Below are 115,343 nucleotides of genomic sequence, written 5' to 3' on the forward strand. Positions count from 1 at the left end.
TGCCGCTGCGTGCAGCAATTTCATTCTATGGCGGCGGCATCGCGAAGACGGAGCGTGGCCCGGGCTTGCTCGACCGCGTAGCTGACATTCATGCGCCGATTCTTCTGTTTTGGGGCGGACTGGATAAGCACATCGGTCCAGACCAGCGCAATGCCGTCGCTGAGGCTCTTCGCGATGCGCACAAGACCCTCGCGAGCATGGAGTTCGCCGACGCGGATCATGCGTTCTTCTGTGTTGAGCGGCCAAGCTATAACAAACAAGCTGCGGAACAGTCTTGGGCGCTGTCGCTCGCCTTCCTGAAGAGCAATCTCTAAGAATTAGGCTGCAACAATCGCCGGAAACTATTTCATTGCATTCGAAGCGAAGAAAAATCTGTCAATTGCGATAAACGATTTTTCCGCCGACAATTGTTGCCACAGGTCCGCCGCGGAATTTGCGTCCGTCAAATGGCGTGTTGCGCGAAAGACCGGGAGATTCGACGGTGTGATAGGTCCAGTCGCGTTCAGTCGAGAAAATCGTAATGTCGGCGGGAGCGCCTGTATGCAGTTTGCTTTCTTTGCCCAGAATTTTTGCTGGACCAATTGTGAATAGTTCCACCATGCGCATGAGCGAAATGCGATTGGCGTGGACGAGCTGCTCGAGCGCTAGGGCGATGGCTGTCTCAAACCCGGTGATGCCAAAGGGAGCGCGATCGAATTCGACATCCTTGCTCGCGGGATGATGTGGCGCGTGGTCCGTCGCGATTGCGTCGACAGTTCCGTCGGCTAGGCCCTCCAATAGCGCGTCGCGATCTTCGCGCGATGCGAGCGGCGGATTCATTTTGAAATGCGAGTCATAGCGTACGTCTTCATCAATGAGCGTGAAATGATGCGGCGTCACTTCGCACGTGACACTGAGGCCGCGCCGCTTGGCATTGCGTACGTGTTCCAGCGAGCCGCGCGCAGACATGTGCGCGATATGCAGGCGCGCGCCGGTCAGTGAGGCCACTTCAACATCCCGGCCAACGCAAATTGATTCGGCCGCAGCCGGCATGCCTTTCAAGCCCAGACGAATCGAATGCGGCCCTTCTCGCATTACACCACCCGCGGCAAGCGATGAATCTTCGCAATGATCAATCACCGGCAAATTCAGCGGTCGGCAATAATCCATCACCTGCCGGAGAAGGCGCGCACTGGCGATGGGCTTGCCGTCGTCGGTCACGGCGACCGCGCCCGCTTGTTGCATGGCAGCGATTTCGGAGAGCTGCTCGCCTTTGCTTTCCTTGGAGGCCGCTCCGATGGGCCAGACGTGAACGGGTGAGATGGCGGCTGCGCGCTCGAGAATCGCGCGAGTGACCGACGCATTGTCATTCACGGGGTGCGTATTTGGCATGGGACATACGGCAGTGAACCCTCCGCGTGCTGCGGATTGCGTACCCGATTGAATCGTCTCCGAAATTTCTCCGCCTGGTTCGCGCAGATGGCAGTGCATATCGATGAAGCCCGGCGCGACAATGCAATTGGCTGCATCGAGCACGACCGCATCGCCTGCGGAAATCCCCGCGCCGATCTTTGCGATCTTCCCTTTGTCGATGAGCACGTCCGCGTGGGAATCCGTTTTCGATGTCGGATCAATCACGCGGCCATTCTTAATCAGCAGCATGCGAGGAATCCTTTGCGTGATCTTGAGGGTCGGCGGAGCCGGCGACAAGCTCGAAGAGAATCGCCATGCGAATCGCCAACCCGTTGGTGACTTGTTCCAGAATGCAAGATTGCGGGCTGTCGGCAACCGCCGGATCGATTTCCAGCCCGCGAATCATCGGGCCCGGATGCAGAACAATGGCATTCCTGCGCGCCAGTTTCACTCGTGAAGGTGTCAATTGATATTGCAGGATGTAGTCTTCTGCGGAAATCGAAGGCTCGTGCATACGCTCCTGCTGAATCCGTAGCGCCATGATGGCGTCCGCGCCGTCGAGCGCTTCTTCGATGCACGGGACGCAGCGAATATTCGGCGCAAGCGACGCAAGTTCTCGCGGAAGCCACATCGCGGGACCGCATAGCGTCATGTGCGCCCCAAACTTTGAAAGCAGATGAATATTGGAACGCGCCACGCGGCTGTGAAGGATGTCGCCAATCATCGTTATGCGGATTCCGTCGAGATGGCCCCGGCGATCGCGGATCGTCAGGGCATCGAGTAGTGCCTGCGTCGGATGCTCGTGTGTGCCGTCGCCTGCGTTGATGACGGGAACATCCACGCGCCGCGAAACGAACTCGGCGGCTCCGGAGGAGCTATGGCGGATCACAATCGCATCCGGCCTCATGGCTTCCAGCGTCCGTACGGTATCGCTGAGCGATTCGCCTTTCTTTACGCTGGAGGCTTCCGCCTGAAGATTCATTTGGTCTGCGCCCAATCGTGATGCAGCCGTGGCAAAGCTGATTCGTGTGCGCGTGGAGTTCTCGAAAAACGTGAGCGCAATCGTCTTGCCGCGGAGTGTCGCGAGCTTTTTTAATGGATAGCGTTGGAATTCCTGGAAGGGTTTTGCCTGGTCAAGAAGAAATACGATTTGTTCGCGGCTGAGCGGTTCTATGGCTAGCAGATGACGGAAGCGGTGCGACACAATCTCCCTCGATTGCAGATTTTCACAGGTTCAGTCAACACGATCCATGACCACAACGCGTTCTTCCTTGTCAATTTCAGTCAAACGCACTTCAATAATCTCGGTATCCGACGTTTCCACAGCTCGGCCCACGAAAGTTGCTTCGATAGGCAGCTCGCGATGGCCGCGATCGATCAAAACGCATAGTTGAATGCGTCTCGGGCGGCCCAAATCGAACAGTCCATTCATCGCCGCGCGGACGGTCCTACCAGTATAGAGAACATCGTCGACGAGCAACAGATCACGATCGTCGACGGGAAACGCAATCTCGCTGGATTGCACAACGGGCTGCGGCGCGACAGTCGAAAGATCATCGCGGTAAAGGGTGATGTCCAGCGTGCCGACAGGGACTCCAGCCTTCGACGATGCACGAATGGATTTGGCGAGGCGTTCGGCCAGCGGGATGCCACGACGGCGCACGCCAATGAGTGCCAGATCCTTCGCACCGCCTGTCTTCTCCACGATCTCATGTGCCAAGCGGTCGAGCGTGCGTCGAATCTCGTCCGCGGACATGAGCTGGCGTTTTTCGATGACGCGCATGGGCGCATTATCGTAACACAGAGAGGGAAAAGCGCGAGGGGCGAGCCTCTGCTAGCCATTCAGGAAGAACTCGGCAATTGCCGCAGCTTTTTGGAATCTCGACTTTAGACATGGCAGACGCTGCTCTGCGTGTGTTAAACTCCTTCGCGTGAGCTCGCCCGCAAGCGCCCGGCGGCCCACGGACGTCGACCTCAGCGTCCGGATAGGTACCCTTCTTCTCTCCAATCCTGTAATTGCCGCCAGCGGGACTTTCGGATATGGCATCGAATTTTCTCATCTTGTTGATTTGAATTCTCTCGGCGGAATTGTTGTCAAGGGTCTGTCGGCGCAGCCTTTGACCGGAGCACCCGTGCCGCGGCTTTGTGAAACCACGGGCGGCATGCTCAATGCCGTTGGGTTGCAGAATATTGGTGTGCATGCCTTCGTCGCCGAGAAGCTGCCGGTGCTCAGGAAATATCGAACAGCCATCATCGCAAATGTGTTCGGCTACACGATTGATGAGTATGTGGAAGTAATCCATGTGCTGGAAGACGCCGAAGGCGTGGCCGGCTACGAATTAAACATCTCCTGCCCAAATGTGGATCAGGGCGGCTCGGAATTTGGAGTCGATCCCTTGCTCACGTCCCAGGTTGTAACTGCAGCACGGCGGGCGGCGGTGAAACGACCGCTATGGGTGAAGCTAGCCCCGAATGCAGACGTAAAGGCGACCGCACGCGCCGCTGAGGCGGCTGGAGCGGACGCGCTAACAGTAGCAAACACATACCCAGCCATGGCTCTTGACCCTGCGACAGGTTCGTCAAAGTTGGGTCGTTTGACGGGTGGGCTCTCTGGTCCAGCCATAAAACCTCTCACGGTACGGCTTGTTTACGACGTAAGTCGTACCGTTGGGATTCCTGTCATCGGCCTTGGAGGGATAGAAAGCTTAGACGACGTCCTTGAGTATTTTCGCGCCGGAGCCACCGCTATTCAGATCGGGACTGCTCACTTTGCCGATCCCAGAGCGTCTGAACGCGTGGTGGAGGAACTTTGGCACCACTGTGAGAGTCTAACTATCAATAATATCAACCAGTTAAGGGAAGTCTCTAAGTGAGATTGGAGGTTCTTTTTCGGCAGATACGACTTGAGTGGGAGTTCGGTTCGCGGTATAATTTTGTTGATTCTGAAAGAGTTATAAAAACATGAAAACAAGACTAAAACAACTCGGAAAAGTGCTTCTAGGCCTTGTCTTGCCATTCCTTCTCGTCACAGTCGTCAAGGCTCCGGCCATTGGCGAGAGTGCTGCGCCTGCCTCGATTAGTCAAGGCGAGCTGCTGGCCTCGGGTCTAGCCACCCCGGACTCCAAGCTGGCCCCTAGGCCACTCAAGACCTTCGTTTGCCTGTCCAGTTGGTACGGCCAAAATTTCGACGGCCAGGTTACCGCGGATGGCGAGATTTATGATATGTATGCCCAGACGGCAGCCCACCCCAGTCTGCCGATGGGATCTGTCGTCAGGGTCGTCAATCTTCGCACGCGGAAAAGCGCGATTGTCCGAATCAATGACCGGGGTCCATACGTTCCGGGACGCGACCTTGATGTTTCGTACCAGGTAGCCAAGGAACTTGGCTTTGCCCACCGCGGCACCGCCCGCGTGAGGGTCGAGCTGCTCAAGGTGCCGAAATCAAAGAACGAACCGCCAGCCAACTGATTGTCGCACTAGACTTTCCCCATCTTTCGGAAGCCATCCATCTTGTCCGCCAGCTCAAGGGGCGTATAGGACTGGCCAAAATAGGCAGCCAGCTATTTACGGCTGAGGGCCCGCGAGCCGTCGAGCGGCTCGCGTCGCTAGTGCCGGGCATTTTCCTGGATTTAAAGTTCTGTGACATACCAAACACCGTCGCAGGAGCAGTGAGGTCGGCTGCGGGCCTTCCCAAGGTCAAAATGCTGACTCTGCATACGACGGGCGGCTACGAAATGATGCGGACCGCCAAAGATGCTCTGAAGAACATCAAAAATCCCCCGAAATTGCTCGGAGTCACCATCCTAACGAGCCTGGATGGAGCAGAACTTAGACGGATAGGACTCGCAGGGCCCGTGGAAGACCGTGTGGTCGCACTTGCCCAACTTGCGAAATCAGCCGGCTTGGACGGGATAGTAGCTTCTGCTCGGGAAACCTCCCTTGTGCGTGCGGCAGTGGGAAGAGACATAAAAGTCGTAGTGCCGGGCATACGCCCTGCTATTGCCGAAGGCGAAGCAAAGGCCGACGATCAAGCTCGCATCGCAACGCCCGCTGGTGCTATAAGGGCGGGCGCGGATTACCTCGTCGTTGGTCGTCCAATTACGGCCGCTCCGGATCCTCGCAAAGCTGCGGATGCCATACTTCAGGAAATGAAGGCCTCTCGAGTATCCGTCTCCTAGCACGCCGCGCGTTTTCCTTCCCACGCTTGCCTCGCGACGTTTGACCCCATCTTCCTAGTCCATTAGCATCGGTGCGCATCCCTGAATTGCAGGGTTGGCCAAGGACAAACGCGTGGGCATGCACGTCATTGTTGGCACAGCTGGACATATCGACCACGGCAAATCGACACTGGTCGAGGCGTTGACAGGTACGCATCCCGATCGTTTGGAGGAAGAGAAACGGCGAGGCATCACAATCGATCTGGGTTTTGCCTTCCTGCAACTCGATGACGTTCGAATGGGTTTCGTCGACGTACCAGGGCACGAGCGATTTGTCCGCAACATGCTCGCCGGGGCCGGGGGTATCGACCTCGTGGTGCTCGTCATCGCCGCCGACGAAGGAATCAAACCGCAGACGCGCGAACACTTCGACATTTGCCAAATGCTTGGCATCTCGCGAGGGATTGTCGCGATCACGAAAATCGATTTGGTTGAACGGGATGCCTTGGACTTGGTCAAACTGGAGGCGGAGGAATTCATCCGCGGATCCGCCTTGGAAGGCGCGTCAATCGTCGGTGTAAGTTCGAAAACTGGAGCTGGAATCGAGGAAGTGAAGGCAGCATTGCTTCGGGTAGCGCGCGAAGTGCCAGGGAAAGATGCTTCCCGGCAGGTCCGCTTGCCGATCGACCGCGCGTTTGTGATGAAGGGTTTCGGTACTGTCGTGACGGGTACGCTGATTTCGGGAACGCTGCGCATCGAGCAAGAAGTCGAGTTGCTTCCTGGAGGAAAGCGCTTGCGGGTTCGCGGGCTGCATTCGGGTGGGTGCACTGTCGAGCAGGCATTAGCCGGTCAGCGAACTGCAGTGAATCTTGCTGACATTGAAACAGAGGAAATCGAGCGCGGCATGGTGCTGGTGACCCCGGGAGTTTTTCATCCGACGAATCGGATTGACGTCCGGCTTACTTTGCTCTCCTCTGCGCGACCGCTTAAAGGCGGAACGCGAGTCCACTTTCATCAAGGCACGGCCGAGACAATCGCTACCGTTTCGCTTTTAAGTCAAGAGCAACTCCGGCCGGGAAGCGCGACTCTCGCGCAGATGCAATTGGACAAAGCGGTAACACTCTTGCCCGAAGACCGCTTCATTATCCGCCAATTTTCGCCTGTTGTGACCATCGGCGGCGGAGTTGTACTCGATGCATTCGCACCTCGCCACAAGAAGAGCGATACAAGCGTTTCGGCATTTCTCGAGACCATTGAGCACGGCAGCCGGGAAGAGATTCTTGTGGCTCTTGCGGCGGAGAATGCCCGAGGCGTAGATCTCGCGAAGCTCATGGCGCGCACTGGCTGGCTCAAAGCCGACATTCTGGAAATTGCCAACAAGCTGGTTGCGGCGCAGCGAATTTGCCTTGTCTCCGGCGAGCCATTGATTCTGACCTCGCCCAGCCGCATGGAAGACTTGCTGCGTGCAATCGAAGCGGAAATGGATCAATTCCACGCGAAGAATCCGCTCCTTCCGGGCATCGCCCGGCAGGATTTGCGCGGTCGAATCAGTGGAAAAGCTGTTCCAGAAATATTTCGTGCGGCACTGGATAAACTGGTGGAGCGAGGCAAAATCGTGCTTTCGGGAGACATCGTCCAGCGCGCCAATCGTCAAATTGTGCTGACGCCGGAAGAGACGAAAGCCAAAGAACAAATCGCGCGTGAATTTGAACGTGCAGGCTTGACCGCGCCGGCGGTGACCGAAGTTCTAAAAGGCGTGCGCGTGGATCCGGAGCGAGCACGAAAACTTCTGCAACTCCTGGTCCGCGAAAAAACGCTCGTCAAAATCACCGAGGATTTGCTATTGCACCGGACGGCCCTCGAACATTTGCATGCCCTTCTGGCAGGCTATAAGAAGCAGCGCGGACCGAAATTACCGATTCCAGTGTTCAAGGAATTGGCCGGAGTGAGCCGCAAGTATGCGATTCCACTCCTTGAGTACCTCGATCGAGAGGGGTTGACGCGCCGTGCCGGGGATGAACGTGTTATACTTTAAGGCAGGTTCTCTCGCAGCAAGATAGAGGCCCTTGCGCAGGTTGCCGTGGTGCAGTTTCGGCAAGGAGGTAGCATGGAATTCAGCCCGATGCATTTGTTGTTAATTTTGATCATCGTTGTCATATTGTTTGGCGGCAGCAGGATCCCTCAGTTGATGCGCGGTCTGGGACAGGGCATCCGGGAATTCAAGGAAGGAATGCGCGACGAACCACCGTCAACACCGCCCTCGACGACTACGCCCGCTCCGCCGACCGAACAGAAAAAGTAGCCGACATCCAGAGGAGACAGATTGGAGCAGAACTCCACGGCAGCCAGGGGCTGCCGTTTTTGTTTTAAGCCGCTTATTTGCCTCCTTTTTCCGTGCGCGGAACCAGCTTTTCGCGCGAATCCGCGCTGAGTTCACGAAGCATGGCGTAGAGCCGCGCAAGCGGCATGCCCATTACGTTGAAATAACATCCTTCGATCCGCGAAATGAATTTTCCTCCGCGGCCTTGAATTCCGTAGCCGCCTGCTTTGTCGAACGGCTCGCCTGTAGAGACATAATCCTCGATTTCATCATCCGAAAGTCTCGCAAACGTCACGCAAGTTGCTTCGGCCGAAACGAAAATCTGTCGATTCGACAATGGAAGCACAGCCAATCCGGTGAACACTTCATGCTTCTTGCCGCTCAGGATGCGCAGCATGCGGCGAGCATCTTCTTTCGATGTCGGCTTTCCGAGAATTTCTCCTTCGCCGACAACAGCCGTATCGGCGCCAATGATGAAAGTGGGTTCTGGCATTGTCTCGCTCTTCAGTTGGCGCGCAACTGCGCGAGCTTTTTCCTCCGCGAGACGGCGCACGTAATCCGTTGCCGGCTCTCCTGGGCAAAGTGACTCGTCAATACTCACCGGTCGGATCTCGATCTTGAAACCCGCATTACGAAGAATCTCCGCTCGTCGCGGCGAAGCGGAGGCGAGTATGAGGTGCATGGCTTGCATCGCGAGAGCGCCTAGATGACTACGGACTCTTGGTATTCGCCGAAGGCACTGCGGAGCGCGTCGGAAATCTCACCCACGGTCGCATAAGATTCCACTGCGGAAAGGATTGCGGGCATCAGATTTTCCTTCGTCCCCGTACGGCGTTGTACTTCGGCCAGCGTAGCCTTTGCTTTGTGGGCATCTCTTCGTGCCCGCAGTGCGCGAAGACGGGCAACTTGCGCGTGCTCGACCTCCGGATCAATGCGCATCGTGGGAACCTGCGTGTTTCTGGCATCCTCGGTAAAGCGGTTCACGCCCACGACGATCACTTCTCCGCGCTCGACCGCCTGCTGGTAATCGTATGCATCCTTCTGAATTTCCGATTGTACAAAGCCAGATTCGATGGCGCGAAGCATGCCTCCGAGCGCGTCGATTTTGGCGATGTATTCTTCCGCACCGCATTCGATTTCGTTGGTCAGAGATTCGATGGCATAGGAGCCGGCAAAGGGATCGATCGTATTCACAATGCCCGTCTCGTGAGCGATGATTTGCTGCGTGCGCAGCGCCAGCAGCGCGGATTGTTCCGTTGGCAGGGCCAGAGCTTCATCCAGGCTATTCGTGTGTAACGACTGGCAACCGCCCAGAACCGCCGCAAGCCCCTGCAGCGCGACGCGAACGAGATTGTTTTCCGGTTGCTGTGCCGTAAGCGTCGAGCCGCCGGTTTGCGCGTGAAAGCGCAGCAACATCGATCGCGGATCACGCGCGCCAAAGCGCTTTTGCATGAGGCGCGCCCAGAGGCGGCGAGCGGCGCGAAACTTGGCGACTTCTTCCAGCAGTCCATTGTGCGAATTGAAGAAGAAAGAAAGCTGCGGCGCGAAATCATCCACGTGTAATCCCGCCGTCACCGCGGCATCCACATAGGCGATCGCATTTGCCAGCGTAAAAGCGACTTCCTGCACCGCGGTCGACCCGGCTTCGCGAATGTGATATCCGGAAATCGATATTGCATTCCAGTTGGGTATCTCTGCATGGCACCATGCGAAAATGTCCGTTACGATGCGCATCGCAGGCCGAATCGGGTAAATGTACGTCCCCCGCGCGATATATTCCTTGAGAACATCGTTCTGAACGGTTCCCGCCAGCCGGCGAAGATTCGCACCTTGCTTCTTTGCAACCGCGACGTACAGCGCCAGCAAAATTGCCGCCGTCGAATTAATCGTCATGGAAGTGGAAACCTTGTCGAGAGGAATGTCTTCGAAAAGCGTCTCCATATCCTCGAGCGAATCGATAGCCACGCCGACTTTGCCTACTTCCCCCAATGCCAGCGCATGATCCGAATCCATGCCGATTTGCGTGGGCAAATCGAAAGCGACGGAAAGACCGGTTTGCCCCTGCGACAGCAAATACCGATAGCGCTGATTCGATTCGAAGGCCGTGCCGAATCCCGCATACTGGCGCATCGTCCAGAGCCGGCCACGATACATCGTTGGATAAATGCCGCGCGTGAAAGGGAACTGGCCCGGAAAACCTAACTCGCGATCGGGATTCCAATCGCCGAGGTTCTCGGATGTGATAACTGTTTCCATGGGCAAAGCCCCGGGAGAACTTCTCCGAACTTCATTGGATTCCGTCTTGGCGGGGATCTTGTTCATCTTGGGACGCAATTCAGCGTACGCGGCGCGCACTGCGAAACGAACTGACCGAAAAAAATGCCATCATCAGCGTGTATCCCAGAGCAAGTCCCGCAATCCACCAATTGCTCGTCTGATGGAATTGTCTCCACGCAGCCACTCCGGAGTACAGCGCGAATAGCGCGAAAAGCGAACCAGTTGCCTCGTGAAAAAGCTGGCGCGTCACTTTCCAGATTGTGCGCACGATCGTCGTGCCGCCGCGCCACGCCGCCGAAATCAGATCGGGCCGAACGTTTGATCTGGCGCCGGATGCCATGGTTCCCATTCTATTACATCCGGCGGGGAGTTGTCGGCTGGCGCACCAGGGCTTGTATCCTTTGCGCTGCCGCAATAGAATCGGAAATAGACAAGCGGGAGGGAGACCTTGCGCCTCGACGACAACTTGAAAGCTTTGCTCCGTGAATTGGGCCACGCAATCAACGATTCCGTGGCGGACTCTGAAAAGATTGCCGAGGCGATCGCGAACGTCCGCGCTGCCGGGTATGACATCGTGCTCAAGCTCGATGCCACGATCGGCCTTGCGCAGCGGTCGCAGCAGGAATCCAAAATGACGATGACCGACCGGCGCTTTTTGGAATCTCTGCATATTCGCGTCGATGAAGAAGTAATGGACGAGCAGGTCGAGTCAGGAAAAGTTGAAATAACGCCCCAGGACATCAAGTTCCTGAAATCTCTCAAGATTTCCATCGATGAAGCGTAGACACATAGCGGCCTTGTTCCTCGCAGCTGCCGTCGCAAGCGTGGAATGCATTCCGGCGCGCGCACAATCGACAACAGCGAAAACTGTGAAGGCAAAAAACGTCTTGCCCAAGGTGAAGCTGGACACTTTCAAGGGCGATGTGATCCGCATGGATACCACGTCGATTCAGGTGCGCGATCCCAAAGATACCTACGTCGTGCGTACCTTCACTTTTTCAACGTACCTCAAGAACAAGTTGCAGAAGCTCATCGATCAAGGCGGCTATCAGTCCGGCGATCACGTGACAATCAAATACGAGCACGGAACGAACGTCGCCGAAGAAATTCACGGGAAAGCCTCGAAAGCCTTCTAGCCCGAATCGCTGTACAATCTCTCGGGAAGATTCGCATGATTCGTCCTCCTGCGGTTGCCGGTCGTTTTTATCCTGCGGATTCATCCATCCTTCTGCGCCAGCTTGATCAATGCCTCAACCCGCGCGCCAAGAAAGTCCGTGCGCGCGGCTGCGTCGTGCCCCACGCAGGATATATTTACTCCGGGTATGTCGCAGGAGCCGTTTACGCCGCGCTGGAGCTGCCAGCGCGCTTCATTCTCCTCGGGCCGCGCCACTATCCGCAGGGCGAGCGATTTGCAATCCTCTCCGAAGATGCCTGGCAAACACCTCTCGGCGATGCCCGCATCGATACGGCTCTGGCCGTGGAACTGAAAAAAGCCTTTCCGCTTTTGCGCGAAGATGATGTCGCCCATGCCGCGGAGCATTCCCTCCAGGTGCAGTTGCCATTTCTGCAGAGGCTCGCGGCAAATTTCACTTTTGCCCCGATTGTGATTGGCAGCGACCGATTTGATGCGCTCGAAATGCTCGGACACGCGGTTGCCGAAGTGGTGCGCGCACAAAAAGACGAAATTCTGATTGTGGCAAGCTCGGACATGAACCATCGCGAAAGCGATGCCATCACGCGTGTGAAGGATCGCAAAGCGATTGACGCCATCCTCGCTCTGGACGCGCGGTGGCTTTATGACACCGTACGAACCGAACGGATCACCATGTGCGGGTATGGACCTACGGTGGTAATGCTGTCAGCTGCGAAAGAATTGGGCGCGACGCGCGCGGAACTTATACGCTACGCGACGTCGGCGGACGTCAATCACGATACCGGCGACGTAGTCGGCTACGCGGGGATAATCGTCTGCTGACGCGGGGCCTTCGCTGCCTGTGTTCACGAATCAGCGGGGATGTCCTCCGGACGCTGCGGGTGCCGAAGAATGTGAGCCACCGGACGCCGGTGCAGCGCGGCCAAAAGAAGGCGCCGCTGATACTGAAAACCCCGGACTCGAGTAACCCGCTCCCGAAGGATGCGAGAACGAGTTTCCGTTTCCCACGCCGCGTGATTGCTGGAAACTCATTCGCGGCGGGCTGTGCGGCATTCGGGCCGGCATATTCATCGCGTTCGCCAATCGCAGCGATTCACGCGGCGGTGCAGAAGGCAGTCTCGAATTCAACATTGGAATTTTTCCCGCGCTCGCCAGGGTTCTCTGCAAATGGACCATATCCGGCGCTGTTGGTGCGAGCGTTCGCGAAACAGCCGGCAAACCGCGATTTGATGCCCCCGCACCTTCCGTGAACTTGGGCAATCTGCCATTTTCCAGTGGCTGAGCCGTCAAAGGATGCACTCTTTCGCCAACGCCCCCGAACGCCATCAATCGTATGCCGTCCCCGCCGCCTAATCTCTTCGCCGTGAGGAGAAGCCGCGGCGGAGCCGGGAGTTTGCCTCGTGGAGTGAGCCTGCCCAGCGGCGAGGCTCCTCTTCCGGCAGCAGCCGCTCCACCGGCTCCGGAATAATAACCTGCAAGCCATCCTGCTCCCATTCCCGAGCAGCCGCCGACGAATTGGTCCAGCATCAATTGCGAGGGAGCCGAGAATGTTGCCGGCCACCATCCCACGTCGCTCCCATTCGAATACCAATTCACAGGAGCAGGGTTCCAGAAATCAAATGAGGACGGGAACCACATCCATCCATAAGATGGAGAGAAATTCCAATTGCCGAAATGGTATGGCAGCCAGCCCCAGGGTTCTGCGCTTATCCATGTCCAACCGAATCCTTGATAGAACCCCCAATTCCCGTTCGTGAAAGGCATCCAGCAGCTTCCCGTGCCATACGGCTGCCAGCCATACCCGAATCCAGGTAGATAACTCCACGATCCGTACGCGGCAAGGTCTCCGAGGCCATAGCTCACTGGAGAATTTGTGTACGAGAGCGCTTGCGCGGTTTCAGCCTCATTAAATTGCTGCCGCTGATTCACCCAGCGGTCCCATGGATCTGACTTTGGATTTGCAGTTACCACTGCGGTCGTTTCATGGCCGCGATACGCCAGCGTCTTGCCTTTTGCCAGCATCTGCTGCCCGCTGGCATCGCTGACTTCCAGCTGGCCTTGCATCACGCTCACCGACGCGCCGTCGTGGAACCCATCCACTCGGAACAGCGAATGCTTCGGAACAGTGATCGTCTCTTTGCCTGCAACAAGAGTGAACGAATCGGCTTTTTTCAGCATCGCATCAATGCTGACCATGCCTTGAGCCAGCGTCAGTTTCGTGATACGGCCGCCATCCGAAAGAGCGAGTTCCGTGAACTGCACCAGTGTGTTTTCGCCGATCCACGCCGTCGTGCCGTCTTCAAACTGCACTTCCGCCACGCCTTCGTTTGTGCCTACAGTCACGCCTTGCGTGATGGGCATATTTTGCGCTGCGGCCTGCCACTTCGGATTGCCGGGAAGAGAGATTTGGACGTCCCCCTCGGCAAGGCTGACGCGCACGATGCGCGCATAGCTCAGATCGGAAGCGCGAGCTGGTTGAACGGAACCCGTGAAGAGAAAACCGGGAATGCTGAATAGCAAGGGACCAAGAATGAAACGCCGCATCGCGCACCCCCTTTTGGGGTATCTTGCAGACTTAGATGGCGCGCCACGTCAAGTAGTTGCGCGCTCGTTTACCTGATATGTATGCTCACGCTCCCGCAACTCTCCGTCAAGCGAATTTATCGTCAGAGCCGGGTTCAGTCAGGTTGGAAAGACTAGCGGCTGCTGCGGATTTCTTCGGCGATGGCTCGCGCGCTCTGCCGCGCCATATCCAGCAGATCGGTATCTCCCGCCACTTGATCGAGCGCCGGCAGCAAGGCTTGCGGTTCGGGAAGCAGCTTATTCTTCACATCATCCTGAATGCGATTGATGATCTCGTTCACGCCTAGATGGTCGTACCGCACCGTGCGTTCCAAATCGCTGAGGTCGAGCTCCTGCCGCTGCAGCCCATCGAAGATGGCAAGAAGCTGATCCGCAATGCCGTTGATCGTGTAATTGAAGCTTACTTCGTGAATCTCCGGTCCATTCTGATAGCGAAATGTTTTCTGGCCGAGGTCCGCGATGCGTCTGTGCACGTCCAGATTCACACCCTGAAAGTCATGGAGCTGCGCGGCGAGGTCGAACATCTTGTGCGTCAGTGGCTCGCTGAGTTGCAGCGGCCGAGGATTTGGAGTGTCGTCGAGCTGGCGTATGTCCCATGTTCCAGAGCCGTTCGCGTTCACTTTGATTTCGACAAATTCCGGATAGCTGGACTTGAAGATTTTGCGAAACGTTAGCATCGGCGCTTGAGTCGGCGCCGTACCCGGATCCTCCGTCTGCCCCTGCGCGATGGCAGGCGCAAAGGACGCAAGCAGCAAGGCCGCGGCAAATGCAATTTGTAGATGGCGATTTTTCATCGATGGATTGGGATGCGCACTGGCGAAAAATGGCTGCGCGGCAAAGCGTCACTTCCAGTTTTGCCTGTCGCGTGATTCGATTTCACGCTTCGCGAAATTTGTGCTTGTGCTCTCGCCGCATGCGCGTGGCAGAGCGCTACAGCCAGTGCATCGGCTGCATCGGCCGGTTCCGGCAGTTCACAGAGCCCCAGTTGGACTTTCACCATCTGTTGCATCTGTTGTTTCGATGCTCCGCCATAGCCGGCGATGCTGGCTTTCACTTCTCGCGGCGAGTAGCTTCGCGTGGGAATATCCGCCTGCGCCGCGGCAAGGAGGATCACTCCCCGTACTTCCGCGAGCTTGAGGGCCGTGCGCATGTTTAGCGCGGCAAACACAGATTCGACCGCTACGGCATCTGGCGCAAATTCTTCCACCAGCTCCGCCACCACGCGATGGATTTCGCGCAGCCGCGCCGAAAAATCCGCTCGCGTCGGGAATCGCAGCGCGCCAAAGCGCAACATTCGCGCCGCCGTGCCTTCCAGTTCCACCACGCCGTAACCGGTCGCGCCGGCGAGCGCCGGGTCGAGACCCAGAACGCGAAACGATTTGCTCGCCGATGCATTGTTCGCTGGCATATTCGCGCGCCTCACCCCGGCTCAGTCTACGCGCACACGAAATTGTTCCGGTAGTGAAATTTTCGAGGAGGGCCGCGCGAAAAACACTATGCAGGAGAGAAATACTAAACGTCGATGTTGCGCCGAACGCCTAACCGGCTACTGCTGCCTGGATTTCCTTTTCGTCGATATCGAAATTGGCGTAGACGTGCTGCACGTCGTCATGCTCTTCCAGCGCTTCCACCATCCGTAGCATTTGCTGCGCCTGCGCTCCGGTGAGCTTGACGTAATTTTGCGGCACCCACGCGACCTCTGCCCCTGCTGGAGTAATTCCCGCGGTCGTCAGTGCTTCACGCACTTTTTCGAATTCTTCCGGAGGAGTCACAACCTCCCACGAAGATCCATCGTCCTTCAGGTCTTCTGCGCCCGCATCGAGCACAATACCCATCATCTTTTCTTCGCTCGCCGCTTCTTTCGGAACCGTAATATCGCCCTTGCGATGGAACATCCAGCCCACAGCGCCTGACTCCGCCATGTTGCCGCCGTGCTTGGACATCAGGTGCCGAATCTCGCTCACGATCCGGTTGCGGTTGCTGGTTACCACCTGCACCAGCATCCCCACGCCTCCTGGACCGTATCCCTCGAACGTCACTTCCTCCAGCGTTTCGCCTTCCATTTGCCCGCTTCCGCGAAGGATGGCGCGCTCGATATTGTCGTTGGGCATATTTTCGTTCTTCGCGGCCAGGATAGCCGTCCGCAGGCGAGGATTCGTGTTCGGGTCCGCTCCCCCCGATCGCGCTGCAATCATGATTTCACGGATGATTTTCGTGAAAATCTTGCCGCGGCGCGCATCTGTCGCCGCCTTTTTGTGCTTGATTGTCGCCCACTTTGAGTGCCCGGACATCCAGATTGCCTCGCAGAAGAAACTGGCAGGAGCAGGTATTGCTCTTGCTGCGATAGTCTAGCATAGCAAATCCGAAAGAAGAAGCAGTACACGCGCGGCCTCTCCGTGCGCCTGTGGTCTTGCATGATTGGAAGCGTAAGCCCTCCCAATGCTGGATTTTAGCAGTGCGAGGTGTTACAAGAATCTTGAATACTGGGTGCGTTCCCTCGCCTCTGTCGTAAGGGCCGCCGGAAAGCCTTGGGACGAAATGCTCGTGAGTTGTGAAGTCGTCGGATGCAAGACGCGAGTCCCGCCGGAACTCGAGCCGCAGCGGCGCTGCATTTTGCATTTCACTCTTGAACTGGAGCACGAGTGCATGCAGATGCGCAGAGAAACCGCCATCGGCAACAGCACCCGTGAACGCTACGCAGAAATGAAACGCTTCATCGCCGAGCACGGCCAGAAGCTCGCGCAGCTCGCGACCGGCGGACCAACGCTCACCGACGAAACCAAGGCGCGCATCCTCAGCACATTCCTCACTTTGATGAACTGCCGCGAAAACGTAGAACGCATCGCCGCCCGTCAGGAAACAGAACGCCGCATCGGATGAATAAAGACTCGGGAGCTTCCGTTACGCGCCAATGTAACGAGCGTATAGGGAACGCGCCACAGCAGGATCACGCGTGCCCTTGATGACCGCGCGGCCGTCCGGGAAGACCGTAACGTCGTACGGCGCAACGCGAAACCGCAGCAGGAATTCATTGTGGCGAACTTCCGTGACTGTCCGTTCCAGTTTTTGACCGAGGCCTGCGAGATCTAATCGCCTGCTGCGCTCGTGTATCTGTACGGAATCGCGGCCGCACATCGTGACATGCGCCTGCGCCTCGCCCTCAAGGTAACTGAATTCGCGCCGTCCGCAGGCGCGGCATTGCGGATTTCTCGCCACGCGAATCGACTGGAATCGTCCGCTCCACACGTCGCAGGAAATCAACCGCCGATTCAGCGCCTCCCGCTTCCCCGCAAGCAGTTTTATCGCTTCCGTAGCTTCGATAGACGCGATGAGGCTTGCCGCGCTATTCACAATCCCCACGGTGTCGCATGTCTCTTCAAGTCCATAGCCGCCAGCCTCGCCTTTTGATTCCAGCAGGCACGCGAGGCATGCTGTCTCTCCGGGGAGAATCGTTAGCGTGACACCGTAACTAGCTACCGCTGACGCATAAACCCACGCAACGCCAAGCGAAACAGCAACATCATTGATAAGCAGGCGCGTTTCGAAATTATCCGTGCCGTCGAGGATGAGCTGATAGCCGGAGAGCAACTCGAGAGCATTCTGGGGGTTCAGATCGCTGATGATGCCTTCGATCTGCGTCTCCGAATTGATCGCTCTCAGCCGGCGCTCTGCGGCAATGGCCTTGGGCAGGGATTCAAGCGCATCGGATTCCTCAAAAAGGGTTTGGCGCTGGAGATTCGATGATTCGACAAAGTCGCGGTCGACGATTCGCAGTTTGCCGATCCCAGCCCGAACAAGGAGGTTGGCAACGACTGTGCCCAATGCGCCGCAACCGACTAGCGCGGCGCTCGATTGCAGCAAACGCTCTTGGCCCTCTTCACCGATGCCCGCAAAAAGGATTTGGCGGGAGTACTTTTCGAATTGCTTCGGCTCCACAGTTTCTCCGAACGACAACACCCACTCCATAATATCGCCGTTTTTGAAATCGAGGGAAACGCGGGTGTGCTACCCTTGCCGGGAGTATTCCTGAGGATGACATGGAAACGCAAACTGGCGCGGAGCAGCAGATTCTTCCGCCTTCGTGCGTTTCCCTTGTTCGCGCTTGCCACATTGCATTTCTTGGCGTCCTCAAGAGCGTGTTCTCAGGAACCCTCGCTTGAAGGCAAGCCTGTCGCTGCGGTTCGCGTAGTGGACGCAGCGGGAAATCCCATACCTCAAAAAATCGGCCTGCTGGCGCTCCATCCTGGTGCCGCGTTTCACATTGATGCCGAGCAATTAAGCTTGCGCGAGTTGAACCAATCAGGTCTGTTCTCCGACGTCAGCACGCGTGCAATGTCGGAGGCCGATGGCCTGCATGTCGATTTCGTGGTGGTGCCCAATTTTTACAACAATGTTGCCCGCATCATTGGACTGAAGGATCCGCCCAATGAAGCGAGCGCTTTGGCTGCCCTGCACATGCCGCTCGGCGAACCTTTTCAGCTTTCCGCGCTCGAAGAAGGTCTTCGGCGCTTGAGTCAAACCCTGCAGGACGATGGTTTCTATGAGGCGAGCATCCATTACGGATTGGCCAGGCATCCGGAAACCCAGCAGATCGACATCACTGTCGAAGTCGATCCCGGTCCGCGGGCGAAAGTGTCTGATGTGGGCGTCGACAATCAAACGCCATTCCCCGGCCAGCAACTACTCAAGCACGCCAAGATTTCCAAGGGAATCTCCGTCACTTCGGAGAGAATCGAGCGCAGCGTCGAGCGATTGCGAAACTATCTGGTCGCCGACGGTTATCTCGGCGCGCGCGTCGCCGCGCTTAGGGGAAAGTATGATCCGAATACGCGCACGCTTCCCGTTACCTTGGACGTGACAGCTGGCCCTCGCGTCCGCGTAGAAGTATCCGGCGCAAAGATTTCTCCCGCGGAGATGCGCAAACTCGTCCCCATATATGAAGAGGGTGACGTTGATCCCGACCTTCTCGAAGAGGGCCTGCGAAACATTCGCGACATGCTTCAGAAGAAGGCCTATTTCGATTCCACGGCAACGTACGCGACCCATGTCGATCCTGCGACGCAGACAGAAGTGATTCAATTCACCGTGGACCTCGGCATTCGCCACCGTCTTGTCGGAATCGAGATCGAAGGCAATAAGTACTTCAATACGGAACTGCTGAAAAGCCGCTTGCTGATTCAGCCTCAGAGCTTCGGGTCTCGCGGTCGTTTCAGCCAGGCCATGGTTCGGACAGATGCCGATTCCATCCGCGGGCTTTATCTCTCGAACGGTTTTCTTCAATCTCAAGTGCAGCCTGAAGTTGAAGACAACTATCAAGGCAAAGAAGGCAACATCTTTGTCATTTTTCACATTTCGGAGCGCCAACAGACCCGCGTGGCCAGTCTTCAGTTGGAAGGAAATCACGCTCTGACGTCGAAGCAGCTCCTGACCGTCATCGGTTCGACCCCTGGCCAACCGTACTCGGAGGTCAATGTCACTTCGGACAGGGACAATGTCCTGGCGTACTATTTCGATCAGGGCTTTCCTAATGCACAATTTGAGGTGAAGGCGACGCCGGCTGGTGCCGACCGCATCGGTCTTGTCTATGAAATCAGTGAGGGCCAGCGCGTCGACGTCAGTCAGGTTCTGCTTGCCGGCTACCGGTACACGCGTCCCGGAGTTATCCGCCGGCAGGTGAGCATCAAACCAAATGGCCCACTGCGCGAGGGTGACGTCATCGCAACGCAAGAGCGGCTCTACAACTTGGCTATTTTCGATCGCGTTCAGGTTGCGCCGCAAAATCCCAGCGGAACTTATCCGGATAAGAACGTCGTCGTGGATGTCGAAGAAGGGAAGCGATATACCGTGAGTTATGGATTCGGCTTCGAAGCCCAGCGCCTGGCCTCGACAACCAACGCCACACAGACCACGCTCACGGCAAGCCCTCTCGGAATTTTCGAGGTTTCTAAAATTAACGTGGGAGGCCGCGCACACACGATTTCTTTGAAGCTCCGCGGCAGCACCCTCGAGTATCAGGGTCTCCTCAGTTACACCGCTCCAGACTTTCTGACGTATCCTTCATTGAACTTAATCATTACCGGCTTTGCCGACAAGGCGAGTTACGTCAATACGTTTACGGCCACGCGCTACGAAGGCAGCGCCCAGATTGTGGAGAACATCACACCTTCCACATCCCTGACCTACCAGTATTTCTATCGCCATGTGACCGCCAGCAACCTGCAAGTGTCCGTCGAGGAAGTTCCTTTGTTCAGCCAGCCAACCAAGGTTTCCGGCTTTGAAACAACATGGATTCGCGACCGCCGCAACAATCCCGCCGACGCTACGCGCGGCACATACAACATGATCGATACGAGCGTCGCGACCCGTTCTTTGGGAGGCACGGCGACATACCTGCGCATTTTTGCCCAGAACTCATCCTTTACGCCGCTCGGAAAGTCTCTGGTCTTCGCGCGCTCGGCCTCCTTTGGTATCGAAGAGCCGTTCAACGGCTCCGCCGAAGACGACATTCCTCTTCCCGAGCGTTTCTTCGCTGGCGGCGGCACGAGCATCCGCGGCTTCGCTCTCGATCAGGCTGGGCCGCGCGACCCCACGACTGGCTTTCCCGTCGGTGGCTTGGCGCAGTTGAGCTTTAATCAGGAGCTGCGTTTTCCCATGCATCTTCCTTGGATTGGGAACCGCTTGGGAGGCACGGTCTTTTACGACGCAGGAAACGTTTTCACTGACATCCACCACGTCTCTTTGCGGTATACTCCTTTGCCTCCGCCGTCAGGATGCCAGCCCGGGACGACGCTGCTGCAGTCGGAGTGTCCCAATTTGAATTATTTCTCTCACACGGTCGGTTTCGGTTTTCGTTACGGGACGCCGATCGGCCCGGTGCGTCTCGACTTGGCTTACCAGATCAATCCACCCTCGTTTGAATCACTGAATACGGCTACGAACCTTCCCCAGACCAACCAATTGCCTCACTTCCAATTCTTCTTCAATATAGGATCGATATTCTAATGAGAGCTCGAATCGCAATCATCGTTTCTCTTTTTTGTCTGGCTCTGCCGGCGCTTGCCCAGAGTTCGTCGAGTCCGAAAGATCCGCCGGCTCCCTCCGCTGGAGCCTCTGCCCCACAAGCAACCATCATTGATGGCATTGCCGCGCGCGTGGGAAACGACGTCGTCACCGAAAGCGAAGTCCGCGAATTGGAAAGCTACCAGCACCTCATCGATGGGGAAGTCCAAAGCCGCGCGCAGGTTGTCGAAGAACTCGTCAACCAGTGGATTGTTCGCACGGAGGCTGCGACGGCCACATTCCCGCATCCGACTGCCTCTGAGGTGGATCTCGAGTTCCAGACGCTGATTAAGCAGTTTCCGTCTTCCGAACAGTTTCAGACGCGTTTGGCACAGGTGGGTTTGACGCAGGACCAGACGCGTTCCATTCTCGAGCGCCAGCTATACTACGTGCGTTATCTCGATTACAAATTCCATGCCGCCGCGCAAGTTACCTCCGCCGAGATTCAAGCCTATTATCAAAACGAGCTCTTGCCGCAGCTTCAAAAACGCGGCCTTGCCATTCCTCCGCTCAATCAGGTCAACGCTTCGATTCGCCAGTTGCTCACGCAGGAAGAAATCAATAAGAAGGCCGCACAGTGGCTTGAAGAGGCGAAGGCCAAGCTTCGTGTGGTCATCCAGCCCCCGGGAGGGGGTGGATGAAGCGCGTTGTCGTTCGCATTCTCTCCGTTTGCTTGCTCCTCGCCGTAGCCCTCGCCGCAGTCATTACGGTAATCGTGGAGACAGGACTTGCCGAAAAATGGGCGCGGCCATATGTCGTGCACCGCATCGAGGCCAGTACTGGCGCTCGTGTTCAGCTCGGAGCATTTCATTTCCACCTGCGCGGCCTGCGCTTGGAATTGGATGATCTCACATTGCACGGCCGCGAAACCGCTGGCCTGCCGCCATTCGTTCACATCGATCAGGTTCGCGTCGGCGTACACATCATTTCTTTGTTTGAGAGGAAAGCTTCTTTGAGCGATCTGGAGGTGATTCGACCCTCCGTTTTTGTTCGCATCGGAGAAAATGGGGAAAGCAATATCCCCTCCCCTCAGCATCGAGGTCCCAGCAAGCCTTGGCGCGAGCAGCTCTTCAATCTAGAGATTGCAAATCTAAAGGTTAGTGACGGCTTCATCCTCTTCAACAATGCCCGCATTCCGCTCGACGCAGAGGGCAAGGATTTTCGGTTTCAGATGAACTATGAAGCGCAGCAGTTGGGCGGTGCCTATCTGGGCGAGTTAGGCTGGAAGCAGGTCGAAATAGCCGCGCGCCGCTTTATTCCGTTTCGTATGGATGTCTCGACGCGCTTCACGCTGACGCGCAGCGCGTTTTCGCTGAACGATTTCCATCTGAAATTGCCTGACACGCAGCTCGACGCCTATGGCGAATTGCCGGGCTTCAAGCCTGTCGCGGCGAACTTTCACTGCCGCGGCGACATCTCGCTGCCGGATTTGCGCTTGATTTTGCGCAAGCCTTCCATGCCCGATGGCCATGTTCAGTTCACGGCCAATGGCAGCTATCGCGACAGCCAGTTGCGCATGTCCGGTCATTATCTCGCTCAGGGGATTGTCCTGAAATTTCATTGGTTCCACGCTGGAGGAATCCAAAGCTGGAGCGACTTCGAAGTTGCCGATAACCACCTCACCCTGCCGGCCTTCGAAGCCAGGGCTCTTGGAGGCCAGGCCAAAGGCCATCTCGATATGGATTTCCACGGCTTGAATTTTCGCACCACGGCGCAATTCAATGGCGCGAGACTCGCACAAGTCCTCGCCGCCGTCGATAACGAGGAAATGCCCGTAAACACTCTGCATTGGGACGGCGCTGCCGACACGGACGCGGTTCTGACCTGGACTCGCGATTTCAAGCAATTGACAACGCGCGGCGTTTCGGTCTGGTCCCCCACCGGTGTCGCACCGGGCAAGCTCCCAATCACCGCACATATCAATTTCGACTATGCCATGACTCGCGACTCCGTAATCATCTCGCCCAGCACGATTGATACGCCCGTGAGCACGGTCCTTTTCGCGGGTGCCATTGCCAAGAGAAAGTCGGACCTGGCCGTGAACTTTCATACCGGTCGCATCGCCGATTGGCAGGACTTCATCAATGACCTCCGCGGCAATCCGCCCAATCCGGAAGCCATCACCGGGGTCGCCGATTGGAACGGCAAGTTAACGGGCCCCATCACTGGTCCGGCGTTCGCCGGTTCTTTCCACGCCGTCCAGGCCCGCTATGGAAAGCTCTATTGGGCGGACATCACCGGTCGAATGTCTTACTCGCCGAAGGAGTTTGAATTAATTCATGCGGCCGTCGAACGCGGTTCGTCCTCGGCCATTCTCGATTTGACGCTCGGTCTCGATGGCCACTGGAATTTTCATAAGGAGGGCACATGGAGCCTTTCCGCGCATCTCGTTCGCGATTCGACCGATGACTTGCAATCCATGTTCGGCGTTTCGTATCCGGCGCACGCTATCGTTACCGCCGATTTTCAGGGAAGTGGCACGCGCGGCGACCCGGTCCTCGATGGAACCTTCGACCTCACTCAAATGGTCGCCTATGACGTGCGTATCGATCATGCCAAGGGTGAGCTGCACTTGCGTCACGATCAAATTCGCATCATTGACGCCGAGGTGGATCGCGACACCGGCAAGGTTACCGGCAGCCTGGACTATCGTCTTTCGACGAAGGAAGTCAATTTTCAAATGGTGGGTTCGGCCATCCCGCTGAACAATTTCCGCTATCTCCAGTTGAAAGCTCTGCCGGTCAGTGGCCAGTTGGATTTCAAATTGTCAGGCGAAGGTCCCATCGCCGCCCCGAAGGGCCACGGCACTTTCCAGTTGACGAATCTTCAATTCGGCGCCGAAATTCCAGACAGCTTCGCGGGCCAGATCGATTCCGACGGACAATTTGCCAACCTGGTCATTTCCTCGACAAAGTCTGTCGAAAGTTTGAAAGCCAATGTGCGCCTTGGCCTTTCCGGAGGCTATCCGCTCACGGGTTCCATGAGCCTTTACCAGGTCGACCTTGATCCTTTCATCGTCGCCGCCTTCCATCTCCAGGGCTTGACCGGCCACAGTAATGGCGACGGCCAATTCACAATCTCTGGCAATTTGCTCCAGCCGGACACAATCATTTTTGACGCCTATCTGTCGCGTCTCTCCTTCGACTACCAATACGTGAAACTGCACAATGAGGGGCCTATCCGGCTGATCTATAACGAGAGCGAGGTTCGCATTGAGCAGGCCTCCTTAAGCGGCCCGGACACAAACTTCCAATTTTCCGGCGATGCCAGGCTCACGGGAACGAAGGCCCTAAACCTGAATATTTCTGGTGCCATCAACCTTCGCCTGGCCGCAGCGTTGTTTCCCGATCTCGAAGCTCGGGGTGTGACGCAGCTGAATGCTTCCATCACCGGAACTCTCACAAATCCGCAAATTGTCGGCCAGGCAAGAGTCGAAAACGCTTCCGCTCACTATGGCGATTTTCCCGCCGGTCTGAGCGCCTTAAATGGAAATATCGTCTTCGATCGCAACCGCCTCATCTTCGAAAATATGACCGCGCAAGCCGGCGGCGGCGACCTGAAGATTTCGGGATCGGTCGGCTACGGCGAATCTCCGATGCACTATGAAGTAGACGCCACGGCGCGCAGTGTGCGCATCCGTTACCCGGAGGGAATGAGCTGGCTGCTCGACGGCGGCGTTCAATTCAGCGGCACAACAAGAGCGGCTCTTCTTTCCGGCAATGTGACCGTTCAGCGCGTGGTTTTCGGTCAGGGTGTCGATTTGACTTCCATGCTCGTCGTCGCACAGAACTCCTCTTCGCTCACCGGCCCTGCCATCACTTCCGCTTACCTCCGCAATCTGCAATTTGATGTCGGCGCAACGGCTGGTGCCGGCATGCGCATTGATTGGGCTGGCGCGCGGTTTACCGCCGAGGGCAGTGTTCGCGTTCGCGGCACCTGGGAACATCCGATTGTGCTTGGCAACGTTCATCTTCTCAGCGGTGAGATGGCCTTTCACGGAAACTCCTATCGCCTGACGCGCGGCGACGTGAACTTCACGAATCCTTTCCGTTTCGATCCGGTTCTCAATATCGAAGCCGCCACGGATATCAATCCTTACGAAATCACGCTCGACTTTACCGGTCCGGCCAGCCGCATGCAGCTTTCCTATCGTTCCGATCCTCCTCTTCCGGGGACGGACATCATCAGCTTGCTCGCTCTCGGCAGTCCCGGCGAGCAAACTGCTTTTATGAATGCTTCTTCCTCTCAGACGCAAAACTTCGGCGCCACCGCGCTGCTTTCCGAAGCTATCTCCAGCCAGCTCGGCGGCCCCATCGAAAAGCTTTTTGGCGTCACCAATTTTCGCGTCGATCCATTCCTCGCCAGCAGCTTGGCGACTAGCGGCGTCGAGCAGAGCACTGCCGCGCGCGTTACGATTCAGAAGCAAGTCACGCGCGACTTGAGCGTCACCTACAGCACCAACGCCAACTCCAACCAGCAGCAAGTCATCGAAGTCGATTACGCCGTCAGCCGCAACATTTCCATCGTCGCGCTCCGCGACATCAATGGAATTTTCGGCATCAATGTGAAATTCACCAGCCACTTCAAGTAGGGATTTTCGCGGCGGCTTCGTCAAGCACGCGTGGGTTTACTCAGGTACCAGAAAAACGGACTCCGGTGCCAGCCGCACGTGCCACGGCTGCGGCTGGTCCTTGAAGCGCAGCCATTTTTCTTTGAACACTTCCGCCTGCAAATGGTGTGCGGATTCGTCAGTGCCGGGCGCGGCGTGCAATCGCAGATACAGCGTGATGCGGAATGGCGTCTCGCTCGCGCGCGTCAGCCAGCAGGGAAATGTATTCGTCTGCGCCGCATCTCCCGCCGCCGCTTCCGGAAAATCCACATGATGCGCCCGAATCCCCACATATGCAGCCTGCGCCGCGAGCGGCTCGGCGACGTCCAGCGCGCAATTCCAATCGATCGCTTCGACGCGCGATGGCGAAATCGCACGTGCTCGCGAAAAATTCTTCAGTCCGGTGAGCAGCGCAACTTCCAGACTCGGTGGCCGCCGGAAAATTTCTTCTTTTGGTCCGCTCGCGGCCACACGGCCCTTCGAAAGCACCACAAAATTCTCCGCCATGCGGTAAGCCTCTTCCACATTGTGCGTCACGAAAAGCGCCGGCCCGCGAAACTGTCCCAGCGTTTCGATGAGCTGCGCTTCGATCTGGCTGCGCAGATGCGTGTCCAGCGCTGCAAGCGGTTCATCCAGCAGGAGCGCCTCGGGTTCGATGGCCAGCGCACGTCCGAGCGCCACGCGCTGCTGTTCGCCGCCCGAAAGGTCGCGCGGAAATCGCTCCGCAAGCTGCTCGACGTGCATCTGTGCAAGCTGTTTCCCAACGCGCACCCTCCGCTCGGAATCCGCAATGTTCCCCAGTCCGAACGCGACATTTTCCGCGACCGTCAAATGCGGAAAAAGCGCGTAATTCTGAAACACAAATCCGATGCGCCGCTTCCGGCTCGCAACATCCACTCCTTTGCTCGAATCAAAGAGTATGCTTCCATGCAGAATGATTTGCCCGCGGTCGGGTCGCTCCAATCCCGCGATGCAACGCAACGTCATGGTTTTTCCCGCGCCGGAAGCGCCGAGCACGGCCAGCGGCCCGTCGCCGCAGGAAAATTGCACATTGAGAGCAAAGTTCCCCATGCGCTTTTCGATTTGGATTTTCAGCGCCATGTCAGCGGCGAGCCAGCCGCGCGCGCGGCGAATTTTGCAGATGCGTCCAGTAATACATTCCCGCGACCATCGCCACCGAAATGGAAATATCGATCAGTGACCACGCGATCGCCTGCTTGTTGTCGCCCGACTCCACAGCAAAGTAAATCGCAAGCGGAATCGTCTGCGTCCGCCCCGGAATGCTGCCCGCCAGCATCAGCGTCGCGCCGAATTCGCCAAGCGCGCGCCCAAACGCCAGGATCGTTCCCGCAAGAATCCCCGGCCATGCCAGAGGCAGCGCCACACGGCGAAAAACGCGCCATTCCGAAGCGCCCAGCGTCCGCGCGGCCTGCAAGAAATGCGGATCAACTTGCTCTAGCGCTGCTCGCGCGCTCAGGTACATTAGCGGAAACGAAACCACTGCCGCCGCGATCACCGTTGCCGGCCACGAAAATACGACCGTCTCGCCAAAATGCATCAACAGGCGTCCGATCGGCCCGTTCCGCCCGAAGAGCAGCAGCAAAAGAAAACCAACCACCGTCGGCGGCAGCACCAGCGGCAGGAGAAAAAATCCGTCGAGAATCGCCGGCCCTGCCCCGCGCCGGTTCGCGCGCCACACAGCCACGGCCGTTCCCAGGACAAGCGTAATCGCCGTCGCCGTGACGCTCGTTTCCAGCGAAATCCACACCGGCGATAGGTCAGGAGTCACTTCGATTCCTCGTTCAATTCGTCGCCTTCGCGCCGCCCGGCGCCAGAAAACCGTATTTTTCGAATATGGCTAGGGATTCCGGCGTCTCGATGGCATCCAACAGGCTCCGTGCCGCCTGCGGGGCCTTGGAAACATTCAGTGCAGCCACCGGATACAGGATCGGATTGTGAGAACCCTCCGGCGCCGTCGCAGCGATTCGCACGCGATTCGAAATCCGCGCATCGGTGGCGTAGACCATTCCCGCGTCCGCATTTCCCGTCTCGACGTACGCCAGCACTTCGCGCACGTCCTTGGCGTACACAATCTTCGATTGAATTCCCGGCAGCAAGTGCAAGTGCCCGAAAACTTCCTGCGCGTAAGCTCCTGCAGGAACCGTCCGCGGCTCTCCCATCGCAATCGATTTAACCGTTCGTCTCGCCAGATTCGCGAATCCTCCAGTGAATTTCGAGCTTGCTGGCACGATTAACACAAGCTGATTTGCCAGAAGGTCGCGTCGCGAACCGGGGACAACCAGATGTTTGTCTTCAAGCGTGTCCATCTCTTTCTCGGCTGCAGAAATGAAAATGTCTACCGGCGCGCCCTGCTCGATCTGCTGCTCCAGCGTGCCCGAACCTCCGAAATTGCATTCGACGCGCACGCCGGGATGCTGCTGCTCGTATGTCTGAGCGATCGATTGCAACGGATCCTTCAGGCTAATCGCCGCCGAAATCGTCAGCGTCACCGGCTCATTCGGCGAATGAATTGGACTCTTGCTGCAACTCGCCGCCAGCGCGCAAACGCCGAGCGCCGCGAGCCGCCAGCGCATCTTTCCCTCAAGTTTCATGTCCCGTGTCTCCAAAGCTCGCGTTCAGCGACGCCCATCGTAGACGAACCTGTCGCCGGGCGCAATTTGCGCTGGTCTGATACGATGACCATCCAACTCTCGGCGAGAAGATATGGCGCCACTGGCAAAAACAAGTACAGAAGAAATTCTTGCGCGCCAATCCGGCCTGCGGCGTCAACTCACTTCGCGCCAGCTCTCGATGATTGCTCTCGGCGGCGCGATAGGCACCGGTCTTTTCCTGGGCAGTGCCGTCTCCATTCGTTTGGCCGGCCCGGGAGTCATTTTAAGCTACGCTGGCGGAGCGTTGGTCGCCCTCGCGCTCATGTGGGCGCTCGGAGAAATGGCCGTCGCGCATCCCGTTGCAGGCTCGTTCGGCGTCTACGCGGAGATTTACGTTCATCCCTGGGCTGGCTACGCCATGCGCTATTCCTATTGGCTTGCGCAGGCCGTCGCCGTTGGCAGCGAAGTCGTCGCCGCCTCGATTTATTGCCATTTTTGGTTCCCGCGAATTCCCGGCTGGTTGTGGATCATCGCTTTTTCCGCGGCGCTCATCTACATCAATGCGCGCAGCGTCGGGAATTTCGGCAGCTTCGAATATTGGTTCGCGCTCATCAAGGTCGCGACGATTTGCATGTTTCTCGCCTTGGGAGCCGCGCTTCTTTTCGGCATCGGTTTTCCGCGCATCGGCTTCGCCAACTTCACCGCGCATGGCGGTTTCTTGCCGCACGGCTGGACTGGCGTCGGACTCGGCGTCGCCATGGCCATTTTCAGTTTTATCGGCATCGAAGTCGTTGCTGTCGCCTCGGGAGAAGCGAAAAACCCGGAAGTCGCTGTTCCGCGTGCGCTGCGCTGGACGCTGGCGCGCCTCGCGCTCTTTTACATCGGCGGCATGGTCGTCCTCGTCGGCGTCATGCCTTGGACGCAGGCTGGCCTCGCCGAAAGCCCGTTTGTCCGCGTTTTTCAGAGCGTTGGCATCCCTGCCGCTGCGGCCATCATGAACTTCGTCGTGCTCACCGCCGCGCTTTCCAGCATGAATACAAACCTCTACCTAACCTCTCGCATGCTTTTCTCGCTCTCGCGCGGCGGATACGCTCCGCAGTGGCTCTGCAAACTCAATTCTCGTGGCTCTCCGCTCATCGCGCTTCTTGTCTCCAGCATCGGCATGGCCGTGGCTCTCGTTCTCGATCTCCGCTTTCAGGATACGGCCTTCGTTTACACGCTCGGCGCTGCGTTTTTCGGTGGTCTGTTCGTCTGGATGATGATTTTTCTGACCCATTTGTTTTTTCGAAGGCACTTTGGACGCTTGGGTACGTCCGCGCTGCCAGCTCGCTTCGCACCGCGGTCCGCGTGGACTTCCGTCGCAGGCCTCGCAGCGCTCGCCGGTGTGACGATTTCGACTTGGTGGATTCCCGGCATGAAAATCACGCTGCTCGCCGGCCCCCCGTGGCTTGCCTTCATCACGATATGCTATTTTGTCTCTGCGAGGCAGCGCGGTCCTGAGACAAGCGAAGTCGCGCAAAAGGACGATTCCCATGGATGAACTGCTCAACTGGCGCAGTCAGTTTCCGATTCTCGAGACCACCACCTACATGATCAGCAATTCGCTCGGCGCCATGCCGCGCGCTGTCTACGACCGCGTCCACGATTACGCCGAAAGCTGGGCCACGCGCGGTCTTCGTGCCTGGGAAGAGGGCTGGTGGGACATGGCCGTTTCCGTCGGCGACAAAGTCGGCGCCATCATCGGCGCGGGCCCCGGCGAAATTTCTCTGCACCAGAACGTCACCATCACGCAGGCCGTGATTTCCTCCTGTTTTGATTTTTCCGGACCGCGCAACAAAGTCGTTCTCGTCGATCTGGAATTTCCATCCATCGTTTACTTTTATATGGAACAGCGCCGCCGCGGCGCGCGCGTCGAAATGCTCAAGAGCGAAGACGGAGTCCATATTCCTCTCGAACGCGTCCTCGCCGCCATAGACGAAACAACTCTTCTCGTTCCGATTTCTTATGTGCTTTTCCGCAGCGCCACCATCATCGACGCAAAAGCGATAATCGAACGCGCTCATAAAGTCGGCGCTTACGTGATTCTCGATTGTTTTCAAGCCGCCGGGACCGTGCCCGTCAATGTTCGCGACCTCAAGACCGATTTCGCCGTTGGCGGCGTGCTGAAATGGCTCTGCGGCGGGCCAGGCGTTGCTTATCTTTACGTTCGTCCTGATCTGCGCGCGAAATTCTCGCCTTCGCTGACCGGCTGGCTCGCCCATCAGCGTCCTTTCGATTTTGAAATTGGCGAAATCGACCCGCGCGAGGATTCCTACCGCTTCTTGAACGGCACGCCGCAAATCCCAGCGCTTTACGCCTGCCAGCCGGGACTCGAAATCATCCACAAAGTCGGTATCGATCGCATCCGTGAAAAATCCATTCGCCAGACGGAGCGGCTCATTGCCGGCGCTCTTCAGCGCGGCTGGCGCGTGAATTCGCCGCGCGATTCCGCCGAGCGCGGCGGCACAGTCTCCGTCGATTGTCCGCACGCCAGGGAAGTGAAAAACGAATTGATCGCCCGCAACGTCATGGTCGATTACCGCCCTGGCGCCGGCGTGCGCCTCTCACCTCATTTTTATAATCGCGACGACGAAATCGATTTTGCCCTGGCCCAAATCGAGGAAATCCTCGCAACGCGCGCTTGGGAGCGCCATCTCCAGCCGGCGTGAGCCGGCGCTGGTGCAAATTGGCCGACGTTCAGAACGCCGCAGATTGGGAATCGTTGCGCATGGCGATGGTTGTCGAACAGATTCGCAAGCGCGGCATCTATTCGCCGCGCGTTCTCGCCGCCATGGAACGCGTTCCGCGCCATCTGTTCGTTCCGCCCGAACTCGCCGAGCGCGCCTATAATGATGAACCGCTCTCCATCGGCGAGCGTCAAACCATTTCGCAGCCCTACATGGTGGCGGCCATGACCGAAGCGCTGGAACTCGGCGGCAACGAACGCGTCTTGGAAATCGGCGCCGGCTCTGGCTATCAAGCGGCAATCCTCGCCGAGCTCGCGCGTGAAGTCATCACGGTGGAAGCGCGCCCGCCGCTCGCCGAAGCCGCGCGCGAAAGGCTCGCCGCGCTCGGCTACAAAAACGTCCGCGTCGAAATTGGTGATGGCACGCTTGGCTGGCCGCCCGGAGCGCCGTTCGATGCCATTCTTGTTGCCGCCGCCGCGCCGCAAATCCCCGAACCGCTCACCGAACAGCTTGCCGAAGGCGGACGCATGGTGATTCCCGTCGGCCGCATCGACCGCCAAATGCTCTTGCGCGTTCGCAAATCCGCTGGCCACATCGTCGAAGAGAAATTGTTCCCTTGCCAGTTCGTGCCACTGCAAGGCCGGCATGGCTGGCCCGTCGCGACAACCGGATGACGCCGCCTCTCGCCTTATCGGTCGTCATTCCCGCCTATAACGAAGAGGATCGTCTGCCTCTCGCGCTTGAGCATGTTTCGCAGTATCTCCGTCGCAATCATCCATCTTCCGAAATCATCGTTGTCAACGACGGTTCCACAGATGCCACGCCTCAAATTGTCGCCGAATGGCAGCAGAAAATTCCCAGCCTGCGTTTGGTTTCCAACGATCGGAATCGTGGCAAGGGTTATAGCGTCCGTCACGGAATGCTCGAAGCGCGCGGCCGCGTTGCTTTGTTCACCGACGCGGATCTTTCCGCGCCCATCGGCGAAGCTGCAAAATTATTCGCTGCTCTCGAATCCGCCGACGTCGCCATCGGCTCGCGCGACATCGATCGCCGCCTCATCGAAGTTCACCAGTCTCGCATGCGCGAACTGGCCGGAATTATTTTCAATTGGATTGTGCGCTTGTTTACCGGCCTGCCGTTTCACGATACGCAATGCGGCTTCAAAGCCTTTGCCATGCTCGAGTCGCGAATCATTTTCGAGCAGCAGCGCATCGAGGATTTCGGCTTCGATCCCGAAATTCTTTTTCTCGCGCACCGCCACGGTCTGCGAACCGCCGAGGTCCCGGTTCGCTGGGCGCATGACGCGCGAACGAAAGTCCACGTCGTGCGCGATAGCCTGCGCATGCTCGCGGATCTTTTCTTGATTCGCTGGAACGCGATAACCGGCCGCTATCCCAAATCCGCGAAGTGATGCCCGGCTCTGCCGCGTTCGTATTCGGGTTGGTTATTGTTTCGGTCGCGGTTGCGCCGTCGGCGGCAGCATTCCGTTCAACCGCAAATACGCTGCTTCCGCGCTGTAGTGATCGTAAAGGTCCGCCACCAGCGTGATCATCACTCGCGCGCGAGGAACGTTGCCCCGGAACAACGGCAGCATTTCTCCCAGCTTCGAATCGTCGGTCTTATCGAGGACTCCGCTGCAATAATCGAACGAAGTCTTGAGCGCGCCAACGAGCTTGTCTTTGGGATCCGTCTCGGTGAGTTTCTCTCCCTCCGGCGGTTTCGTGCCCGCAATCGTCGAGCACAAAAACGTGTTCGATTGCGCCAGGTGCATGACCATATGTCCGAACGTAAGTTGCTCCGGCGTGGGTTTGTAGCCGTATTTGTCCGCCGGCATTTCTTCCGCGGCGGCAATGATGGCCTTGGCGTGCTGCGCCACCATCTGCTTCACCGAATCCGAAACCGGATTGGATGATTGCGCGTTCGCCGCCAGCGGCATCAAAGCCGCGATCGCGGCGCAAATCAAGATTCGCTTCATGGAAATCCTCCTCAGTGGAAACGACCGAAAAGCATAGTCCCGCACCCACGCGAGCGACAACTAAATTCGCATCTCCTCGCCTCTGCGCGGATCTTCGTGTCATTCACTTTGCAAAACAAAGTACTTGACATTATTTCCCCTCGTGCTATGCTTTCACCGATGAACTCCTCCTCGCCTCTTCGCCGTCCCGTTGCCATCGACGATCACGCTCGCGATAACCTCCGCTTCATTCGCGAAACCATGGAGCGCGCTGGCTCTTTCACTGCCGTTCCCGGCTGGGGCGGAATGGTCCTCGGCATCACGGCCGTCGGCGCCGCAATCGTCGCCGCGCAGCAAACGAGCCCCGGCGCTTGGCTCACCGTTTGGCTCGTCGAAGCGGCCATTGCTTTCGCCATCGCCGGCTGGAGCACGCTTCTCAAGGCGCGCCGCGCCAAAGATTCTCTTCTCTCCGGCCCTGCGCGCAAATTTGCGCTCAGTTTTGTTCCTCCGCTTTTTGTCGGCGCGATTCTCACCTACGTTCTTTTTCACGCCGGGCTTGTCGCCGCCATCCCTGCGACGTGGCTGCTTCTCTATGGCACGGGCGTTGTCACCGGCGGCGCCTTTTCGATTCGTGTGGTTCCTTTGATGGGGCTTTGTTTCATGGTTCTCGGCACGGTCGCGTTTTTCTGTCCGGCTGGCTGGGACAAGTTCCTGCTCGGCCTGGGCTTTGGCGGATTTCACATTCTTTTCGGGGCAGTGATTGCGAGGAACTATGGCGGGTAAATCAGCGGCGGTGCGGTCTCCGCAGGACGTAAAATCCGTGCGTCACGAGTGGGAGGCGGTTCGCGGTCGGGTGGCTGAAGAATCCACTCGTTCGCTCGACCGCCTGATTCACGAGCGCACGCGTCTGGGCATCATCAGCGCACTGGCCGTGAACACGACTCTAAGTTTCAACGAATTGAAGAAGCTCGTCGGCGCCAGCGATGGCAATCTGAGCGTCCACGCGCGAAAGCTCGAAGACGCCGGCTACATCGCTTGCGCCAAGTCGTTCGCCGGGCGCATGCCCAAGACGGAATATCGCCTCACGCCTTCGGGCCGCAAGGCTTTGCAGCATTATCTGGATCATATGGAAGCGTTGATTCGCGTTACGCGGGAAGGATAGGTAGGGCAAAATTTTTTGCCTTCATACTTCATGAAAAAAAGTACTTTGTATATTGTTCCGCCGCAGGGAATTCACGTCGCCATCGTCATGGATGGTAATGGCCGCTGGGCCGAGATGCGCGGCCTGCCGCGCTCGGCCGGGCATCGCGCCGGTGTGGAAGTCGTCAATCGAATTGTCCGGACCGCTCCGCGTCTCGGCATCGATACGCTCACGCTTTTTGCTTTCTCCTCGAACAACTGGCAGCGCTCGTCGGACGAAGTCGGTGCGCTTTTCGGCCTTCTCGAATCCTATTTCTTCAATGAAGCGCGCCATGCTGCGGAGCACGGCGTTCGCATCAGCGTCATTGGCCGCCGCGATCGCTTGCCGAGCGCGCTCGTTTCCGCGATTGAGTCGGTCGAAGATGCCACGGCGGAAAATAGCGGACTCCATCTGCGCATCGCCGTGGATTATTCCGCGCGCGACTCCATGCTCCAGGCCGCTTGCTGGATGGTCTCGGCAACCGAAGTCACCCAGCAGGAATTTTCCCGCCGTCTCGGCGATGTCACGCACTCCTCCGATGGTTCTCCCGACGTGGATCTGCTGATCCGCACGGGCGGTGAGCAGCGCCTCAGCGATTTCATGCTCTGGGAGTGCGCGTATGCCGAGTTGCATTTCCTCGAGCGCATGTGGCCCGATTTCGACGCCGCCGATTTGGAAACCGCCGTCCGCGATTTCCATGCTCGCGACCGCCGCTTTGGCAGCGTTCCGGTGACCGTCGCCACCGCGGCAATCCAATAACGATTCGCAGAAGCGCCGGACACTTTTGTTTTCTATTTTCTATAGGACAGGAGCGTCGCACATGAACACATCGGAAGCCATTCACCCTGTTGGATCCGTTGAGCTGCGCGGAATTCTCGATGACGCTATTCGTTACTGGGAACTCCGCCGCATTCCTTACAATTTCATTCTCGCCGCTGTCACGATCGCCTGGGGCGCCGCCGACTGGACGCATCTTCGCCAGACGCCCGTATGGGCAATCTTGCTCACGCTTTTCGTTCTCGCGGCGCTTGCAAACGTCCTTTATTGCTCGGCCTATCTCGTGGATATCTTCATCCAGAGCTCTTCGTTCCGTGATCTGTGGCGCCGTCGCCGCTGGATTTTGTGGCTCGCGGGGACGTTGCTCGCCGTCGCTTTGGCCAACGCCTGGATCATCGCCCAGATTAGCCAGTAACCGGTTGCGTGTCACGCTCTGGAGGCTCAATATGAGCTCGCAAAATTCTTTTCCGTCGCCACTGCCCTCAGGATCGCCGGGAGTCTTCTCTGACGCCTTCGCGTATTGGGAGCGCCGCCGCATCATCTACAATCTTCTGCTCTTTGGCGTCGTTGTCGCTTGGGTCGTAGCCACGTGGCCGCATTTTCGTCCGGCGTTTACGTGGTCGAGCCTTCTCGCCTTCGTGGTTCTTGGCCTGCTCGCGAATGTCTGTTACTGCGCTGCGTACTTTGCCGATATTCCCATGCAAAGTTCATCCCTTCGAGGACTATGGCGCCACTGGCGCTGGAGCCTGTGGCTCGTCGGCACGCTTTTCGCCATTCTTCTCGCGAACTATTGGATCGCCGACGAAATCTATTCTTTCGTTCCCAACGTTCGCTGACGCCAACGAAAGGTTCGAAAATTTTACAAAGGACACGGGCCTGAAAGGAGAGCGCCAAATGAAAGCGATTTGGTTCAAACCCTGGGGTTGGTTTTATCGGCCCATCGCTTGGCCCGGCTGGCTCGCATTTTTACTGACAATTTTTTTCTGCTTGCAAGTCTTCACGGCCATTGACCGCCATTCGCATTCTGCTTCTGACACGCTTTACGGAATTTTTCCCTTTTGGGTTTCGGCGTGGACGCTTCTCGGCTGGCTCGCCTCGCGTACTTCTCGGGACGCCAGCCGCTGACCTCGGTGCACTTTCTTGCGCCGCTAGCTCTGGCCGTGCGCCTTGGTTCGGACTCGCGTCGCCGCGAACGCCTTCTGAATCACGCGTGTTGCCGCGTCGGTCAGTTCGTATTGCGATAGTTCCGCTTCGCTCGCCCACGCCACCGCCGTCACGTCTCCGCCAGGCTGTGCTGTCCCGCCGCGGAATTCGCACAGATAATCGAGAATCACGAAGTGATATTGCGCGCGCCCGCTCGCATCTCGAAACACCTTTTCGTAGACTTCCAATAATTCTGTCGGCTTCGCTTCGATTCCTGTCTCTTCCAGCAATTCCCGAGCGATCCCTTCGGAAATGGTTTCGCCCAGTTCCAGAATTCCTCCCGGAATTGACCACCGGCCTTCCAGCGGAGCCTGCCCGCGCCGAATCAGCAGCGCCCGCGAATCCGCAATCACCACTCCGCCGACGGCAATTACCGGATGTTCCGGATATTCTCTCTCTTCGCTCATAGTTCCTTCTTGCAAATCATCCGATAGGCCAGTTTGAATTTTCTGCGTCGCAACACAAGAAGTCACAATTCTACCGTATCATTGCCGCACACCACGGTTGCTTGACACAGACGTTATATAATACGCTTCCGGTGGTTCAAAATGGCCTAAGGAGAGCCTAACGTGGTCAGATGCCCCGATTGCGATGCCGAAATCGACGTGGATGAAGACGAAGTCGAAGAAGGCGAAATTTTGACTTGTCCTGAGTGCGACGTCGAAATCGAAGTCGTCCAGACTCATCCCGTTCGCCTCAATCTCATCTCCGATGATGACGAGGATGAGGAAGAAGAGTCGGAAATGGGCGGCGATGACGACGAAGAAGGGGACAGGGACGAGGACGAAGACGAAGAAGAAGAGGCCGACGATGAGAGCGCGTCTGCTGGATAAGTTCGCTTGCCGTCTGCATCTCTTTTACGCCTCTTTCGCATCCAACCCTTAAACGCATGCACCCTTCGCCGGTTTTTGCAGCAGGTCGGGCACAGGAGCAATCTTTGAGACCAATGGGCATAGCGTCTTCCGCAGTTCTTGTTCTGCTCGCCTTGATGGTCAGCGCTCCAGCAGCGCGAGCTCAGGATGAGCGCAACGCTTCTCAATTGCGCACTGTTCATGGCATCGTCATGGACAAGAGCGAAAATCCCATTCCTAGCAGCGTCGTCTATCTCCGCAACATGAGCACCAATGCGGTTCGGACTTATATTCCCGGTCCCGATGGCGTCTATCGTTTCACGGGTCTCGATCCCAACGTTGATTTTCAAATTCAAGCTGAGTACAAACATCTGAAGTCCGCAAAGCGCACCATTTCCAGCTTCGACAGTCGGCGCGACATCGAAATCAATCTCATCATTCCCCTGAAGAATTGATTCTTGTAAAAACGCTCGCCCTCGTTCGCAAAACGCCTTTCTGGCCGCTTTCGGTTATAATGATTGCAGCGATCTGCTAAGAGGACGCCATGCCCATCTACGAATATGTCTGCGACGACTGCAAAGCGCGCTTCGAGCGCATTGTGAATTCGCAAAACGGACGCACCGAATGTCCCAAGTGCGGTAGCCGTCGTTCTACCATCCAGTTTTCCACCTTTGCCGCGCATACGGGCAACGGCGGCGCATCCGCGAGCTCCTCTTCCGATAAATCCGCCGGTTCCGGTTCTTGCGCATGCACTCCGCACTCCTGCGGCTGTCATTAGAATCGCCCCGCCCGGGCCAGCCTCATTCCGCGAATTTCTCTTCACTCTGTCTCTCTGCGCTGCTGTGATTTGTTAACTCTTTATCTATAGCCGGTCGAACATCCTGCCCCGAATCCCCTGGATTGCGTCAGAATTGAGTCTTGTGACCGTCGGCGAAACCGGACTCGCCGGAGAGGAATTGAGGAAAAAACGCATGACGCAACGGAAGCATTTGCGGCTTTTTCCGTGGCTTGCCGCATGTCTCTCGTGTTTGGCAGGGTGCAGCCACGCCATTTTTCCAACGAATGGAAATAAGGGCGGCGGCGGAAACGCCCCCGTAGTCTTGGCCATCCACGACGGCGCTGTCGCTTCCAGCATCGGCATTACTTCCATTGAAATCACAGTGACCGGCGCCGTCCTGCAGCCCGGCAACGTTGCACTTCTTTCCGCGCCCGGACAAACCATCGAGCTGACGCAGTTGCTCACCAACTCCGTCGTTTTTCCCGTCCAAAGCATCGCCGCCAACAGTTACACCAGCTTGGTGCTGACCGTCTCCAACCCGCAAATCACGATTTTGAATGACACTGGCGCGTCGCTTCCTCTTGGCAATGGCCAGAGCTGCGCGGTCGGCGCCTCCTGCATCGTGTCACCCGCGATTTCCAACGGCTCCACGATTACCGTCCCGATCACCGTCTCGCCTTCCGCCAGCGAAGGCACGCTTCTCGAGCTCGACGCCAATCTCAACAATATCGTTGGCCAGACGCAGCAGGGCTTCAGCCTCGACTTCACGCAGGCCGGTGCATTGAGTGTCGCCGTCACGCAGAACCCTCAGCTCGCTGCATCATTGGGCGATTTTTCCCTGCACGGTCAGATCACCAGCGTGAACGCCAGCCAGAATCAATTCAGCATCAAGGCCTCTACCGGCCAATCCTTTACCATCGGAGTCAACACCAGCGGCTCCTCCGCCACCACCTTTGAATTTCAGCGCGCCAATTGCGTCGCCAACAATTTCACTTGTCTTTCCTCGGGCCAGACCGTTGACGTCAGCGCATCCATCATCGGCAACGGCACCTACTCCGCCGTCGAAGTGGATTTCGATCAGCCTTCGGGCGCCCAGCTCGTCAGTGGCACGATCGTATCCCTGGCGAATATCAATAACGCCACTCCATCCTTGCAAATGATCGTCCACAATACGCTCCCCGCGAATGCCTCTCTGCCCGTCGGTACGCCCGTCACCGTGAATTTGGCCAATACCGTTACATTTGAAATTAACAACGGCCAATTCGGCTTGCCCGTCGGCGCCACGTTCGGCTCGACCGGCGATTTGCTCGTCGGCCAGGAAGTCGAAGTCGACATCGTCAACGGCCAAATCACCACGAATCCGCTTTCCTTCAGCACGGATACGATCGCCCTTGAGCAAACGCAGGTTTCCGCCACCGTCACATCAACCAATTCCCTGACGAATCTTTTCACCATCGGCAGCCAGGCCGCTCCGCTTCCGGCGATATACGCCGACAATCCGCTGCAAGCCATCTTGCAAATGCAAGTGAGCGTCAGCTCACCCACGATCTATCAAAATCTCTCTCCCGCCAGCCTGACCGGAGTCACGGTCAATACGCAGGTTTCCACCGGCGGCTTTCTCTTCAACACCATCGGCACCGTCGGCTCGCCCACCATTCAAGCCGTAATCGTCCGCGGCCCGTAAGAATCTCCGGTCCATTTTTCTGGGTATCATTCGCGCCGAAGCCAGCGCACGGCAGTTTCCAAAACGAAACGGGGCCGGATTTCTTCTCCGGCCCCGTTCGATTTTTCCTGTGCGCCGTTCGTAGGCCTTGCTCGCCGCCTGTCCGCCGAACGGGTCGGGGATCATGAAGCGCTCTACTTGCGACGAATTGTACCTAGCGCCGAAGTTGTCGAGGTTCGATTCCCAATCGCGCTCTTTGCCGGTGAAGTACTTCGCACTCGGATCGCAACTCCCGCTTATATTTAGCCCATCTCCAAGCGGCAAGCTCGTGATCGTCTCGCAACTGCTCCCACTTACGTTTGTCTCCACCCGCTCCGTCCCCAGATGGTCGGTGTGATTGAAGAACGTCGTCGGCGTACTCAGATCGTTCTCATACGTCCCCAAGTGCCTCCCGCCCGCGTACAACTCTCCCCGGATCCACCATCCCGTCCCGCTCACCTGCGTAATATAGTTCCCGGCCAGGTCGTAGAGGTAGTCATCCGTGATCCCGCTCCCCGGGACGGTCCTCCGCACCCGCCGCCCTTCCGCATCATACGTGTAGCAAGCTGTCGCCGCTGTGCCCGTATTGCTCTGGCACCATCCCTCCGTCCCATCCACTTGCGCCAGATGATGCTCCGCATCGTAATAGTAGCTGTGCGACCCGTCGTTCATCAAATTCCCTGCCGCATCGTAGCTGTAGCCGTCGATTTGATTCGCCGTGGTCACGCTGATGCGCAAGTTGTCCGGCTGCGCGCCCGCATCCTTAAACATCAAAGGGTGCGCCGCCACTTCGTATAATCCTCCGAATGTATCGCTTAACGTGGGCCACCCGCCACTTCTTCGCTGTCGCACGAACGTAGTCTGAGATCATGTCGCGACGCTGAGATGGATCGTCAGCTCCTGCGCGGCGTGCTTTTTGATACGCACTCGAAGCTCGTAGATATCCATGCCCGGTGCCGATACCTGGATGTAAAACAGCTTTCCCGTCGCCGGTTGTTCCAGCGAGAAGTGGCCCTTCTCATCAGTCTTCGTGGACGCAAGCACTGTCTTCCAGTCAGAGGTACAGAGTTCAACTGTCACACCATTTGCTGGTTCGTCTGTTCCACGAACAAGAACCTGACCGGCGAGCGCGCGACTCACGGAGATTTTTTTTTGCATGACACGCTCGGTCGAGTACCCAGCTCCTACAGCGAGGAGGAGAACCAGCGCCAACAGTACAAACCGATATAGCATTCTCTTGGTCATTGCTTGATGATGATTCCACCTTGCGCATTTCGAGAGTTCGCTGGCCCTCCAGCACCGGTGTTGTACTCCTTGAGGTAGGGACGTTGATCTCTCAACTCTAGTTCTCGTTGCAGAGCCGCATCGTGACCTGCCGCGTAACTCCCGCCCTTTCCACCGTCGATCTTCTCGTAGGCCTCGGCAAGCTCGTGAAACGCAACAGTCCACTCTGGAGCTACCTTTAGATTGGTATTTGACACTCGCGTCATATTCGGATTGTCGAGATTGAGACCGAGGATGTCACTGACGCCAGACGGAGGATTACCGATTTGGCGTTGGTCGCCAAATGCTGGAAGGTTAGCCAAATCGAAAGAAATTTTATCGATTCTGACGGGTCCCTTATTCGTCATGACCGTGGGGCCGACACTGAAGTCGTATGTATTCTTGCTACCGACGAGATCGTTGACGAGCGCCGCTCCCTCGTTCTTGCTTAGATCAAGGTCTTTGGTGTCGAAACTAACGACCCCTGTTTTTGCATCCATCGAGAGTCGATTTGCAGCATCTCCAGCGATCTGTTGCAGGTCCGAAAAACACTGTTTTTGGCTTTCGGCATCTCCGACACACTGCAAAATCTCTCCAGTCGGATCGATAAAACGAAATGGATTATTCGCAACATAGGCGTAGAGGTTGAGCTGTTGCGGATTCATCAGCCGTTCTGTCGTTATCAGAACTGGATCGGTGGTCATGAAGCGGCCCATGCTCGAACCGTAGTAGCGTTTTCCGAAGTTATCCAGGTTCGATTCCCAGTCGCGTTCTTTGCCCGTGAAGTACTTCGCGCTCGGATCGCAACTCCCGCTCGTGTTCAACCCATCTCCGAACGGCAAGCTCGTGATCGTCTCGCACGCCGTCCCGTTCACTGCCGTCTCCACCCGCTCCGTCCCCAGATGATCCGTATGATTGAAGAACGTCGTCGGCGTACTCAGATCGTTCTCATACGTCCCCAAGTGCCTCCCGTCCGCGTACAACTCTCCCCGTATCCACCATCCCGTCCCGCTCACCTGCGTAATATAGTTCCCGTCCAGGTCGTAGAGGTAATCATCCGTGATCCCGCTTCCCGGCACTGTCCTCCGCACCCGCCGCCCTTCCGCATCATACGAGTAGCCATCCATTTGATTTGCCGTGGTCACGCTGATGTTCAAATTATCCGGCTGCGGCCCTTGTAGCGAAATCGCGGATATATCGGAGATCGCATTCTCCTCCGCGAAACTGGATATGCTGGACCGGCAAAAGATTCACAGAGCAATACTCGCCCGAAAACGTGTTGAGTGCTTCCCGGCTACGCCGCAATCGGCGCTGGCGCCGTCATCACCCGGTGCAAGTGCCTGTATATCGCCAGCACAATCGCGCCGAGCCCCCACCAAAGAACGACCAATTTGGCCAGAATGCCCACATGGTATGGCACCATCTCCAGCGCATGAATGATTACCAGCCCGATGGCCAGCCGCCCCACGAGCGCTCCGGTTCCCGTGGCCGCGCCGAGAATATAGTTTCCCGCCTGTGTCGCCACGAACACTTGCGCCGCATAGAGCGCAATCAGCCAGATGAATATCGTCGGTATCGCCAGCCCGATTCCAACGACAGTGAAGCAGACCAAGCCGGCTATGATAGGCGTCGCGAACATGAACAGCACGCCAAGCCCAAGCGACGGCAGGATTCTCCGGCTCGCCTGCAAGCCTTCATTGAAAAATCCGGGCAGCAACAGCAGTAGTACGAGTCCGAACAAAAATGCCGCGCCCCAGAACTCCGCGCGATGCCAATAAAATCTCCAGTTTGAGTAGTCGGGACCCTCTTTCAATGGGGTGAACGCGACAGGACTTCCCAATTTTGCCTCTGGAGCCACCTCTGCTGGATAGTGTCCCGTGTACTTCGCCTGCCCCTGAATATTTGCATCAGGCCCGATCCGCAGATTATCGCCCCTGATTTTGATTCCTTGTCCGATTGTGCCGTCCAGTGTTGTGTCGCCCACTGCCGCAGTGATGTCTCGTCCCACGCTTCCGGAAATCATTGCATTCCCGCCGGCGAGCGTTAAGCTTCCCCGTATCTTTGCATTCGTGCCCATTTCGAAATCCTGACAAGCGGCCAAAACGTTTTTGCCAACGCTTCCGTTGATGTTCAACGTTTGCGCGTAACCTCGAATGTTCCCGTCGACTTGCCCATTAATTCGCAACTCGCGTGCCATCGAAATCACGTCTCCCGTCACGTGCCCATCCACCTCGACTTCCGCACTGAATACGATCAAATCGCCATTCACTGTGCCTTCAATGCGCGCGAACTCAGCGGACACAAATAAATCGGTATTGACCGTCTGGCCAGAAGCCAGCGTATAGCTGAGGTGGCGGCCATGCACCGCTTCGGATGCCTGCGCCACAGGAGCCGCCAGCATCAGTGGGAACACCAGCACGGCGGCGAAAATCCCCAGCACCATTCCCACAGCCGTGCTGCGCCCCCAGAACCTTCTCAGCATCACGAGCGCGAGAATGGCAAACACGGAGGCGGCGAAGAAACTAAGGAAGCTGAGCACGCTGGACCATCCCTTCCAAAATGCGCCGCTGAAAAAGAGCATGGTCATCAAATTTCCTCCCGTAAATCCTGCTTGATTGAGCTGCTGCTCGAAAGGTTCCACGAATCCGTTCCACACCGTGAAAATTCCCGCCGCTGCCATTCCAAACACCGTAATCCATCCCCATGGCAAATCGGATTTTCTCGCTGGCGCTGCAAACCGCGCGGGCACGGGATCTTTTTCCTGCAGGCTTTGTTCCAGAAAAAGCGTTTCTCTTTTCAGCGACTCGAGTAGCGCGCGGCACTCTGCACAGATGTTCGTGTGCGCCAGCGTTTCCGCTGCCTGCCCGCGGTCCAGTTGCCCGTCGAGATACAAAAGCGCGGTCATCTCATCGAAGTGATTCATGCCTTGCTCCCCGCCGCAGAACTCTTCAGCCCTTTGCCGCCTTCTTCCAGAACTTTTCGCAATTGATGCCGCGCGCGCAGCAGCAGCACGCCTACAAATGCGCGCCGCACGCCGAGCGTCTCCGCAATTTCGTCGTAACTCATATCCGAAAAATAACGCAGCGTCAGCGCCATGCGTGTGCGGTCCGGCAAAATATCGAGCGCCTTGCGGACTTCTTCGCGCGATTTTTCCGCAAGCAGTTGCTCGAGCTGTCCCGGATCCGGATGTTCCAGCGGCATCGATTCGACGTCGCCCGTTTCCAAATCCTGCCGCACGCGCCGCCGCCGCAGCATGTCCCAGCAGTGATTCGCCGCCACGCGATAGAGCCACGCAGTGAACGGCCGCGATGCGTCGTATTGATCGAGTTTGCTGCGCACTTTGATGAAAACCTCCGACGTCGCGTCTTCGGCGTCTTCGCGCGAAGGCATCGCGCGCCGGCAAAATCGAAAAATCGCCGGAGCGTGCTCGCGATAAATTTCCGCCCACGCTTCGGCGTCGCCCTCCCGTGCGCGGGCGATCACGTCGATCAGGCCTGGATTTTTTTCGTGCGCTTCGCCGCCGGGCTGCATATAGTTCTACGCGCCGCCGCTTCCGAAAGTTACAGGCGGCTCTTTCCGAACAGGATCTGAGTTCTCGGGAACCTTTGTATCGCAGGAAGTCTATCGCGGAACCAGCAAACGCCGGCGATTTTTACGCTAAATTCGAAAGGTACCAGGACGGGCAAAAGATCGAGGCTCAGTTCGCCGGGATGTGGTGCGGCTTGGTCGCCTCGGAGCCGGGGCCGGGTTCGGGCGCGGGCTTGGGCATATCGGACGCGGCGAAGCGCGGCACCATATCGTCGGCCATGGCGACAGCGTAAACCGCCGAGGCAATCTCGACGGCACCTTCGCGCACGTCGGGCTCGTAAATGCGCTCGTAGGTGTCGAGATTTGTGTGATGCGTGAAGGAGCCGTAGTCGAACGGATCCTGCGCAAGGCCGATTCCCGGCAGACCGGCATTGTTGAATGAAGTGCTGTCGGTGCCGCCGGTGCGACGACTGTCGGTTGGGATCGAGCCCATAAAGCCCCAGTCCGCGAACGGGGCGAGCGCGTTGCCAATCATCTGAGCGGCGGCTGCGGGACCGAAGACCATCGCGCCGCGAGGCTTGCCCGTGCCGGAATCGATGTTGAAATAGGCGTCGAGCGTGGCGTACTCGGGCTTGGGATCTTCGAAGCTGCCGAAATGCTGCTTCACGTAGGCGAGCGAGCCGAGCAAGCCTTCTTCTTCGCCGCTCCACAGAGCGACGCGAATCGTGCGGCGCGGATGCACGTGCAGCGCGGCGAGAATGCGGATGGCCTCGAGCATCATCGAAGCGCCGATGCCGTTGTCGGTGGCGCCGGTGGCGCCGTGCCAGGAATCGTAGTGACCGCCGAGCATGACGACTTCGTCTTTTTTATCCGTGCCGGGGATTTCGCCGATGGCGTTGTAGACCGTGGTGCCGCGAGGATATTCGCGATTCTGAATATTGACGCGGAGGGTGACGGGCGTGCCGTCGTCCATGATGCGCGAAATGCGGCCGTAGTCTTCGTTGCGCATGATGAGCGTGGGAACGGCGCGCGTCCAGTCGTAAGTGTTGTTTTGCTGCGCGACGATTATGCCGTGGGCGCGGGCAGCGTCATTGACGCGCACGAGCGCGCCGTTGTCGACTAGGAATTGATCGACCTGGCGCGAAACTTCCGCGCGCGACAATTCGCCTTCGGGTAATGGCTGCGGCTGAGGAAAGCGAAAAGGACGTGGATTCGCGGAACTGAATCGCGACTTCCATTCTTCTTCGGGACGGCGCATGGGAGCGGGAAACATATCTTCGGGAACTTCGACGTGCTTTCCGACAAAGACAATCGCGCCGCGGACTTTGGCGCGGACGGAGTTCAAGTAGGCATCGAGCTCAGCTTGCGTGGGCTGCTTGGGCGGTTTTGGCTTCGCGGCTGGAGGCATCGGCGGCGCGCCCCAATTGGGTTCCTGCGGATGTGGCGTGTTTCCGAAGAAATTGAAGCCGCCGGTGGGCGCGGCCAATCCGGGAGGATCAATGAGAACGACGCTCGCGGTGGCGACACCTTTGGTGCTGGGAGTCCACGCAAGAGGCTTGACCATCAACTGACCGTGAAACGGAGAAACGGCATCGGCCTGCAATTCCATATTCTCCCAGCCGGGGACGGGCGTCGCAGCGCTCGGCGGCTGAAAAGTCCACGGCTCGAGATGAACGTTGGAAAGGCCCCAGGAGGTCATGGTTTTCACGGCCCAGTCGTCGGCGGCCTTGAGATTCGGCGTGCCGGTGAGGCGCGGGCCATGGACGTCGGCGACTTCGTGAATGATCCACATCATTCTGGAATTGTTGGTCTCTTCCGCGCGGAACTGCGCGTAGACTGCGGAAACTCCCGGAGCCTGCGCAGCCATGGGCGTGACGGCCATGATGATGAGTGCAGCGAGAGATGCGAGAATTTTTTTCACGGTTCCTCCTCGACGGCGCAAATGGCGAAACACAGCGGAAGCCGACCTGATTCTTCCCGGAGCGCCCGCCAATATACGCTTAGAGGAGGCTTGGCGCAATTTATTGGAGCGGATTGGGAGCGGAGCGATGGGTTTACGAAATCAATGAGCGATTTAGAATTTTGAGTGAGTGCCGCGAAAGGTGTGGCGCGGGGAAACGCTGCAAGAAAAATCGCGCGGGAAGAAACAAATAAAAATAATTTTGATTTGTGCTGGCAAGTGAGATGCCAATTGTGTTATTTCTCTCTGCAATGACACGGGGATTTCATTTGCGGTGGTCGCAAACGCACATTTCCCACCACAAATTCTTCTGCCTGCTGCGATATACCGCCAGTTATTTTTAACTGCGAATGCTGTTTGCCTTTGCGACGCTCGAACACGGCGAGCGTGCGAATTCCCATTCTCGGGTGAAGGGAGGATTCATGCAGACAGTGATGGAGACGCAGACGATGAGCGCGATCTCGTCGTTCATGAAAAAACATTTCCGGCATTTCAATGCGGCGGTGGTGATTGACGCGGCGGAGGCGTACATCAAGCACGTGACGAGCGGCGGAAAAATGTTCCTGACGCTGGCCGGCGCGATGAGCACGGCGGAACTGGGGCTGTCGCTGGCGGAAATGATCCGGCAAGGCAAAGTGCACGGGATTTGCTGCACGGGCGCGAATCTGGAAGAGGATCTTTACAATCTGGTGGCGCATTCGCATTACGAGCGCGTGCCGCATTACCGGCAACTCAGCCCGCGGGAAGAGGCGGACCTGCTGGACCGGCATTTGAATCGCGTGACGGACACATGCATTCCGGAAGAAGAAGCGATGCGACGCATCGAGCGAATCGTGATGGAGGAATGGCACGCGGCGGACCGCGCGGGCGAGCGATATTTCCCGCACGAATTTTTGTACAGGATTTTGCTCAAAGGAAAATTGAAACAGCACTACGAAATCGATCCGAAGGACAGCTGGATGCTGGCCGCGGCGGAAAAAAATCTGCCGCTTTTCGTGCCGGGATGGGAGGACTCGACGCTCGGCAACATGTTCGCGGGACAGACGATTCAAGGCAAAGTGAAAAATGTGACGACGATGCGCGGCGGCGTCGAGTACATGATCGAGCTGGCGCGCTGGTACATGGAGACGGCGACGCGGACGCCGCTGGGATTTTTCCAGATCGGCGGCGGGATCGCGGGAGATTTTCCGATCTGCGTGGTGCCGATGCTGAGCCAGGATTTGCGGCGAGACGATGTGCCGCTGTGGGCGTATTTCTGCCAGATCAGCGATTCGACGACGAGCTATGGATCGTATTCGGGCGCGGTGCCGAACGAAAAAATCACGTGGGGAAAGCTGGGAATTAACACGCCGCGATTCGTGATTGAATCGGATGCGACGATTGTGGCGCCGCTAGTTTTCGCGTACGTTCTCGGATGGTGAGAACTGAAACCGAAAACGAAAACGGGACGCGAAGCAGCGATCTCAGCGCGATTTTTCGAGAGCAAGAGCGAGGCCGAAGCCGACGAGCACGGCGCCGGTGACGCGGTCAATAGCCTTGGCGACGCGCGGGCGGCGCAGCCACGAGGAAAGCAAATTCGTGGCGGAGATGAGCACGACGAACCAGAGCAGTCCTTCGGCGACGTGAATGGAAGCGAGCAGCAGGATGAAGGAAGTCACGCCGACGCCAGCGGGAATGAATTGCGGCAGGAAAGTGACGTAGAAGACGCCGACTTTGGGATTGAGGATGTTGCAGAGGAAGCCGCGGGCGAACCAGCGTGCCGCGCTTTCAGAAGAAGCCGCTGCTGCGACTTCTGCAGAAGCCAGACGTTCTGTCTCGGCGAGCGCCGCGGATTTGCGAAAGAATATTTTTCCTCCGAGATAAATCAAGTAACAAGCGCCGACGATGCGAAGCGCGTTGTAGGCAAGATGCGAAACGGCGAGTAGCGCGCCGAGTCCTACCGAAACCGCGAGAGCCCAGCCGAAAAGTCCGCTGCAAATTCCCGTGCCAGCGAGCCACGCGCGGCGAGGACCTTCGACGGCGGCGGTGCGGAGGACGAGAGCTGTGTCTAGGCCGGGCGTGATGGTGAGAAGCGCCGCGGCGATGGCGAAAGCGATGAGCGCGTGAGGGACGGTCATTTTGCGCGTCTTGATTCGAAACCAAATCCAAATCCGATTCCACATGTAACGGACATCCCGGCGCGGAATCACTGGCTATTGTAGATGCGAGAACGCGCGCGGCGTCGCGGAAAAAATCGGGCGGACGGCACGAATTTCGATCATTCCCTGGGCTTGAGCTTGAGACGGGACTTATTCTCTTCGAGAAAAGCGCGGAGGCCGTCGGCGCTGTCGAGGAGACGAATCCACTGCTCGTAATAAAGCGTGACGGGGAAGCGGCCGAGACCGTAAATGCTGACGCCGCCTTTTTCGCCGACGCGAAACTCGAGCGAGCCGCGCTTTCGCGAGCCGGCCTGCTGTTCGAGTTCGGCGATGCGGGCGAGAAGTTCTTCCTTGGTCGGTTCGGACATAAGCGCGATTCCTTTCGGGCGAAGGTTTCGATGAGCTATGGAAATTCTACTACGAGTTCGGCGGTTCGCGGAATGAGAGGCGGCGCTGGGCGCTGGTTCAGCGTGAATTCTGAATTCTTGCGCCAGGATCGAGAAAATTCAAACTGAACACCACCATGCGGCGCCAGCGCGCGGCGTCTCTTGCTATACTGGCTGGCCTGCCGAATGCGGCGGGGCGATTCATGACATCTGCAACTTCCGAGCGCAAGAAACTATTTCTGGTGGACGCGATGGGGTACATCTTTCGCGCCTACTACGCACCCATGGGCGAACGATTCGAGCACAACGGCCTGCCGACGAAAGTTCCTTACATTTTTGCGACGATGATCCGGCGGCTGATCGAAAGCAAAGAGCTTGCGCCGGATTATCTGGGCATCGTGTTCGATACGCCGGAGCCGACGTTTCGCGACAAGCTTTTCGACCAATACAAGGCGCAGCGCGCGCCCGTGCCGGACGATTTGATCGTGCAATTGCCATTTGTGCGGAAATATTGCGAAGCGATGCGGCTGCCGATTCTGGAGATGGCGGGATACGAGGCCGATGACGTGATCGCGTCGCTGGCGCGGCAGGCGGCTGAGAAAAAACTCGATATTTACATCGTGACGGCGGACAAGGATTTCATGCAGCTGGTGGGCGGGCCGGTGCGGATGCTGAATCCGTCGAAGGGCGACCTGATCATTGACGAGAAAAAAGTCGAGGAACTGATGGGCGTGCCGCCGTCGAAGGTCGCGGACGTGATGGCGCTGATGGGCGATGCGATCGACAACATTCCCGGCGCGCGAGATCCGAACGAGAAGCCGGCGCCGGGCGAGCGGCGGAAGCCGGGCATCGGCGACGTGGGGGCGCGGACGCTGATCCAGCAATTCGGCAGCGCGGAAGAAGCGATCCGGCGAGCGAAGGAAGTGAGCCGCACGAGTTATCGCGAGGCGCTGGAGAACAACGCGAAATTCGTGAAACTGAGCAAGGAGCTGGCGACGATTCACGCCAAAGCTCCGGTGAAGCTGGAACTCGACACGCTGCGGCTGCGGCAGCCGGACTTGAATGTGCTGCGCGAATTTTATGCGGAGCTGGGATTCACGTCGCTGCTGAAGAGCTTGCCCGCGGTGACGATGAGCGGCGAAACGGATTACGCGAATTTCGAATCCGCGAAAGAGCTGCGAGAATTTCTGGAAAAACTGTCGGCGAAAGATGAGGTTGCGGTGTGGCTCGCGTTCGAGAGCGACGATCCGGACGACGAGGGATATGGCACGCGCGTGCGAGCGATTGAAGTCTCGAACCGTGCGGGATTCGCGCGCGTCTGTGCGAATGACGAAAGGGATTCCGCGCTGGCAGCGATTGCGGATTGGATGACAGACGCGAAACGACCGAAGATCGCTCATGATGCGAAATTGTTCGAGCTGCTTGGGCTGAGCGACGCGGAGGCAGCGAAACGCAATGCGGCTGGGGTACGGCACGCGACGATGCTCTATTCGTATTTACTGCGGCCGACGACAGCGAATCACGCGTTTGCAGAAGCCGTGCTGCGGCAATTGAACGTGACGCTCTCCGGCGCGGCCGGCGAGCATGCAGATTTTCTGATGCGGCTGGCGCCGGCGCTGCGCGCGGAAGTGGAAAAACAGAAACTGGCCGAGCTCTACGCGAAAATCGATCTGCCGCTGGCGGGCGTGCTTTCGCGTATGGAACGCGCAGGCGTGCATATCGATCCGAAGTCGCTGAAGAAAATTTCGGCGACGCTGGAAAAGGAAATTGGCGCGCTGGAAAAGAAGATTTTCAAGCTCGCGGGAGTGGAGTTCAACATCAATTCGCCGGTGCAACTGGCGGAGGTGTTGTATGACCGGCTGGGACTGGCGCTGCCGAAGCGCACGCGCGCGAAAGCGCGTTCGACGGCGGCGGAAGTGCTGACGGAACTTGCCGCGCTGCATGAAATGCCGCGGCTGGTGATGGAGTATCGCGAGCAAGCGAAACTGAAATCCACTTACGCGGACGCGCTGCAGGAGCGGATTTCACCGCAGACGGGGCGATTGCACACGCAACTGAGCCAGACGGGCGCGGCGACAGGACGACTGGCGTCTTCGAATCCGAATTTGCAGAACATTCCCGTGCGGACGGAGCTAGGACGCGAGATTCGCGCGGCGTTTGTGGCGGAGAAAGGAAACGTGCTGCTGTCAGCGGATTATTCGCAGATCGAACTGCGCATCCTGGCGCACTTCTCCGAGGATCCAGTGCTGGTGGAGGCGTTCCGGCGCGCGGAAGATATTCATTCGCGGACGGCGCAGGAAGTTTTCGGCGTTGCGCCGTTCGCGCAGACGGCGGAGCATCGGCGCGCAGCGAAAGTGATCAATTTCGGAATTATCTATGGGCTTTCGGCGTTCGGGCTGGCGCAGAATCTGCAGATTGACCAGAAAGAGGCCGTGAAATTCATCGCCGCGTATTTCGTGCGCTACAAGGGCGTGAAGAAATATCTCGAGCGGCAAGTGGAGGAGACGCGGCAAATCGGATTTACGCGAACGTTGTTCGGGCGCATCCGGCCGATCCCGGAAATCAATTCGCCGCAGGCGAATTTGCGAAACTTCGCCGAGCGCACGGCGATGAACACGCCGCTGCAGGGTACGGCCGCGGATTTGATCAAACTGGCGATGATTGACATCGACGGGAAGCTGAGCGAAGGAGAATTCGCGTCGCGGATGATTTTGCAGGTGCATGACGAATTGTTGTTTGAAGGACCGAAGAGCGAGATGGAGCGGCTGACGCCGATGGTGCGGGAGGCGATGGAGAAAGTTTACGAACTGCGCGTGCCGCTCGTGGTGGACATGAAGATGGGCGAGAACTGGCGCGATATGGAGCCGGTGGGCGTAAAATAATGCGGCGGTTTCGAGCTGCGAAGCAGAATCGCAAGAATCGGAGGAGGAGAAAATGGCGCATGATCATGCGGCGGGGTTTTTGGCGATCGTCAACGACGCGAAGAAGCGCGTGAAGGAAGAGGATTTCCGCGAGACGAAGAGGCGGTTGGACGCGGGAGAGAAAATGATTCTGGTGGACACGCGCGAAGACAATGAATGGTCGAAGGGGCGTATTCCGGGCGCGATTCATCTGGGCAAAGGCGTGATCGAGCGCGATATCGAGAACGCTGTACCGGACAAGAATGCGCGGCTGGTGCTTTACTGCGGCGGAGGGTTCCGCTCGGCGCTGGCTGCGGATAATCTGCAGAAGATGGGATACAAGAACGTGATTTCGATGGACGGCGGCTGGCGCGGGTGGACGGAGGCGGGATTTCCGACAGTGAAGGATTAGCGCGGCGGGCTAGAGCTCGGTGAGGACGCGATGGACGAGATGGATGGCGATGGCGCCTTCGCCGACGGCGGAAGCAACGCGCTTCACGTTTCCTGAACGAACATCGCCTACGGCAAACACGCCCGGGAGGCTCGTTTCCAGCATTTGTGGAGGGCGTTGCAATGGCCATATCGGTTTTTCGCTGGCCACGTCGATATCTCTGCCGGTGAGAATGAAGCCCTTGTCGTCGAGAGCGAGACATCCGCGCAGCCAGTCGGTTCGGGGCGAGGCTCCGGCCATAATAAAAACGTGGCGAATGTTGCGAGTTGAAGTCTGGCCGGTAACGTTGTCGCGCCAAGTCACGCGCTCCAGATGAGAATCGCCTTCGAGGCCGACGATTTCCGTTTTGTAGTGCAATTCGATGGCGGGATTTTGCTCGATGCGCTGAATGAGATAGCGCGACATGGTGTCTGACAACTGACCGGAGCGCACCAGCATATAAACCTTGCTCGCGGTTTGCGAAAGATAGACAGCGGCCTGGCCGGCGGAATTACCTCCGCCGATGATGATGACTTCTTCCTGCTCGCAGAGTTGCGCTTCCATGAATGTTGCGCCGTAATAAATGCCCTGGCCTTCGAACTTCGCAAGATTCAGAATGCCCGGCTTTTTGTATTGCGCGCCGGTGGCAATGACCAGCGAGCGCGTGACGAGCCTGGTGCCATTGTCCAAGACCACTTTGTACGGGCGCTTGGCGCAGTCCAATTGCACCACGTCGTGCGCAATCATCATTTTTGCGCCGAATTTTTGCGCCTGGACAATGGCACGATTGGCGAGTTCCTGGCCGGAGACTCCGGTCGGGAAGCCAAGATAATTTTCGATCTTCGAGCTCGAGCCCGCCTGGCCACCGGGAGCTTCGGTTTCGACGACGAGCACGTCGAGGCCCTCGGAGCCAGCGTAGACGGCCGCTGCAAGGCCGGATGGTCCGGCGCCGACAATAATCAAGTCGCGCACCTGCGTTTCATCGATGCCGGAATTAAAACCAAGGCAATCGGCGAGCTTCGGAATCGTTGGGTTGCGGAAGACGAAACCAGTGCCACCGCAAATGATGACGGGGATCTCGTCGATGCTTACGGAGAAGCGGTCGAGAATCTCTTGCGAAGCCTTATCGGTTTCGAGATCCACATAGGTATAAGGATGGCCGTTACGGTTCAGAAATTCGCGCAGGCGGAGGGTCTGGGCCGAGTGTCGCGAACCCATAAGAATGAGATTGCCCTGCCCGCGGTTGATGAGCTCGAGACGGCGCAGAATGAAAGCGCGCATGAAAATTTCGCTGAGTTCCGCGTCGCGGGCAATGAGCGAGCGCAGGCCATCTCCGGCGAGTTCCAGGAATTCACCGGGCTCGGCGACACGTCCCCGGACGAGGCAGCGCTTTCCGGAGATCATGGTGATCTCGCCAGTGAACTCCCCGGGACCATGCGTCGCGACAGGCCGCTCACCGGTGAAGTCGGGCTGGACGATTTCCATGCGGCCGGAGAGAAGGACAAAAAAGGGAACGTCCATGTCACCCGGTTCGAAGAGAATGTCGCCGGTTTCAACGTGTCTCAACCGGCCATGCGAACGAATGCGGTCAATCTGTGGCTCAGACAGAACTGGAAACGCTTGCGTCCGAGGATCAAGCACAGAAGGGATTGGTGTCGAGAAGGCCATTTTCTCTCTGGAAGCGTTTGAAAGGTTATTAGAGCACGAAGTCGAGGGTTTGGCGAGTCGAGGTGCCTGTGTAGCGCGCCGGTGGATCGGATAGAAAAGCTCCATCTTCGAAAACCCGATGAGATTCAGAATGGGCGAACGGTTGGCTGGGGCGGTTGGATTCGAACCAACACCGTCTGCATTAACAGTGCAGCGTCCTACCGATTGGACCACGCCCCAACGCGGGCGAGGAATTTCTGTGAATATTTTAGATGAGGGGAGGGGTTTGCGGGATTTCCGCTCGCTTCAATAGGGGGTGGAAGCGGTGGTGGAGGGCGGCGAAACCGATGAGCACACCCCCGCCGTTTAGAGGGTAGGTTTTCGTGGAGGTCGGCGGGAGAGGTGTCGAGGGAAGCAAGCCGGCCCAGCCCTCAATCCCCTAAAGGGATCCTCGGCTTGCTTTCCCCCTACGCGAGAGGGATAGGCACGCGGGAAGCCATTCATAAGCCTTTTAATTTCAGTCAATTGCTGATTGGGCGGCGAGTAAAAATCTCCAGTGCCCAGTAAAAACTCCCCGCGAAGGCGTGATTTGACCTCGATTGGATAGTCTAAATGGAGGCAGGGTCGCGCGTCACGATCCAGAAGATTCAAATTCCTCCACCATGTGCCTGCTGCGGTTCTTGACCAGCGCGCGGATGGCTTGCTATGTTGATGGATTAAGCTGGGCGAATTCTACGCACAGGGCGACGGACGCGCCTGTACGAGACCAGTTCAGCCACTGAGCCTATGGGATTGCAGAAAATCGTCGTTCGCGGCGCGCGGCAACACAACCTGAAGAACATCAGCCTGGAAATTCCGCGGAACACGCTGACGGTCATCACGGGCCTTTCGGGCTCGGGGAAGTCGTCGCTGGCGTTCGACACGCTATACGCGGAAGGGCAGCGGCGGTATGTCGAATCGCTTTCCGCCTACGCGCGGCAATTCCTGGATCAGATGGAGCGGCCGGAAGTGGATTCGGTCGAGGGACTTTCGCCGGCGATTGCCATCGAGCAGAAGACGACGACGCGATCGCCGCGGTCGACCGTCGGAACGATTACAGAGATTTACGATTACCTGCGCGTGATTTACAGCTCGATTGGCACGCCGCATTGCCCGAATTGCGGCAAGCCCATCACGCGGCAATCGACCGAGCAGATTGTGCAATCCGTGCTGGCGCTGAAACCGGATGAACGGATCATGGTGCTGGCGCCGGTGGTGCGCGGGCGCAAAGGCGAATACAAGAAGGAGTTCGAGAAATTCGCGAAGGCGGGATTCACACGCGCGCGCGTTGATGGAGATTTGGTCAACCTGGACGATCCGCCAGCGCTCGACCGACGGCGGAATCACACGATTGAAATCGTTGTCGACCGGCTGCTGATCAAAGAGGGCATCGCGAAGCGGTTGGAGCAGTCGATTGAGACGGCGACGAAGCTGACTTCGGGGCTCGTGACCATCGCGATTGTCGGCGGCGAAGAGCACATGTATTCGGAGAAGCTCGCATGCGCGGACTGCGGAATTTCCGTGCCGGAGATCGAGCCGCGGTCGTTCAGCTTCAATTCGCCGTACGGCGCGTGCCCGGAATGCCATGGGCTCGGCGCGAAATTCAACTTCGATCCGGGGAAAATCATTGTGGACTGGTCGAAGCCGCTCTTCGAGGGCGGACTCGGGCCGGGCGCAGGCTCCGCGTATTTGCAGCGCACGCTGAAGATCGCGGCGCTGGCGCACAAATTCGATTTGGCGATGCCATTTGAGAAACTTTCGCGGAAGGCGCAGAACCTGATTCTTTACGGCAATCATGAGGGAGGGCGCGCGGCGAAAGGGCTGAATTTTCAGGGCATTGTCGATTTCCTGGAAAGCAGTCTCGAAGATTCGACTTCCGACGATTATCGCGAGTGGCTGACGCAATATATGTCGCCGACGGCTTGCGCGGCGTGCGGGCAAAAACGGCTGCGGGCGGAAAGCCTGGCGGTGAAAGTCGGCGGATATTCGATTGCAGATTTCACGGCGCTTTCGCTGGCGGCAGCGCGACAGGGGATTGACAAGATTCTGCCCGGGCTGACGCAGCGGCAACTGGCCATCGCCGGACGTCCGCTCAATGAAGTCGCGGAGCGCATCGATTTTCTGCTCGCCGTGGGACTGGGGTATCTGACGCTGGATCGTTCGGCGGCGACGCTTTCGGGCGGCGAAGCGCAGCGCATTCGGCTGGCGACGCAAATCGGCTCGCGGCTGCGCGGCGTGATGTACGTGCTGGACGAGCCGTCGATTGGATTGCACGCGCGCGACAACGGGCGGTTGCTGGGCACGCTTGAAACACTGCGCGATCTCGGCAATACGGTGCTCGTCGTCGAGCACGATGAGGAAACGATTCGACGCGCGAATTATGTGGTGGATCTCGGACCCGGAGCGGGGAAGACCGGAGGAAATTTGGTTGCGACCGGCGCGCCAGCAGAAATTGCGGCGAATGCGAATTCGCTGACGGGGCGATACCTCGCGGGCGCGCTGAAAATTCCTGTTCCAGCGCAGCGGCGGAAGGCGAACGGGAAATCGCTGCGCATCGTGGGCGCGCAGGCGAACAATTTGAAGAACATCGACGTGGAATTTCCGCTGGGCCTGCTGACGGTGATCACAGGAGTTTCGGGATCGGGCAAATCGACGCTGGTGAACGATATTCTCTACCGCGCGCTGGCGCAGAAGCTTTATCACTCGACGGAAGCGCCGGGCGCGCACCGCGCGATTCTGGGGCTCGAGCATCTCGACAAAGTGATCGAGATCGATCAGGCACCGATTGGGCGCACGCCGCGGTCGAATCCGGCGACGTATACGGGCGTTTTTACCCCGATTCGCGAGCTTTTTGCGATGCTGCCGGAATCGCGCGAACGCGGCTATCGTCCGGGGCGCTTCAGCTTCAACGTGAAGGGCGGACGCTGCGAAGCGTGCCAGGGCGACGGCCTGCGGCGCATCGAAATGAATTTTCTGCCGGATGTTTATGTGCTGTGCGAAGTCTGCCGCGGGAAACGCTACAACGCGGAGACGCTTTCGGTGCGTTACAAGGGCTATTCGATTTCCGATTTACTCGAAATGCCTATCGAAGACGCGCTGCCGGTGCTCGAAAATATTCCGCAGATCAAACAGAAGCTCGGGACGATGGTGGATGTGGGGCTGGGTTATGTGCAGCTCGGACAATCGGCGACGACGCTTTCCGGCGGCGAAGCGCAGCGCACGAAGCTCGCGCGCGAACTTTCGCGGCGGCAGACGGGCCGGACCCTCTACATTCTCGACGAGCCGACGACGGGGCTGCACTTCGACGACGTGAAGAAGCTGCTCGATGTGCTGAAGCGACTGGTGGATCTGGGGAACACGATCATGATCATCGAGCACCATCTGGATGTGATTAAACAGGCGGACTGGATTATCGATCTGGGTCCTGAAGGCGGCGAGGGCGGCGGGCATATTGTCGCGCAGGGTACGCCGGAGCAAGTCGCGCGCAATAAAAGATCCTATACCGGCGCTGCCTTAGCGCCTTCCCTCAGCAATAATCATGTCTCAGCACCCAACAAATGAGCCCGTAGCAGCCCTCCTTCATAGTCCTCGATTCAGACCTTGGAATACTTAGAATGATGGCACTCAGCTTCGTCAACTGGATACTTGCCGTAGTTGGCGCGATAGGCGGTTGTTTCGGCGTTGCCAGTTTTTTTTATGTGCGTCGGCAAACGAACTTGATGAACAGTCAGGCTCGGGGCGAGGAAATTCGCAAAGTCGATGATGCCGAGTGGTCAGCCAGGTTTGAGGAGGCAGCCACCACACTTGCGAGGGTTGGCCCGAAATGGATTGGCCCAGAGGGGGAGTTTTACCACTCGCAATTTGCTGACCCGAATGTGAGGACGAGAATCGAGCAGCACTTGATTCATATTGGAGGACAGAATCGGGATGTTTTCCAAGCGAAGTCTGTCAATACCGAGGCGTTGCGCGTCCCTGCCATTCGCCAAACCATTGACGAAGTCCTGAAAACATTGAACAGTTTCAAGACCGAACGACCGGATGATGCTGAACGGCTTGGCCTCTGAGCTTGGAAGAGAATCTATCGCATAGCGAAATCCGATTGGCGGAAGGCGGCGAGCGCCTTATAATTCAACTATGAAGCAAGTAACGCTCCCCATCGTGATCGAGGCTGACTCGGACGGTTACTTCGTTTCTTGTCCGGCGTTGCAGGGCTGCTACAGCCAGGGAGATACCTACGAGCAAGCCATTGAAAACATTAAGGACGCAATCCATCTGCGCATTGAAGACCGCCTCGCCGACGGCGAAGAAATCCCTACACACGTTTCAGTGAGTCTTTCCACCGTCGAAATCGCTGTCTGATGCCGAAGCTCCCCCGCCTCGCAGCTAGAGAAATCATCGCTGTGCTCGAAAAACTATGACGAACCCTGAGATCAATCGAGAGCGAATCCAAGAAGTGGAGCGGATCATACGGCCGCACGTTCGGCGGACGCCGGTCATCGAAGTGGCGGGCGGAGACATCGGGCTGGATGGAGTCAGTGTAGTTTTCAAGCTGGAATTGTTTCAGCATGCGGGCTCGTTCAAGGCGCGCGGCGCGTTTGCGAATCTCTTGACGCGGACGGTGCCTCCGGCGGGAGTTGTCGCGGCGTCGGGCGGGAATCATGGCGCGGCCGTGGCGTTTGCGGCGATGAAGCTCGGCAAGCCAGCGCGAATTTTTGTACCGAAAGTCGCGTCGCCGGAAAAGATCGAGCGGATTCGCGGATACGGCGCGGAACTCATGATCTCCGGCGAACGCTATGCGGATGCGCTCGAGGCGAGCGAGAAATGGGCTGCGGAATCCGGCGCGCTGCGGGTCCATGCATACGATCAAGTGGAAACACTGCTCGGGCAGGGAAGCACCGGACTGGAATTCGAAGAGCAGGAGCCGAAGCTCGACACGCTTCTTGTTGCCGTGGGCGGCGGAGGACTCATCGGCGGCGTCGCGGCGTGGTATGCGAAGCGCATCAAAGTTGTTGGCGTCGAGCCGGAAAAAGCACCGACGCTGACGAATGCGCTGCGCGCCGGGCGGCCAGTGGACAGCGAAGCGGGAGGAATTGCGGCGGATTCGCTCGCGCCGAAGCGAGTGGGCGAAATCATGTTCCCGATTGCGCAAGAGCTGGTGGAACGCGTCGTGCTCGTCTCCGACGAAGATATTTTGCGCGCGCAGGAAATGTTGTGGAGAGCGCTGCGCGTGGTTGCGGAGCCGGGAGGCGCGGCGGCGTTTGCGGCGTTGCTATCGCGGCGATACGAAGCGCGGGCCGGGGAACGGATTGGCGTTGTCGTTTGCGGAGGGAACACAGCCGCAGTTGATTTCAACCGCGCGCACGGGGCCGCGCAGAAAAAGTAGATCCGGGCAGATACTTCTTCGAAGAATCGTGCGCGATTTAGACTTACCTCATTCCGAGGATCGTCCTGTTTTTCCAGCTGCGTCAAACATTTTCTTCACGCGCTCGAACTGCGCTGGGTCGGGGTTCGTTTGACGAGTGGTGAAGACGAGCCGATGCCCGGCAGGATCGGTGACGCGCAGATCTCGGGTGTTCCAGGGCGTGTCGATGGGGCCTTCAATCGCTGAGACGCCGAGACTTGCAGCGGCGCGAGCGCGCCCAGCGAGCGCGTCTACATCCTCGGCCTGAAAACTCAGCGTCATGCTCGCCGGAGCTTGATTTGCCGTGTTCGAGGTTATGGGGACAAGCAAGAGGTCCTGATATTTTGCGCGGCGCAAGTGGACGAGGCTGTGTTGACCGCCGATGGCGGGACCCTGGAACATGATGCGAAAACCGAGGGCCTCCTCATACCATTTGGCGACAGCCGCAACTTCGGCGACGGAAAGCGTCGCGAACATGGGCATGGGATAGACTTCAAATCCATTGAATTCACCGAGCGCGACAGGCTCTCCTTGCGCGTCCACCGCACGCATTGCCTTTGATTTGCTTTCTTCAGGTTGCATAGTGTCCTCGGGCAAATTCGCGCTCAAATTATGAGGTTCAAGGGCGAGCAAGTGCAAGCCAGTTCGGGTTATGGCGATGGCTCAGTTTGAATTTTGACGCCTTGTGTCACGATCAGGAAAATTCAAACTGACCCACGGCCCAAAGTTGTGCCGCGAAGCGATCAGGAATTTTTCTTCAGTTCGGCGAGGACCAGCTTGGCGACTTCCTTGAGCGTATCGAAGATGCCTTTTCCTTCGATGGCGACGGCTTCGATGACAGGCTCGCCTTTTATCTGGAGTTGCTTCGTCAAATCCGCGATGGGCATAGCGTTGGGCAGATCGCGCTTATTGAGCTGAAGCGCGTAGGGAATCGTGTCGAAGTTGAGATTGTGATCTTTCAGATGCTCTTTGAGGTTGTCGATTGTTTCCAGATTCGCGTCGAGGCGCTCTTCCTGAGAGTCGGCGACGAAAACCACACCATCAGCGCCCTTTAGAATCAAGCGGCGGCTGGCTTCATAGAAGACCTGTCCGGGGACGGTGTAAAGATGGAAGCGCGTGCGGAAGCCACGAACGGTGCCTAGATCGAGCGGAAGAAAATCGAAGAACAGAGTGCGATCGGTTTCCGTGGCGAGAGAAACCATTTTTCCTTTTTGACCTGTGCCCGTATGGTCGTAGATCCACTGCAGATTGGCGGTTTTCCCGCCAAGGCCAGGGCCATAATAGACAAGCTTACAGTTGATTTCCCGAGCGGGAAAATTTATGAACGGCACATTTCCCTCAGAATTTTTTTCCCCGCCTACTTATAGCATAGGGAAGTCACGCAGGCCATCTTGCGTCTTAAGCATTGATTCGGAACAGGCAATGAACCCCCATTTGCCATCAATTCTACCAATTTCTCTACCAATTTCGGGAGGAAGGGGCGATTTGAGTGTGCCGTATGAGCAATGTTCCACGTGGAAATGGGGAGTGGATGTAAACTTTGTAAGAATTGTGATGAAATTAGGTGGGTTGACGGCGGAAAAAGTCACTGCTATTGTATGGTTATCATGGCGAAGACAACCGGCAGGGCGAAGAGACGCACTACCCGGGCGTCGTCCGCACGCCGGAGTTCCCGCAAGAGTATAAAATCAAAAGACTTACAGCAGAAGCGGCACGCCAGCCCTATTCGCGATTCCAACGATCAGGCGACACAGCAGCAGCTTAGGGCTTATGAAGAGGGTCTGAAGCAGTTTCAGCAGCAGAAGTTCATGCGCGCCAAACAGGCTTTGGAGCGAGTGCTGGAAGGGCCGAACAAAGAACTCGTGGACCGCGCACGCGTCCACCTGCGAATCTCGGAACAGCGCCTGACTCGCATCTCCGAACCCATGCTCAAGGGAGCCGAGGATCATTACAATCAGGGCATCGCCATGATGAATCTCGCTCGCTGGGATGATGCGCGTGAACATCTGGATCGGGCACGCAAGGCCGCACCGAAGGCTGATCACATTGTTTATGCCATGGCGGCTCTGGACTGCTTGACCGGCGAAGCGGATTCGTCGATGGAGAATTTGAAAGTTGCGATTCAGTTGCGACCGGAAAATCGCTACCGGGCGCGCAACGACGAAGACTTTGCGTTTTTGCAGGAGGATCCGCGCTTCACTGAACTTCTTTATCCCGAGCGCGAAAGCTCAGGCGGTTAGTTCGATTTTTCTCCATTGCGCAGGCCCACACATAATCGTTCAAAATCCATCCGAATTGTCGCGCTAGGCGGGGGCACGGGGCTTTCGATGCTGCTGCGCAGCTTGAAGGAATATATCGCCAGTCGACGGCAGAGTGGCGTTCCGCGGCCCATCTCTGACATCGCAGCCATTGTCACGGTGACCGATGATGGAGGAAGTTCCGGCCGGCTGCGGCGCGAATACTCGATTTTGCCGCCGGGCGACATACGCAATTGCATGGTGGCGCTCTCGCGCGATGAAGCGCTGATGGGAAAACTCTTTCAGTATCGATTTCCTGCTGGACGTGGTCGCGGCCTGGCCGGTCACAGCTTTGGCAACCTTTTTCTCGCGGCGCTAACCCATGTTACCGGAGATTTTCCCGAGGCCGTCCGGTTATCCGCGAAAGTTCTGGCGATTCGGGGGAGGATTTTTCCGTCGACCCGCGCGAACGTCACGCTAGAAGCAGAGCTTGAGAATGGACAGGTTGTCGCCGGAGAGACGAATATCTCGCGTTCGCAGCGGCGCATTCGCAGAGTGCGATTGGTACCTCAAAATGCGGGTCCGCTGCCGGAAGCGCTCGAAGCGATTCGGAAGGCGGATCTGATTCTCCTCGGCCCCGGCTCCCTCTATACGAGCCTTATCCCGAACCTGCTGGTACGCGGCGTTGCGCACGCTATCCGCCGCTCGCGTGCCAAGTGCATTTATATTGCGAATCTGATGACGCAGCCGGGTGAGACGGATGGCTACTCCGTAGCGGACCACGTTCGCGCGATCTACGAGCATGCGCATGAGCGTTTGTTCGACTACGTTGTCGTGAACCGCGCGCCGGCGGCGTCGAGGATTTTGCACCGCTATGGCGTGCGCGGGGCGAAACCGGTCGCAGCATCACTCGAAGAACTGCGGCGTATGGGACTGACTTGCGTTACGGGGGACTTGCTGCAACAGGATGGCGTTGTGCGGCACGATCCCAAGCGCCTGGCGCAATTACTGCTGCGGCACTTTGTGCAGAGAAGCGCAGCGTAATTTGGAAATTTCGGTTCGACTCACGCCCAATTTTCCGTTTTGCAGAGCCGCTTTCCTGTGTATATCTCCTGGGCACGCGCTGCCTTGCATGGCAAGGGCACAGCTTCGTATACTGGCCGACGCTGCCCTGGCAGCCCCGGAGCCGGCCTAAGCGCAACCAAAGAGTTTCCGCCGCACGGAACCGCCAGCGTCATCATCCAAATTTCATTTTGTCGAGGAGAGCGTTTGCATGGCCACAATGTCGATGGAGCACGAACTGAATCCCTACGAGGCCGCGGAAGCACGCTTCGAAGAAGCGGCCAATAAGCTTGGATTGGCGCAAGACCTTTATCGTTATCTGAAATTCCCGAACAAAGAAATCACCGTCTACATTCCCGTGAAGATGGACGATGGACGGCTGGAAGTTTTCACCGGCTATCGCGTGCAACATTCGCTGGTGCGCGGACCGGGCAAAGGCGGCATTCGCTATGCACCAAACGTCACCATCGATGAAGTGCGCGCGCTGGCATCTTGGATGACGTGGAAGTGCGCGGTGGTCGACATCCCATTTGGCGGAGCCAAAGGCGGAATCATTTGCGATCCGGAGAAGATGTCACAGCGCGAATTGGAGGGGCTGACGCGCCGCTACACGGCGGAACTTTCGGATTGGTTCGGGCCGGAGCGCGATGTTCCTGCGCCGGACGTAAATACCAATGCGCAGATCATGGCCTGGGTGATGGATACGTACTCGATGCACGTGAGGCATACGGTGACGGCCGTTGTCACAGGAAAACCGCTCGAGCTTGGCGGTTCGCTGGGGCGTCCGGAGGCAACCGGCCGCGGCGTCATGATGGTCTGCGACAAGGCGACCACGAAGCTTGGGATGAGTAAACGCGATTGTCGCGTGGTGATTCAGGGCTTCGGCAACGTCGGCTCCATGGGCGCGAAGCTCATGCACGAAGCGGGATACAAGATTGTCGGGCTTGCGGACGTGCATGGCGGACTCTACAACGAGAAGGGGCTTGACGTGCCCAAAATAGTTGACTGGGTTTATACGCAGCGCAAATCGCTGCAGGATTTTCCGGGTGGCGGCCAGAAAATGTCTTCGACCGATATTCTGTATCAGCCTTGTGAAATTCTTGTGCCGGCGGCAGTGGAAAATCAGATCACGAGCCAGAACGCCAGCCGGATTCAAACGAAGATCCTCTGTGAAGGCGCGAACGGCCCGACAACCGTTCCGGCGGATGAGATTCTCGGGAAGAAAGGCGTGTTCATTATTCCGGATATTCTGGCGAATGCTGGCGGCGTCACGGTCAGCTACTTCGAATGGGTACAAGACCGGCAGGGATTCTTCTGGCGGGAGCGCGAAGTGAATGAAAGGCTGCAGGACGTGATGGATCGGAGCTTCGACGATGTGGTGCGTTACTCGGAGAAGCATCACGTGAACAATCGCATCGCCGCCTATATGCTGGCGATCGACCGCGTGGCCATCGCCCTGACACACCGCGGAATTTACGCTTAATACACGATTTTACTGGACAAGCGAGATAGAATAGCGGCGGTCGCGCGGGGTGGGCCGCGCGGCGAAGAAGCTGTCGAGGGTCATCCTGGGCATGACTTCTGAATCTATCTCGCATGGGGCGCTGAAAAGCGAAGCGGAACACCGGCGCGATATTTGCGCGACGGGCCGATGGCTGTATCAACGCGGATTTGTCGCCGCGACGGACGGCAACGTTTCGCTCCGGCTTGATCCCAGCCGAGTTCTTACTTCGCCGACCGGCGTTTGCAAAGGGATGCTTTCGCCGGAGGATCTCGTTATCACGGACTTCGCTGGCAATAAACTTTCTGGTGGCCGCAATCCCTCCTCCGAATTGGCAATGCATCTCCTAATTTACCGGTTACGCCCGGACGTGAACGCAGTCTGCCACGCGCATCCGCCGACCGCGACGGGATACGCTGCTGCGGGCATTCCGCTGAATAAGGCGCTGCTCAGCGAGGCGATTTTGGGGCTTGGTTCCGTGCCGCTCGCACAATATGGGACTCCCGGAACGCCCGAGCTTGCCGATTCGATTGAGCCATTTGTGCAATCGCACGATGCAATCCTGATGGCGAATCACGGCGTTGTGACTTACGGGCCAGACCTGCTCACGGCTTACTATCGCATGGAGACCGTCGAGCATTTTGCGCGCGTCTCCCTGGTGACGGAGTTGCTGCACAAACAGGCTCTGTTGTCGCGCGAGGACGTCGACAAGCTGCTTGCTGCGCGCGCTCGCTATGGGCTGGAGTCCGCTTCTGCAGGATGTCCTGTGACCGCCGATTCAGCGGAGCCCGATCGCGTGACCCTGACGCGGCGCGAGCTGGAAGCGCTGGTGGAAGAAGCCGTGCGCAACGATCGCGCCCGCCACTAGACTTCAATCCACCCTCGCCAATACTCGCCCGATGCATGCTGAATCCGGAATTTCCGAAGGCGAGGCGCGGGTTCGCGACTGCGTTGACACTCCCGCGGCGCTAATCAATAATCGCTGAAGATGATCGGACAACTTCGCGGCGCGCTCGTGGACAAGCGGCCGAATCAGGTGATTGTGGACGCCGGTGGCGTGGGCTACCAGGTGCAAATCCCGCTTTCGACGTTTGCAGGGCTCGGCGCGCTGCACGCCGAAGTCACGCTGCTGATTCACACGCATCTGCGCGAAGACCAGATCGCGCTGTATGGTTTCTTGACTGCACGCGAAAAGCAGCTTTTCGAGATGTTGATTTCGGCATCAGGCGTCGGGCCCAGCCTGGCGTTGAAAATTCTGTCGGGCATGGGATTGGATGATTTGGTACCGGCGATTCGCAAGGGCGACGTCGTGCGCTTGAAACAGATTCCCGGCGTCGGGCAAAAGACGGCGGAGCGGATCATCCTCGAACTTCGCGACAAGCTCGCTGCGGTGGAAGTCACGGAGACTGGCAAACCTGCGACGCGCTCGCAAGTGGAATCCGATGTGGCATCGGCGCTTGTGAATTTGGGATATGACGAGCGCTCCGTCGAGAAGATTCTGGAGCATGTGCGGGGAAGCGCGACCACGACTTTTGATGCGCTTCTTCGCGCCGCATTGCAGAAGCTTGGCAGCGCGGCAATCGAAAAGGGCGCACGCGCGGCGCGCGGCGATTAGTAGTTCTGGCAAAGTTTTTCAAAGGGCTGGTTCATTGAATCAAAACATGGCGGAATCAAAACACCGCGTAGTCTCCGGGCAAGCGTTTGATGAAGACGCGCGTCTTGATGCGAGCGTCCGTCCGAAGCGATTCGACGATTTCGTCGGCCAGTCGCGAATCAAGGAAAATCTGAAAATCGCGGTCGAAGCCGCGCGCAGCCGGGGCGAAGCGCTCGACCATGTTCTGCTGTATGGGCCGCCTGGACTCGGCAAGACAACACTCGCGCAAATTCTCGCCAACGAAATGGGCGTTGGCATCAAGATCAGTTCTGGTCCGTTGCTCGAGCGCAAAGGCGACATGACGGCGGTGCTGACGGCTATGGCCCCTCGCGAACTTTTCTTTCTGGACGAAATTCATCGTCTAATGCCGGCGCTGGAGGAAATACTTTACCCGGCGATGGAAGATTTCCGGATTGACTTGATCATCGGCCAGGGCGCGGGGGCGCGGATCCATCCGTATCAGCTTCAAAAGTTCACGCTCGTGGGCGCCACGACGCGCGCGGGACTAATCATGGCCCCGATGCGTTCGCGGTTTGGAATTGTTCACCGACTCGATTTCTATACGCCGGCGGATTTGCTTGAAATCATTGTACGGTCGGCGGGAATTCTGGGAATTGGCATGGACGATGCCGGCGCGCAAGAGATCGCGCGGCGCAGCCGCGGGACGCCGAGGGTGGCCAATCGTCTCTTGCGCCGCGTGCGCGATTTTGCGGAAGTTCGCGCCGGAGGAAAAATTACGCTGTCTGTGGCCAAAGAAGCGCTGCAGATGCTGGGGGTGGACGACCATGGCCTCGATGAAATTGATCGCAATCTGCTGCTGGCGATCATTCAGAAGTACGGCGGAGGTCCAGTGGGATTGAACACGCTGGCCGCGTCGCTGAGCGAAGAGGAAGATGCCATCGAAGAGATTTACGAGCCGTACCTGATGCAACTTGGATTGCTGGACCGCACGCAACGCGGACGCGTGGCCACTGCGCTGGCGTACAAACATTTCGGCATGGACGAGCCGCGCAGGCAGCCGCAGCTTTTCTAATGCGGAAATTCGCCCGAAACATGAAGACCGTATATCTTTCACTGGGATCGAATCTCGGAGATCGCGAAGAGAGACTTGCCGAGGCCGTCAGCGGCCTCGAACGACGCGGCATTCGCGTTGTGCGGCGCTCATCGATTTATTCGACCGAACCTGTCGATGTGGAAACGCAGGGCTGGTTTCTGAATTGCGTCGTCGAAGGCGAAACGGACCTGATGCCACGTCAACTTCTGAGCGTGATGCGCGAGATTGAGAATGAAATTGGCCGCAAGCGTCTGGTGCACAGAGGCCCGCGCGCGATTGACATAGATCTCCTGCTTTTTGGCTCGAGCATTATCCACGCAAAGGATTTGGAAGTGCCCCACCCACGCATGGCGCAACGCCGATTTGTGCTTGCGCCGCTGGCGGAACTCGCGCCTGCGGTTCGGCATCCGGTCGAGAACAAAACGATCGCTGAATTACTTGCGGAAACGGCAGATCACGGCGCAGCTCACCGTTGCAAGGCGGGCGAGCTGGGCGAGAAGGGAAGATAGCGCACCGCGCGCGATGCGTTAAAGAAGGTCCCGGCTCTTTGCTTCTTCCTGACGTTTCTTGCGGTCTTCCTCTTCCTGCCTTTCGAATTCGGCGATCTCTTCTTCGGTCATCATGTAGTCTTCACGAGAAGCAAACATCTTGCCGCTACGCCGGTCGTGACCGCTGCGTTTTTGCTTGCGCTCTTTCAGTGCTATGGACTTTACATCCCGCGCGGGCTGAGGAATCGCCTGCGCGTCCACAAGCAAGTCGCTGACTTTCTCCAGGAAATCATGAAGGTGAAACGGCTTGATCGCGTAGGGGAGGTGTTCGCGGTCCAGGATTCGATGCGCCCATCGGGCCGTCGCCGTGGGTACCAGGAATAGAGCGCGCAGCGGCTTGGCATTTGGTTCTGTGTCGGCATCGGCTCGCGCGAGTTCCTTGAGCATGGCGAACAGTGGACTGTCGGCGTCCACGAGGGCGATGTTCGCGATCACCAGCGTCCAGTGGCGGTGAGCTAATTCCGCCATTGCTTCTCGCGGGTCAGGCACGCCGCGAGAGAACCATCCCTCGGCGTCGAACATCTGCTGCAGGGCATCCTGCGTCACGCCGTCATCGTCGACAATAAGAATATTGATATCGCTCGGACTTCGCATTCCGCCGCCTTCGGAGGAAGTATAACTTCTCAAAAATCGATTGCATTTCGCTGCGACGGGGGTGTTTCCAAGGCAGACGCTGGCCGGAGGGTCAGTACGTCTAAGGCGAATAAAAAGCGAATTATTTCTCTTGACAAAGCGAAGAAAAAGCGAATATAGTTGCCGCATTCCATTCGGCGAGGCATTCGTTACCGATGGCCACTTTTCCCACGCTTCGAGCCGCACCGGCGTCCAAAAGACGCCTTACGCGACGCTTGATCGACACCAGCCTCACTTTATTTCCCGCTGCCGCACCCAACGGCACTTGTGAGCCTCGCGGCGCTTCTCCGCCCCCTCCGGCCGAAAGCCGGAGTATGAAGCCCGCAGAGGGACTGGTCGGTATCGCACGCCTCGCCGCTTCCTCCCCTTTGGCTGAAGCCAAACGCGGGACCGAGTATTTCCGTCTTTCTGTCCGCTCGATATTGAATCGTTGCAATTCGCCGCGAGTCCCTTTTGGCTGGACGGTGAATCCCTACCGGGGATGCGAATTCGGATGCAAATACTGCTACGCACGCTACACCCACGAATACATGGAAATCGACGGCGGCGAATTCGAGCGGAAAATCTACTTGAAGGAAAATGCCAGCGCGCTGGTGGGGCGCGACCTCGAAAATGAGAAAATCTGGGGCGATCACATCGCCATCGGCACGGCCACGGATCCTTATCAGCCGGCCGAACAGGAATTTCAGATAACGCGGTCGATTCTAGAGCGATTGGCAGAGCGCGAGGGACTAAGTCTTTCGATTACGACGAAATCGGATCGCGTGATCCGCGACATCGAATTACTGAAGAAAGTCGCCGAGCGTTCGGCGATTAGTGTCAATCTCTCCGTGACAACTCTGAACACGCGGCTTGCGCGATTGTTGGAACCTCGCGCGCCACGACCGGACCTCCGGCTTGCCGCTTTGCGGCGGTTGCGAGACGCGGGCATTTCGGCGGGCGTTCTGGCGATGCCGATTCTGCCCGGGATCACCGATGCAGAAGAGGACCTCGATGCTTTGGCTTGCGCTGTGCGCGAGGCGGCAGGGGAGTGGTTTGCAGGAAGAGTGCTTTTCCTGATGCCCGCAGCAGCAAAACAGTTCCTTCCTTTCATTTACACGAAATTTCCGAAGCTCGCGCGCCGCTATCGCGAATGGTATGCGAACCGCGCCGATGCTCCGGAATCGTATCGCCGGGAGATCAGCGAGCGCATGGAACGCCTGCGCAAGAAATATGGCTTCGATACGCGCCCGGAGCGTTCGCCGAACAAATCTTGGCGATCGCCGCAACTGGCGCTTGCCCTGGGGACGCAAACGCCGCCGTGCGTTCATGCAATCACGCTGCCTGTTGTGTCGCGAGCGGGTGAGCTGCGCTCCGAAAATCGCGTCACGGCATGATGATTCGCGGAGCATCGCTTTCTTTGCCAGCGGTCTGCGGAAATTGAGCTTGCAGAGAGTTGATGAATGCGCGCGAGCGCGGTCGGCCATTTGTCTCTCGCGTTCCTACGCGCAAGAGAAAGACGAGCAGCCGAAAGATTTCCGAATCCTTTAGCCTGCTGAATCCTGTTTGTTGCGCATCCTGCTTCTTAATCTCTTGCAAGAATTCCGAGAGTTGGCGGCAGAGCGCGCGCGGCAAAGGAGCATCAGGCTCGCGCGCGAAGTAGATTCCGGATTCGAGCGTGCGATAGGTTTCCGCAAGCGCCGTCAGCGCGGCGAGAATTTCCGGATCGTTTGCTGTCGTATTTTCACGCACGAATTTTAGAATGGAGAGCCCGAGCGCAGAAAGCAATTCCTGATTGCGCCGGAGGATCTCCACGGAAAGTTCGAGATCCGGAAACGGGACGTCCTTCGGATCGAGCGGCTTGCGATGCTCGATTTCGTAACGATGGGCGGCGACTAAGTGCGGGCAAGCGGGCGTGCAAGCAATGGTGACTTCACGATTCGTGCCGCAGCAGATGGCGCAGATATTTTCGCCTTTCGCCGGGCAAAACCGCTTCGGCGCACGTCTCTCACAGATTGGACAGCTCACGAATGTCTCCCAGAGTCACTGACGAATCTCCAGATTATGAGAATCGAGCGAATGCAGCAAGCCTGAGCAGTTGTGGACACTGGGAAATTCTCGCGGAAAAGGAATTGCGAGCAGAGAGTGAGCGGCCAGCCACTATACGCGGCCGGCCGCTCGAATCGCGTTTACTGCAACGACTTCGGGTCTGATTTGTTCGTTGGCGAATGCTTTTCCAGCGTATCGATCAGCAATCGCGCGGGTGCCGGAATGCCCACGCCGCCCTTCAAGACGATATCCTTGGCATCTATCTTCCTACCGTAGATTTTCTCATTCCCACCGTTATCGGGCCGCAAAGTAGATCCATTGAGCGAAATACCAGCAAACAGACCGCGCGACCGTGAGTAGCTGAGAATTTCCGCGCGCATTGTGACATCGGTGTCTGCGGAAGCATCCCGCCCTTTCGGTCCGGCGGCCGCGGATGCGTCAGCACCCAGCTTCACTTTGCTGCTGAGGATCGCATTCGCGCCGCGAGCATTCATTACCAGCAGGACAAAATCGGTCGCCTGCCCGCCGAGTTGAAAGCCGATGCCGCCGCCTTCGAGCGCGATCATTGTAGGCGCGCCCCATCGGCCACGGAAATGATCGCCCGTGCGGCAGGTCATTGCTCCGCGGCCGTAGCTGCCGCTAATTCCAAATGCCACTTTGAGCACCGAGGGGATCACGATCACGCATTCCGCCTTGTCGAGCAAGTCCTGCGGGATGTCGTCAGGTATGTTCAGGATATCCTTCATCACTTCGCCGGCGTTTTGAAGGCGTTCGGCGTCCTTGTTATCCGCGCGTGCGGTGGAGGGCGTGAGAATCACTGGCAAGAGGACCATTGCCAGGGCCGTTAAGATGGTCAGCATTTTGCGCATGAGAAGATACCTCCTGTATTTCGCAACCAAATTTGGCTCATCTTATTCACAAACAAGACAACTTACAATGGCTGGGATCGGCCGGCTGGACGATGACCGATGTGAGGCCTAAAGAGAGTCGCGCCATCGCTGCTCTAGAAAAATCTGGCATATAATCGCGACTCTGTAATTCTATCATGATGCGGCTCCTTATGCGAAAACCTTGGCTTTCGTCATGCGGCGCAAAATTCACGAGAAGCATCGGCGCAACTGTGCTTTTGTTTTCAGGTTGCCTGGTGCCCTGGGCACTGGCCAAACCGCCGGCTAATAAAGCAGCGGCGCTCCGCGAAAGCGCCGGCGTCGCAAGGTTTCGCCGCAGTGTAGAATCCGCGCTTGCTCAGCCAAACGCGCAGAAACTGTTCGCCGGTATCCTGATTGCTGACGCTGATTCCGGCAAAACGCTTTACGAATTGAATTCCGGCCGCTACTTCACACCTGCTTCCAACACGAAACTTTTTACGACCGTGCTGGCTCTGACAGATCTCGGGCCCAATTATCGTTTCCACACGACAATCGAGACTACAGGAACGGTTGATGCATCTGGACGCCTGAGCGGCGATCTCATTTTCGTCGGAGGCGGCGATCCGGATTTTTCCAATCGCACCATTCCCTATGACGCGAAAAATCCCGTGACCGGCGACTCGGACGCGCCGCTTGCCGCGCTGGCGGATGCGATCGTCGCCAAAGGCGTCAAGGAAATCGATGGCGACATCGTTGCGGACGACAGTTATTTTCCCTACGAACCTTTTCCGGGCGGCTGGGCAATGGGCGATTTGCCATTCGATTATGGCGCTGCAGTCAGTGCGATTTGCTTCGACGACAACGGACTGGATGTCAAGGTAATGCCCGGCGATCGCGTCGGCGAGCAAGCTACCGTCACTGTCGAGCCGTGGCCCGGCTACGACGTTTACGATTATGCGATCACAACTGGCGCGGATGATTCGCCGGTGGCCATTGATACGGTGGAGGAATCCGGTGCGAAACCTTTCCTTGTGCGTGGTTCAGTGCCTCTCGGACACGCGCCGGTGGACTTGGCGATGGCAATGCCCGATCCTGCAAAATACACGGCAAACGTGCTCGAGCAACTGCTTCTTGCGCGCGGTGTTCGCATTCGGGGTGATGTTCGCGTTCGCCATGCACCACCGCCGCCAGAGATTGTTAGCGCGGGCCCAAGCTCCATCGATTGCTGCAGGATGATGCAGTCGGGAAAAACAGGAAATGGGTCAACGAGTCAGGCGATGAATACCGCGCCGGATTCCACGGTGCTCGCCGAACGCGATTCGCCGCCACTTATCGAAATTATCCGCGTGTTGAACAAGGTCAGCGAAAATCTGCACGCCGAAATCCTGCTGCGCGCCATAGCGCGAGAGAAAACGGGCGTGGGCTCACGCGCAGCAGGCCTTCAGGCCGAACGAAATTTCCTCACGTCGATTGGCATAACGCCGAGTGACGTTCTTGTGAATGACGGCTCCGGTTTGTCGCGCGAAAATCTTGTCACGCCACAGGCGGTTGTCGCGCTCCTCGAATATGCGCGTCGCCAGCCGTGGGGCGATTCGTTCGCAAGCACTTTGCCGGTCGCCGGAGTTGACGGTACGCTTGACAATCGCATGAAGGGCACGCCGGCCGAAGGGCGCGTGGAAGCGAAGACCGGTTCGGTGGAGCACACGCAAGCGTTATCCGGTTTTGCGACGACCGTGAACGGCGAGCACCTCGGGTTTTCCATTTTTGTGAATCACAACGGCACGACGGGCCGCGATGCGGCGAATCTGATTGACACAATCTGCGAAGCGATGGTCGAGAATCTCGGAACGCCCGCGAAAAAAGCCAAGAAGCATCGATGAACAAATCTGCGTCTGCAAAGAACATCGAAAGGATCGTTACAGTCTTTGGCAGTTCGCGCCCGCGCGAAGGCGATAGACATTACACTCTGGCGCGTGAACTGGGCGCGACGCTTGCTTCGCGTGGCTTCGTCGTTTGCAACGGCGGTTACGGCGGAGTGATGGAAGCTGCGTCGCGAGGCGCCAAGGATGTGGGAGGCCGCACGCTCGCCGTCACGGCGGAATTTTTTCGAGCCCGTACCAATCGCTGGATTGATGAAGAAGTACGCGTGAAGACCTGGCAAGAACGCTTGTTCGAACTCGTGCGGCGCGGTTCGGGCTACGTGGCTTGCCCCGGCGGCACGGGGACGCTTGTCGAACTAGCCGTCGTGTGGGAGATGCTGAACAAGCGCGTCATGATTGCGAAGCCCTTTGCGATTGTCGGCGATTTCTGGCAGCCGATTATCGAACGCGTACGCGAGGTTGAAACCAGCCATGCAGCCACGTGGGGCGAAGCCTCGTCTCGCATCATTCACTACGCCGAGGGTCCCCATGACGCCGCGGAATACCTGGCTCGCATGCTTTCCGCGAACGCAAGATCGCATGTCTGAGCATTTATGAGCGGCCGGGGCGTGCGAAAAGATTTCCGCAGCTTGACACTGCGCCGCTATTCCACCATTTTGGGCGTGTGAGTCGCACCGCCGAAGAACTCCTCGAATTTGGCCGTCTGCGTGAAATCGTCGCGCGCTATTCGACGTGTGCGCCCGGTCATCGAGCTACGGAACAGCTCTCGCCTCGACTTGCCGCCGAAGCGCTGCGCGCGGAATTCGCGCTCGTTCGCGAAGCCATCTCCTACCTTCGCACTGGCGCCGAGCTCGGATTTGGCTCGCTCGCCGACCCGGCCGACTGGCTGGCGCGGCTTGCCGTGCCCGCGTCAGTGCTCGCCGCCGCCGACATTCTCGATGCCGCTTCGCTCATGGACGTTTCGGCTGGTCTCCGGCAATCCCTTCGCGGCGAGGAAACGAAATATCCCCGTCTGACGGAACGCGCTGCGTCACTCGCTGACTTTCGGTCGCTCTCCGCGCAGATCCGCCGCGCGATTCTGCCCAATGGAGAGATCAGCGACGGCGCTTCGCCTGCGCTGAAGCGTATTCGCGGAAATATCGCGCAGTCGCGCAGCAGGATTCAGCAATCGCTCGAAAAGATTCTCTGCGCCCACGCGGAAGGCTCGCGCGAGGATTACGTCACGCTTCGCAATGACCGCTTTGTGATTCCCGTTCGCTCGTCCGAACGCCGCGCGATTCCCGGCGTCGTACACGGCGCGAGCGCGACGGGACAAACGCTCTTCGTCGAGCCGCTCGAGACGATTGAGCTCAATAACCGCCTCGTGCAGCTGGCAGAAGAGGAAGCGGCTGAAATCGCGCGCATTCTTGCCGAGTTCACAGAGCATTTGCGCGTGGAGCGCGGTCCGCTGGAACACGCGGCGGCAACAATCGCTCATCTCGATTCCGTTTTCGCACGCGGCCGTTACGCGCGGGAATTCGATGCCGCCATTCCCGAATTTTCCGATGATAATCATTTGCGTCTCGAGGCCGCGCGCAATCCTGTGCTTGAAGACAATCTTCGCCAAGCGGGCCGCAAGGTTGTGCCAGTGTCGCTCGAACTTGGCGGCAGTGAAACCGTGATGGTTATCAGCGGCCCGAACACCGGCGGCAAGACCGTTGCGCTGAAGACCGTCGGCATTTCCGCGCTTGCCGGGCAATCCGGAATTCCTGTGGCGGCGCAAACGGCTGAGCTGCCACTTTTCGATTGCGTTCTCGCGGATATCGGCGACGAGCAATCCATCAGCGCCGATCTTTCAACGTTTTCTGCGCACGTGCTGAACCTGAAGTCCATGCTCGAACGCGCCACCGATCGCACGCTTGTGCTGGTCGATGAAATGGGCACCGGAACAGCGCCCGAGGAAGGTGCGGCGCTCGCGGTTGCTCTGCTCGAGGAGTTTCGCACTCGCCGCTGCTTGACGCTTGCGACCACACACCATGATCGCCTGAAATCCTATGCATCGACCACTCCCAGCATCGTCAATGCCGCGGTCGAATTCGACGAAGAGAACCTGCGCCCTACGTATCGTTTGCTCACCGGTGTGCCGGGCGTTTCCAGCGGAATCGAAATTGCAAGCCGGCTTGGGCTTCCGGCGCGCGTTGTCGAGCGCGCCCGGGCGGGTCTTTCGCCCGAGACGCGCGAGGCTCGTGAGCTGATCGCCTATTTGCATCGCAGCCGCGACGAGATGGATCAGCTTCAGCACCAAACCAAGGAAGAATTGCGCCAGCTTGAATTGGAACGCCGCGCCCTCCAAACGGATTGGGTCGAACGCCAGAGGCGCCGTATCAGCGAACTTGAAAAGCAATTCGCAGCCACGACAAAACGGCTGGAAGCTGAGGTCGGACGACTCACAGCGGAAATTAAAGACCGCAAGTTCCGCGCGCAAGCCGAAAAGCTTGGTGTGCGCCGCATGGCCAAAATCGAATCCGACGCGCGCGGAGAGACGGATGCTGCCGTGCTCGAAACTTTGTCTGCGTCGCAGGCAGATCTCGGCGCGATGATCGAAGTGCCCAAGCCGGTCGAACCACAGCAGCTTGTTGACGGCATGCGCGTGCGCATCCGCAGCATGAAAGAACCGGTTGTGCTGCTGCGCCGCGACGGAAAATCCGCAGAGATTCAGGCTGGGCCCATGCGCATGAAGATTCCGATGGCAGATATCCTCGGTATCGAAACACATGAAGCCGTTCGCGCAGCAACTGCAACACCACAGCGCACGATTACCGTTCATTCGACACCGGCCGAAGAGCCTTCCGCGAATGAGATCAACGTCATTGGCAACACGGTTGAAGAAGCGTCGCGCCGCGTCGACAAGTTCATCGACGCCGCCGTTCTGAATGGATTGCCGCGCGTGCGCATCATTCACGGACATGGCACGGGCGCGCTTCGCCGGGGGCTGGCAGAATTTCTGGCGACGCATCCTCTCGTCTCCGGCTTTCACTTTGAAGCGGAAGATCGCGGCGGCGCAGCCATCACCATTGCCGATTTGAAAGGTTAGGCGAGCTGCGAATGAAACCCTATCTCGAAACGGAACGCCTTTGGCTTTGCGGCTGGGAACTTGACGACGTCACGGCGGCGCGGCCGCTTTTCACGGACCCTGAAATCCTGCGTTACATCAACGGCGGCGTCTCGCGCTCCGACGATCAGATTCGCGAATCCATTACGCGCCAGCAAAATTATCTCCGCGAGCGCGGTTATTGTTTCTGGAAGTTGCTTCTGAAGCCGGAAGGTCGCCTCATAGGCGATTGTGGTTTACAGCCTCTGGAACTCGATGGCGCTTCGGAAATCGAAATCGGCTGGCGCCTCGCGAAAGATCAATGGGGCCGCGGACTCGCCACAGAAGCCGCGCACGTTGCATTGCGGCACGCGGTGGAATACGCTCATCTGGAGCGCGTCATCGCCATCGCCATGCCGGAAAATCGTGTCTCCTTGCGCATCATGGAAAAACTGGGTATGACTTTTGAGCGCATGTCTTCGAAGGATGGATTTGAAATCGCCGTTTACGCCCGCCACTTCGCTTCTTCCGGGCAGCGCGGGGGGCTTTAGAACACCTTGGCCGAAGCAGGTTCATTTGCCGAGCGCGTGAAGCAGCAGGCGGACATCGTCCGCGTCATCGGCGAATACGTCCGGCTGAGAAAAAGCGGCCAGAATTTCGCCGGCTTGTGCCCGTTCCATCAGGAAAAGACGCCGTCATTCGCCGTCCATCCTACGAAGCAGATCTATCACTGCTTCGGCTGCGGTGTGGGCGGTGACGTTTTCAAATTCGTAATGGAAATGGACAAGATTTCGTTTCCCGAAGCGGTGCGCAGCGTTGCGGAGAAGTGTGGCATTCCGGTTCCGAAGCCGCGCGAGCATTCGCCAGAAGAGCGCCGCGAGAATCAACAGCGCGGCGCGCTCGTGGAAATTCATCGCGAGGCTACAGCATTTTTCACTCGCACGCTGAACTCCTCTGCTGAAGGCAAAGTCGCGCAGGCCTATCTCGAAGACCGCGGTCTCGATGCGGATGCAATTGTACGCTTCGGTCTCGGCTACGCACCTTCGTCGGGCGATGCATTGGTTCGGCATCTGAAGGGGAAGTATGCGGAAAAACTGCTCGAGTCCTCCGGACTTTTTTCGCGCGATGCGAGCGGCCGGCTCTTCGATCGCTTCCGCCGCCGCATCATTTTTCCCATCGCCAACGAATCTGGAAAAGTGATTGCCTTTGGCGGGCGCGCGCTCGGCGACGACAATCCCAAGTATTTGAACTCGCCTGAGACGCCGATCTACACGAAGAGCAGCGTCCTCTATCATCTCGACCGCGCGAAAGAAACCATTCGCAAGAGTGATTTTGCCGTCCTTGTCGAAGGCTATATGGATACCATCGCTGTTGCACGCACGGGAGTTGCAAATGTTGTCGCCAGTTGCGGGACGAGCCTCGCCGAGGGCCAGATCAAGCTTCTCGGGCGTTTTTCGCGCCGCATCGTCGTGAATTACGATCCGGACACGGCTGGTCAAGCTGCGACGGAGCGGTCGCTCGCTCTCTTGCTCGAAAAGGAATTTGACGTGCGCGTCCTGGCTCTTCCCGGCGGCGCGGATCCCGACAAATACATCAAGGAAAATGGTGCGGATAGCTATGCGGCCCGTCTCCGCGAAGCGCCAGCCTATTTCGATTACTTGATCGCTCGCGCACGGCGTATGGATCGCACGACGGCAGAGGGCAAACTTGCAGCAGTGAATTTTCTGATGCCCTACGCGCAGCGCGTTCCGAGTCGCCTGCTGCGCTCCGAACTCGCCACCAAGATCGCCTCGGAATTGCGCATCGAGGAACCTGTGCTTCGTGAGGCCCTTCGCCGTGCGGTTGCCGAACGACGAAGCGAGGTGAAGCAAAAGCCGGAGTTAATGGCCTCTGCGGTCCGCCCCGCCGAGCGCCGCCTGATGCAAATGCTTGTGGAAGCAGAAGGCTTCCGCGAAAATCTCGCGCAGCGAATCGCCGATGCTGCTTTTCACAAAGGTCTCGAAACCGAGCGAATCTTCGAAGTCCTTGTGGAGTCCGCGCGTTCGGGCGCGCGCCCCGACCCGGCGGCTTTGGCTGAGTCACTTCCCGAACGCGATCGGCGTCTCCTGTTCGAGATTCTCTTCGAAGCTGCGCCTGAGTCGAAGTGGGAGGAGGCAGAGTCGTGTCTCGTCGAACTGGAATGCCGCAAAATGGAGGAAAAACTCACAGAGATTGGCCGTCAGATCGCTGCGCTTGCACCCGGTCAAAAAGGATTGGAGCTGCAGGGCGAGTTCATGCAGCTAAAGAAAGAGCTGGCAAGACTGAAAGGCCATCAATCCTTGGCCGCGAATGCAGATGGCCCGAGTTTGAAGCCTTAGCACAAAGGAAAGCTTTCAGACGTCTGCCGCCTCCGCAGCGATTTGCTGGTATCCCCCCGCGCGAATAGACGTTGAAAAGCTCAGCATAGAAATCAAGAGCTTCGTCGTTCCCGGCTTTACTGTCTCCTTGAAGAGCGATGCGTTTTGGCTGGGGGCGCGTCATTCCCACCATGGACATCCGTAACCCTCACAAACCAATAGCATGTAGTAGTTAAGGACGACTAATTTGCCGCGGAGCCTCCTCACATCCATGAATTCTCCCTTTCGTCCATCCTCGGGCAACCGAACATGGCCGCCTTTGGAGCCTCTTCCGGACGCGAGCCAGAATTTAAGAACCAAATTGACGCAATGGCAGGTTCAAGGCTATGCTAGTAGGGTTTTGGACGAAACGGAGTGGCCACTTGCTGCATCTGATACAATGATAGCAAGTTGCGCGGTAGGGGCTTGGGGAAATCGGGCGCGGGAGTGGGAAGTCTAGATCGTCTTCGCGGTGCGAATCATCAGTTTCATCCGTCATATCGGTTTGCTATGAATCCCGCTCGCTGGGGTGTCTTCTCTCCGGCTGAGCTCAGCGCATTGAGAAGCGTTCCGCCCGCTGGCGAACGCCCGCCCCGCTTGGGGGAGGAAACTTGACTGTAGCAATTGAAGAAAAGTATGACCAGGTACGCCAGCTCATCAATATGGGCAAGGAGCGCGGCTATCTGCTCTATGATGAAGTGAACGATATCCTTCCGGCAGAGGTCCACTCTTCCGAGGAAATCGATGATCTGCTCTCGACATTCGAGCGCTATGGCATCGATGTGTATGAAGACCTCTCCAGCGCGAAAGCTGCGCTTGCTGCGGGAGAAGCTGGCGAATCGGCCGAACCCGCCCGGGAAGAATCGGCGTCTTCTTCATCTGATAACGAAGTCGATCTCGATCTGACTCCGGGGGCACTCGAAAAAACGAACGACCCGGTGCGCATGTACCTGCGCGAAATGGGCACGGTGCCGCTGCTGACGCGTGAAGGCGAAGTCGCCATCGCCAAGCGGATCGAGCGCGGCCAGGTTCTTGTTCTGAAGACGATTACGCGCTCTCCCCTGGTTCTGAAGGAAGTCATGGCCATCGGGGATGACTTGCGCCGCGGCGCGCGCTCCATCAAGGAAATCGTTCAGTTTGACGATGAAGAGCTCACCGAAGAAAAAATCGAGAACAAGACCAAGCAAACGCTGAAGCAACTGGATCGCATTGCCAAGCTTTATCTTCAGGCGCTGAAGCAGGCCCAGAAACTCGAACGCACGCCGAAATCCAAGAAGCGCTCCTATCTTCACGCCCGTTATGCTCTGTCGCGCACGCGCATCGAAATGTCGAATCGCGTCCGCGAGTTCGATTTCAATCCGTTTGAACGCAAACGTCTCATCGACAAACTTCGCCAGACCGTTGAGCGCGTCTACGCTCTCGAACGAGAAATCACCAAGCTCGAGCGGCGCGTGGATGCCTCCAAAGGCGATGTTCTCGCCGAAGCCCGGCGTGAACTTCGAGATCGCCGCACTGAACTGCGCGAAATCGAAATTTCCGCCGAAGTCAGCACGCCGGAACTCAAGCGCGCCCTGCAAATCATCGTTCGCGGAGAAATCGAAGCCGAGCAGGCCAAAAAGGAACTGATCGAAGCGAACCTTCGCCTTGTCGTCTCCATAGCGAAAAAATATACGAACCGCGGCCTGCAGTTCCTCGACCTTATTCAGGAAGGCAACATTGGCCTGATGAAGGCCGTCGACAAATTCGAATGGCGGCGCGGTTACAAGTTCTCGACCTATGCCACATGGTGGATTCGTCAGGCCATCACGCGCGCCATCGCCGACCAGGCTCGCACGATCCGCATTCCCGTGCACATGATCGAGACGATCAACAAGCTCGTTCGCACCAGCCGCCAGCTCGTGCAGGAACTGGGTCGCGAACCCACGTCGGAAGAAATCGCCAAGCGCATGGATATTCCTGTCGCGAAAGTGCGCAAGATTTTGAAAATCGCGCAGGAGCCTATCTCGCTCGAAACTCCGATTGGCGAAGAAGAAGATTCGCATCTCGGTGATTTCATCGAAGACAAGGCCGTCGTTTCGCCGTCCGATGCGGTCATCAATCTCAGCCTGAAAGAGCAAACTTCGTCCGTGCTGAAAACGCTTACGCCGCGCGAAGAGAAAGTCATCAAGATGCGTTTCGGTCTTGATGATGGCAGCGAGCACACGCTCGAAGAAGTCGGCCAATCCTTCGCCGTCACGCGCGAGCGCATTCGGCAGATTGAAGCGAAGGCGCTGCGCAAGCTGCGCCATCCTTCGCGCTCGCGCAAGCTCCGCGCATTTCTCGAAGGCAGCGCCAACGAATTCTAATTTGTGCGGAACGCAGAAGATCTTCCTGAGCGATTCATCGTGCGTCTGGCCGCGGTTTCTTACGCTGCACTGAGTGCCGTTCCGATGCGCAGCTGTGAAGTGAGGAAATGAATCGAAAATCTAAGAAACCGAGGCCATCGGAGAAGTCTTACTCGCATGTGCCGTTGCTCGACAAGCTCGGCGTCAAACCGGAAAGCCGCGCCGCGGTCCTAAAAATCTCAGATGCCGCTTTCCTTGACCAGCTTCGGAAACGCGCAAACGACATCTCCCTGTTTCGCCCGCTGGGAAATTCCGATCTGATTTTCCTGGGTGTTGAAAGCAAGAGCGATCTGAAGAAGTTATCTTCGCTTCGTTCGCGTCTGAAATCGAACGGAGCGATCTGGGTGGTTTATCCGAAGGGTGTTGAGCACATTCGCGAAACTGATGTTCGCGCTGCAGCCCTTGTCTCTGGTCTGGTTGACGTCAAAATCGTCAGTTTTTCCGGGACGCACACGGCACTCAAGCTCGTCATTCCTCTCGCCCAGCGTTGATCGGATTTCGTTAACTGAGCCTCAGCGCATCATTCTCCGGCCGGGTTCACGATTTCCAGTAAAGAAGCGCACGTGGCGAGATTGCTCTCCGGATGTTGCGGATCATAAAAAATAGCTACGCTCATTCCTTCCTCTAGAGTACGAGTAAAATCGTTTCCTGAACCCGAGTGTGACTTGCCACTTGCATCCTGGAATTCGTACGTAATCGTCGAATTGTTCTTGAAGTAGCGTTGTTTGATGACGCGGCCTTTCGCCACCGCACCGTTCTCCAACAGATTCCAATCGCGCCGGGCCCATCGCCGCATGAAATACGGAATGATCGCAATCAGCAGCGCGATACAAGCGAAAAAAAATTCTTGTCCACGAAATTCGGCGAACGAATGAGATCGTTCCCACACGCCATAAAGATTTGAAAGCAACAGCATCTCAATGATGAGCACCATCAGCAGCATCACACTGAACGTCAGCTTTCCGCGTCGCGTCAATTGCACAGGCCGCGGTGGAGAGAGCGAAAGCAGGAAATCGTATTGTTCAGCTTTTCCTCCGCGGATCGCATGATCTTCGGTTGTACTTACCGGCGCATCGTTGCCCTCGCCAGTTCCTTGGCTCGCATCGCGCAGTTGCCGCAAGCCCTGCGTGGCGCCCGCAAAAATCACGCCGAGCAGCAGCGTCGGCAGCGTGGCAAACAAAATCGCGCCGACCCAGTTATGTTGTTCGATGCCAAGGGCAATTACTCCCATCAGATCGAATATTGCAATCAACGCCGGTATGATCCATCGCACGCGGGTAAGTCGCCGTTCGGCGGCGTCGCGATTCCACCCACACCTCTTGCAATAGGACCGGCCCATCGCCGGGATTGTCGCCGCGCCGCATTTTGGGCATTTCGTTTGCACCATAGAAAATTCGTGAGCCGAAACTCGTGCCGAGCCCGGAACATACGATTATCATAAGTCTCGTGTCCACGTTGCTCGAACTCGAAAATTTCACCGTCGAACTGCCCACGCCGCAGGGCTGGGTCCGCCCTGTAAATGAAGTCTCCCTGCGCCTTGAGGAGGGCGAAGCTCTCGGCCTCGTCGGCGAATCCGGTTGCGGCAAGACGATGCTTTCTCTGGGGCTGATGGGCCTCGACCCGCATGGCGCTCGCCACAATGGCTGCGCCTGGTTCGAAGTGAGTCGCGACGGCATGACTGCACGGGTCAACCTTGCGGTCCTTCCTCCGGAAGGAATGTGCATTCTCCGCGGCCGGCAAATCGCCATGATTTTTCAGGAGCCGATGACGGCGCTGGATCCCGTGATGCGCATCGGCGCGCAAATCGAAGAAGCCATCCGCGCCCACGAGCCCTCGCTCACCGCCGCGGAAATTCGCCGCCGCTCGATCGAAGCGCTCGAACGCGCTGCTGTTCCCGAGCCGGAACGGCGCGCCAGGCAGTTTCCGCATCAGCTCTCCGGCGGGCTGCGCCAGCGATCCATGATCGCCATGGCGCTTTCGATGCGTCCGCGGTTGCTTATTGCCGATGAGCCGACGACGGCGCTCGATGTCACTGTACAAAAGCAGATTCTCGAGCTGCTTCAACAACTACGCCAGGAGTTGCATCTCACGTTGCTTTTCATCACGCATGACCTCGGCGTGGTTAGCCAAATCGCCGACCGTATTGCCGTGATGTACGCAGGCCGCATCGTCGAAAGCGGGCCTGCGAATGATGTTCTGACCGCCCCGCGGCATCCCTACACCAAAGGCCTTCTTCGCGCCGCGCCGCGTCTCGAAGGGCGCAAAGTTGTAGCCATTCCCGGCACTGTTCCGCGCCTCGATGCACTTCCTCCCGGCTGCGCCTTTGCGCCCCGCTGCGAATATCATCGAACGGAATGCGATGCCGCTGTGCCTGATTTGCGAGAGGCTTTGCCGAACCACTGCGCGCGTTGTATCCTCGTCCAATGACCACGCATCGCGGTCCCGGTCAGCAGAATTCGTCGCAGCTCGACGAACAAAAGCAAATGGACCTCGTGCGCGACCGCTTCACGCGCACCGCGGGCGTCTTCGCCGATTTTGCGCTTGCCGAGCGCGGCGCTGAAGCCGAACATCTGCTTCGCCTCATCGATCCTGCCGGGAGCGAACGCGCACTCGACGTTGCCTGCGGCCCGGGAACGCTCGCGCGCATTTTTGCGCGGCAGGTTCGCTGGATCGGCGGACTCGATCTCACGCCCGCCATGCTCGCTCGCGCGCGCGACGATGCCTCCGCGAACCACATCGGAAATTTTTCGGCCGCGCGCGGCAACGCTCTGCAAATGCCGTTTCACGAGGAAACATTCGACATCGTGATCACCAGTTACAGCATTCATCATCTCCCCGATCCTTTCGCTGCTGTTCGCGAAATCGCGCGCGTCCTGAAGCGCGGTGGAAAATTTGGCCTGCTTGATATGGTCGTTTCTGAGAATACTGTGCACGCAAAAGCGTGCAACGACATCGAAATCGCACGCGACGCCTCGCATACGCGCGCCTTGCCCGTCAGTGAGTTCAAGAGTCTCTTGACCTCCTGCGGCTTTGCCGTAGCAGCGTGCGAAATCGAAGACCATCCACGCTCGTTTGACCAATGGATGCACACAGCGGGCTGGAAGCGCGGCGATGAGGCTTTCGAGCAAACTCGCCGTTTGCTCGAAGCTTCGATTTCCGGCGACACGGCCGGTCTCCACGCAAAATTCCTGCTCGGCTCACCTACACATCCATCCGCGGCTGGCGATTCGCGTCCGGACATCGAGCTGCACCATACAGCCGCGTTCATCGTTGGCCGGAGACAGTGAGCTCAGGCGCCGAGGCTTCATCTGTGACGCCCAATGGCGCGCCGCTCCTCGAAGCACGCCATCTGCGGAAAGCATTCCCCTTATCTGGCGTCGCCTGGCAAGATTCTCATCACGGCACACATGCGGTCGAGGATGTCAGCCTTGCTATTACGCGCGGCGAGACATTCGGCATTGTCGGTGAGTCCGGCTGCGGCAAGACGACACTCGCCCGCATGCTTCTTCGCCTCATCGAGCCAGACTCCGGCGAAATTCGTTTTGCCGGCGAAAATTGGCTCGCAGCGAGCGGCGTCCAAATGCGCAAAATACGCCGCCGCATGCAAATCGTGTTTCAGGATCCCATGGCTTCACTCGACCCGCGGATGCGCGTGGAGGCCACTGTTGGCGAACCGCTCGAAATTCACGAGCCGCAACTTTCGCGTGAAGAACGTCGCATGAAAATCATCGAGGCGCTTGGAACCGTAGGCCTTGGAGTGGATGTTCTACCGCGTTATCCGCATGAATTTTCCGGCGGGCAGCGCCAGCGCATTGGCATTGCCCGCGCGCTCATCTTAAGGCCCGATCTGGTCGTCGCCGACGAACCTGTCTCGTCTCTTGACGTTTCCATCGGTGCGCAAATCCTGGAGCTGCTCGAACGTCTCCAGCGCGAATTTTCTCTCACTCTTCTGCTCATTTCCCACAATCTGCCCGTTGTTGCGCTGCTAGCCTCGCGCGTCGCCGTCATGCAAGCGGGACGATTCGTCGAAACCGGTCCTGCGGCTCGTGTCCTCGGTTCCCCGGAGCACGCCTACACGAAAACACTGCTCGCCGCCGTCCCTCGCCTGCCCTCTTGAATTGTCTATTCGTCAAGAAGATTCTGCGCTAGACTCCGCCGCAAGAAACTTTTGTCCCGGATGAACGTAGAAACCGTAGAGGAAAACGCAAGCGGGCGGTAAAACTCCGCCGTGGAGGATTCAATGCCAGCGACGACAGCGGCTGTGCCGGATGCCCCGAAGCCAATCAGTGCCATCGGAAGAATCATCGGCGCGATCGTGAACCCTCGCCCAACGTTCGAAGACATTGCCCGCAAACCTAGCTGGCTCGCGCCACTGCTCGTCGTAATCATCTTCGCGCTGGCGACGACGTACGTGATTGGCCAGAGAGTCGGGTGGGGCAACGTGATTCAAAAGCAGATTTCACAAAGTAGTTCAGCGCAGCGGCGTATGGAGCAACTGCCTCCCGACCAGCGGGCTGACATCATTAATCGACAGGCAAAGGTTACTCCGATCTTTGCTTACGCGGCCAACATAATCATTTTCCCGATCGCCTGCCTTGTCATCGCTGGAATTTTGATGGGCGCCTTTAATGCGACGGGCGGTGCCGGGGTCGACTTCAAAACCTCCTTTGGTATCGTTACTCACGCCTATATGCCGTCGGTTATCGTTTTTCTCCTAGGCATTCTGATCATGTATTTGAAATCCCCCGATCAGATCGACGTACAGAATCTTGTGGCCTCAAATCTTGGCGCGGTATTGTCGAATGACGCGCCGAGGTGGTTAGTATCTCTGGGCGGTTCGATTGATCTTTTCAGCTTCTGGATGATGGCCTTGATGGCGCTTGGTTTTTCCGTCGCCCGGCCCAGAAAGATATCAATGAGCAAAGGACTGACCTGGATTGTGATGCTCTGGCTCATTTACGTCGTTATCAAGGTTGGTCTGGCGGCCGCGTTCTCCTGATACACTCGTCTGCATGTCTTTTCGTTTTGAAGTTCTGCAGACGGACCCGACCGGCGCGCGCCTGGGCCGTCTGGAAACGCCGCACGGCGTGATTGAAACGCCGGCCTTCATGCCGGTCGGCACGCTCGGGACGGTCAAGGGCCTAACACAGGAGTCGCTCGAAGCGCTCGGCGCGCAGATCATTCTCGCCAATACCTACCATCTCTATCTTCGTCCCGGCGCCGAACTCATCCGCGAAATGGGCGGCCTGCATGAATTCATGTCCTGGCCGCATCCGATTCTCACCGATTCCGGCGGCTATCAGGTCTTCAGCCTCTCCGCCCTGCGAAAAGTCACCGACGACGGCGTCACGTTCCGCTCGCACATCGATGGGTCCGAACATTTCTTGTCGCCCGAACGCGCCATCGAGATCCAATCAGCGCTCGGTTCGGACATCATTATGGTTCTTGACGAGTGCATCGAATCCTCATCGGACGAAACCCGGACGGCTGCCGCTGCCGAGCGCACGCTCGCATGGGCCCGGCGGTCCATCGATTCCTTCGCCCAGCATGGCGATCCGCGGCGTCAAATGATGTTCGGCATCGTGCAGGGCGGGGCGTTCGAACATCTTCGCCGTTCTTGCGCCGATACAATGGTCGCACTTGATTTTCCCGGCTACGCCATCGGTGGCCTCGCGGTCGGCGAAGCGCACGAAATCACGTGTGAAATGTCCGCCGCAGTCGCCGCGTGCCTTCCCGTCGCCAAGCCGCGCTACCTGATGGGCGTTGGCCGCCCCGAGCAAATCGCCGACTATGTCGCTCGCGGTATCGACATGATGGATTGCGTTCTCCCCACGCGCAGCGCTCGCCACGGCTGCCTCTTCACATGGCAAGGACGCCTGCTCATCAAAAACGCCCGTTACGCAAAGGATCCTCGTCCGATCGACTCCGATTGCAAATGCCCCACGTGCCGCCGCTATTCGCGCGCCTATTTGCGCCATCTCTGCCTCTCGAATGAGATTCTCGGCGCTACGCTGAGCACCCTCCACAACGTGTACTTTTACCTTGACATCATGGCTGAAATCCGCAAGTCTATCCGTTTTGGGAACCTCCGAGGATTCTGTTCTGACCTTCAGGCACGCCTCGAACACACTGTGTCCGAATCGGGAGCGTAAGCGGGCGGTTTATCGCCAGTCAGAAGGAGCAGAGTTCTGCGGATAATTTATCTGTAAATTCGCCTGCTGGAGATTCGCTGGGAATCCAGCTTCCAGCCGGTGGTGGTTTTTTCGCTGTTCATCAGCGCCAGGAGCAAGGAATAGATGTTGCACGGCCCCACGGTCGATTTGTCGCTTGTCGCGCAGCAGTCCGCCAACGGACTCATCGCCTTCCTGCCATTCATTCTGATCCTCGTCATACTGTATGTCCTGATGATTATGCCTGCGCAGCGCCGCCAGAAGAAGCTCGCGGCTATGATTGCGGCGCTCAAGAATGGCGACAAGGTCATCACCAATGGCGGCATTTACGGAACCGTTGTCGGCCTCGACAACGAATCGGTGCAGCTGCGCATCGCAGAGCAGGTGAAGATTCGCGTCGCTCGCAACGCGATTGCCGGGCTCCAGCCCGAAGCTAAGGAGAATTAGCGGCCCGCAATGAATCAGAACCTCAAATGGAAGGCAATTTTCATTCTGATCGTTGTCTTGATCTGTTTTTATGGCCTTTTCGGCCTGCCCTCGTTTCCGACCTCTTGGAGCCAGCTTGTTGACAATTTTTCCAGCCGCATGCAGCTCGGCCTCGACCTTCGCGGCGGCAGCCACCTTGTCTTACAGGTGCAAGTTCAGGAAGCCATCGGCACGCATTGCGATCAGACCCACGACGAACTGATCGATCAGCTCCATAAGCAAAACATCACCGTTGGTGAAGTCGACCGCCTGAGCAACACGCAGATTCTGGTCAAAAACGTAACTCCCTCTCAGACCGGCGCATTTCAGTCTCTCGTGCAAGATCAGTTTCCCGATTTCGGCGTCGGCCCTGCTCCCGGCGAGCAAAGCGGCTTCCTCCTGACCATGAAACCAACAGTTGTCTCTGACATTGAGCAGCGGACCATGGATCAATCGCTCGACACGATTCGCCGCCGCATCACCGGGCTCGGCTTGAAGGAACCCAACGTCGCTCCCACCGGCCGTGGCCAGGACGAAATTCTCGTCGAACTGCCCGGCGAAGGAGATCCCACTCGCGCCAAGCAGGTTATTCAGGCTGGCGGTCAATTGAAGTTTCAGCTCGTTCTCGATGACAATGCGTATCCTTCCGAGGCGGCTGCTTTGGCCGCACATAGCGGTGTTTTGCCTCAGGACAGCCAGTTGCTTCCGGGGACGTCGGCAACTGGAGATCAGTCTGGAGGGCAAGTCTGGTGGTTGTTGAGTCGTGCTCCGATTATCACCGGCGCGGATCTGCGCGACGCCAACCCTGGTCCGAATCCGCAACAGCCTGGTTTCTACGAAGTCCATTTTTCGGTTTCTACCGCGGCTGCGAAGCGTTTTGGCCCATTCACTGGCTCAAACATAGGCCATCGCATGGCTGTCGTTCTGGACAATCAAGTTCAGAGCGCGCCCGTGATTAATGGCCGCATTGATGACCAGGGCGAGATTGAAGGCAATTTCACGCAAGATTCCGCCAAGGACCTGAGCCTGATTCTCAATGCCGGTGCACTGCCTGCCTCAATCAAATACATCGAAGAGCGCACGATCGGCCCTTCGCTTGGCGCCGACTCCATTCGCGAAGGCGTCCAGGCTTCCATTGCCAGCCTTATCGCCGTTTGGATCTTTCTAATGGTTTATTACCGGCTGAGCGGCATCAATGCGGTGGTGGCCCTGTTGCTCAACCTCATTATTCTGATTGCGTTCATGGCTATTTCCGGTGCAACGCTTACTCTGCCTGGCATTGCCGGCGTGGTTTTGACAATTGGCATGGGCGTCGATTCCAACGTGCTCGTTTTCGAGCGTATTCGCGAAGAATTGCGCAATGGCAAAGCCAATCCGTCTGCCGTGGACATTGGTTTCGACAAGGCCTTTTTGACCATCATTGATACGCACATCACCACGCTGGTCTCGGCCGCCTTTCTCTTCTTGTTTGGGACGGGCCCAGTGAAAGGGTTTGCCATCACGCTGACTATCGGTCTTTTGGCCAATCTTTTCACGTCGGTGTATGTGTCGCGGGTCATTTTTGATTGGCATTTGTCCCGCATGGGTCGCGAAGCCGAGCTCAGCATTTAGCTACGGATAAGCGTATATGTGTAATGGTAGGCAGCAACGACAGTAGGTTTTGGTACTCGGTCCTAGAATTTTTGGGCGTTCCTTAGATTTCGGAAACTGCCGGGGTGGCGATTCCGTTTCGGGAACATTCAACTCTTGGGTGGTGTCTAACTCAGTAAGGATAAGACTAGACGATGGAATTTTTTCACGCACCGAATATTGACTGGATGGGGAAGGCCAAGTATTTCGCTACCCTTTCCGCGTGCCTGTTGATCATTGGCGGCGTCGCCGCTTTCATGCACAACGGCCTGCATTATGGGATCGATTTCAAGGGCGGTGCGATGGTGATCGTACGTTTTTCCTCGGCTCCTCCCATAAGCCAGATTCGCGCTGCGCTCGATGCCGCTGGGCTGAAGAACAATGAAGTCACCAGCAGCAGCGACATTTCCAATGCGAATTCCAAGAACGACGTGATGATTCGCGTCGAGCAGGGAAGCGAAGGCGAGGACGCTCTCAATGCTGCAAAGGCGACCATCGTCTCGGCTCTGGAAAAGAATTTTGGCGCGCCTTCGAGTTCCAATCCGGATTTCAATTCCGTTGTGACTACGGATCTCGCGAACTACCTCACGCGGCGCGATCCTTTGGTTCTCGGAACCGCGGCGGGCGATCGTTATACGCAAGTGGCCCAGGCCTTGATTGATGCGCGCGATAAGAATCATGGTGGCATCGTCGCCGATTTTTCTGAATTGAGTAACGTCTCGGGCGTCACGCCTGCTGTGATCGATGCCCTGAAGTCTGGCTATTCGTTGAACCGCTTCAGCATCACGGAATCGCAAGTCGTTGGTCCCACGGTTGGCGCGCAGTTGCGGCGACAGGCCATTCTGGCGACGCTCTATGCTCTCGCCGGCATGTTGATTTATGTGGCTATCCGCTTCGAGTGGATTTATGGCGCGGCGGCGGTCATCGCCGTTTTCCACGACGTCCTCATCACGCTCGGCTTCTTTTGTCTCTTCTACAACAAATTTGAAATTTCCCTGACGGTTATCGCCGCGCTGCTGACGCTGGTTGGCTATTCCATGAACGACACGATCGTCATCTTTGACCGCGTTCGCGAGAATTTGCGTTTGATGCGGCGCGAGAAGCTGTCCGTAATCATCAACCGTTCCATTAATCAGACTCTTTCGCGTACGATTCTCACTAGCGGCCTCACTTTCCTCACTGTTTTTCTCCTCTTCGTCTTTGGCGGCCAGGTTCTCCGCAGTTTCTCTTTTGCCATGGTTGTCGGAGTTGTGGTAGGTACGTATTCCAGTTTTGGCATTGCGGCTCCCATAGTTGTGATTTGGAATAAATGGCGTGGCCAGGGCGTCACGGCTCCGGTCGCTTCTTCGGCGGACAAACGTGCGGAGAGGCGTCTGGCTGAGGCAAGGAGATAATCATGTTCGATGAACTCGTCGAATCGACGAACAAGAAAAAAACCAACAAGGTCTGGAGCGTGTGGCTCTCCGCGGGAGTCCAGGCGCTGATTCTCGGCGTTCTGATTTTGATCCCGCTGATCTACACAAGCGCGCTGCCCAAGGCGTTGATGTCAACGTTCCTGGTTGCGCCTCCTCCGCCCCCCCCTCCTCCTCCTCCCGCCGTTAAGGTCGTCGTGAAGCAAATGCCCAAGCTCATTCAAAATGGCAGGCTGCAGGCTCCGACCGTCATTCCGAAAAAAATTCAAATGGTAAAAGAGCAGCCCCAGCCTGATGTTAGCGGCGTGACTGGAGGCGTTCTCGGCGGCGTTCCGGGCGGCTCTGCGGGTGGAGTTCTGGGAGGAATTATTGGTGGCGCGCCGGGCGCATTGCCGCCGCCGCCGAAACCACCCAGCATCATTAAAGTTGGCGGAGACGTGCAACAGGCCAACCTTCTTCGCCAGATTATGCCGGCTTACCCACAAATCGCGAAAATGGCCCATGTTCAAGGCAACGTTGTTCTGCACGCCATCATCTCGAAAGACGGCACTGTGGAGCAGCTGACGCCCCTGTCCGGCTCGCCGCTGTTGATTCCGGCTGCGGTGGCTGCGGTGAAGCAGTGGCGCTACCGGCCCACGATGTTGAACGGACAGGCGGTTGCTGTCGATACGGAGATTACGGTTATTTTCAATTTGGATCAGCAATAGGTTGGGGATAGTCCGGGGCCGGCTTTGCCGGAGCAGTTCCGGGGAATTCGAATGTAATTTTGGGGGCTCAAAGGCAGTCCTACTCACTGCCGAAAAAAACGCTGTTTCGATTATCGAGGAGGAATCAACGTCATGCTTTCGAATCTATTGTGCGCTGCTTTGCTCTTGTTCCAGGAAAGCAGCGGGGCGGTGGGCTGGGATCTTCGCAGCATGTGGCACACCATGGGTTTGCCGGCGAAGGCTGTGGTCTGCATTCTGTTCATCATGTCTGCCTGGTCGGTCGGCATTATGATTGACCGCTGGTTGATGTATAGCGCGGCGCGCAAGCAGTCTCGCGTTTTTGTGCAGCAGGTTGCCGGCGCTCTCAAGGATAATAAGCTCGACGAAGCCATCTCCATTGCCGAGCGCAACAAGAAGAGCCACATCGCCAAGGTTGTGGCTACGGGTCTTTCTGAGTTCCAGGCCGCTTCGGCGCAGGTCGCTGACGAAGAAGTCATCGAAGCAGCCAAGCGCGGCCTCGAACGCTCCGTTGCCATCGTTCACGCGGAAATGAAGCGCGGCCTTTCCGGCCTTGCCACCATCGGCGCAACCGCTCCTTTCGTCGGCTTATTTGGCACCGTCATGGGCATCATCAACGCGTTCAAGGGCATTTCGGCTGCGCACGCCAGCGGTTTGTCGGCCGTCGCCGGTGGTATCGCGGAAGCCTTGGTCACCACCGCTCTCGGCTTGCTCGTCGCCGTGCCTGCCGTGTGGATGTACAATTATTTCACCAACAAAGTCGAAGCCTTCGACGTCGAGATGGACAACTCCTCGATGGAATTGGTCAACTACTTCATCACTCGCCGAGGCGGAAAGAAGTAAGTCATGGCGTATAAACCCAAGGTCGGCGCGACGATGGCGGCGCCAAACGTCATCCCCATGGCCGACATCATGCTTGTTCTGCTCATCATCATGATGGTCGTGACGCCTATGTTGCAGAAGGGCGTCACCGTCGACATGGCCCATTCTCGCAACTGGGAGAATATGCCGGCGGCAGACCGCGATGACGCAGTACTCATCGCCGTGACGCGCGACGGCCATCTGTACATGGGCAACCAGGAAATCAGCGGCGATCAGATCACGGATCAGGTCAAGGACAAGATCGCCGACAAGCTCGACAAGACTGTTTTCATTCGTGCCGACGCGAGCGCCAAGTACGGCGACGTCAAGAAAGTTGTCGATGACGTTCGCGACGCCGGCGTCGACAACATCGGCTTGCTCACATTGAAGGACGAAAGTGCTGGACCGCCACCTCCTCCCCTCGGAGAGCAGACGACGAATCCAGGCACTCCGTAGGAGGATTTTTCCATGGGTATTTCAGTTGGAGGAGAAAAAGGCGGCTCGATGTCCGAGCCCAATATCGTTCCGCTGATTGACGTCTTGCTCGTGCTGATCATTATTTTCATGGCCATCACGCCCACCACGCCGACCGGCATGAACGCGCTCGTTCCGCAGCCTCCGCCGAAAAATCAAAAGCCCCAGCCCCCGGACCCTAGGACGGTCGTCGTGCTGATCAGCGCCACCGGCGAAATCAAAATCAATCAGGACCCCGCGACCTGGTCGGATCTGGGCCCCAGGCTGAACGATATTTTCAAGATTCGCGCCGAAAAGGTTGCCTTTATCAAAGGCGATGACGATACATCCTTCAATGACGTGGCTCGCGCCATCGATATCATGAAGGGCGCGGGCATTACAGATGTTGGTTTGATCACCGCAAAGATGGAGGCGGGCCAGTAGCTTTCTCTGCAGACTGGTTTCGCCATTTTCTTGCGCTCAAACGCAGAGTTCAACTTCCGGCCCGGCGCCTGATTCAATCAGGCCCGGGATATTCAAGGAGACGGGGATGGAACGCAAATCCGCGCGCGGCGCGGCCCTTTTGGTGCTCAGTTCGGCTCTCGTGCTGGGGACATCCGGGTGCGCCAAGCTGAAAGCTCGCGACGATCTCAATAAGGGCGTTGAAGCTTACAAGAACGCACAGTTCGATCAGGCGGTGGAAGACTTCAAGGAATCGACCGAACTTGATCCCACGCTCTTAAACGCCAAATTGTATCTCGCTCAGGCCTATGCCCAGCAGTACATACCCGGCGCTCCTTCTGCGGAAAATAAACGCAATGGTCAGCAGGCCATTGCCGTTTGGAAAGAAGTTCTCGACAACAATCCTGACAATACGACGGCCCTTGCCGGCATTGGCTCCATGTACTACAACATGGGCAGCACGCCATTCAATCGGGACATGATGGAGCAGGCCAAGTCCTATCAGCAGAAGGTCATGCAAATCAATCCCAATGATTCAACGCCCTATTATTGGGTCGGCGTCCTGGATTATTGGATCGTGTTCCGCGCCAATGCTCAGTTGCGTTCCGATTACAACTTGAAGGCCAAGAAGCCGATTAAGGAAATCGATCCCTTGCCTCCGGCCGTCCGCGACCAGCTCGTCCAACAGGAAGGCCAGACGGTCACCGAAGGCATTGACAGCCTCAACAAAGCCATGCAGCTCAAGTCTGATTATTCTGACGCCATGGCCTACCTGAATCTTCTTCTGCGTCAAAAAGCAGACATGGAAACAACTCAGGATGCCCGCGAGGCTGACGAAAAACAGGCGGATGACCTCTTGGAAAAGGTCAAGGAGATCAATCAACGGAAGATGACCGCTCCTTCCAGCGATCAGTCATCTCAGTAGCGCTGCTGCATTCCTCTTGAAATCCAGACCGGCTGGCGAGCTTCTCGTCAGCCGATTTTTTCCTTTCATGACCCTTGTGTTCTTGGCGGCCGATGCTTTCTTGTGGCACAGCCCATGAAACAATCGTTATTCGAGCGTACAATGGAAATTGCATGAGTCCGGATACCAAGCCTTCGCCCAATCCCTCCGCTCAGCGCGTTTTGGACCTCCGCTTTGTTGAGCTGATGGATAAGGTCCGCCGCAACCGTTCAGGCGACGACCTCGATCTCCTTCGCCGCGCCTACGATTTCGCTGCTGAGCAGCATCGCCTCCAGCGCCGCGAATCTGGCGAGCTCTATCTTTCTCATCCCCTCGCCGTCGCCAACATTCTGGCGGATATGAAGCTCGACGTCACCACGCTGTGCGCCGCTCTTCTCCACGACATCGTCGAAGACACCAAAATCCCCATCGAGCAAATCACGGAAATGTTTGGTGCGGAGGTCGGCCGCGTCGTCGAAGGGGCCACTAAAATCAGCCGTATCGACCTTCTGGGGCCGGAGGCGCGCCAGGCCGAAAACGTCCGCAAAATGCTCCTGGCGATGGTCAACGACGTTCGCGTGATTCTTGTCAAGCTCGCCGATCGCCTTCACAACATGCGCACGCTTGAATATCTCGCTCCCGAACGGCAGGAGCGCATCGCTCGCGAAACGCTCGACATTTACGCGCCTGTCGCCAATCGCCTAGGCATGGGTTTGATGCGCGGAGAATTGGAAGATCTCGCCTTCCGCTACCTCGAGCCCACCGCGTATTTCGAGCTGCAGAAGAAAGTCGCTACCAAAAGCAAAATCCAGGAAAAATTTCTCCAAGAAGTTCAGGATGCCATTCGCAAAAAAATGGTGGAGAGCGGCATCCCTGCCGAGGTCGAAGGCCGCACCAAAGGCCTCCATTCGTTGCATCAGAAAATTCAGCGCCAGCAGCGCTCCATCGATCAGATCTACGACCTCATGGCTGTCCGCGTCATCACGGATACGGTAAAGAATTGCTACGCCGCGCTTGGCGTCGTGCATCAGATTTGGCGTCCCGTTCCCGGCCGTTTCAAGGATTACATTGCCATGCCGCGGCCCAATCTCTATCAGTCGCTTCACACAACAGTGATTCACGCCGGCCAGCCATTCGAAATCCAAATCCGCACGCAGGAAATGCACCGCATCGCTGAACAGGGCGTCGCCGCGCATTGGAAATACAAGGACGGCCACGCCGCCTCCGGCGCCGATTCGCGGGAAGGCCACAAGGAAGGTCAGCGCGACGACCAGCGTATCGTCTGGATGCGCCAGTTGATCGAATGGGTTCAGGAGATGGAGGAGCCCAGCGAATTCCTCGCTACTCTGAAGGTCGATCTATATCCCGAGGAAGTTTACACCTTTTCTCCGAAGGGTCGGGTGGTCGTCCTCAGCCGCGGCTCAACTCCCGTCGATTTCGCCTATTCGATTCACACGGAAGTCGGCGATCAATGCGTCGGTGCCAAAGTGAACAGTCAAATCGTTCCCTTGCGCCACGTGCTTGCCAATGGTGATGTCGTCGAAATTCTGACGCAGAAGGGCCACGGCCCCAGCCGCGACTGGCTGAAATTCGTCCAGACCTCCCGCGCCCGCAGTAAGATTCGCCACTGGATCAATCTCCACGAACGCGACGAGGCCACTTCCGTCGGCCGTCGCCTGCTCGAACGGGAAGCACGCAACAGCGGCCTCAGCCTGAAAAAAATCTCCGACGCCGATTGGCAGCGTGTGGCCACGGAATACGGCTGCGGTCAGATCGAAGATCTTTACGCCGATCTGGGTTATGGCAAATGGTCGGCGCGTCAGGTTCTTGCCAAGGCTGCCGGACAGACGCTCGCCGAGCCTGCTGCCGAGGAAAAGCCACCGAAACTCGTCTCTACGGTCAAGCGCATGCTCGGCATGCAAAACGCGCCGATTCAAGTGCGCGGCCATGACGATTTGATGGTCTATCGCGCCAAGTGCTGCAATCCGATTCCCGGCGATGATATCGTCGGCTACGTTACGCGCGGCCGCGGCGTCGCTGTTCATTCCACTTCTTGCCCCAACGTCAAAAATCTGCTCTACGAAACCGAGCGTCGCATCGCAGCAGAATGGGCCGGCCCCACGGAATCGACTTTTCCTGTTCGTTTGCGTATTCTGACCGAAGATCGTCCCGGCATGCTCGCCGAAATCACGGCGGCGATCAGCGTCGCGGACGCCAATATTCGCACCCTCGAAAGTGTCGGAGAGCATTTGCACGCGCGCATCGAAATTGCTCTCGATGTGCGCGACCGCAAACAACTTGAAAAAATCCTTTTGCAAATCAAGAAAACTCCGGGCATTTTCGATATCGAGCGTGTTTATAACGTCTGAAGCCCTACCCGTAACCCTTCCGACATTCGCTGCGCCCTTTTGCGTTTCTCGGTCTACAATTTCCTTGTCGATGCTTCAGCCCTTTTCATTGCCGTGGAGGAGTCGCGGCATTTCTCGTCCGCATGCCGCATTTGTCGGCGCATTCGTTCTTGCCGGTCTTGTGCTGTTCGGCTGCAAACATCAGATCATGCCCACGAATACGATCCCGCTCGACAATGCGGGCATGAATTACACGGCTGTCGCAACATTGAAAGGCCTGGACATTTCAGACCCGGAAGTCGCTGAACTTGTGAAAGTGAAACAGGCCGGCCTCTCCGACGATGCCTGCATTTCCCTTATTCGTTTGGCGCGGAACGATAAAGAGCGATTCCACAATGGCGACGATGTCGCGGAGCTAGTCCAGGCTGGAATTCCGGAGCCTACGATTCTCGATCTCGCGCAGATCCATTCGCTCAATGCTTGGGGCGGTGAAGCCGTCGCTATGCACTTGGCTGGCCTTTCCGACCAGATCATTCTCGAAGATATTCGTCGCACCGCCGCCGGGCAGCCGGTTCTTTCCGGTGCGTCGCTTGCGGACTTCAAAAATGCGGGCATGAGCCAGTCGACTCTCCTGCAACTCGTTCGCATCGGTGTTCCGGATGGCGAAGCGAACAAAATCCTAAATTTTCGCCGTCGTGGTTGGTCCGACGCTGCGATTTTGCGCCATTACATCGAGGGGAAGTAACGCTCGCCTGGTTCTCGTCTAGCAGTCCAGCCGCTCGTCCGCATAATGCCTCAGTGTTCTTCCTTCTTCGCATGACAGGGCGCGTAGTACGTTCCCCAACCTCTCGCCTTAGTCTTCCGACTGCGGGTTCGCTAGACCTCCGCCGATTCGCTCGGTAGAATCTTCGTGCTTTGAAAACTCTCGCTTCCCATCGCTTTGTTGACGCTCTCCTCGCGGCCCTTGCCATATGCATCGCTATTTTTGTCGCCGGATGCGGCGTTCCACTCGCTCCCGGCTATAAAATCCAAAAGGAGTCGCTTGCTGTGCGCTTCGTTCCGGGTAACCCTCCTCACCTCGCCATCCGCGCAGAATATCGCCTTACCAACATGGGCAATTCTCCGCTTAATTTCATCGCGGTCGGCCTGCCTGACGAAAAAGGCTTTGGCCGCTCGAATCTCCGCGCCGAAGTTGGTGGTAAGGGGATCGTTTTGCAACATGAACCCACGGAACCCGCTGGCGACTGGCGCATTCCATTTCCTGTTTCGTGGCATCAGAAAGAAAAAATAGACCTTTCTCTCTCCTATGATCTAGCCGCGCAGCCCGTAAGCGATCCGCGAATTTTCGTCACCGCAAACACCTTCTACTTGAACGACTCTGGCTGGTTTCCAACTCTCATGGGATTCAAGGCATTTCTTTCGCCCGCCGTCGGGCGCCCTGATCCAGCTACCCTCAGCGTAACGATTCCCGCGAATTTTCGCGTCACCGCGAGCGGTCGCCCGCGCGGCAACAAGAAACAAAACGGCGAAGTCACTCACCAATTCCTCATCCGCAAAGCCGACTTCGATCCCTACGTCCTCGCTGGCCAATACAACGAGCAGCGCATCAACTCCACGAATGCCAGCATTGTGTTCTGGACACGTAAACCGTTTCCCGTAGCTGATGCGCAAATCGCAGCATCGCGTGTCTCGTCTGCGTACCGATTTTATGCCACGTCATTCGGATCACTTTCTCGACCGTCGATTTTCGTCATCGAGAGCGGCGATCTTAGAGATTCCGAAAATAAACTCTCGAACGTCGTTTCTTCTCCTCCCCCTCGGACCGTATTTAGCCCCATTCCCGTGTTCATTGAACCTGGCGCTGATGAACCTTTTCCCTCGTTCGGGATTAGGAGGGCGTTGGCTTGGACATGGTTTGGCCATGAAATTAAGCCACGACCGGAAGCCTGGGTTCTCGCTGGCGGATTGGCTGATACGGCCGCCCGGGCATCCGAAAGCGCGCGTGAGAGCCGTCGTAGAGATGACATTGGTTTAGTATTAGATTCGTATGGCCGGGGAACTGCCGTCGAAAAGCCAATCATCAATCTTTCCGTCGACGATCCTTATGAGCAAATTAGATTGGGAAGAGGCAAGATGATTTTGTTTTACTTCGCCCTCGAAGACAAATGCGGCCAGCAAAATGTCACCCACGCCATCGCCCACATGGTTTATGCTCTTCGCGGGCAGCAATACGGTTATTCCGATTTTCGCGCCGCCCTCGAGCAGGAATGCCACCAGAACCTGTCTGATTTTTTCGACGTGTGGCTGCAACAGAAGGGAATTCCGGCCGATTTTCGCGCTCGTTACGAAAATGCGGTAAGCAATAGCGCTAAGCCGTAGAGATTTGGATGGCGGGTTAGTTTGAATTTTCTTGCATTCATAGGAGGAATCGTGAAGGAAGTTATTTCCACGCAGCACGGCCCCAAGGCCATCGGCCCCTATTCGCAAGCGATTCGCGCCAACGGTTTCATTTTTATTTCCGGTCAAGTTGCGTTTGATCCCGCGACCGGCCAGCTCATCGAAGGTGACGTCGCCGCGCAGACCGAGCGCGTCCTGCAAAATTTGAAGGGTATCGTCGAAGCCGCTGGCTCAATGCTCGATAAAACCGTGAAGACCACCGTGTTTCTCAAGGACATGAACGATTTTTCAAAAATGAACGAAGTCTATTCCCGGTTTTTCCCGGCGAATCCGCCTGCTCGCTCCACTGTCGAAGTCGCGCGCCTTCCTCGCGACGTTCGCGTGGAAATCGATCTCATTGCGCTCGCGTAAGAAGAAGGAATCCCGAATGCAAATTCACCACAATTGGACGCGGGAAGAGATTCGCAAGATATTCCGCCTGCCTCTGCCGGACCTGATTTTCCAGGCTCAGTCGATTCATCGCGAATTTCATCGATCTGAGGAAGTCCAGCTTTGCCGTTTGCTCTCGATTAAAACCGGCGCGTGCCCGGAAGACTGTGCCTATTGCTCCCAGAGCGCGCATTACAAAACGGGCGTCGCGCGCCAGAAATTGATGGATCCATGCGATGTTCTCGAATCCGCGCGCCGCGCCAAGGCCGATGGTGCCACGCGTTTCTGCATGGGCGCTGCCTGGCGCGATGTTCCCGAGGGGAAAGAATTCGACGCCGTCCTCGAAATGGTTCGCGGTGTTGCCGCACTCGATCTCGAGGTCTGCTGCACGCTCGGCATGCTTACGGAAAATCAAGCTGCGCAGCTCAAGCGAGCCGGCCTCACCGCCTACAACCATAATCTTGACACCTCGCCTGAATTTTACGGCCACATCATCACCACGCGCATTTATGAAGATCGCCTGCGCACCATCGCGCACGTCCGTCAAGCGGGAATCACGGTTTGCTGCGGCGGAATTCTCGGAATCGGGGAATCCGAAGAGGATCGCATCGGCTTGCTGCATCAGCTTGCGAATCTTGATCCGCATCCCGAAAGCGTGCCCATCAACGTTCTCGCTCACGTCGAAGGCACTCCGCTCGCTCATGTGCCGGACCTCGATCCACTCGTTTTCGTCCGCACCATCGCCGCCGCGCGCATTCTCATGCCTGCTTCGCGTGTCCGACTTTCCGGCGGACGCCACACCCTGTCGCGCGAAGCTGTCGCTCTCTGTTTTCTCGCCGGCGCGAATTCCATTTTCACTGGCGAAAAGCTTCTGACCACGCCGAATCCGCCCGTCGATCAGGATCTGGCTCTCCTCGACGATCTCGGCATGCGGCCCATGCAACGTGCCTCAAATGCTTAGCAAAGAAATCCGCAGCCGCATCTCCTCCGAACTCGAACATCTGCGCAAGGAATCGCAGTTCCGCACTCTCGAAATTCCGCGCGGCATCAATCTCTGCTCGAATGATTATCTTGCTCTTTCCGATGATCCTCGTTTGAAGTGTGCTGTCATCGAAGCCGTCTCCGCCGGCGAAAGCGTTGGTTCGACCGGCCCGCGTCTGCTCTCCGGCCATTCGCTCGAATGGGAAAAATTGGAATCTGATTTCGCTGCTTTCGCTGGCGCTGAGTCGGCGCTTTACTTCAATTCGGGTTATGCCGCCAATGTTGGTTTGCTCAGTTCGGTCTTGCGGCCTGGCGACGTCGTTTTCTCCGATGCGCTCAACCATGCCAGCCTCATCGATGGCATTCGTCTTTCCGGCGCTCGCAAAGTCATCTATCCACACTGCGATTTGAAATTTCTCGAGAATGCTTTGCGCGAAAATTCCGCCTCCGATGGCGTAAAAGTGATCGTCACCGAGAGCGTTTTCAGCATGGAAGGCGACGTCGCTCCTCTCGCCGGCCTGCTCCATCTCGCGAAAACTTACGGTGCGGAATTGATTCTCGATGAAGCTCATGCCACTGGCGTCTGCGGCCCGCAAGGGCGCGGAATAGCGGTCGACTTGCACTGTGAACACGGAATCCTCGCCGTCGTCCACACGTGTGGCAAGGCCTTAGCCAGCCTCGGCGCATTTGTATGTTGCCATCTCGCGCTCAAGGATTTTCTCATTAATCGCGCGCGCACTTTCATTTTCAGCACCGCCGCGCCGCCGTACATGGCGCGCCAAATCAGCGCTGCGCTTTCCTTGGCAACCGCCGAAGATAACCGTCGCGCACATCTCCGCGAAGTCTCGGCCTTGCTGCGCGCCGGTCTCGCTGCCGCCGGTTTTTCCTGCGGCTCGAGCAGCACGCACATCATCCCCGTGATTCTCGGCTCCAATGAAAATGCTCTTCGCGTCGCCACGCATTTGCAGGCGAGCGGCTTCGCTGTCAAAGCGATTCGTCCGCCGACCGTCCCGCCGGGCACTGCGCGCATTCGTTTTTCGCTCACCAGCCGCGTCACGCGCGAGGACGTCGATCGCCTGGTTCGCGCCATGCATTCTGCAAACCAACTGCCGCAGCACGCTTCTTCCATAGCCGCCAATGCCTAGCCGCTTTTTCATCACTGGTACGGACACCGGCATTGGCAAGACAACGGTCTCCGCGCTTCTCTGTGCCGCGCTCGATGCCATCTATTGGAAGCCGATCCAAACCGGCTCACGCGAAGGCACCGATCGTGTCACCGTCATCCGTCTCGCTGCGCTTCCGCGCAATCGTTCTCTCCCGGAGGCGTATTGTTTCGCGCCGCCCGTGTCGCCACATCTCGCCGCGCGTCGTGCTGGAGTTCGCATCGAACTGCGCAAAATCAAATTGCCGCCGCTTCCTCCTCAGGAAAATTTAATCGCGGAAGGAGCCGGCGGCGCGCTCGTTCCGATCAATGACACGCAGTTGATGACCGATCTCATGCGCCATCTCAAGCTCCCGGCTCTTCTCGTCGCGCGAACTTCTCTCGGCACGATCAACCACACTTTGCTTTCCATTGCCGCCTTGCGTGCCGCGCGCCTCGACCTTCGCGGCGTCATCATGGTTGGCCGTCCGAACCGCGAGAATCGCAGCGCCATCGAGCATTACGGCAAAATCGAAGTCCTCGGCGCCATGCCATTCTTAAAAGAGCTGAATCGCGCTATTCTTTTGGACGTGTTTCGGCGTAATTTTGACCGCAAGGCCTTTGCCTCATGACTTCGCCGCTGCGCATTTGGCATCCCTTCACGCAGGAGGCGCTCGATCCGCCGTCGCTGCGCATCACAAAAGCCGAGGGAGTTTATCTATACACCGCCGATGGCCGGCGCTTCCTCGACGGCATCTCTTCATGGTGGGTCAATATTCACGGTCATTGCCATCCGGCCATTATGTCTGCCATCGCCGCGCAAACGGCCAAGCTCGACCACGTTCTACTCGCCGGCTTCACGCACGATGCCGTCGAAGATCTCACGCTTGCGCTTCGTGAAGTCTTGCCGCAGGGTCTCGCACACATTTTTTTCTCTGACGATGGCTCAACCGCCGTCGAAGTCGCGCTCAAAATTGCCGTACAGTATTGGCAAAATCTCGGCCACCCCGAGAAGCATTCCATCGTCGCCCTTGAGCATGCCTATCACGGCGATACCGCCGGCGCGATGTCCGTCAGCGACGATTCGCTTTTCACCGATCCTTTCCGCAGCCTGCGTTTTCCCGTGCATCGCGTGCATTCCGCTTATTGTTATCGTTGTCCCGTCGGCAAAACGCGCGCCACCTGCGACGTCGATTGCCTCACGCAGCTCGCGAACCTCCTCGAAGAAAAGCATCGCGAAATCGCAGCCGTCATCGTCGAGCCGCTTCTGCAGGGCGCTGGCGGCATGATCGTTCATCCCCAGGAATTCTTGCAGCGCGTGCGTCTGCTCTGCAGCGAGTTTGGAGTGCTGCTCATCGCCGACGAAGTTCTCACAGGCTTTGGCCGCTGCGGCAAAATGTTTGCCTGCGAACTTGCCGGCGTCGTTCCCGATCTCATGTGTCTCTCAAAGGGAATCACGGGCGGCGTTCTTCCGCTCGCGGCCACGGTTTGCACGGAGGAAATTCATCGCGCCTTTGTCAGTGACGATCGCGGCCGTACGTTTTATCACGGCCATTCCTATACGGGAAATTCCATCGCCGCCGCCGCTGCGGTCGCTAGCCTGAGAATTTTCCAGGACGAGCCGATCTTCGAGCGCATCAATGCCATCAACGGCATTCATCAGGATCGCCTCGCTGCCATTCAGAATCATCCTGCCGTCGGCGACGTTCGTTCCATTGGCACAATCGCCGCGGTGGAATTGCGCGCCGATGATCCCGGCTATTCTTCGCGCCTTCGCCCCAAGCTCTATCAGTTTTTTCTGGACGCTGGCATTTTGCTTCGTCCTCTCGGCAACGTCATTTACATTCTCCCGCCGTACGTCATCACTTCCGTGGAACTCAACTTCATCCACGATCGCATCGCCCAATCCCTCGACCGCGCCGCCGAATGGTCCGTTCCGCCGCGAGCGCAAGCCGCACCGTAAACCTCGGCTCGCCTTAGGGCTGGGTACAATTGGCAGGCATTGGGATAAATTGGAATAAAGGCCTGGGTCGAAGCGTGAGCATTTGGATCGCCGCAGCAGATTATTTTCGCGTGCGTGGAAAATTCAGTTTACCGTGCAGGATTGGTGGGCCCTGGTTGACGATCTTAGAACTTGCGCTCACCCAATTCAGGACTGGGAATTCAATTTAGGCGCTTGATCGTCCCTGCACAGCTGGATGTTTGTGACTCCTTGTCCGAGGCCAAGAACCGGTACGGCTCCCAATCTTGTGTTCCAGAAAGCCTGCGAAACCCGTGGACCTCATACCCGAATTTGGATGAGCTCCCTTCGTCCACTTGGTCATGCTTATATTCGAAGCGCTCAATGTAAGCTTTTTCGCTGGGGTAGAAGTAGGACTTCTCGATTAGATGAACGATTTCGTCGGCCTTCATAGCGCGAAGTTCAGTAAGGGTTAGGTCTGAACCCCGCTGAAAGGCCCACTGCTCCATCTCCTCTTGCGTAGGTTTACGGTGCCCGGCGGCGGATGTCTCACTCACATCTTTAGCTCCGTGTAAAGCGGCGCTTCTCTGAAGGATAGTGAAAATCGTGGTGCGTACGAATAACCCGCTGTTCTCTTCCTCCCGAAGTCGTCTTGCGATTTCCGATGCGTCGAAATGCCCTGACAAAAGCTCTTGAACGCAGCCGTCAATAGCCGTCAGGTTTCGCCGCCAGCGATTAACATCCTCCTCCAATCGATCTGTCTTTGCCGCCCGGTGGTAAATCAGCCATCCGAAGTAGGCGGCCAAAAGCCAGCCGACCCACCGAAAGGACGTACCAAATGCGACGTAGAGCGCGATGACACCTGCCGCTAAGTAAAGCAAGCTAATAAAACTGCGCACCAGAACCACAAGACCCGGTCTAAGGAGGCTGCCGAGTATCGGTCCTTCGGCATCGAATACGGGGTGGGCGAACGAGTACAACACTCCTTCCAAATCAACGGCAACTTCGAGCCAGTAATCCACTGTGCTTGCCGTCCTGGTCATCCATCTTTCGTTGAATTCATTAAGCGCCATTTCGGAGAGGTCGTCCCGGAGCTGCCTGAGTGACCGAATTGTTTCTTCGCGGTCAAGTTTCGTGATGTGCCAAATGTCCTTGGACGCACTTTTGACTTCCTCATCGACTGACAGGAGTTCGGAGAGAAACCTGTCCAGCGCCTCGCCCTGTTCAGGATCTTCCTCCTCGTCGCGCCACAGGCGGTAGCGTAGATTCCCTAAGTCCGCCTTTCTACTCAGAAGACGCTCGAGCTTCTCGTTCCTCGGCGGCCCCTTCACCATAACCCCTCCCAAAGCGTGGCCAGTTTAGCGCTGATTCTACTCTAGTGCGCCCTCAGCAGGGTTGGTGATTTCACAACATAGACGCATGCGGGGCGTGACGCTCGAAGATAGGAGCTAGCCAAAGCAGAACACGGAAACACAGGCACGGTTTTCGTCGAAGGATGCCCTTCGCGTTCTGCGGCATGTCAGAATTCTCCGTATGGCTAACGCAAAAGCTGCCGGTTTAGACGCTGCGAGGAATGCAGGTGTGAAACGACGTATGCTGTACCCGTTCGGTCATGCTAAAATTGCTCGCTCCCAACGGGCCTGTAGCTCAGGTGGCTAGAGCGCGCCCCTGATAAGGGCGAGGTCGACTGTTCAAGTCAGTCCAGGCCCACCAATGTTTTTCTTTTGCTTTCATTGCTCTGAAATCTGCTTTGGTGCATGCACACGTGAGCCCAATCCACTTCATCATTCACATTTGATCGCGACATTTTAGAATTCGAGCGGCATAGACACGCGCCGCCTTCCAGCGTATCTTTGCACTGCGGATGAACGATTCTGTTCGTCCAAAGAATCGGTTCTGATGCGAAAGGCTCCCTCTGACTATTTGTTTCTCGGCCCGAGTGCAACATGATTTCGAGTGCAACCGCAGCTAAAGGAGGCTTGCGATGATGTATTTGATCTGGGTCGTCGTAATCGGCATCCTCGCGGGATGGATCGCGGGCAAAATCATGAAGGGCCACGGATTCGGTGTGCTTGGTGATTTGATTGTCGGTATCGTCGGCGCTCTGCTTGGCAGTTTTGTATTCGGGCTGCTTGGCATCGGTGCGTACGGCTTGATTGGCCGGCTGGTGATTTCCGTCATCGGCGCGCTGATCCTGCTTTGGCTCATCCGGCTCATCAAAAAATAGTTCACTGCGCGTTTTTGGCGTGGGGCAAATGAGCGGCGGCGTGAACCAGAGAATGAAAAGGAAGCGAATCGCGGTGCTCGTTTCGCTTCTGTGTTCTGTTGCGGCCGGAAAAATCTACGCGCAGAATCCGGCGAACACGCCGTCCGCTTCCACGCAGCGCATCAGCCTCGCGAACGGAGTATCGATCGAACTTCCTTACGACTGGGCTCCACGTACTGACTCGCATCTCGCGACATCCGGGCAGATGGCCGCATCCGCGCCGCCGTTGGTTTTCTCGGAACTTCATTTTTGGGATGACTCGGCGGACTCTTCCGTGCTCGCTTTCGGCCTTTCGAACAATCCTTTCCTCGGCGGAGACAAGAACTCTCTCATCGCGCAAATTCTCGGTGGTGCGAACGCGAAGCCCGCTTTGCTCGATTACCTTTTCTATTTTTTCTTTCCACCTCCCCCATCCTGCCTCGACGGCGCAGCCGCCGCCTTCCAGGCGAAGGCGCGCGAAAGCGCCGCTGGAAAATCCGCTTCCAGCGACGCAGCGACGCCATCCGATTTCACTTTGCTGTACGACTGCACGTATTCACCGTCGCTTGCCGATTTTTATTCCTACGAATTAAGTCCGCGGCTTCAAATTCGCCGCGCGAGTGGCGCCGAACGCTGGCAGCCACAGACCACGAATTTTTACTTTCCTGCAATGGAAGAAGTTCAGTCGAACCGGCTGACGTTTTTCGTTTTTGAAGCGCAGGGCGAGGGCGCGGTCACGCGCGAGACCGTCGAAGATTTCAATGTGCCGGAGAAACTGAATGCCACGATGACCGATTATTTTTGGGCCGTCGGCGCGCCGACGCCCTTTCCCTTCGCGCGCGTTTCGCTGGAAAAAAGTGAGCCGCTGATTCAGGTTGCTTTTGCTTCCGCGGGATACGGCCCGAATAAGCGACCGGACTTTCTGCAGATTCTGCGCCGGATTTCCAGCACATGGGCGACGCCCTACTGAGACGCAGCAATCCCTCCTTCGAGAAGAGATTCGCAGTACTTTTATTTTTTTCTCAGCTTCAGGCGATTTCGAGCATGCGGTCAATGGCGCGGCGCGCGCGGTGGGCAATTTCCGGCGGGACACATATCTGCGGTTCAAGAATTTCCAGCGAACGCAAAATGCGATCGAGCGTAATCGTTTTCATGAATTCACAAACAGCTTCCGGATTCACTGGTCGAAACAGTTTTTCCGGAGCGGCTTTGCGCAGGCGATGCAGCATGCCTACTTCCGTGCCGATAGCGACTTCGTCCGCAGTGGATTCGGAGATGTGGCGCATCATGCCCTCGGTGGAAAGGAAAAACGTGCGCTCGCGTGGCAGCGTGCCATCCGCGACGCGGGCCATGCACGAACTGACGCATCCGCATTCCGGATGAATCAGCAGTTCGATGTCCGGATTTTCTTCCATCAAGGAAAGCACCTGCGCGGGACGAATCGTGCGGTGCACGTGGCAATATCCGGGATAGGCGATGATGTTTGCGCGGCCGGTTTCACGCGCAACGACCGTAGCAAGAAATTTGTCAGGAATAAAAAGAATGGAGCGATCGGCAGGAATCGCACGAACGACTTTCGCAGCGTTCGCCGATGTGCAGCAGTAGTCGCTTTCGGCTTTCACTTCAGCCGAAGTATTGACATATGCGACGACGACAGCGTCCGGATAGCGCTTCTTCCAGGCGCGAAGTTCGTCGGCGGAAATCGTCGCCGCGAGCGAGCAGCCGGCGCGCAAATCGGGCAGCAGGACCGTTTTCTCCGGACAAAGAATCGCAGCGGTCTCCGCCATGAAATGAACGCCGCAGAAAACGATCACGTCAGCGGGCGTTGCGGCAGCCTGCTGTGAAAGGCCCAGAGAATCGCCGACGTAATCGGCGATCTCCTGCACTTCGTCGCGCTGATAATTGTGGGCAAGGATCACAGCATTGCGTTCTTCTTTCAGGCGCGCGATGCACTGCTGCTTGCAGAAAATTTCAGCGGGCGAATCGCCGATGGCCTCGACCGGCGGCACGGAATATCGAGTGTCGAAAGAGATCAAATTGGCCGATTCGCTCAAGGAAAAATCACCTCGTCCCAGGGATAAGTGTCGCGCTCAGATCAAGTGCGCGCGCGGAATGCGTCAGCGCGCCGATGGAAATTGCGTCCACGCCCGCAGCAGCAAAGGCCGCTACAAACGCTTCGGAAACGTTGCCGCTCGCTTCGATGAGCACGGAATCATAAAAGCCTGCGTCACGCAGCGCTGTAGCTGCACGGGCAGCATCGGCTGGCGAAAAATTATCGAGCATCAAAACGCATGGGCATGCCTGCGGCGATGCCGATTGCAATGCAGAGAGCGCGCGCGCGACAGGAAGAGCTTCCTCGATGCTTGTGACTTCGACTTCAAAAAATGCTGTGTTTTTTCGGCGTTCCCAGGCACGGCTCAGAATGTCATGAAATGCTGCAGGAGAATTTCCGGACGCGAGGCGCAGGTGGTTCGTCTTGATCAAAATCGCATCGCTCAGGCTCAAGCGGTGCGTTCCACCGCCGCCATGATGGATGGCGCGCTTGTCGAGCAAACCGCAAGGCGTCTTGCGCGTGCCGATGACGTGAGCATTCGGCGAGGCATCGCGCGCAACCGCAACGAGCTTGTGCGTTGCCGTGGCGATGCCGCCCATACGCTGCATGAGATTTACGATCACGCGCTCGAGCGGCAGAAGTTCACGCGCGTTTCCGATAACGCGCAAGAGCACGTCGCCGCGAACGACGGCCGCGCCATCTTCGGCGACAGGAGTTGCATTTAGCCCGGCGTTTCCGTAAATCCACGCTGCCTCTTCGATGCCTGCGGCGATACCTGTTTCCTTGGCACGAATCTCGACGGTGCAGCCGGGTGCGTCAATTTCCATGGCATCAACGGTCAGGTCGCCGGCCGCGGAATCCTGGCGAAGGAGTTCGTCCGTAAAGGCGCGGAGAGCGCGCAGATATTCCGGATTCTCGAGCGTCAGAGAAGCGCCATGGTAAAACGCAGCGCGAATGTGATCTTCGCGGCTCATGCGATGCACATGTGCGGCAATTCCGACTTTTGGAGTCATGGCAATTGGATTCTCTCGCGTGGCTGATGGTCGCGGCGCAATTTGAAGTGCACACGCCCTCTGCGGCTCACGCTGCCTGAGCGGCGAAACTCCATTTTCCTGTGGCGCGCGCAGAGAAGTCAACCTCGATTGAAGCACGGCGAGATTGCAGATTTCGCGCCGAGACGGACCGCCCGGCGAAGTCGCGAAAGACGCTTGTGCATATCGCTTCGAGCGGGATGCGAGTTTCCGAGAACGGACAGAAGGCGAGAAATTATGGCGAAAAAACTCGATTAGAATCGCCTTCGATTCCTTGTTTTGTGTGAGTTGCATGAAGTTCTTATTTCCCATAGAAACTCGATTAGGTTCTGGAGGCTGGACGGTTTGCGCAGAGGGCGCGCAAAAAGGAAGGGATGAAAACTTGTCCCGATTAGAAAAAGGCAAGTGATTGATTTTGCGAGTGGTTAGCGGAAACTCACTGAGCTTTGCTGTCCCGATTAGAAAATTGTGCTGACCGGTTCGGAGCGAACCTTGGGCTGCGAGCGGATCGGCCAGCGTCGCGCGGAACGAAGAGAGGCGCGGATGGAGACGAGTCTCCCTAATCGCTGAATTTTTCCAAAAACCGCGAGAATCAGCGATTAGAACGACCTCCCGTTGTTTGTTTTGTGTTAGTTGCATCGAGTTTTAATTCTTCATATATTTGCGATTAGAATCCCTCCGAGCGCATAAAAAGCGAAAGGCCGCGTCGCCGCGGCCCACCTTGTCTCCTTAGTCCCGAATTCTCCACAAGCCGCATTTGCGGCTCACGGCTACATACTTATCATGTAGTAATGTGGTTGTCAAGGAAAGAATCAAAGAAAAGCAGAAGAGACGCAGAAGCGCCGGACGGGATAATCCAGAAATGGAGGTGGATCATTGGCCGCGTGGCGGCTGGCACATTCAAAATTTTGACACGCCGGCGAGAGGGGCGCGCAGAGATGCGAAGACAGGGCCTTCGCGCTCTAAACGCGCGCCAGAGGAAGAGAATTCACGTTACGGCACTGAGGCGTAAGAGCTTCCGTTCGATGGCTTCGACGTAAGCTTTCGCAAACAGGCCGCGTGCGCGAATAAGAGCGCTATAATCGCGCCGGCCGGTCGACTCTGACGCTGTATGGACCATAGCGAGGCATGATGAAGTATCACCACCTGGGAATCCCGACTGAGGTCGCACAGACAGGTGAGATTTACCTGTCCCGCTACAAGCTGTACTGCACAGACCACCAACGCAATCCGTTCGGTATCCAATGGATGCGATACGAGAGCGATTGCCCATTGCCGGAGCTGGTAAAGACCAAAGCGCATGTTGCCTTCGAGGTCGATGACCTCACCGAGGCGCTGAAGGGCCACGAAATCCTGATCGAACCCAACAGCCCCTCCGAAGGGATTCTGGTGGCTTTCGTGGTGTGCGATGGTGCACCCATCGAGTTCATCCAGTATCTGGACCGAGGCGTCAGGACTGATCGGAGCGGCGGAACAACTCCCGTACCACAAGAATAGCCGCCATTCATCGGATTAGGACGCTAACCCCGACGGCGACAGTAGCGGAAAACCCGCGAGGAAGTGTTAGAATCCGAGTCAGATGCAGGCCCCGGAGTCAGGCTTCATGAAGCAATTTCTCCACGCAGGACAGTGGCAAAGGAAGGCTTCGGGAATAGCTGCGTCAGCGTTTGCTGCTGCATTTTTATTTGCCTGCGCGAGCGCGGCATTCGGGCAAGGGCCGCCACCGCCACAGAGCGCCAAGCCAGCGACTCCGGATGTGATCCTTGAGAAGCGGGCGCCGATACCAGTGGTTGACCCTCTGATTTCTTTGGAAGCCAAGCAATCCATGCCTCCTCTCGAGGTGGACTTGGTTGTTCCCGAGGGGATACCGCTGCGCGTGATGCTGAAGAAGACAATCCCCGTCAAGGAGCCCGGACAGGCGGTGATTGCGTACGTCACAGAGGCGGTATATGCGTTTGACCGCATCGTGATTCCGAAGGGAAGCGAAGTGGATGGCCACATCACGCAGCTCGTCTCTCCATCGGGGTTCAAGAGAACGGGCAATTATTTGAATGCGGATTTTTCTTCGCACCGGCGCGTGGAAGTCACATTCGATACGCTCGTGCTTGCAGACGGGACGCGGATGAGCTTGCTGACTCGAGTGGTGCCCGACGCGGGACCCGTGGTGAAGCTGGAAGCAAACCCACAAAAAAGCAGCGAAGTGAAACGCGCCCGGGGAATGATCAGCAGACAGGTGCATGGGACGCTTGCAGCCCTGAAGCCCTCGACATTGTGGCGGCACGCAAAGTCTTTCCTGTGGGGTGAATTGCCCTACCACAAACAGAAGCTTGTCGAGGGGACGGTCTTCGACGCGGAACTGGTGCGGCCGCTGGATTTTGGCCTTGCGCTGATTCCTCCGGAAGAAATGGGCGCAATGGGGCAGATACCGGCGGAAAGCAGCGAGGCATATGCACGGCTGGACAAGACGCTGAGCTCGGCGACAGCGCAGGTAGGATGGTCGGTCGAGGCGATTCTGACGCGCCCTGTTTTTTCGAAAAATGAGAAGCTCTTGCTGCCGGCGGGAAGCCAATTGCAGGGCAGCGTCGTGAAAGTAAGGCCAGCGCGGTGGTTCCACAGGAATGGGCAGCTCCATTTCAATCTGATCCGTGTCGTGTTGCCGTCGGGCACGCCCCAGCCTGTCGAAATGGCACTGGAAGGAATCGAAGTCGCCAAGTCATCGAATATCCAGATGGATTCAGAAGGCAGCACGAGAGTCGCGAGCAACAGCAAGTCGCGCGTGCTCAACACGGCACTTTCCATCGCCATCGCGAATTCCACGCTTGATGCCGATAGCGGCCACGCCGGTGCGACGGCGACCAGCGAAAACCGGCCGCTTGGAGGCGTCTTGGGCTTCAAGCTGGTAGGACTGGCTGTGAGCCTCGCGGCGCGGTATCCGCCGCTTTCGCAGGCGATGGGCTTCGCGGGCGCGGGACGCTCGGTTTATTCGAACTTTTTCAGCCGCGGAAAAGATTTAGTACTGCCCAAGGATACGCCGATTGAAGTGAGTTTCGGCGAGCATCGCAAACCCATGACTGCGGCAGACCCGAAACGCAAGTGACCCCCGCATCCTGCCTCGCGGCTTGAGTTCCGGATCTGTTTTCGTCAATGGCGACAGATTCGACCGCGCGAGGCGAAGTTTTCATGCGGCGGCGAATCCAATCGGAAGGTAACGTACGGCTGGAACGGGAACATGCCTTTAGGCATCTTAGCTACGGCGAATGAGTTCCCATTCATCCTGAACAGAATTGAGGGAGCGATTTTTGCGAAGAATCATCGGATCGGCGATGGCCGCGGGGATGGGAGCTTTGCTGGCGATGTTCGCTGGATGCGGAAATCCGCGATCCATTGCCGACGATGCGAAGACCATGAATTTCCATCCGGTGAATTCCGGCGGCGAACCGCCTGTATTCGCGGCAGAAGCGCCACGGCGCGACGTCAACGTGCTTACCTATCACGACGACGAAGCGCGCACAGGCGAAGACTTGAATGAGACTGTACTGACGCTGCGAACGGTGAATGCGAAGGATTTTGGGAAGATCGGGTTTTTGCCTACGCAGGGCCTTGTAGATGCGGAGCCGCTCTACGTGGCGAATTTGATGATCAAGGGAGCGAAGCACAACGTCGTCTTTGTTGCCACGGAGCACGATATGGTTTACGCGTTCGATGCCGGCACGGACGCGACGCTCTGGCAGGTTTCGCTTCTCGGGCCGGACGAAAGGCCGAGCGACGACCGCGGCTGCGGACAGGTGAAGCCAGAAATCGGAATCACGTCGACGCCGGTGATCGACCTGAAGCGAGGCGCGCACGGAACGATGTACGCCGTGGCCATGTCGAAAGACAGTTCAGGGCGATATTTTCAACGGCTGCACGCGCTGGACATCACGACGGGCGCGGAATTAGAAGGCAGTCCGGAAGAGATTCGCGCCACTTTTCGTGGCACGGCAGTCCCGAACTCGAATGGGCACGTGGATTTCGATCCGAAGCAATATAAGGAGCGCACGAGCCTGCTGCTGTTCAATGGCGTCGTGTATACAAGCTGGGCGTCGCATTGCGATTTCGATCCATACACCGGATGGGTGATGGCCAACGACGCGGCGACGCTGAAACAAATCAGCGTGCTCAACGTCACGCCGAATGGAAGCGAAGGCGCGTTCTGGATGGCTGGCGCCGGGCCGGCAGCGGACCCGCAGGGGAGAATTTTCTTGCTCGCGGGCAATGGGACGTTTGACACGACACTGAACGCACAGGGGTTTCCCGAGAAAGGGGACTATGGGAATGCATTTCTTGAACTTTCGGCGACGGATGGAAGACTTGGCGTCGCGGATTATTTCGATATGCACGATACAGGCGCGGAATCTGACCGGGATCTCGACCTGGGCTCTGGCGGAGCGGTCGTGCTGCCGGACCAGCGGGACGATTCAGGAAAAATCTGGCATTTGGCCATGGGCGCAGGAAAAGACAACGTCATTTATTTGGTGAATCGCGAATCGATGGGGAAGTTCAATCCGCAAAACGACAACGCGATTTACCAGGAAATTCCGAGTACGGGCGAAGAGAATTCGCAGGGATTGGGCGGCAGCGGCGGAGTTTATTCCATGCCTGCGTATTTCAACGGAACGATTTATTACGGCTCCGTGGACGATTCGATTCGTGCATTCAAGATTGAAAATGCGCACATCGTGAGCCCGGCACAATCGAAGACAGCGATCACGTTCGGGTACCCCGGCGCCACACCGAGCATTTCGGCGAATGGAGACAAGGATGGAATCGTCTGGGCTGTCGAGAATAATACGCCCGCCGTGCTCCATGCTTATGACGCAAGCGATCTGGCGCACGAACTCTACAACAGCAATCGGGAACGGGCGCGGGACCAGATCACGGGGAACAAATTCATCACGCCGATGATCGCCAATGGGAAGGTTTTCGTGGGGACGCCGAGCGGCGTGGCAGTGTTTGGCCTGCTTGCGAGGCAGCCAGCCGGGAATCCTCGCCCGTAAAACAAGAACATTCAGATTACGCCAACGCTTCGCGGAACCTCTGTCCGCAAACGCTAAGCCGAAACTGGCGGATGGCGCTGCACCCACGGGCGCGCCTGCTCGAGCTGCGCGGCAAGACGGAATAACGAGGCTTCATCGCCGAAACGGGCGGCGAAATGAACGCCGACCGGCAAACCTTCGGCGTTCCAGAATAGCGGCACGGACATTGCCGGCTGGCCTGTTGCGTTAGCGAATGGCGTGAAGGCCACGAAGTCGGTGGCGCGCGACAATGCCAGGAGCGGGACTTCCGGCGGCGCATCAAAATGGCCGAGCGGTAATGGCGGTTGGGAGACCGTCGGCGTCAGCCACATATCGTAGGTCTCGAAAAATTGCGCGATGCGGCGGCACATGCCTTGCAGTGACGTCCAAGCGAGCATGTAGTCGGCGGCGGAAATCTTGCGGCCCATTTCCACGAGCGCCCAGGTGAGCGGCTCGAAATCCTCCGGTCGGGCTTTGCGGCGCATCAGGTGTTCGGCGATGACGATGTTCCAGGCGACGCTGGCGGCCCAGATGCTGACAAAAGTGTCGCGGAAGACGGGGCCGTCGATTGCGGGAGAAGCTTCCTCGATGGTGTGGCTTAGCTCCGCGCACAGTTTTGCAGCGTCTTCGACGGCCTGCACACAATCGCCGTGAACAGGAGCGCCGGCGGGAGCTTTGGCAGAAAAACCGATGCGCAAACGGCCCGGCGAGGCGCCGACTTCTGCGAGAAATGGACGCGCGATAGCAGGCGCAGCATAAGGATCGCCTAGCTCAGGGCCTGCTACGGCATCGAGGAGAGCTGCGGAGTCGCGCACGGAGCGCGTTACGGCGTGCTCAGCGACAAGCCCACCGAGGAGGTCGCCGAAATCGGGACCCAGCGGAACGCGGGCACGCGTGGGCTTGAGTCCGAAAAGCCCGCAGCACGAAGCGGGAATGCGGATCGAGCCGCCGCCATCGTTGGCGTGCGCTGCAGGAACGAAGCCTGCGGCAACGGCCGACGATGAGCCTCCGCTTGAGCCGCCGGTCGAACGGTTCGAGTTCCAGGGATTGCGGGACGCGCCAAACAGACGCGGCTCTGCGGTTGGCAGAATGCCGAGTTCGGACGTGTTGGTCTTGCCCACGATGATGAGGCCGGCGCGTTTCCACCGACGCACGAGTTCGCTGTCCCGAGCGGCGACTAAATCGCGTGTGAACGCGCAGCCGGACGCCTGCCGCACGCCAGCATAGGAAGCCACTAAATCCTTGATGAGGAAGGGAACGCCGCGAAAAGGGCCGTCCGGGAGAGCTTCGGATTGTGCCGCCGCGCGCGCCTGGTCGTAAAGCGGGAGGATGACTGCGTTCAACTGCGGATTCAGGCGCTCGATGCAGGCGATTGTGGCATCCACGAGCTCGAATGGCTGCACTTCCTTGCGGCGTACAAGCTCGGCTTGCGCAGTCGCGTCGAGCCACGCGAGTTCTTTGATTTGGGCCTTGCTCATAGTTGCCATTGTGGCGTTTCTGCTGGCTCAAGCACGCCGGAAAAGCACTGTACCGGTCCGCCAAAGCTTCATCATCTTTGCCGTGCGGCGAGGCATGAGCTTGGCCCAGAGGCGAATCATCCAGTCGCGGGGCATCGGGCGATTCAGCTCGCGCGAAGCCTGAAAAAAACCGCGAAATTCGGCCGGTTCCCATCCGTGCGGACGGAAGAACTCTTCGCCCGCCTCGGGGGCAAATTTCATGGGCGCGTTGGCCGCGCGGAGCTGCTTGCCCCAGTAACGGTTCATTACCTGGCGGACTTTGGGCGAGGCGAGATCCGTGAGCCAAAACTGGAAATGGCCGCAGGCATGCAGATCGCGGGTGAGGCCGGCGACCTGCTCGTCGTCGAGGTACGAGAGCAATCCTTCGGTGATGACGAAAGCGCAGCGGCAATTTCCGTCCAAGCGGGCGAAAAGCTCGCGCCTCTTTGCTTCATCAGATAAATCGAGAGAAACGCGCTCCAGACGACATCGCGGCGTCTCCTGCGCCAGCATTTCGGATTTGTAACCGATCATTTCGGGAAGGTCCACTTCGACCCACTGGAGAGCAGCGGGAAGCGGGAGGCGGTATGGCCGCGTATCGAGTCCAGCGGCAAGGTTGAGGACCAGATCGACGCCTTCGGAGGAGAGAGTGCGCTGGAGCATTTCATCAATGAGAGCTGTGCGCACAATCATCGACCACGACATGCGCAGGCCGCCGCGGAGAGAGCGGACAATCTGCTCGCCGCGCTCGCCGGCGAGCTTGCGCGC

109 protein-coding genes and 2 tRNA genes (2 of these 111 cut by a window edge) are annotated in these 115,343 nt (G+C 57.5%); 74 read left to right on the forward strand and 37 right to left on the reverse strand.

Annotated elements, in window-relative coordinates:
- A protein-coding gene (locus VGR81_02890; protein ID HEV2287878.1) for a dienelactone hydrolase family protein crosses the window boundary here: on the forward strand, window positions 1-314 show its 3' portion. The gene continues 1 nt to the left of window position 1, outside the view; the window shows 314 of its 315 coding nt (coding positions 2-315); only part of the start codon is in view: it crosses the left edge, with 2 bases visible at window positions 1-2; the stop codon is at window positions 312-314.
- A 61-nt stretch (window positions 315-375) separates the two neighbouring features.
- Here the strand turns inward: VGR81_02890 and VGR81_02895 are convergent, their stop codons facing one another.
- From VGR81_02895 to pyrR, 3 genes are read right to left on the reverse strand one after another with little or no spacing between them, the layout of a single operon-like run.
- Window positions 376-1,641 (reverse strand): dihydroorotase, encoded by a 1,266-nt coding sequence (locus VGR81_02895; protein ID HEV2287879.1) that lies wholly within the window; start codon window positions 1,639-1,641, stop codon window positions 376-378.
- Complete coding sequence (locus tag VGR81_02900; protein ID HEV2287880.1) at window positions 1,628-2,596, reverse strand: aspartate carbamoyltransferase catalytic subunit; 969 nt, start codon at window positions 2,594-2,596, stop codon at window positions 1,628-1,630. The genes VGR81_02895 and VGR81_02900 overlap by 14 nt, the downstream gene beginning before the upstream one ends.
- A 30-nt stretch (window positions 2,597-2,626) precedes the next feature.
- Window positions 2,627-3,175 carry a bifunctional pyr operon transcriptional regulator/uracil phosphoribosyltransferase PyrR gene (pyrR, locus tag VGR81_02905; protein HEV2287881.1) on the reverse strand — a complete coding sequence of 183 codons (549 nt, stop codon included), beginning with the start codon at window positions 3,173-3,175 and terminating at the stop codon, window positions 2,627-2,629.
- 148 nt (window positions 3,176-3,323) lie between these two features.
- Here pyrR and VGR81_02910 point away from each other — a divergent pair, with 148 nt between their 5' ends.
- The 5 genes from VGR81_02910 to tatA all read left to right on the forward strand — a co-directional run bounded on the left by VGR81_02910 (window position 3,324) and on the right by tatA (window position 7,851).
- Window positions 3,324-4,265, forward strand: coding sequence for a dihydroorotate dehydrogenase (locus VGR81_02910; GenBank protein HEV2287882.1), 942 nt, complete (start codon window positions 3,324-3,326; stop codon window positions 4,263-4,265).
- Window positions 4,266-4,353: 88 nt separating this feature from the next.
- On the forward strand, window positions 4,354-4,860 hold the full coding sequence (locus tag VGR81_02915; GenBank protein HEV2287883.1) for a septal ring lytic transglycosylase RlpA family protein: 507 nt from the start codon (window positions 4,354-4,356) through the stop codon (window positions 4,858-4,860).
- Between the two features lie 35 nt (window positions 4,861-4,895).
- Window positions 4,896-5,570, forward strand: a complete 675-nt coding sequence (pyrF, locus tag VGR81_02920; GenBank protein HEV2287884.1) for an orotidine-5'-phosphate decarboxylase — start codon at window positions 4,896-4,898, stop codon at window positions 5,568-5,570.
- 94 nt (window positions 5,571-5,664) lie between these two features.
- A complete protein-coding gene (gene selB / locus VGR81_02925; GenBank protein HEV2287885.1) occupies window positions 5,665-7,584 on the forward strand; it encodes a selenocysteine-specific translation elongation factor in 1,920 nt (639 codons plus the stop codon).
- 72 nt (window positions 7,585-7,656) lie between these two features.
- On the forward strand, window positions 7,657-7,851 hold the full coding sequence (tatA, locus tag VGR81_02930; GenBank protein HEV2287886.1) for a twin-arginine translocase TatA/TatE family subunit: 195 nt from the start codon (window positions 7,657-7,659) through the stop codon (window positions 7,849-7,851).
- A 73-nt stretch (window positions 7,852-7,924) separates the two neighbouring features.
- Here tatA and VGR81_02935 read toward each other — a convergent pair whose 3' ends face one another.
- From VGR81_02935 to VGR81_02945, 3 genes are read right to left on the reverse strand one after another with little or no spacing between them, the layout of a single operon-like run.
- On the reverse strand, window positions 7,925-8,551 hold the full coding sequence (locus VGR81_02935) for a Maf family protein (protein HEV2287887.1): 627 nt from the start codon (window positions 8,549-8,551) through the stop codon (window positions 7,925-7,927).
- A gap of 20 nt (window positions 8,552-8,571) precedes the next feature.
- Entirely contained in the window at window positions 8,572-10,191 is a 1,620-nt protein-coding gene (locus tag VGR81_02940) for a methylmalonyl-CoA mutase family protein (protein ID HEV2287888.1), read from the reverse strand.
- Between the two features lie 13 nt (window positions 10,192-10,204).
- The gene (locus VGR81_02945; protein HEV2287889.1) at window positions 10,205-10,486 is read right to left on the reverse strand and encodes a hypothetical protein; all 282 of its coding nucleotides are present in this window, start codon (window positions 10,484-10,486) and stop codon (window positions 10,205-10,207) included.
- Between the two features lie 108 nt (window positions 10,487-10,594).
- On the opposite strand from VGR81_02945, the gene VGR81_02950 reads away from it, so the two are divergent.
- From VGR81_02950 to amrB, 3 genes are read left to right on the forward strand one after another with little or no spacing between them, the layout of a single operon-like run.
- Complete coding sequence (locus VGR81_02950; GenBank protein ID HEV2287890.1) at window positions 10,595-10,930, forward strand: hypothetical protein; 336 nt, start codon at window positions 10,595-10,597, stop codon at window positions 10,928-10,930.
- Window positions 10,920-11,282: a hypothetical protein gene (locus VGR81_02955; protein HEV2287891.1), complete on the forward strand. Its 363-nt coding sequence runs from the start codon at window positions 10,920-10,922 to the stop codon at window positions 11,280-11,282. Before VGR81_02950 ends, VGR81_02955 begins: the two co-directional genes overlap by 11 nt.
- A gap of 35 nt (window positions 11,283-11,317) precedes the next feature.
- Window positions 11,318-12,121: an AmmeMemoRadiSam system protein B gene (amrB, locus tag VGR81_02960; GenBank protein ID HEV2287892.1), complete on the forward strand. Its 804-nt coding sequence runs from the start codon at window positions 11,318-11,320 to the stop codon at window positions 12,119-12,121.
- A gap of 30 nt (window positions 12,122-12,151) precedes the next feature.
- Here amrB and VGR81_02965 read toward each other — a convergent pair whose 3' ends face one another.
- The 4 genes from VGR81_02965 to VGR81_02980 form a co-directional block, all read right to left on the reverse strand.
- Complete coding sequence (locus tag VGR81_02965; GenBank protein ID HEV2287893.1) at window positions 12,152-13,843, reverse strand: DUF6600 domain-containing protein; 1,692 nt, start codon at window positions 13,841-13,843, stop codon at window positions 12,152-12,154.
- A gap of 152 nt (window positions 13,844-13,995) precedes the next feature.
- On the reverse strand, window positions 13,996-14,676 hold the full coding sequence (locus VGR81_02970; GenBank protein HEV2287894.1) for a hypothetical protein: 681 nt from the start codon (window positions 14,674-14,676) through the stop codon (window positions 13,996-13,998).
- A complete protein-coding gene (ruvC, locus tag VGR81_02975; protein HEV2287895.1) occupies window positions 14,673-15,290 on the reverse strand; it encodes a crossover junction endodeoxyribonuclease RuvC in 618 nt (205 codons plus the stop codon). The genes VGR81_02970 and ruvC overlap by 4 nt, the downstream gene beginning before the upstream one ends.
- A 130-nt stretch (window positions 15,291-15,420) precedes the next feature.
- Window positions 15,421-16,173, reverse strand: coding sequence for a YebC/PmpR family DNA-binding transcriptional regulator (locus tag VGR81_02980; protein ID HEV2287896.1), 753 nt, complete (start codon window positions 16,171-16,173; stop codon window positions 15,421-15,423).
- 253 nt (window positions 16,174-16,426) lie between these two features.
- Here VGR81_02980 and VGR81_02985 point away from each other — a divergent pair, with 253 nt between their 5' ends.
- Window positions 16,427-16,762, forward strand: a complete 336-nt coding sequence (locus tag VGR81_02985) for a hypothetical protein (protein HEV2287897.1) — start codon at window positions 16,427-16,429, stop codon at window positions 16,760-16,762.
- A gap of 21 nt (window positions 16,763-16,783) precedes the next feature.
- Here the strand turns inward: VGR81_02985 and VGR81_02990 are convergent, their stop codons facing one another.
- Entirely contained in the window at window positions 16,784-17,848 is a 1,065-nt protein-coding gene (locus VGR81_02990; protein ID HEV2287898.1) for a ThiF family adenylyltransferase, read from the reverse strand.
- Between the two features lie 222 nt (window positions 17,849-18,070).
- Here VGR81_02990 and VGR81_02995 point away from each other — a divergent pair, with 222 nt between their 5' ends.
- The 3 genes from VGR81_02995 to VGR81_03005 are packed head-to-tail and all read left to right on the forward strand — an operon-like array spanning window position 18,071 to window position 25,532.
- Window positions 18,071-20,884, forward strand: a complete 2,814-nt coding sequence (locus VGR81_02995; GenBank protein HEV2287899.1) for a POTRA domain-containing protein — start codon at window positions 18,071-18,073, stop codon at window positions 20,882-20,884.
- On the forward strand, window positions 20,884-21,582 hold the full coding sequence (locus tag VGR81_03000) for a hypothetical protein (protein ID HEV2287900.1): 699 nt from the start codon (window positions 20,884-20,886) through the stop codon (window positions 21,580-21,582). Before VGR81_02995 ends, VGR81_03000 begins: the two co-directional genes overlap by 1 nt.
- Window positions 21,579-25,532, forward strand: a complete 3,954-nt coding sequence (locus tag VGR81_03005) for a translocation/assembly module TamB domain-containing protein (GenBank protein HEV2287901.1) — start codon at window positions 21,579-21,581, stop codon at window positions 25,530-25,532. The genes VGR81_03000 and VGR81_03005 overlap by 4 nt, the downstream gene beginning before the upstream one ends.
- Before the next feature lie 36 nt (window positions 25,533-25,568).
- Here the strand turns inward: VGR81_03005 and VGR81_03010 are convergent, their stop codons facing one another.
- From VGR81_03010 to modA, 3 genes are read right to left on the reverse strand one after another with little or no spacing between them, the layout of a single operon-like run.
- Window positions 25,569-26,651, reverse strand: a complete 1,083-nt coding sequence (locus VGR81_03010; protein ID HEV2287902.1) for a sulfate/molybdate ABC transporter ATP-binding protein — start codon at window positions 26,649-26,651, stop codon at window positions 25,569-25,571.
- 1 nt (window position 26,652) lies between these two features.
- Window positions 26,653-27,339 carry a molybdate ABC transporter permease subunit gene (modB, locus tag VGR81_03015; GenBank protein ID HEV2287903.1) on the reverse strand — a complete coding sequence of 229 codons (687 nt, stop codon included), beginning with the start codon at window positions 27,337-27,339 and terminating at the stop codon, window positions 26,653-26,655.
- 13 nt (window positions 27,340-27,352) lie between these two features.
- Window positions 27,353-28,162, reverse strand: a complete 810-nt coding sequence (modA, locus tag VGR81_03020) for a molybdate ABC transporter substrate-binding protein (protein HEV2287904.1) — start codon at window positions 28,160-28,162, stop codon at window positions 27,353-27,355.
- Between the two features lie 112 nt (window positions 28,163-28,274).
- Between modA and VGR81_03025 the strand changes: the two genes are divergently transcribed.
- Genes VGR81_03025 through VGR81_03040 form a run of 4 tightly spaced genes read left to right on the forward strand, consistent with a single transcriptional unit; the run spans window position 28,275 to window position 32,299 of the window.
- Complete coding sequence (locus tag VGR81_03025) at window positions 28,275-29,702, forward strand: amino acid permease (protein ID HEV2287905.1); 1,428 nt, start codon at window positions 28,275-28,277, stop codon at window positions 29,700-29,702.
- Window positions 29,695-30,870, forward strand: coding sequence for an aminotransferase class V-fold PLP-dependent enzyme (locus VGR81_03030; GenBank protein ID HEV2287906.1), 1,176 nt, complete (start codon window positions 29,695-29,697; stop codon window positions 30,868-30,870). The genes VGR81_03025 and VGR81_03030 overlap by 8 nt, the downstream gene beginning before the upstream one ends.
- 17 nt (window positions 30,871-30,887) lie before the next feature.
- Window positions 30,888-31,562, forward strand: coding sequence for a protein-L-isoaspartate(D-aspartate) O-methyltransferase (locus VGR81_03035; protein HEV2287907.1), 675 nt, complete (start codon window positions 30,888-30,890; stop codon window positions 31,560-31,562).
- Window positions 31,559-32,299: a dolichyl-phosphate beta-glucosyltransferase gene (locus tag VGR81_03040; GenBank protein ID HEV2287908.1), complete on the forward strand. Its 741-nt coding sequence runs from the start codon at window positions 31,559-31,561 to the stop codon at window positions 32,297-32,299. The genes VGR81_03035 and VGR81_03040 overlap by 4 nt, the downstream gene beginning before the upstream one ends.
- Before the next feature lie 33 nt (window positions 32,300-32,332).
- On the opposite strand, the gene VGR81_03045 is transcribed toward VGR81_03040, so the two are convergent.
- Window positions 32,333-32,863, reverse strand: coding sequence for a DinB family protein (locus tag VGR81_03045; GenBank protein HEV2287909.1), 531 nt, complete (start codon window positions 32,861-32,863; stop codon window positions 32,333-32,335).
- Between the two features lie 96 nt (window positions 32,864-32,959).
- Between VGR81_03045 and VGR81_03050 the strand changes: the two genes are divergently transcribed.
- From VGR81_03050 to VGR81_03075, 6 genes are all read left to right on the forward strand, one after another.
- Window positions 32,960-33,625 (forward strand): hypothetical protein, encoded by a 666-nt coding sequence (locus VGR81_03050; GenBank protein ID HEV2287910.1) that lies wholly within the window; start codon window positions 32,960-32,962, stop codon window positions 33,623-33,625.
- Window positions 33,615-34,004, forward strand: coding sequence for a transcriptional regulator (locus VGR81_03055; GenBank protein ID HEV2287911.1), 390 nt, complete (start codon window positions 33,615-33,617; stop codon window positions 34,002-34,004). The genes VGR81_03050 and VGR81_03055 overlap by 11 nt, the downstream gene beginning before the upstream one ends.
- Window positions 34,005-34,034: 30 nt before the next feature.
- Window positions 34,035-34,781: a di-trans,poly-cis-decaprenylcistransferase gene (locus VGR81_03060; GenBank protein ID HEV2287912.1), complete on the forward strand. Its 747-nt coding sequence runs from the start codon at window positions 34,035-34,037 to the stop codon at window positions 34,779-34,781.
- Between the two features lie 61 nt (window positions 34,782-34,842).
- Complete coding sequence (locus tag VGR81_03065) at window positions 34,843-35,214, forward strand: hypothetical protein (protein ID HEV2287913.1); 372 nt, start codon at window positions 34,843-34,845, stop codon at window positions 35,212-35,214.
- Window positions 35,215-35,245: 31 nt separating this feature from the next.
- Entirely contained in the window at window positions 35,246-35,635 is a 390-nt protein-coding gene (locus tag VGR81_03070; protein ID HEV2287914.1) for a hypothetical protein, read from the forward strand.
- A 58-nt stretch (window positions 35,636-35,693) separates the two neighbouring features.
- Window positions 35,694-35,924 (forward strand): hypothetical protein, encoded by a 231-nt coding sequence (locus VGR81_03075; protein HEV2287915.1) that lies wholly within the window; start codon window positions 35,694-35,696, stop codon window positions 35,922-35,924.
- 23 nt (window positions 35,925-35,947) lie between these two features.
- Here VGR81_03075 and VGR81_03080 read toward each other — a convergent pair whose 3' ends face one another.
- The gene (locus VGR81_03080) at window positions 35,948-36,409 is read right to left on the reverse strand and encodes an NUDIX hydrolase (protein HEV2287916.1); all 462 of its coding nucleotides are present in this window, start codon (window positions 36,407-36,409) and stop codon (window positions 35,948-35,950) included.
- Between the two features lie 162 nt (window positions 36,410-36,571).
- Between VGR81_03080 and VGR81_03085 the strand changes: the two genes are divergently transcribed.
- Window positions 36,572-36,835, forward strand: coding sequence for a hypothetical protein (locus tag VGR81_03085; GenBank protein HEV2287917.1), 264 nt, complete (start codon window positions 36,572-36,574; stop codon window positions 36,833-36,835).
- A gap of 113 nt (window positions 36,836-36,948) precedes the next feature.
- Window positions 36,949-37,308, forward strand: coding sequence for a carboxypeptidase-like regulatory domain-containing protein (locus VGR81_03090; protein ID HEV2287918.1), 360 nt, complete (start codon window positions 36,949-36,951; stop codon window positions 37,306-37,308).
- Window positions 37,309-39,168: 1,860 nt separating this feature from the next.
- Here the strand turns inward: VGR81_03090 and VGR81_03095 are convergent.
- From VGR81_03095 to VGR81_03120, 6 genes are all read right to left on the reverse strand, one after another.
- Window positions 39,169-40,122, reverse strand: coding sequence for a hypothetical protein (locus VGR81_03095; protein HEV2287919.1), 954 nt, complete (start codon window positions 40,120-40,122; stop codon window positions 39,169-39,171).
- A gap of 78 nt (window positions 40,123-40,200) precedes the next feature.
- The gene (locus tag VGR81_03100) at window positions 40,201-40,578 is read right to left on the reverse strand and encodes a carboxypeptidase regulatory-like domain-containing protein (GenBank protein ID HEV2287920.1); all 378 of its coding nucleotides are present in this window, start codon (window positions 40,576-40,578) and stop codon (window positions 40,201-40,203) included.
- Window positions 40,575-41,753, reverse strand: a complete 1,179-nt coding sequence (locus VGR81_03105) for an RHS repeat-associated core domain-containing protein (GenBank protein ID HEV2287921.1) — start codon at window positions 41,751-41,753, stop codon at window positions 40,575-40,577. Before VGR81_03105 ends, VGR81_03100 begins: the two co-directional genes overlap by 4 nt.
- A gap of 137 nt (window positions 41,754-41,890) precedes the next feature.
- Window positions 41,891-43,519: a polymer-forming cytoskeletal protein gene (locus VGR81_03110; protein HEV2287922.1), complete on the reverse strand. Its 1,629-nt coding sequence runs from the start codon at window positions 43,517-43,519 to the stop codon at window positions 41,891-41,893.
- Window positions 43,516-44,127 carry a sigma-70 family RNA polymerase sigma factor gene (locus VGR81_03115; GenBank protein ID HEV2287923.1) on the reverse strand — a complete coding sequence of 204 codons (612 nt, stop codon included), beginning with the start codon at window positions 44,125-44,127 and terminating at the stop codon, window positions 43,516-43,518. The genes VGR81_03110 and VGR81_03115 overlap by 4 nt, the downstream gene beginning before the upstream one ends.
- 166 nt (window positions 44,128-44,293) lie before the next feature.
- Window positions 44,294-46,045 (reverse strand): M20/M25/M40 family metallo-hydrolase, encoded by a 1,752-nt coding sequence (locus VGR81_03120; protein HEV2287924.1) that lies wholly within the window; start codon window positions 46,043-46,045, stop codon window positions 44,294-44,296.
- 461 nt (window positions 46,046-46,506) lie between these two features.
- Here VGR81_03120 and VGR81_03125 point away from each other — a divergent pair, with 461 nt between their 5' ends.
- Window positions 46,507-47,505 carry a deoxyhypusine synthase family protein gene (locus VGR81_03125; GenBank protein ID HEV2287925.1) on the forward strand — a complete coding sequence of 333 codons (999 nt, stop codon included), beginning with the start codon at window positions 46,507-46,509 and terminating at the stop codon, window positions 47,503-47,505.
- A 42-nt stretch (window positions 47,506-47,547) separates the two neighbouring features.
- Here the strand turns inward: VGR81_03125 and VGR81_03130 are convergent, their stop codons facing one another.
- Together VGR81_03130 and VGR81_03135 are read right to left on the reverse strand one after the other, a co-directional pair.
- Window positions 47,548-48,201, reverse strand: a complete 654-nt coding sequence (locus tag VGR81_03130) for a LysE family translocator (protein ID HEV2287926.1) — start codon at window positions 48,199-48,201, stop codon at window positions 47,548-47,550.
- 140 nt (window positions 48,202-48,341) lie between these two features.
- Entirely contained in the window at window positions 48,342-48,590 is a 249-nt protein-coding gene (locus VGR81_03135) for a hypothetical protein (protein HEV2287927.1), read from the reverse strand.
- Window positions 48,591-48,811: 221 nt separating this feature from the next.
- On the opposite strand from VGR81_03135, the gene polA reads away from it, so the two are divergent.
- Complete coding sequence (gene polA, locus VGR81_03140; GenBank protein HEV2287928.1) at window positions 48,812-51,490, forward strand: DNA polymerase I; 2,679 nt, start codon at window positions 48,812-48,814, stop codon at window positions 51,488-51,490.
- A 52-nt stretch (window positions 51,491-51,542) separates the two neighbouring features.
- Window positions 51,543-51,920 (forward strand): rhodanese-like domain-containing protein, encoded by a 378-nt coding sequence (locus tag VGR81_03145; protein ID HEV2287929.1) that lies wholly within the window; start codon window positions 51,543-51,545, stop codon window positions 51,918-51,920.
- Window positions 51,921-51,929: 9 nt separating this feature from the next.
- On the opposite strand, the gene VGR81_03150 is transcribed toward VGR81_03145, so the two are convergent.
- Together VGR81_03150 and VGR81_03155 are read right to left on the reverse strand one after the other, a co-directional pair.
- Entirely contained in the window at window positions 51,930-53,606 is a 1,677-nt protein-coding gene (locus VGR81_03150) for an FAD-dependent oxidoreductase (GenBank protein ID HEV2287930.1), read from the reverse strand.
- A 143-nt stretch (window positions 53,607-53,749) separates the two neighbouring features.
- Window positions 53,750-53,825, reverse strand: a tRNA-Asn gene (locus tag VGR81_03155).
- Between the two features lie 546 nt (window positions 53,826-54,371).
- Between VGR81_03155 and uvrA the strand changes: the two genes are divergently transcribed.
- The 4 genes from uvrA to VGR81_03175 all read left to right on the forward strand — a co-directional run bounded on the left by uvrA (window position 54,372) and on the right by VGR81_03175 (window position 59,007).
- Window positions 54,372-57,185, forward strand: a complete 2,814-nt coding sequence (gene uvrA, locus VGR81_03160) for an excinuclease ABC subunit UvrA (GenBank protein HEV2287931.1) — start codon at window positions 54,372-54,374, stop codon at window positions 57,183-57,185.
- Between the two features lie 53 nt (window positions 57,186-57,238).
- Window positions 57,239-57,688, forward strand: coding sequence for a hypothetical protein (locus tag VGR81_03165; protein ID HEV2287932.1), 450 nt, complete (start codon window positions 57,239-57,241; stop codon window positions 57,686-57,688).
- Between the two features lie 70 nt (window positions 57,689-57,758).
- A complete protein-coding gene (locus tag VGR81_03170; GenBank protein ID HEV2287933.1) occupies window positions 57,759-57,983 on the forward strand; it encodes a type II toxin-antitoxin system HicB family antitoxin in 225 nt (74 codons plus the stop codon).
- A 55-nt stretch (window positions 57,984-58,038) separates the two neighbouring features.
- Complete coding sequence (locus tag VGR81_03175) at window positions 58,039-59,007, forward strand: threonine/serine dehydratase (GenBank protein ID HEV2287934.1); 969 nt, start codon at window positions 58,039-58,041, stop codon at window positions 59,005-59,007.
- Window positions 59,008-59,055: 48 nt separating this feature from the next.
- On the opposite strand, the gene VGR81_03180 is transcribed toward VGR81_03175, so the two are convergent.
- The gene (locus VGR81_03180) at window positions 59,056-59,607 is read right to left on the reverse strand and encodes a VOC family protein (protein ID HEV2287935.1); all 552 of its coding nucleotides are present in this window, start codon (window positions 59,605-59,607) and stop codon (window positions 59,056-59,058) included.
- A gap of 161 nt (window positions 59,608-59,768) precedes the next feature.
- Window positions 59,769-60,356, reverse strand: coding sequence for a GTPase domain-containing protein (locus VGR81_03185; protein HEV2287936.1), 588 nt, complete (start codon window positions 60,354-60,356; stop codon window positions 59,769-59,771).
- A 174-nt stretch (window positions 60,357-60,530) separates the two neighbouring features.
- Here VGR81_03185 and VGR81_03190 point away from each other — a divergent pair, with 174 nt between their 5' ends.
- From VGR81_03190 to folK, 7 genes are all read left to right on the forward strand, one after another.
- On the forward strand, window positions 60,531-61,265 hold the full coding sequence (locus VGR81_03190) for a tetratricopeptide repeat protein (GenBank protein ID HEV2287937.1): 735 nt from the start codon (window positions 60,531-60,533) through the stop codon (window positions 61,263-61,265).
- Between the two features lie 15 nt (window positions 61,266-61,280).
- Window positions 61,281-62,306: a gluconeogenesis factor YvcK family protein gene (locus VGR81_03195; protein HEV2287938.1), complete on the forward strand. Its 1,026-nt coding sequence runs from the start codon at window positions 61,281-61,283 to the stop codon at window positions 62,304-62,306.
- A 229-nt stretch (window positions 62,307-62,535) separates the two neighbouring features.
- Window positions 62,536-63,807: a Glu/Leu/Phe/Val dehydrogenase gene (locus tag VGR81_03200; protein ID HEV2287939.1), complete on the forward strand. Its 1,272-nt coding sequence runs from the start codon at window positions 62,536-62,538 to the stop codon at window positions 63,805-63,807.
- 91 nt (window positions 63,808-63,898) lie between these two features.
- Entirely contained in the window at window positions 63,899-64,693 is a 795-nt protein-coding gene (locus tag VGR81_03205) for a class II aldolase/adducin family protein (protein HEV2287940.1), read from the forward strand.
- 120 nt (window positions 64,694-64,813) lie between these two features.
- Window positions 64,814-65,440 (forward strand): Holliday junction branch migration protein RuvA, encoded by a 627-nt coding sequence (gene ruvA, locus VGR81_03210; protein ID HEV2287941.1) that lies wholly within the window; start codon window positions 64,814-64,816, stop codon window positions 65,438-65,440.
- Between the two features lie 46 nt (window positions 65,441-65,486).
- A complete protein-coding gene (gene ruvB, locus VGR81_03215; protein HEV2287942.1) occupies window positions 65,487-66,512 on the forward strand; it encodes a Holliday junction branch migration DNA helicase RuvB in 1,026 nt (341 codons plus the stop codon).
- A gap of 20 nt (window positions 66,513-66,532) precedes the next feature.
- A complete protein-coding gene (gene folK / locus VGR81_03220; protein ID HEV2287943.1) occupies window positions 66,533-67,042 on the forward strand; it encodes a 2-amino-4-hydroxy-6-hydroxymethyldihydropteridine diphosphokinase in 510 nt (169 codons plus the stop codon).
- Between the two features lie 18 nt (window positions 67,043-67,060).
- On the opposite strand, the gene VGR81_03225 is transcribed toward folK, so the two are convergent.
- On the reverse strand, window positions 67,061-67,675 hold the full coding sequence (locus VGR81_03225) for a hypothetical protein (GenBank protein HEV2287944.1): 615 nt from the start codon (window positions 67,673-67,675) through the stop codon (window positions 67,061-67,063).
- Window positions 67,676-68,028: 353 nt separating this feature from the next.
- On the opposite strand from VGR81_03225, the gene VGR81_03230 reads away from it, so the two are divergent.
- Window positions 68,029-69,090 (forward strand): radical SAM protein, encoded by a 1,062-nt coding sequence (locus VGR81_03230; protein ID HEV2287945.1) that lies wholly within the window; start codon window positions 68,029-68,031, stop codon window positions 69,088-69,090.
- Here VGR81_03230 and VGR81_03235 read toward each other — a convergent pair.
- A complete protein-coding gene (locus VGR81_03235; protein ID HEV2287946.1) occupies window positions 69,080-69,721 on the reverse strand; it encodes a hypothetical protein in 642 nt (213 codons plus the stop codon). The genes VGR81_03230 and VGR81_03235 overlap by 11 nt on opposite strands.
- Window positions 69,722-69,882: 161 nt before the next feature.
- Complete coding sequence (locus VGR81_03240; GenBank protein HEV2287947.1) at window positions 69,883-70,611, reverse strand: lipid-binding SYLF domain-containing protein; 729 nt, start codon at window positions 70,609-70,611, stop codon at window positions 69,883-69,885.
- 275 nt (window positions 70,612-70,886) lie between these two features.
- Here VGR81_03240 and dacB point away from each other — a divergent pair, with 275 nt between their 5' ends.
- The 7 genes from dacB to VGR81_03275 all read left to right on the forward strand — a co-directional run bounded on the left by dacB (window position 70,887) and on the right by VGR81_03275 (window position 80,811).
- Entirely contained in the window at window positions 70,887-72,491 is a 1,605-nt protein-coding gene (gene dacB / locus VGR81_03245) for a D-alanyl-D-alanine carboxypeptidase/D-alanyl-D-alanine-endopeptidase (GenBank protein HEV2287948.1), read from the forward strand.
- Window positions 72,488-73,078, forward strand: coding sequence for an LOG family protein (locus VGR81_03250; GenBank protein ID HEV2287949.1), 591 nt, complete (start codon window positions 72,488-72,490; stop codon window positions 73,076-73,078). The genes dacB and VGR81_03250 overlap by 4 nt, the downstream gene beginning before the upstream one ends.
- 77 nt (window positions 73,079-73,155) lie before the next feature.
- On the forward strand, window positions 73,156-75,564 hold the full coding sequence (locus VGR81_03255) for an endonuclease MutS2 (GenBank protein ID HEV2287950.1): 2,409 nt from the start codon (window positions 73,156-73,158) through the stop codon (window positions 75,562-75,564).
- Window positions 75,565-75,575: 11 nt separating this feature from the next.
- Window positions 75,576-76,112 (forward strand): GNAT family N-acetyltransferase, encoded by a 537-nt coding sequence (locus VGR81_03260; protein HEV2287951.1) that lies wholly within the window; start codon window positions 75,576-75,578, stop codon window positions 76,110-76,112.
- A gap of 6 nt (window positions 76,113-76,118) precedes the next feature.
- Window positions 76,119-77,918 carry a DNA primase gene (dnaG, locus tag VGR81_03265; GenBank protein HEV2287952.1) on the forward strand — a complete coding sequence of 600 codons (1,800 nt, stop codon included), beginning with the start codon at window positions 76,119-76,121 and terminating at the stop codon, window positions 77,916-77,918.
- A 629-nt stretch (window positions 77,919-78,547) separates the two neighbouring features.
- Window positions 78,548-80,281, forward strand: a complete 1,734-nt coding sequence (rpoD, locus tag VGR81_03270; GenBank protein ID HEV2287953.1) for an RNA polymerase sigma factor RpoD — start codon at window positions 78,548-78,550, stop codon at window positions 80,279-80,281.
- Window positions 80,282-80,388: 107 nt separating this feature from the next.
- Window positions 80,389-80,811: a hypothetical protein gene (locus VGR81_03275; protein HEV2287954.1), complete on the forward strand. Its 423-nt coding sequence runs from the start codon at window positions 80,389-80,391 to the stop codon at window positions 80,809-80,811.
- A 29-nt stretch (window positions 80,812-80,840) separates the two neighbouring features.
- On the opposite strand, the gene VGR81_03280 is transcribed toward VGR81_03275, so the two are convergent.
- Window positions 80,841-81,707, reverse strand: a complete 867-nt coding sequence (locus VGR81_03280; protein HEV2287955.1) for a hypothetical protein — start codon at window positions 81,705-81,707, stop codon at window positions 80,841-80,843.
- A 23-nt stretch (window positions 81,708-81,730) separates the two neighbouring features.
- Between VGR81_03280 and VGR81_03285 the strand changes: the two genes are divergently transcribed.
- The 21 genes from VGR81_03285 to bioA all read left to right on the forward strand — a co-directional run bounded on the left by VGR81_03285 (window position 81,731) and on the right by bioA (window position 102,699).
- Window positions 81,731-82,747 carry an ABC transporter ATP-binding protein gene (locus tag VGR81_03285; GenBank protein HEV2287956.1) on the forward strand — a complete coding sequence of 339 codons (1,017 nt, stop codon included), beginning with the start codon at window positions 81,731-81,733 and terminating at the stop codon, window positions 82,745-82,747.
- Window positions 82,744-83,607 carry a methyltransferase domain-containing protein gene (locus VGR81_03290; protein HEV2287957.1) on the forward strand — a complete coding sequence of 288 codons (864 nt, stop codon included), beginning with the start codon at window positions 82,744-82,746 and terminating at the stop codon, window positions 83,605-83,607. Before VGR81_03285 ends, VGR81_03290 begins: the two co-directional genes overlap by 4 nt.
- Complete coding sequence (locus VGR81_03295; protein HEV2287958.1) at window positions 83,604-84,437, forward strand: ATP-binding cassette domain-containing protein; 834 nt, start codon at window positions 83,604-83,606, stop codon at window positions 84,435-84,437. Before VGR81_03290 ends, VGR81_03295 begins: the two co-directional genes overlap by 4 nt.
- A gap of 144 nt (window positions 84,438-84,581) precedes the next feature.
- On the forward strand, window positions 84,582-85,319 hold the full coding sequence (locus VGR81_03300) for a YIP1 family protein (GenBank protein ID HEV2287959.1): 738 nt from the start codon (window positions 84,582-84,584) through the stop codon (window positions 85,317-85,319).
- A gap of 13 nt (window positions 85,320-85,332) precedes the next feature.
- The gene (gene tgt, locus VGR81_03305; protein HEV2287960.1) at window positions 85,333-86,472 is read left to right on the forward strand and encodes a tRNA guanosine(34) transglycosylase Tgt; all 1,140 of its coding nucleotides are present in this window, start codon (window positions 85,333-85,335) and stop codon (window positions 86,470-86,472) included.
- Window positions 86,473-86,616: 144 nt separating this feature from the next.
- The gene (gene yajC / locus VGR81_03310) at window positions 86,617-86,937 is read left to right on the forward strand and encodes a preprotein translocase subunit YajC (protein HEV2287961.1); all 321 of its coding nucleotides are present in this window, start codon (window positions 86,617-86,619) and stop codon (window positions 86,935-86,937) included.
- Window positions 86,938-86,946: 9 nt separating this feature from the next.
- Window positions 86,947-88,566: a protein translocase subunit SecD gene (secD, locus tag VGR81_03315; protein HEV2287962.1), complete on the forward strand. Its 1,620-nt coding sequence runs from the start codon at window positions 86,947-86,949 to the stop codon at window positions 88,564-88,566.
- Between the two features lie 173 nt (window positions 88,567-88,739).
- A complete protein-coding gene (gene secF / locus VGR81_03320) occupies window positions 88,740-89,978 on the forward strand; it encodes a protein translocase subunit SecF (GenBank protein HEV2287963.1) in 1,239 nt (412 codons plus the stop codon).
- A gap of 2 nt (window positions 89,979-89,980) precedes the next feature.
- The gene (locus VGR81_03325) at window positions 89,981-90,703 is read left to right on the forward strand and encodes an energy transducer TonB (protein ID HEV2287964.1); all 723 of its coding nucleotides are present in this window, start codon (window positions 89,981-89,983) and stop codon (window positions 90,701-90,703) included.
- Between the two features lie 132 nt (window positions 90,704-90,835).
- A complete protein-coding gene (locus VGR81_03330) occupies window positions 90,836-91,564 on the forward strand; it encodes a MotA/TolQ/ExbB proton channel family protein (GenBank protein HEV2287965.1) in 729 nt (242 codons plus the stop codon).
- A gap of 3 nt (window positions 91,565-91,567) precedes the next feature.
- Window positions 91,568-92,038 (forward strand): biopolymer transporter ExbD, encoded by a 471-nt coding sequence (locus VGR81_03335; GenBank protein HEV2287966.1) that lies wholly within the window; start codon window positions 91,568-91,570, stop codon window positions 92,036-92,038.
- A 12-nt stretch (window positions 92,039-92,050) separates the two neighbouring features.
- Window positions 92,051-92,479, forward strand: coding sequence for a biopolymer transporter ExbD (locus VGR81_03340; protein HEV2287967.1), 429 nt, complete (start codon window positions 92,051-92,053; stop codon window positions 92,477-92,479).
- A gap of 106 nt (window positions 92,480-92,585) precedes the next feature.
- Complete coding sequence (locus tag VGR81_03345) at window positions 92,586-93,422, forward strand: hypothetical protein (protein ID HEV2287968.1); 837 nt, start codon at window positions 92,586-92,588, stop codon at window positions 93,420-93,422.
- Window positions 93,423-93,574: 152 nt separating this feature from the next.
- A complete protein-coding gene (locus tag VGR81_03350) occupies window positions 93,575-95,809 on the forward strand; it encodes a bifunctional (p)ppGpp synthetase/guanosine-3',5'-bis(diphosphate) 3'-pyrophosphohydrolase (GenBank protein ID HEV2287969.1) in 2,235 nt (744 codons plus the stop codon).
- Between the two features lie 187 nt (window positions 95,810-95,996).
- Window positions 95,997-96,533, forward strand: a complete 537-nt coding sequence (locus tag VGR81_03355) for a hypothetical protein (GenBank protein HEV2287970.1) — start codon at window positions 95,997-95,999, stop codon at window positions 96,531-96,533.
- A 170-nt stretch (window positions 96,534-96,703) separates the two neighbouring features.
- The gene (locus tag VGR81_03360; GenBank protein HEV2287971.1) at window positions 96,704-98,167 is read left to right on the forward strand and encodes a hypothetical protein; all 1,464 of its coding nucleotides are present in this window, start codon (window positions 96,704-96,706) and stop codon (window positions 98,165-98,167) included.
- A 51-nt stretch (window positions 98,168-98,218) separates the two neighbouring features.
- Window positions 98,219-98,596, forward strand: a complete 378-nt coding sequence (locus VGR81_03365) for a RidA family protein (protein ID HEV2287972.1) — start codon at window positions 98,219-98,221, stop codon at window positions 98,594-98,596.
- A gap of 16 nt (window positions 98,597-98,612) precedes the next feature.
- A complete protein-coding gene (bioB, locus tag VGR81_03370; GenBank protein HEV2287973.1) occupies window positions 98,613-99,575 on the forward strand; it encodes a biotin synthase BioB in 963 nt (320 codons plus the stop codon).
- On the forward strand, window positions 99,568-100,740 hold the full coding sequence (locus VGR81_03375; protein ID HEV2287974.1) for an 8-amino-7-oxononanoate synthase: 1,173 nt from the start codon (window positions 99,568-99,570) through the stop codon (window positions 100,738-100,740). The genes bioB and VGR81_03375 overlap by 8 nt, the downstream gene beginning before the upstream one ends.
- A complete protein-coding gene (gene bioD / locus VGR81_03380; protein HEV2287975.1) occupies window positions 100,733-101,368 on the forward strand; it encodes a dethiobiotin synthase in 636 nt (211 codons plus the stop codon). The genes VGR81_03375 and bioD overlap by 8 nt, the downstream gene beginning before the upstream one ends.
- Entirely contained in the window at window positions 101,365-102,699 is a 1,335-nt protein-coding gene (gene bioA / locus VGR81_03385; protein HEV2287976.1) for an adenosylmethionine--8-amino-7-oxononanoate transaminase, read from the forward strand. Before bioD ends, bioA begins: the two co-directional genes overlap by 4 nt.
- Window positions 102,700-102,899: 200 nt before the next feature.
- Here the strand turns inward: bioA and VGR81_03390 are convergent, their stop codons facing one another.
- Window positions 102,900-104,030, reverse strand: coding sequence for a hypothetical protein (locus tag VGR81_03390; GenBank protein ID HEV2287977.1), 1,131 nt, complete (start codon window positions 104,028-104,030; stop codon window positions 102,900-102,902).
- Window positions 104,031-104,332: 302 nt separating this feature from the next.
- Here VGR81_03390 and VGR81_03395 point away from each other — a divergent pair.
- The 3 genes from VGR81_03395 to VGR81_03405 all read left to right on the forward strand — a co-directional run bounded on the left by VGR81_03395 (window position 104,333) and on the right by VGR81_03405 (window position 105,911).
- Window positions 104,333-104,409 (forward strand) — tRNA-Ile (locus tag VGR81_03395).
- A 271-nt stretch (window positions 104,410-104,680) separates the two neighbouring features.
- Entirely contained in the window at window positions 104,681-104,923 is a 243-nt protein-coding gene (locus VGR81_03400) for a GlsB/YeaQ/YmgE family stress response membrane protein (protein HEV2287978.1), read from the forward strand.
- A 52-nt stretch (window positions 104,924-104,975) separates the two neighbouring features.
- A complete protein-coding gene (locus tag VGR81_03405) occupies window positions 104,976-105,911 on the forward strand; it encodes a hypothetical protein (GenBank protein ID HEV2287979.1) in 936 nt (311 codons plus the stop codon).
- A gap of 58 nt (window positions 105,912-105,969) precedes the next feature.
- Here VGR81_03405 and nadA read toward each other — a convergent pair whose 3' ends face one another.
- Window positions 105,970-106,995 (reverse strand): quinolinate synthase NadA, encoded by a 1,026-nt coding sequence (nadA, locus tag VGR81_03410; protein HEV2287980.1) that lies wholly within the window; start codon window positions 106,993-106,995, stop codon window positions 105,970-105,972.
- Between the two features lie 7 nt (window positions 106,996-107,002).
- Window positions 107,003-108,007, reverse strand: coding sequence for a carboxylating nicotinate-nucleotide diphosphorylase (gene nadC, locus VGR81_03415; protein ID HEV2287981.1), 1,005 nt, complete (start codon window positions 108,005-108,007; stop codon window positions 107,003-107,005).
- 1,266 nt (window positions 108,008-109,273) lie between these two features.
- Between nadC and VGR81_03420 the strand changes: the two genes are divergently transcribed.
- From VGR81_03420 to VGR81_03430, 3 genes are all read left to right on the forward strand, one after another.
- Window positions 109,274-109,522, forward strand: coding sequence for a hypothetical protein (locus tag VGR81_03420; protein ID HEV2287982.1), 249 nt, complete (start codon window positions 109,274-109,276; stop codon window positions 109,520-109,522).
- Between the two features lie 106 nt (window positions 109,523-109,628).
- The gene (locus tag VGR81_03425; GenBank protein ID HEV2287983.1) at window positions 109,629-111,122 is read left to right on the forward strand and encodes a hypothetical protein; all 1,494 of its coding nucleotides are present in this window, start codon (window positions 109,629-109,631) and stop codon (window positions 111,120-111,122) included.
- Between the two features lie 202 nt (window positions 111,123-111,324).
- Entirely contained in the window at window positions 111,325-113,061 is a 1,737-nt protein-coding gene (locus VGR81_03430) for a hypothetical protein (GenBank protein ID HEV2287984.1), read from the forward strand.
- Between the two features lie 53 nt (window positions 113,062-113,114).
- Here VGR81_03430 and VGR81_03435 read toward each other — a convergent pair whose 3' ends face one another.
- Window positions 113,115-114,566, reverse strand: coding sequence for an amidase family protein (locus tag VGR81_03435; GenBank protein ID HEV2287985.1), 1,452 nt, complete (start codon window positions 114,564-114,566; stop codon window positions 113,115-113,117).
- Window positions 114,567-114,584: 18 nt separating this feature from the next.
- Window positions 114,585-115,343: the 3' portion of an SAM-dependent methyltransferase gene (locus tag VGR81_03440; GenBank protein HEV2287986.1), read on the reverse strand. Its footprint extends 117 nt past the window's final position; only the last 759 of its 876 coding nucleotides appear in the window; its start codon lies off the right edge, out of view; it ends in the stop codon at window positions 114,585-114,587.

It is taken from the genome of Candidatus Acidiferrales bacterium (assembly GCA_035934015.1).
Lineage (GTDB): Bacteria > Acidobacteriota > Terriglobia > Acidiferrales > UBA7541 > DAHUXN01.

What these genes read in the sequence shown, in the direction of transcription:
- VGR81_02895 (HEV2287879.1), bottom strand. Translation starts at nt 1,641, where the DNA reads ATGCTGCTGATTAAGAATGGCCGCGTGATTGATCCGACATCGAAAACG.
- pyrR (HEV2287881.1), bottom strand. Translation starts at nt 3,175, where the DNA reads ATGCGCGTCATCGAAAAACGCCAGCTCATGTCCGCGGACGAGATTCGA.
- VGR81_02915 (HEV2287883.1), top strand. Translation starts at nt 4,354, where the DNA reads ATGAAAACAAGACTAAAACAACTCGGAAAAGTGCTTCTAGGCCTTGTC.
- tatA (HEV2287886.1), top strand. Translation starts at nt 7,657, where the DNA reads ATGGAATTCAGCCCGATGCATTTGTTGTTAATTTTGATCATCGTTGTC.
- VGR81_02935 (HEV2287887.1), bottom strand. Translation starts at nt 8,551, where the DNA reads ATGCACCTCATACTCGCCTCCGCTTCGCCGCGACGAGCGGAGATTCTT.
- VGR81_02940 (HEV2287888.1), bottom strand. Translation starts at nt 10,191, where the DNA reads ATGAACAAGATCCCCGCCAAGACGGAATCCAATGAAGTTCGGAGAAGT.
- VGR81_02945 (HEV2287889.1), bottom strand. Translation starts at nt 10,486, where the DNA reads ATGGCATCCGGCGCCAGATCAAACGTTCGGCCCGATCTGATTTCGGCG.
- VGR81_02955 (HEV2287891.1), top strand. Translation starts at nt 10,920, where the DNA reads ATGAAGCGTAGACACATAGCGGCCTTGTTCCTCGCAGCTGCCGTCGCA.
- amrB (HEV2287892.1), top strand. Translation starts at nt 11,318, where the DNA reads ATGATTCGTCCTCCTGCGGTTGCCGGTCGTTTTTATCCTGCGGATTCA.
- VGR81_02965 (HEV2287893.1), bottom strand. Translation starts at nt 13,843, where the DNA reads ATGCGGCGTTTCATTCTTGGTCCCTTGCTATTCAGCATTCCCGGTTTT.
- VGR81_02970 (HEV2287894.1), bottom strand. Translation starts at nt 14,676, where the DNA reads ATGAAAAATCGCCATCTACAAATTGCATTTGCCGCGGCCTTGCTGCTT.
- ruvC (HEV2287895.1), bottom strand. Translation starts at nt 15,290, where the DNA reads ATGCCAGCGAACAATGCATCGGCGAGCAAATCGTTTCGCGTTCTGGGT.
- VGR81_02980 (HEV2287896.1), bottom strand. Translation starts at nt 16,173, where the DNA reads ATGTCCGGGCACTCAAAGTGGGCGACAATCAAGCACAAAAAGGCGGCG.
- VGR81_02990 (HEV2287898.1), bottom strand. Translation starts at nt 17,848, where the DNA reads ATGGAGTGGGTGTTGTCGTTCGGAGAAACTGTGGAGCCGAAGCAATTC.
- VGR81_03000 (HEV2287900.1), top strand. Translation starts at nt 20,884, where the DNA reads ATGAGAGCTCGAATCGCAATCATCGTTTCTCTTTTTTGTCTGGCTCTG.
- VGR81_03005 (HEV2287901.1), top strand. Translation starts at nt 21,579, where the DNA reads ATGAAGCGCGTTGTCGTTCGCATTCTCTCCGTTTGCTTGCTCCTCGCC.
- VGR81_03010 (HEV2287902.1), bottom strand. Translation starts at nt 26,651, where the DNA reads ATGGCGCTGAAAATCCAAATCGAAAAGCGCATGGGGAACTTTGCTCTC.
- modA (HEV2287904.1), bottom strand. Translation starts at nt 28,162, where the DNA reads ATGAAACTTGAGGGAAAGATGCGCTGGCGGCTCGCGGCGCTCGGCGTT.
- VGR81_03025 (HEV2287905.1), top strand. Translation starts at nt 28,275, where the DNA reads ATGGCGCCACTGGCAAAAACAAGTACAGAAGAAATTCTTGCGCGCCAA.
- VGR81_03030 (HEV2287906.1), top strand. Translation starts at nt 29,695, where the DNA reads ATGGATGAACTGCTCAACTGGCGCAGTCAGTTTCCGATTCTCGAGACC.
- VGR81_03040 (HEV2287908.1), top strand. Translation starts at nt 31,559, where the DNA reads ATGACGCCGCCTCTCGCCTTATCGGTCGTCATTCCCGCCTATAACGAA.
- VGR81_03045 (HEV2287909.1), bottom strand. Translation starts at nt 32,863, where the DNA reads ATGAAGCGAATCTTGATTTGCGCCGCGATCGCGGCTTTGATGCCGCTG.
- VGR81_03055 (HEV2287911.1), top strand. Translation starts at nt 33,615, where the DNA reads ATGGCGGGTAAATCAGCGGCGGTGCGGTCTCCGCAGGACGTAAAATCC.
- VGR81_03060 (HEV2287912.1), top strand. Translation starts at nt 34,035, where the DNA reads ATGAAAAAAAGTACTTTGTATATTGTTCCGCCGCAGGGAATTCACGTC.
- VGR81_03065 (HEV2287913.1), top strand. Translation starts at nt 34,843, where the DNA reads ATGAACACATCGGAAGCCATTCACCCTGTTGGATCCGTTGAGCTGCGC.
- VGR81_03070 (HEV2287914.1), top strand. Translation starts at nt 35,246, where the DNA reads ATGAGCTCGCAAAATTCTTTTCCGTCGCCACTGCCCTCAGGATCGCCG.
- VGR81_03075 (HEV2287915.1), top strand. Translation starts at nt 35,694, where the DNA reads ATGAAAGCGATTTGGTTCAAACCCTGGGGTTGGTTTTATCGGCCCATC.
- VGR81_03080 (HEV2287916.1), bottom strand. Translation starts at nt 36,409, where the DNA reads ATGAGCGAAGAGAGAGAATATCCGGAACATCCGGTAATTGCCGTCGGC.
- VGR81_03090 (HEV2287918.1), top strand. Translation starts at nt 36,949, where the DNA reads ATGGGCATAGCGTCTTCCGCAGTTCTTGTTCTGCTCGCCTTGATGGTC.
- VGR81_03100 (HEV2287920.1), bottom strand. Translation starts at nt 40,578, where the DNA reads ATGACCAAGAGAATGCTATATCGGTTTGTACTGTTGGCGCTGGTTCTC.
- VGR81_03110 (HEV2287922.1), bottom strand. Translation starts at nt 43,519, where the DNA reads ATGAATCACTTCGATGAGATGACCGCGCTTTTGTATCTCGACGGGCAA.
- VGR81_03115 (HEV2287923.1), bottom strand. Translation starts at nt 44,127, where the DNA reads ATGCAGCCCGGCGGCGAAGCGCACGAAAAAAATCCAGGCCTGATCGAC.
- VGR81_03125 (HEV2287925.1), top strand. Translation starts at nt 46,507, where the DNA reads ATGCAGACAGTGATGGAGACGCAGACGATGAGCGCGATCTCGTCGTTC.
- VGR81_03130 (HEV2287926.1), bottom strand. Translation starts at nt 48,201, where the DNA reads ATGACCGTCCCTCACGCGCTCATCGCTTTCGCCATCGCCGCGGCGCTT.
- VGR81_03135 (HEV2287927.1), bottom strand. Translation starts at nt 48,590, where the DNA reads ATGTCCGAACCGACCAAGGAAGAACTTCTCGCCCGCATCGCCGAACTC.
- polA (HEV2287928.1), top strand. Translation starts at nt 48,812, where the DNA reads ATGACATCTGCAACTTCCGAGCGCAAGAAACTATTTCTGGTGGACGCG.
- VGR81_03145 (HEV2287929.1), top strand. Translation starts at nt 51,543, where the DNA reads ATGGCGCATGATCATGCGGCGGGGTTTTTGGCGATCGTCAACGACGCG.
- VGR81_03150 (HEV2287930.1), bottom strand. Translation starts at nt 53,606, where the DNA reads ATGGCCTTCTCGACACCAATCCCTTCTGTGCTTGATCCTCGGACGCAA.
- uvrA (HEV2287931.1), top strand. Translation starts at nt 54,372, where the DNA reads ATGGGATTGCAGAAAATCGTCGTTCGCGGCGCGCGGCAACACAACCTG.
- VGR81_03165 (HEV2287932.1), top strand. Translation starts at nt 57,239, where the DNA reads ATGATGGCACTCAGCTTCGTCAACTGGATACTTGCCGTAGTTGGCGCG.
- VGR81_03170 (HEV2287933.1), top strand. Translation starts at nt 57,759, where the DNA reads ATGAAGCAAGTAACGCTCCCCATCGTGATCGAGGCTGACTCGGACGGT.
- VGR81_03175 (HEV2287934.1), top strand. Translation starts at nt 58,039, where the DNA reads ATGACGAACCCTGAGATCAATCGAGAGCGAATCCAAGAAGTGGAGCGG.
- VGR81_03180 (HEV2287935.1), bottom strand. Translation starts at nt 59,607, where the DNA reads ATGCAACCTGAAGAAAGCAAATCAAAGGCAATGCGTGCGGTGGACGCG.
- VGR81_03190 (HEV2287937.1), top strand. Translation starts at nt 60,531, where the DNA reads ATGTTCCACGTGGAAATGGGGAGTGGATGTAAACTTTGTAAGAATTGT.
- VGR81_03200 (HEV2287939.1), top strand. Translation starts at nt 62,536, where the DNA reads ATGGCCACAATGTCGATGGAGCACGAACTGAATCCCTACGAGGCCGCG.
- VGR81_03205 (HEV2287940.1), top strand. Translation starts at nt 63,899, where the DNA reads ATGACTTCTGAATCTATCTCGCATGGGGCGCTGAAAAGCGAAGCGGAA.
- ruvA (HEV2287941.1), top strand. Translation starts at nt 64,814, where the DNA reads ATGATCGGACAACTTCGCGGCGCGCTCGTGGACAAGCGGCCGAATCAG.
- ruvB (HEV2287942.1), top strand. Translation starts at nt 65,487, where the DNA reads ATGGCGGAATCAAAACACCGCGTAGTCTCCGGGCAAGCGTTTGATGAA.
- folK (HEV2287943.1), top strand. Translation starts at nt 66,533, where the DNA reads ATGAAGACCGTATATCTTTCACTGGGATCGAATCTCGGAGATCGCGAA.
- VGR81_03225 (HEV2287944.1), bottom strand. Translation starts at nt 67,675, where the DNA reads ATGCGAAGTCCGAGCGATATCAATATTCTTATTGTCGACGATGACGGC.
- VGR81_03230 (HEV2287945.1), top strand. Translation starts at nt 68,029, where the DNA reads ATGAAGCCCGCAGAGGGACTGGTCGGTATCGCACGCCTCGCCGCTTCC.
- VGR81_03240 (HEV2287947.1), bottom strand. Translation starts at nt 70,611, where the DNA reads ATGCGCAAAATGCTGACCATCTTAACGGCCCTGGCAATGGTCCTCTTG.
- VGR81_03250 (HEV2287949.1), top strand. Translation starts at nt 72,488, where the DNA reads ATGAACAAATCTGCGTCTGCAAAGAACATCGAAAGGATCGTTACAGTC.
- VGR81_03260 (HEV2287951.1), top strand. Translation starts at nt 75,576, where the DNA reads ATGAAACCCTATCTCGAAACGGAACGCCTTTGGCTTTGCGGCTGGGAA.
- VGR81_03275 (HEV2287954.1), top strand. Translation starts at nt 80,389, where the DNA reads ATGAATCGAAAATCTAAGAAACCGAGGCCATCGGAGAAGTCTTACTCG.
- VGR81_03280 (HEV2287955.1), bottom strand. Translation starts at nt 81,707, where the DNA reads ATGGTGCAAACGAAATGCCCAAAATGCGGCGCGGCGACAATCCCGGCG.
- VGR81_03290 (HEV2287957.1), top strand. Translation starts at nt 82,744, where the DNA reads ATGACCACGCATCGCGGTCCCGGTCAGCAGAATTCGTCGCAGCTCGAC.
- tgt (HEV2287960.1), top strand. Translation starts at nt 85,333, where the DNA reads ATGTCTTTTCGTTTTGAAGTTCTGCAGACGGACCCGACCGGCGCGCGC.
- yajC (HEV2287961.1), top strand. Translation starts at nt 86,617, where the DNA reads ATGTTGCACGGCCCCACGGTCGATTTGTCGCTTGTCGCGCAGCAGTCC.
- secD (HEV2287962.1), top strand. Translation starts at nt 86,947, where the DNA reads ATGAATCAGAACCTCAAATGGAAGGCAATTTTCATTCTGATCGTTGTC.
- secF (HEV2287963.1), top strand. Translation starts at nt 88,740, where the DNA reads ATGGAATTTTTTCACGCACCGAATATTGACTGGATGGGGAAGGCCAAG.
- VGR81_03325 (HEV2287964.1), top strand. Translation starts at nt 89,981, where the DNA reads ATGTTCGATGAACTCGTCGAATCGACGAACAAGAAAAAAACCAACAAG.
- VGR81_03330 (HEV2287965.1), top strand. Translation starts at nt 90,836, where the DNA reads ATGCTTTCGAATCTATTGTGCGCTGCTTTGCTCTTGTTCCAGGAAAGC.
- VGR81_03335 (HEV2287966.1), top strand. Translation starts at nt 91,568, where the DNA reads ATGGCGTATAAACCCAAGGTCGGCGCGACGATGGCGGCGCCAAACGTC.
- VGR81_03340 (HEV2287967.1), top strand. Translation starts at nt 92,051, where the DNA reads ATGGGTATTTCAGTTGGAGGAGAAAAAGGCGGCTCGATGTCCGAGCCC.
- VGR81_03345 (HEV2287968.1), top strand. Translation starts at nt 92,586, where the DNA reads ATGGAACGCAAATCCGCGCGCGGCGCGGCCCTTTTGGTGCTCAGTTCG.
- VGR81_03350 (HEV2287969.1), top strand. Translation starts at nt 93,575, where the DNA reads ATGAGTCCGGATACCAAGCCTTCGCCCAATCCCTCCGCTCAGCGCGTT.
- VGR81_03355 (HEV2287970.1), top strand. Translation starts at nt 95,997, where the DNA reads ATGCCCACGAATACGATCCCGCTCGACAATGCGGGCATGAATTACACG.
- bioB (HEV2287973.1), top strand. Translation starts at nt 98,613, where the DNA reads ATGCAAATTCACCACAATTGGACGCGGGAAGAGATTCGCAAGATATTC.
- VGR81_03375 (HEV2287974.1), top strand. Translation starts at nt 99,568, where the DNA reads ATGCTTAGCAAAGAAATCCGCAGCCGCATCTCCTCCGAACTCGAACAT.
- bioD (HEV2287975.1), top strand. Translation starts at nt 100,733, where the DNA reads ATGCCTAGCCGCTTTTTCATCACTGGTACGGACACCGGCATTGGCAAG.
- bioA (HEV2287976.1), top strand. Translation starts at nt 101,365, where the DNA reads ATGACTTCGCCGCTGCGCATTTGGCATCCCTTCACGCAGGAGGCGCTC.
- VGR81_03390 (HEV2287977.1), bottom strand. Translation starts at nt 104,030, where the DNA reads ATGGTGAAGGGGCCGCCGAGGAACGAGAAGCTCGAGCGTCTTCTGAGT.
- VGR81_03400 (HEV2287978.1), top strand. Translation starts at nt 104,681, where the DNA reads ATGATGTATTTGATCTGGGTCGTCGTAATCGGCATCCTCGCGGGATGG.
- VGR81_03405 (HEV2287979.1), top strand. Translation starts at nt 104,976, where the DNA reads ATGAAAAGGAAGCGAATCGCGGTGCTCGTTTCGCTTCTGTGTTCTGTT.
- nadC (HEV2287981.1), bottom strand. Translation starts at nt 108,007, where the DNA reads ATGACTCCAAAAGTCGGAATTGCCGCACATGTGCATCGCATGAGCCGC.
- VGR81_03420 (HEV2287982.1), top strand. Translation starts at nt 109,274, where the DNA reads ATGCGATACGAGAGCGATTGCCCATTGCCGGAGCTGGTAAAGACCAAA.
- VGR81_03425 (HEV2287983.1), top strand. Translation starts at nt 109,629, where the DNA reads ATGAAGCAATTTCTCCACGCAGGACAGTGGCAAAGGAAGGCTTCGGGA.
- VGR81_03435 (HEV2287985.1), bottom strand. Translation starts at nt 114,566, where the DNA reads ATGGCAACTATGAGCAAGGCCCAAATCAAAGAACTCGCGTGGCTCGAC.